This window comes from Pseudoruegeria aquimaris (assembly GCF_900172235.1).
In the GTDB taxonomy this organism is placed as follows: Bacteria; Pseudomonadota; Alphaproteobacteria; order Rhodobacterales; family Rhodobacteraceae; genus Pseudoruegeria; species Pseudoruegeria aquimaris.
Map to the genome: position 1 here is coordinate 1 of NZ_FWFQ01000004.1, position 109592 is coordinate 109592.

Here is a 109592-nt window from a genome sequence, read left to right on the forward strand (position 1 = left end):
ACAGCGGCGAGATCACCGCCCATTCCGCATCGCTCACATCGTGTCTGCCCGTCATGCTCACCTCCGTTTCCGAAAGTGAATCATCACACCGCCAAAAACGGAATCCCGTTTATGAGTTCACGACCTAGGGGATGGCACTGCCGCTTTGCGGATCCGGCAGGCGGCGCGCTCAGTAGGCGCCGCGCCCGGAAATCACGGTGCGGAAGGTGAGACCGATCAGCAGCAGATCCAGCAGCAGGCTCTGGGAGCGCACGTAGGCCACGTCCATGTCCACCATGCGCTCGAAGCCGATGTCGGCCCGGCCGGAGACCTGCCAGAGCCCGGTGAGTCCCGGCTTCACGCGCAGCCGCTCCAGCGCCTCGGGCGGGTAGGCGGCGACTTCCTCCTGAAGGGCGGGGCGGGGGCCAACGATGGACATGTCGCCCTTCAGCACGTTCAGGATCTGGGGCAGCTCGTCCAGCGAGTAGCGGCGGATGAAGCGGCCGATGCGGGTGACGCGCGGATCGCTCTTGCTCTTGAAGCAGATGCCTTCGCGGTCCGAGGTGGCCAGCAGGGCGGCGCGGCGCTCCTCGGCATCGACATACATCGAGCGCAGCTTGTAGAGGGTGAAGGTCTCGCCGTCCTTGCCCACGCGCGTCTGGCGGAACATGGCGGGGCCGCGGCTCTCGAGCCGGATGGCGATCATCAGCGGAATGAAGATCGGCACCAGGATGGCCAGCGCGCCGAGGCTGACGGCGATGTCGAGCAGGCGCTTGGGCGAGACGCGCGCGGCGCGCGCCTTCAGGGCCGCTCCGGCGGCGCGGGCCAGGAAGGTGGCGTTGCCGACCAGGTAGCGCTTCGCCATGCGGCGCGGCTCCATCGCCAGCCGCCAGGCCCATTCCATGCGGGCGGCGCGCACCGGGCGCGGAGCCCGGCGCACGTTGCCTGCCCAGAAATCGAAGAGCGCGCCCACGCCGATGGTGATCCGTGCGTTCAGCAGCGGGGCGAAGCGATCCATCCACAGCTCCTGCCGTGGCACACCCATGGCGACGAGCACGATGTCGGCCCCGCTGTCGTTGATCGCGGCGATGGCGCCGGTGGCGTCTTGCGCGCCGCCGTAGCCGTCGCGGGTGCCGGCGATGCGCAGGCCGGGCACGGCGGCGGCGATGGCCTCTGCCGCGCGTTCGGCGGTGCCGGGCCTGCCGCCGAAGAGAAAGACGCTCATGCCCCTTGCCGCGGCCTCGCGCATGATGCGCGGTGTCAGATCGGTGCCGTTCAGGTTCTCGGCGATGCGCGCGCCCTTCATGCGGGCGGCGATCTCAACGCCGATGCCGTCGGCCAGCACCAGATCCGCCCGCGAAAGCGCCTTTGCGTAGGCGCCGTTCCGCGCGGCGGTGTTGGCGCAATGGGCATTCAGGAAGCAGACACGCCGCCGGCCGGGCGCGAAGATCGCTTCGATCGCCTGGGGAGCGGTGACATTGGCAAGCGTGGTGCCAAGGATCTCCACCTCCGGCCGCTGGGGGAGCGGCGTGTCTGCATGGGGAACAAGATACTCGTGACGCATTTCCATGGGGTGAACTCCGTTTCGTTGCACCCTTTCTGCCAGCCCGCGCCCCGCGCCGCGGCCTATCGGGCGGACATCGGCGCGCCAATGCGGCTGGCCGGGGCTTCCGGGCGGATCGTTGCTTTCCCCATTGGTCAAGCACGCCCATCCGATCGGATAGGAAAGCGACGCCCGTTAACGGAATTTTCCTGTTTCTCCGGCAGAAACGGGCTAAACTCCGCCAAGAGTTTCAACCGCGAAAACAATGGGCAGAGCCTTGCGAATCCTTATTGCAGACGATCACGATCTCCTGCGCGACGCGCTTGTCGCATTCATGCAGAACGAAGATGGGCTCGAAACCCACACCGCCGCTGATCTCGAAGGCGCCTGCAAGCTGATCGACGGGGATTACACCTATGATCTGGTGCTTCTCGACTACAACATGCCCGGCATGAACGGGCTGGAGGGGCTCAAGAAGGTTCTCGCCATGAACGGCGTGCACCGCGTGGCGCTGATCTCCGGCGAGGCCGATCGCAGCGTGGCCGAAGCCGCGATGGAGCAGGGGGCCATGGGCTTCATCCCCAAGACTCTGCCGGCCAAATCGCTGGTGAACGCGATCAAGTTCATGGCCATGGGCGAGAAATACGCGCCGCTCGATTTCATGACGGCTGCCCCGGAAGAAAACGACAACGCCCTGCTCAAGAAGCTCACCGAGCGCGAAACGCAAGTGCTGCGCGGGCTGACCGAGGGCAAATCCAACAAGGAGATCGCGCGGGACCTGGATCTCTCCGAGCCCACCGTGAAGCTTCACGTCAAGACTCTTTACAAGAAGCTGAACGTCGCCAACCGCACGCAGGCCGCGCTGGTGGCGCGGGACGCGGGGGCTTTCTGACACTTTTTTGCCTGTTTCGCCAGAAACTGGCACGCGCCCACCCGGGCGAGCGCTTCCCGCTTTTTGGAGAACGGGTCGAATAGTTTTTCATTACCCAACCGGATAGGCCGCCTAGGCCAATGCCTCGCCGGGCCTCCGCCCGGGATCACGCGCCGCGCCGTCTGAACTGGCAGAACGGGGCCATCCCGAAGCCAGAAAGCCAGTGCCCCGATGATGAAAGCCCGGATCCCCGCCGCAGAAGACGCCACCCCCGTCCCTCCGGCCAGATCGCGCAGGCGCAGCCTGTTCTGGCGCTACACGCGCTACCTCGTCGTCTTCGCGCTGTTCGCCGGCGGAGTCTGGGTGCCGATCATCGGCTACCTCAAGAGCGTGCCGCCCACCTATACCTCCCAGGCCAGCCTGATCCTGCCCGGCGCCGGGGTGTCGGCCTCCGTCAACCTCGACAGCATCGGGCAGGCCTCCTCCTATGCGTCCTCGGCCTTCGCCAACAACTCCGTCAGCCCCACGGAGACCTACAAGCGGCTGCTCTCGGCCGACCGCATCCGCGCCGACGCCGCCGAGCGTCTGGGCATTCCCTTCCCGGCCTTTGCGCGCCCGCGGGTGGAACTGGTGGATCAGACCGGCCTCATCAACATCGAGATCAAGGGCGCCTCGCCCGAGGAAGCCCGCGCGCAGGCCGAAGCCCTGCTGGCCACCTTCTTCGCCGAACTGGACCGCCTGCGCAGCGATGATCTTGAAGTGCGCGAGCAGAGCGCCGTGGCCGCCATCGAGGAATACCGCAGCTCCGTCACCGCCACGCGCGAATCCGTCACCCGGCTGCAAGGCGAGACCGGCTTTCTCTCGGACGACCAGTTCGCCGCCCAGGTGGTGGAGAACGACAAGCGCCGCGCCGAGCTTGCCGCCCTTCAGGCCCGGCTTCAGGATCGCACAGCCTACGTGGCGGCGCTGGAAAAGGCGCTCGGCATGAGCGCCGCGCAGGCGGCCCGCGCGCTGGACCTGGCCGCCGACGAGGAATACATGGCGCTCAAGAAGGACGCCTCCGAGAAGGCCGCCCTGCGCGCCGAGGCCGCCTCCACCTACGGCGCGCGCCACCCCAAGATGATCGCCGCCACCAGCACCTACGAGCAGGCCGCCGAGGCCGCGCTGACCAAGGCCGTCGCCATCACCGGGCTTTCGCCCGCGCAGGCCCGCCGCCTGAACCTCTCGCAGGAGGGCGACCGCACCGCGCTGATGAGCGATCTGCTGCGGGGCGAGGCCGAGCGGGCGGGTCTCGCGGCCCAGTATGAGGTGCTCGCCGCGCGCTACGAGGCGGAACGCATCCGGCTTGAGAAGGCGGCGCCGGCCGCCGCCCGTCTGAAGGACACGCAGCGCGATTTCCAGGTCGCCGAGGCCGTCTTCGCCTCCGCCATCGCGCGGGCGCAGTCCTCCAAGGTCGATATCTTCGCCTCCTATCCGCTGGTACAGGTGCTGGAGAACCCGACGCTGCCCGAAGAGCCCTCTTCGCCGCGCAAGAAGCTCGCGATCGCCGCCGGCGGCGCCGCCACCACCATGATCCTGATCGCGCTGGGCCTTGGCTGGGTGCGCCGTGGGATCATCCGCTGGCTCACGACGCCGGGCAACACCGCCGCCGTGGCCACGCCGGCCGAAGGTGCAAGCGCATGATGGGGTTCTCAACCTTTGCCCCGGCCAACCCGGCCGAGCGCATGGTCTACCGCACGCTGGCCTGGACCTGGCCCTTCTACGGGCTGGGCGCGCTCTACCTCGTGGGGCCGGTGCTGGCCTGGCTGCTGGGCGGCCTGGCGGCGATCGCGCTCTACCTCGGCCCGGCGATGCGCAGCGATCTGCGCGCTAGCCCGATCCCGCCGGTCGTCTGGGCCTGGATCCTCGGGATGCTCGCCATGCTGGTGATCCTCTGGGTGGGCCATGTGAACTTCGGCTTCGGGCTGAAGCAGACGATCAAATCCTCCATCGGCTGGGCCAAGGGCTGGGCGCTGATGGCGCTGTTTCCGCTCGCCGGCGCGGTGCTTCCGATCCGCCGCGAGGCGCTGGTGCGGGCGCAATGCGTGGTGGGGCTGTGGACGCTCTGCCTGGTGCCGATCCTCTTCGTCGCGCCCTACATCGGGCTGCCCGAACGCATCTTCACCTCGCCGCTCAAGGCGGTGGGCGGGCCGGGGCCTGAGTATTTCAGCGTCTACTTTTTCACGTTTGACCCGGCCAGCTGGCAGCCGCGCTGGCAGTTCTACGCGCCGTGGTCGCCCTTCGCCGCCCTTCTGGGCGTGATCATGATCCTCTTCGCGCTGGAAGAGAAGGATCGCCGCTGGCAGGCGGCTGGCCTTGCCGCGGGCGTGCTGATGGTGCTGGCCTCGCGCTCGCGCATGGGGCTCGTGGGACTGGTGGGCTGCACCCTGCCGCCGCGCCTGCTGCCGCTGGTTGCGCGCAGCTGGGCCTGGATGGCGCTGGCCGGGCTCACCGTGGTGGCCTCGATGTTCTCCGACGGCATCGCCACCGCCATCCGCAACGTCATCTACAAGTTCAAGAACGCCCGCGCCGACAGCACCCGCGTGCGCGCCACGCTGCAGCGCATCGCCGAGGAACGCTGGCGCGAGGAGGCGGTGTGGTTCGGCCACGGCCGCGTCGCGCCGGGCAGCCACATCGTGGAATACATGCCCATCGGCAGCCATCACACGTGGTATGGGTTGCTGTTCGTGAAGGGCATCACCGGGGTCTTCGCCTTCCTGATCCCGCTTCTGTGGAGTGCCTCGCTGGCCATCGTCGATGCCGCGCGGGGCGCGCGCGGGCGGCTGCCGCTGGGCATCGTGCTCGTCTGCGTGCTGCTGTCGATGGGGGAGAACATCGAGATCGAGGCCTACCTGATCTGGCCCGGGCTGATGATCCTGGGGATTCACGCCCGAGAGATCGCCGCCGAGAAGCGCGCCCGCGGGGCGGGGCGTGCAGGCCATCGAGCCGCCGTCGCGGCGGGCCCGGCGCCGCAAGCCGCCTAGCTGCGGCGCGGGGGCGCCTTTTCCCTTGCGCGCCGGCAACAGCGGCAATAGAAGGGCCTCTGATTTTAAAGGAGCCCCGCCGCAATTCCTTCGCGGCCCGGCCAAGACGAGGACGACGAAATGCAGGTCACCGAGACCCTGAATGAAGGCCTGAAACGCGCCTACGCCATCACCATCGGCGCCGACGAGCTGGACGCGAAGGTCAACGAGAAGCTGGCTGAAGCCCGCCCGGAGATCGAGATGAAGGGCTTCCGCAAGGGCAAGGTGCCGATGGCGCTGCTGAAGAAGCAGTTCGGCCCGCGCGTTCTGGGTGAAGCGCTGCAGGAAACCATCGACGGCGCGATGAACAAGCACTTCGAGGAAACCGGCGACCGCCCGGCGCTCCAGCCCGAGGTCAAGATGACCAACGAGGCATGGAAAGAGGGCGACGACGTGGCCGTCGAGATGTCCTACGAGAAACTGCCGGAGATCCCGGAAGTCTCCTTCGACGACATCACCCTCGAGAAGATGGTCGTGAAGGCCGATGACGAAGCCATCGACGAGGCGCTGAAGAACCTCGCCGAGACCGCGCAGAACTGGGAAGACCGCAAGTCCAACGCGAAAGCCCAGGACGGCGACCAGGTGACGATCGATTTCGTCGGCAAGGTCGATGGCGAGGCGTTCGAAGGCGGCTCCGCCGAGGACTACCCGCTGGTGCTGGGCTCCAACTCCTTCATTCCGGGCTTCGAAGATCAGCTCGTGGGCGCCAAGAAAGGCGATGAAGTCGAGGTGAAGGTCTCCTTCCCGGCCGACTACCAGGCCGAGCACCTCGCCGGCAAGGACGCCGTGTTCGAGTGCACGATCAAGGCCGTGAAGAAGCCGGTTGCCGCCGAGATCAACGACGATCTGGCCAAGCAGTTCGGCGCCGAGGACCTTGCCGCGCTGAAAGCCCAGATCGCCGAGCGCCTGGAAGCCGAATACGCCGGCGCCTCCCGCGCGGTGATGAAACGCGCCCTGCTGGACGCTCTGGACGCCAAGGTGTCCTTCGAACTGCCGCCGAGCCTGCTGGACGCCGAGGCCAAGCAGATCGCCCACCAGCTGTGGCACGAGGAAAACCCGGACGTGCAGGGCCACGACCACCCGGAAATCGAGCCGACCGAAGAGCACATCAAGCTGGCGTCCCGCCGCGTGCGCCTCGGCCTGCTGCTGGCCGAACTGGGCCAGAAGGCCGAAGTGCAGGTCACCGATTCCGAGATGACCCAGGCCATCCTGAACCAGGCCCGCCAATACCCGGGCCAGGAGCGCGCCTTCTTCGAATTCGTGCAGCAGAACCAGCAGATGCAGCAGCAGCTGCGCGCGCCGATCTTCGAGGACAAGGTCGTGGACTACATCTTCGAGCAGGCCAAGGTGGAAGAGAAGGAGGTCTCCAAGGACGATCTCCAGAAGGCCGTGGAAGCTCTGGACGACGAATGATCCTTCCGCCCATCGGGCAAGGACGACAAAGGCCGCCTTCGGGCGGCCTTTTCTTTTGGGAACCTGGGGGCGGGTTGCGGCCTTTGCACTCAAGGGGCAGCCGGGCGCTGGCCGGGCGGGGCGATCGCCCTAGGTGCCCCGGTGACAGCGCGAACCAAAGGGAGAGACACGCATGTTCAAAGGTCTTGGATTGTCCATCACCATCATCACCGCGGCCATGGTCGGCCTGCCGATCCTGTTCCTCCAGGCGATCTGAGGGAAGGGGAGCGCGGCGCGGCCGATCTTCCCGATCCGTCCGGCGCCCGGAGTCAGGCGCCCGGAACGAAAACAGCCGCCCCGAGGGGCGGCTGCTCTTGTTTCAGCGAGGGGCGACGCCTCAGGCGTTGTCTTCCTCGGCGGTCTCTTCCGCGGCGGCTTCGGCGGCCGGGGCGAGATCGTCGTCGGAAGCCGCGGCGCCGATGTCTTCGAAGAGTTCGGCGATCTCGAACTCCGCTTCGGCTTCAGCTTCGGCGGCGAGCTCCTGGATGGATTTGCCGGAGGCTTGCAGCTCGGCTTCCTCGGGGGAGCGGGCCACGTTCAGCTCGATCTCCACGCTCACTTCCGGGTGCAGGACGACGGACACGGTGTGCACGCCCAGTTCCTTGATCGGGGAGGCGAGGACGACCTGCTTGCGCTCCAGGGAGAACCCTTCGGCGGTGGCCACTTCGGCGACGTCACGCGGGGTGACGGAGCCGTAGAGGGCGCCGGCGTCGGAGGCGGAGCGGATCACGACGAACTGCTGGCCAGCCAGCTTCTCGGCGAGGGCTTCGGCCTCTTTCTTGGTTTCCAGGTTGCGGGCTTCCAGCTGGGCCTTCTGCGCTTCGAACTGGGCGATGTTCGCCTCGGAAGCGGTGAGGGCCTTGCCTTGCGGCAGCAGGTAGTTGCGGGCGTAGCCGGCTTTCACGTCGACGACATCACCCATCTGGCCAAGCTTGGCCACGCGCTCAAGAAGGATAACTTGCATCTGAGTTTCTCCTTATTTCACGGCGTAGGGCAGCAGGGCCAGGAAGCGGGCGCGCTTGATGGCGCGGGCCAGCTCACGCTGTTTCTTGGCGGAAACGGCGGTGATGCGGGACGGCACGATCTTGCCACGCTCGGAGATGTAGCGCTGCAGAAGGCGGGTGTCCTTGTAGTCGATCTTGGGCGCGTTCTCACCGGAGAACGGGCAGACCTTGCGACGACGGAAGAAGGGTTTGTTGGCCATTTCTGGGATCCTTTCCTAAGCCTTCAGATCAGCGGCGCTCGCGACGGCCGTCGCGTTCGTCACGTTTCTGCATCTGGACGGAGGGGCCTTCGGCGTGCTCGTCGACCTTGATGGTCAGGACGCGCATCACGTCGTCATGCAGGCGCATCAGGCGTTCCATTTCCTGAACGGCCGGTGCCGGGGCATCGGTTTTCAGGAAGGCGTAGTGGCCTTTGCGGTTCTTGTTGATCTTGTAGGCCATCGTTTTGACACCCCAGTACTCGCTCTCGACGACCTTGCCGCCGTTGTCTGCGAGGACGGTGCCAAAGTGCTCGACAAGGCCTTCGGCTTGCGCGTTCGAAAGATCCTGGCGCGCAATGAAAACATGCTCATAGAGGGGCATGTGAACTCCAGTCATTTGAGGGCGCACTTCATAGGGCTGTGTTGGGCCTGACACCCTTCCGCGACCCGCCCACGAGAGGTAGCGCCGTATCCGATGAATGCGGAAAGGACGCAGCCTTATACACCCACCACCCCGTGATGCAAGCCGCAAATCCGCCGCTTGCGCCTTTTCTGCAAGGGCGCGCGCCCCGGCGCGCAGCAGGGGGCTGGCGGCTCCGAGAAAGCGCGCCGCCGGCCCGGCGCCCGGGCGCTGAATTTCGCCGCGTTCAGGCCCCCTCCAGGCCCCGGCGGGCGCCCCGGCACCGGCCGGAAATGGGGCGGCGGCGTGCCGGGGCGTCCCGAAGAAGAACCGCGCGCGCCCCTTTTTCGCCCGTTTCGATGGGCAACGTAAGGTCAATGAAACGTGAAATTGCGTCTTTCGCAGAACTGGACAGTGGTCATGGTTGCTGAAAACGAAAACATCTTCGTCGACGAGGCGGAACTAATGAAAAAGCCCTGGGTGCGCGTGGACGACACCTACTGGGGCTGCATCGTGCGCTCCTATTCGGGCACGCATTCCTTCAACAACATCCTGCGCGGCACCTGTGGCTTCGTGGGGCTGGTGCTCGTGTTCACGGCGCTCGGCTTCTGGCTGCTGCCGGGCTCGCTTCTGACGAGCGACGTGGCGGTGATGAAGTTCCTGTCTTCCTCCTCGCTCTGCATCTCGGGGCTGCTGTTCCTGTGGTTCGCCAGCCAGGAAACCCGCCGCGAAGTGCACATCGACCGCGCCCGCAGCGAGATCCGCGAAGCGCTGCGCAATTCGCGCGGCAACGCCTTCATGCTGCGCCGCTACGCCTTCGAGGACATCGGCAGCGTCTTCATCGAGCGCCCCTCCTACGAGGGCGGCCCCTCGCGGCTGCTGCTGCGCTACCGCAACACCTCGCAGGTGATCTCCATCGCCGTGGCCGACGAAAGCAAGCTGGTGGCCCTGCGCGACCGCCTCGCGAAGGACATCCTCGGCGTCTCCAAGCCGGCCTCGGCCATCTCGCCGGCCGCCGCCGCCGGCAAGAAGCCGCGCCGCTTCAAGGTGCAATCGCCCAGCCGGGTGATGTGAGGCCCCGAACGCGGGATTTCTGTTCAAAATGGAACAGGCCCTGTGAGCGGGTGAAGACTTGAGAACAGCGGGAAAGGCACGATTTTTGTCGTGTCTTTTCTTTTGCTTGCAAGGAGCACCCATGAAACGCATCGCCCTGGCCACCTCGGCCCTCATCGCCCTCTCCGCCGGTTCCGCGCTGGCCGAACCGGTGAGCTACGAACTGGACCCGAGCCACAGCCAGATCCTGTTCAGCTACGATCACTTCGGCTTCTCCACCACCTACGGCATGTTCTCGGGCTTCGAGGGCGAGATCTCCTTCGACCGCGAAGATCCGGCCAACTCCTCCGTGTCCGTCTCCTTCCCGGTGAAGACGATGCTCACCGGCTGGGAAGGCCGCTTCCAGCATTTCATGTCGGCCGATTTCTTCGATGCCGACGACTCCGAGCTGGTGACCTTCGTCTCCACCGGAATCGAGGTGACGGGCGAGACCACCGCCAACATCACCGGCGATCTGACGCTCAACGGCGTGACCAAGCCCGTGGTGCTGGATGCTGTGCTGAACGGCGAGGGCGTGAACCCGATGACGAACCAGACCTGGGCCGGTTTCAACGCCACCACCACCCTGCTGCGCAGCGATTTCAACCTCGGCGCCTTCGCGCCGATGGTGAGCGACGAGGTGCAGATCACCATCTCCATCGAGGCCGGCGTGGCCGAGGGCGAAGGCTCCTGAGGCTCGCCACGGCTTGAAAGACCGGAGGCCGCCCGATCGGGCGGCCTCTTTCGTTCTGCATGCTGATCTGGCGGCGGGCCGGCTACGGCGCCTTCCTGGCCACGAGATCCACCTTGATCTCCACGCCGAAGGCGAGGGTCTGCTCGTCGGGCAGGTTCGCACCGATCCCGAAATCGCGCCTGTCGGTGCGCACGGTGGCTTCCATCTCCGCGCGCCCCTCTTCGACGCGCAGGGTGAAGGGCAGATCCAGCGGGGCTTCCACGCCGCGCAGGGCAAGGGTGCCCACGGCGTCATATTGGCCGTCACCGAGCGCGAGGATGTCGGCGGAATAGAGGGCCGTGGGGAAGCGCTCGGCATCGAAGAAATCCGGACCCATGGCCTGCTCCGTCACCCCGCCCAGCGTGAGGCTCGGGATCCGCACCGACACCTCGACGCTGCCGGCGAGCCCGTCCTGCACCGTTTCGTCGAAGTCGATGGTGGCCGACCAGTCGCTGAAGGCCCCTTTCACCGGCTTGCCGAACTGGGTGACGGTGAGCGCCAGCGTGCCGCTTTCCACCTGCCAGTTGCCCGCCGGCCGGGCGGAGGTCTGCGCGGCCGGGGCGGGAGCCGCCTGCGGGCCGGCCTGCGGCCAGGACAGCGCGCTTGCGGCCAGCAGGGCGGCGGCATAGGCGGCGACGGCGGCGAGCGCCGGGGCGCGCGAATGGCGGCCGGCGGCAGGCGCAGGGCCGCGCGGGGCGGCGCCCGGGCTCATGCGGCGCAGGGTGTCGTCCTTGTCGATCACCGCATGTTTGAGTGCGCCGGCGAGGTGCAGCAGGAAGGCCAGCAGCAGCACCTTGGTGAGCACCTCGTGCCATCCGGAGAACAGGTGGGCCAGCGCCTCGTTCTTCGGCACGAAGGGAAGGGACTGGCCGAAGGGCCACCAGATCGGCGCGAATCCCTCGGTGGCGGCGTGGTGCAGCCAGCCGGAGAGCGGCACGAAGACGAGCGAGAGGTAGAGCAGCACGTGGACGGCTTCGGCGAGGAAGGTCTCGGCGCGTTTCTCCGGGTGCAGCGGCAGGGGGCGGCGCTGGGTGGCCGTCCAGGCCAGGCGGGCGAGCGCCACGAAGAAGACCGTCACGCCGAGCGTCTTGTGCAGCGAGAACAGCCACGCCTTGCGCGCCAGCTGCTCGCCGGTGTCGAAAGGAAGGCCGTTGGCGATCTGGCCGATCGGAAAGGCGGTGAGGATCAGCAGGGCGGTGATCCAGTGGAAGGCCTTGGAGATGCTTCCGTAGCTGTCTGCCGTGTTCGTGGTGGGCATGGTGTCCTCGGTTTGCGCGTTCGCTCCGCCTTTGGGCGGGCTTTCGGCTGCAAGGTAGTGCGCCAGGCGGCGGACCGGAATGCGCCTTGGTGCAGATCTTCTGTGCGGCAGAGCGAAAGGCGGTGGTGGCGGGGGCGTGGTTCGGGCCGGTGGCGGAGTTTGTTTGCCTTGGGGCAAGCCGCGCGCTATCAGCGGCTGGAAAGAAACAAAAAGAACGAACATTCGGAGGGGACATGAGCCGAGCATTCGTATTTCCGGGGCAGGGCGCGCAGACCATCGGCATGGGCAAGGCGCTTGCCGAGGCCTATCCGGCGGCGCGGGCCGTTTTCGACGAGGTGGATGACGCCCTGGGCGAGAAGCTCTCCACCCTGATCTGGGAGGGCGACATCGCCGAGCTCACGCTCACGCAGAACGCCCAGCCGGCGCTGATGGCCACCTCCATCGCCGCGCTGCGCGCGCTGGAGGCCGAGGGAATCGGCGTCGAGAGCGCGGCTTTCGTGGCCGGCCACAGCCTTGGGGAATATTCCGCGCTGGCCGCCGCCGGGGCGCTGAGCGTGGCCGACACCGCCCGCCTGCTGCGCACGCGTGGGCAGGCGATGCAGGCCGCCGTGCCGGTGGGCGTCGGCGCCATGGCCGCCCTGCTGGGGCTGGATTTCGACACGGCGTCCGAGGTGGCCGCCGAAGCGGCGCAGGGGCAGGTCTGCCAGGCCGCCAATGACAACGATCCCGGCCAGGTGGTGGTCTCGGGCCACAAGGAGGCGGTGGAACGCGCCGTCGAGATCGCCAAGGGCAAGGGCGCCAAGCGCGCGGTGCTGCTGCCGGTCTCCGCTCCGTTCCACTGCGCGTTGATGCAGCCGGCCGCCGAGGTCATGGCCGAAGCGCTGGCCGCCGTCGAGATCGCGGCGCCGAAGGTGCCGCTGGTGGCCAACGTGCGCGCTGCCGCCGTGGAGGATCCGGCCGTGATCCGCGACCTGCTGGTGGAGCAGGTTACGGGCTCCGTGCGCTGGCGCGAGAGCGTGGCCTACATGGGCGCGCAGGGCGTCACCGAGATCTGGGAAATCGGCGCGGGCAAGGCGCTGTCGGGCATGATTCGCCGCATCGACCGCGCGATCGCCACCCGCGCCGTGGGCACGCCGGACGATGTTCTGGCCGCCAAGGAAGCTTGAGGAAGGTTTTAGAAATGTTTGATCTGACTGGGAAAAATGCCCTGATCACCGGCGCCTCCGGGGGCATCGGCGGGGCCATCGCCAAGGCGCTGCACGGCGCCGGCGCCACCGTGGCGCTTTCGGGCACCCGCGTGGAGCCTCTGGAGGCGCTGGCCGCCGAACTGGGTAGCCGCGCCCATGTGCTGCCCTGCAACCTCGCGGATGCGGAGGCCGTGAACGCGCTGCCGAAACAGGCCGCCGAGGCGATGGGCAGCGTCGATATCCTGGTGAACAACGCCGGCATCACCGCCGACAACATCTTCATGCGGATGAAGGACGAGGAGTGGGAGCGGGTGCTGGACATCAACCTCACCTCCACCATGCGCCTGTGCCGCGGCGTGATGCGCGGCATGATGAAGGCCCGCTGGGGCCGCATCATCAACATCTCCTCCATCGTGGGCGCCACCGGCAATCCGGGGCAGGCCAACTACGCGGCGTCGAAGGCCGGGATGATCGGCATGTCCAAATCCATCGCCTACGAGGTGGCCAACCGCGGCATCACCGTCAACGCGGTGGCGCCGGGCTTCATCTCCACGGCGATGACGGACAAGCTGACGGAGGATCAGAAGGCCGGCATTCTCGGCCAGGTGCCCGCCGGGCGCATGGGCGAGCCGGAAGAGATCGCCGCGGCGGTGCTCTATCTCGCCAGCCCCGAAGCCGGATACGTCACGGGCAGCACCCTGCACGTGAACGGCGGCATGGCGATGCTGTAGGATCGTCTGCCCGGGCTTACAAAATCGGCCCCGGCACCCCATATGGGGATCGGTGGCGGGGGCGATCCCGCCGCCAGCCGGCCTTTGCGCATCCGAGGTGAAAGCATTTGCCTACCCGGAATGTTGTGCTATAGGCCCCTCAGATTTGACCGGACGTCACGAGGCGCCGGTTGCCCTTCGCTTCGGCGGAGGGAGGAGCGCCCCGCGCGGGGCATAGCAAGAAACCGACGGGAACGCTCCCGAAACGTTAAAATGAGGATGAAACATGAGCGACATCGCAGATCGCGTGAAGAAGATCGTCGTCGAGCACCTGGGTGTGGAAGAAGACAAGGTTGTTGAGGGCGCGTCCTTCATCGACGACCTCGGCGCCGACAGCCTTGACACCGTTGAGCTGGTCATGGCTTTCGAAGAAGAGTTCGGCATCGAGATCCCGGACGACGCCGCCGAGACGATCCAGTCCTTCGGCGACGCGGTGAAGTTCATCACCGAAGCCTCCTGAGCCCGGCCTCAAGAGAAACCATCGAATGCGGCGCCCACGGGCGCCGTTTTTGATTCCGTGCCCCCGGGATGCGCAACGGGGGCGCTGCCGGCCGCTCCGCGGGCTCCGGTCCGGCGCGGCGGCGGAAACCCTCCGCCCCATGCGCCGCCGAAGGGGATTTTCCCGCCGACCCATGCGCTTGCCCTTGCCGAGCTTGGGGCGGGCGGGGTATCAGTGGCCGACTTCGAAAAGGAAGATAAGGGGCACGAATAATGCGTCGAGTGGTTGTAACCGGCCTTGGAATGGTCACCCCGCTGGCCTGCGGTGTGGAAGAAACCTGGAGCCGCCTGATCGCCGGGGAATCCGGCGCCGGGCCGATCACCCGTTTCGATCCGGAGCGCGTGGTGACGAAATACGCCTGCGAGATCCCCGTGGGGGACGGCAGCGACGGCACGTTCAACCCGGACGACTGGATGGAGCCGAAGGAACGCCGCAAGGTCGATGATTTTATCCTCTATGCCATGGCGGCGGCCGCGCAGGCGGTGCAGGATGCCGGCTGGACGCCCGAGGACGAGGAAGACCGGCTGCGCACCGGCGTGATGATCGGTTCGGGCATCGGCGGGCTCTCCGCCATCGCCGATACCGCCGTTCTGCTGGCCGAGAAAGGCCCGCGCCGGGTGTCGCCCTTCTTCATTCCCTCCGCCCTCATCAACCTCGCCTCGGGGCAGGTTTCGATCAGATACGGCTTCAAGGGCCCCAACCACGCGCCGGTCACGGCCTGCTCCACGGGCGCCCATGCCATCGGCGACGCCGCACGGCTGATCATGCTGGGCGATGCGGACGTGATGGTGGCCGGCGGCGCCGAAAGCCCGATCTCCGAGATCGGGATCGCCGGCTTCAACGCCTGCAAGGCGCTCTCCACCAAGCGCGCCGACGATCCCAAGGCTGCCAGCCGCCCCTATGACGCGGACCGCGACGGTTTCGTGATGGGCGAGGGCGCCGGCGTCGTGGTGCTGGAGGAATACGAGCACGCCAAGGCGCGCGGCGCGAAGATCTACGCCGAAGTGCTGGGCTATGGGCTGTCGGGCGACGCTTACCACATCACTGCCCCGGCCGAGGATGGCGACGGCGGCTACCGCTCCATGAAGGCCGCCATCGAGCGCGCCGGGCTTTCGCCGGCCGACATCGACTACATCAACGCCCACGGCACCTCGACCATGGCCGACACCATCGAGCTTGGTGCGGTGGAGCGGCTGATGGGCGAGGCGGCGGCCTCGGCCACGATGTCCTCCACCAAATCCGCCATCGGCCACCTGCTGGGGGCCGCCGGCGCCGTGGAAGCGATCTTCTGCATCCTGGCGCTGCGCGACCAGATCGCGCCGCCGACGCTGAACCTCGACAACCCGGATGTGGAGGCCAGGCTGGACCTCGCGCCGAAGGCCGCGGTCAAGCGCAAGATCGACGTGGCCCTGTCCAACTCCTTCGGCTTCGGCGGCACAAACGCCTCGCTCGTCCTGGGGAAGGTGGCTGACTGATGTGGCGCAGCATTGCGTCCAACGCGCTGACGCTGGGAATCGTGGCCGGCATCGGCCTGGCCGGGGTTCTCGGCTGGGCGCACAGCCAGTACCGGGGGCCGGGCCCGCTGGCCGAGGCCATCTGCCTGCGCGTTGAATCCGGAAGCAATTTCAGCCGGGTATCAGACACTCTTGAAGCGGAGGGCGCGATCAGCAACGGGCTGATCTTCCGCGTCGGCGCGGATTACGAGGACAAGACGCAGGCGCTCAAGGCGGGCTCTTTCCTGGTGCCCGAAGGCGCCTCGATGGAAGAGATCGTGGACATCGTGACCCGCGGCGGCCAATCCACCTGCGGCACGGAAGTCGTCTACCGGATCGGGGTGGTGAGCAACCAGATCCAGCTGCGCGAACTCGATCCGGCCACCAACGCCTACCAGATGACCACGGCCTTCGATCCCAAGGCCGAAGAGATCCCGGAGGCCTATTCGGAGGCACGCTCGGACGGCGACGTGCGCTACCGCATCGCCATGGCCGAGGGTGTCACCAGCTGGCAGGTGGTGGATGCGCTGAACGCGGTGGATTTCCTCGAAGGCGAGGTGGCGGAGCTGCCCCCGGAAGGGATGCTGGCGCCCGACAGCTACGAGGTGCGGCCGGGCACCGACCGCAACGTGCTGATCGCGCGGATGCAGGAGAAGCAGGCCGAGATCCTCGCGGAGGCCTGGGCCAACCGCGCCACCGGTTTGCCGATCGAAACGCCGGAGGAAGCCCTGATCCTGGCCTCGATCATCGAAAAGGAGACCGGCGTTCCCGAGGAGCGCGGGCAGGTGGCCAGCGTCTTCACCAACCGGCTGCGGCAGGGTATGCGGCTGCAGACGGACCCGACGGTGATCTACGGCATCACCAACGGCCAGGGCACGCTGGGCCGTGGGCTGCGCCAGAGCGAGCTGCGGCGCGCCACGCCCTACAACACCTACGTGATCGAAGGGCTGCCGCCGACGCCGATCGCCAATCCGGGCCGCGCCTCCATCGAGGCGGCGGTGAACCCGGAGGAGACCGATCTGCTGTTCTTCGTGGCCGATGGCACGGGCGGGCACGCCTTTGCGCGCACATTGGAGGAGCACAATCGCAACGTCGCGGAGTGGCGCAAGATAGAGGCGGAGCGCGCGAACCAGTAAGCCTTTGTTAAGGCGTAAAATTTGACCCAGCGCGCGCTCTGGGGTATACCTTTTGGCACGCTGGAACAGGCGTGGATGGCATCCGGGAAACCGGGTGCCGTTTTTCGTTTGCCCGGCGGTCCGCAGCAGCCAAGGGGGCAGTTACACAGGGCATGTCACTCATCACACCTTTCGGGGGTCGATCGGCGCAGGACGAGATTCTGGCCGCGGCCAACGAACATCTGGAACGGCTGATCCGCACGGTTCGGCTGCTCACCAATCAGCTTGAAGCCGGCGAGTTCAAGGACTTGGCGGAGACGACGAAGGTCGTCCGCGACGCGGGCGCCGCATTGCAGATCGCTTTCAGGGAAAGGGAAAACGTTGAAAAACTCCGCCGAAAAGATGCAGGGATCGTCCATGACTACGCCATCGATTTCGACGCGGCGCGCGATGAGATCGGGCGCCGCCTGGATTGCCTCAGAGCCGCGCGAAACGCAGACGGACTTCCTTGACGGGTTGAGCGAGGGTGCCCTGCTGGCGCTGCCCTACCTGTTCGAGTTCTGGGCCTACGAGCACCAGTTGCCGCCCGAGGGCGACTGGCGCACCTGGGTGATCATGGGCGGGCGCGGGGCTGGCAAGACCCGCGCCGGCGCGGAATGGGTGCGCAGCGAGGTTGAAGGCGCGCGCCCGTTGGATCCGGGCCGCTCCCGCCGGGTGGCGCTCGTGGGCGAGACGGTGGAGCAGGTGCGCGAGGTGATGATCTTCGGCGACAGCGGCATCCTCGCCTGTTCGCCCCCCGACCGCCGCCCCACCTGGGAGGCCACGCGCAAGCGGCTCGTCTGGCCCAACGGGGCGGTGGCGCAGGTCTTCTCGGCCCATGAGCCGGATTCCCTGCGCGGGCCGCAGTTCGACGCGGCGTGGTCGGACGAACTGGCGAAGTGGAAGAAGGCGCAGGAAACCTGGGACATGCTCCAGTTCGCCCTGCGGCTGGGGCGCGCGCCGCGCCAATGCGTGACGACGACGCCCAAGAACGTGCCGGTGCTGCGCGCCATTCTCGACAACCCTTCCACGGTGATGACCCATGCGCCCACGGAGGCCAACCGCGCCTTCCTGGCCGACAGCTTCCTGCAGGAGGTTCGGGCGCGTTACGCGGGGACGCGGCTGGCGCGGCAGGAGCTGGACGGCGTGTTGCTGGAGGACAGGGACGGCGCGCTCTGGACGGAGGCCACGCTGGAAGCCGCTCGGCGGGCACGCAGGCAGGCGCCGGACCGGGTGGTCATCGCGGTGGATCCACCGGTGACGGGCACGGCCAGCTCGGACGAATGCGGGATCATCGTGGCCGGGGTCTGCATGCAGGGGCCGCCGCAGGAGTGGCAGGCCACCGTTCTGAAGGATGCCAGCGTGAAGGGCGCGAGCCCCGCCGTCTGGGCCGGCGTGGTGGCGGAGATGGCCGAGGCCCACGGTGCGGACCGCGTGGTGGCGGAGGTGAACCAGGGCGGCGACATGGTGGAGAGCGTGCTGCGCCAGGTGGCGCCCAACATCCCCTATCGCGGCGTGCGCGCCTCGCGCGGGAAGGCGGCGCGGGCCGAGCCGGTGGCGGCGCTCTACGAGCAGGGGCGGGTGCGTCATGCGCCGGGGCTGGAACGGCTGGAAGCCCAGATGCTGCAGATGACGCTGAAGGGCTACGAGGGCAAGGGCTCGCCCGACCGGGTGGATGCGCTCGTCTGGGCGCTGCACGACCTGGTGCTGCTGCCCGCGACGAGCTGGGGCAACCCCCGCGTACGCACGCTTTAACGGCTCTTAAACACTTTGCGGCAGGATGCCCTCAACTCGAACACAGATCCGTTCGCCGGCCACGGCGGCGGGTTGCAGCGACAAGGGGCTTGGCGGCATGGCATTGGGCTTGTTTCGGAAAAAGGCCAACACCGGCGCAGGGGCACCGGAGGCGAAAGCCTCCGCGGCGGGGCCGGTGATCGCCTACCACGGCGCCGGCCGCGTGGCCTGGACCCCGCGGGACGCGGTGTCGCTCACCAAGTCCGGTTTCGCCGGCAACCCGGTGGGGTTTCGGGCGGTGAAGCTGATCTCGGAGGCCGCCGCCGCGCTGCCGCTGGTGCTGCAGAGCCCCCGGGCCCGTTTCGAGGAGCATCCGATGCTGGATCTGCTGCGCCGCCCCAACATGGCGCAGGGCCGCGCGGAACTGCTCGAAGGGCTCTACGGCCAGCTGATGCTGACCGGAAACGCCTACCTCGAACTGGTGGAGAGCGAAGAGGGCCAGCCGCTGGAGCTGCACGTTCTGCGCTCCGACCGGATGGCCTTGATCCCCGGCAGCGACGGCTGGCCGGTGGCCTATGAATACAGCGTCGGCGGGCGCAAGCACAGGTTCGATGCGAGTGGGAGCTTCAGTCCGGTCTGCCACCTGCGCAGTTTCCACCCGCAGGACGATCACTACGGGCTTTCGCCGATGCAGGCGGCGGCACAGGCGGTGGATGTGCACAACGCGGCCTCGCGCTGGTCCAAGGCGCTGCTGGACAACGCCGCGCGGCCCTCCGGCGCGCTCGTCTACAAGGGGTTCGACGGGCAGGCTACGCTCTCGGCGGAGCAATACGCCCGCCTGCAGGACGAGATGCTCTCCTACCATCAGGGCGCGGTGAACGCCGGGCGGCCGATGCTGCTGGAAGGCGGGCTGGACTGGAAGCCGATGGGCTTTTCGCCCTCGGACATGGAATTCCAGAAGACGAAGGAGGCCGCCGCACGGGAGATCGCCGTGGCCTTCGGGGTGCCGCCGATGCTGCTGGGGCTTACCGGCGATGCGACCTATGCGAACTACCAGGAGGCCAACCGCGCCTTCTACCGGCTCACGGTGCTGCCGCTGGCGGCGCGGGTGAGCGCGGCGATCGCGGCCTGGCTGGCGCCGCGCTACGGCGAGCGGCTGGAGCTGAGACCGGACCTGGACCAGGTTCCGGCGCTGGCAGAGGAGCGCGACAAGCAGTGGGCCCGCGTGGCGGCGGCGGATTTCCTGAGTGACCGCGAGAAGCGGCGTCTGCTCGGGCTGCCCGAGGATGCGGATGGGTCATGAGCCGGATCGCGGGCGGAAGCGGGTCGCGCTTTCTCTACGACAGTTTCGATGCCGCCTCGGCGCGGATCGAGGCCAACGAGCGGCTCACGGAGATGCAGTTCGGCGTTCTGGAGGGGCAGTTGCAGCGGATCGAGGGGATGATCGAGCGGCTGGAACGGCGGGTGTGGATGACGGTCTACGGCGTGGCGGGGGTGATCCTTGCGCAGGCGACGGTGACCTTGCTGGGCCTTGTGCCCGCGGCGGGGCAATGAGGAGGGGGCTTCATGAGCGAAGCGTTTGAACTTGAGAGGAAATTCTGCACGCCCGGACAGGGGCTCACGGTGACGGACGGTGCCGTGATCGCGGGCTACGCCTCGCTCTTCGGGGCGCAGGACCAGGGCGGCGACATCGTGGAGGCCGGGGCCTACGCGGCCAGCCTGGCCGAACTGAAGGCGGCGGGGCGCCGGGTGAAGATGCTCTGGCAGCATGATCCGGCCCAGCCCATCGGCCTGTGGGACGAGGTGCGCGAGGATGCGCGCGGGCTCTGGGTGAAGGGCCGCCTGTTGACCGACGTGGCCAGGGGCGCGGAGGCGGCGCGGCTGATCGAGGCCGGCGCGATCGACGGGCTCTCCATCGGCTACCGCACCCGGCGCGCCGAGAAAGCAAGGGGCGGCGGCCGCCGCCTGATCGAGTTGGAGCTTTGGGAGGTCTCACTCGTGACCTTTCCGATGCTTCCGCAAGCCCGTGTCGGTGCCAAGGGGGACGCGCGCGCGCAGACGGGCCTTATGGAGCTGGCGGATGCCATCCGGGATGCCGGGCGCCGGCTGCGCAAGCCCCCCGTGATCTGAAACCACAAGAAGGGTGAAGAGATGACCGAAGTCCAGACGGGGCGCTCCGCCGCCTCGGATGCCGATGCCCTGCGCGAGGCGCTTGGCGAATTCGTGACCGACATCAACGCGATGAACGGCGAACTCAAAACGAAGCTGCAACAACATGAAGAGCGACTGACCATGCTGGATCGCAAGACGATGACCGCCCAACGCCCGACGCTGGCCGCAGGCAGCGCGGAAGCGCCGCACAAGAAGGCCTTCAACGCCTATCTGCGCACTGGGGACGACGACGCCCTGCGCGGCCTCCAGCTGGAGGGCAAGGCGCTTTCCAGCGTGGTCGCGGGCGACGGCGGCTATCTCGTCGATCCGGAGACCGCCGAGACCATCAAGAGCACGCTTTCGGCCACGGCCTCGGTGCGGGCCATCGCCAACGTGGTGCGGGTGGAGGCCACCTCCTTCGACGTTCTGATCGATCATACCGAGGCCGGCGCCGGCTGGGCCACGGAGACGGCCTCGGTCAGCGAGACGGACACGCCGCAGATCGACCGCATCACCATCGCGCTGCACGAGCTTTCGGCGCTGCCCAAGGCCAGCCAGCGCCTGCTGGACGACAGCGCCTTCGACATCGAGGGCTGGCTGGCCGGTCGCATCGCCCACAAGTTCGCCCGCGCCGAGGCGGCGGCTTTCATCTCGGGCGACGGCGTGGACAAGCCGCGCGGCTTCCTGACCCATCCCACTGTGGATGACGCCAGCTGGAGCTGGGGCAGCCTGGGCTATGTCGCCACGGGGGTGGACGGGGATTTCGACTCCCTGAAGCCGGCGGATGCGATCGTGGATCTGGTCTATGCGCTGGGGGCCGAATACCGCGCCAACGCGAGCTTCGTGATGAATTCCAAGACGGCCGGCGCGGTACGCAAGATGAAGGATGCCGACGGCCGCTTCCTGTGGTCGGACGGGCTGGCGGCCGGCGAGCCGGCGCGGCTGATGGGCTACCCGGTGCTGGTGGCCGAGGACATGCCCGACATCGGGTCGGACGCCATGGCCATCGCCTTCGGGGATTTCTCCGCCGGCTACACCATTGCCGAACGCCCCGATCTGCGGGTGCTGCGCGATCCCTTCTCGGCCAAGCCGCATGTGCTGTTCTACGCCACCAAGCGCGTGGGCGGGGACGTGAGCGATTTCAAGGCGATCAAGCTTCTGAAGTTCGGCGTGATGTAACGCCGCAACCGCCTTGCGGGCCGGGTTCGGCCCGCGGGCTGGGGCGCGCGCCGGGGCACGGTGGCCCGGGCAGACCGGGCGGCCGGAGCGCGCGCTCCAAATGACGCCCCGAGAAAATCGACCCGAACGACGCCAGGTGCAGGCGACAAGCAGAGACGAGCCAGAAGGAGGCCTGAAAATGAAGCTTTCGGAGATCACGCCCGTAGCCGAAGCGGCCCTGCCGCTGGCCGACTTCCGGGCTTTCCTGCGGCTGGGCACCGGCTTCACCGATGACGGTTTGCAGGACGGCATTCTCGTCGCCGCGCTCAGGGCGGCGCTGGCCTCGATCGAGGCGCGCGCGGGCAAGGCCGTCTACCGGCGCGATTTCCTGTGGATCACGGACGGATGGCGCGATCCGGCGGAGCAGGGGCTTCCGGTGGCGCCGGTCTCGGCGGTGCAGGATCTCTCGCTGCGCGATGCGGGCGGGCAGGCCGAGGCCTATCCGCTGTCGGCCATCGCGCTGCTGGAGGATGCCCATCGGCCGCGGATCCGGGCGCATTCGGGCTGCCTGCCGGCGATCCCGACGGGCGGACAGGCGGAGCTGCGGCTCACGGCGGGCTATGCCGCCGATTGGGCCGATCTGCCGCCGGATCTTCGGCAGGCGGTTCTGACGCTGGCCGGGTTCTTCTACGAAAATCGCCTGGCCGAGGGTGGGGGCGCGGCCTGGCCGGCGGCGGTCAACGGGTTGCTTGCGCCTTACCTGACGGTGCGTCTGTTCGGCGGGGTGAGCCAATGAGGCCGCCGCAGCTGAACCGCCGCATGGTGCTGGAAAGCCCTCTGCGCACGGGGGATGGCGCGGGCGGCTACAGCGAAAGCTGGGTGGCCGAGGGGGTGCTCTGGGCCACGATCCAGCCGCGCGGCGGGCGGGAGGCGGCCTCCGTCTCGGGGCCGCTCTCGCTGCAACGGGCGCGGATCACGGTGCGCGCGGCCGCGCCCGGCAGCCCGGCGCGACCGCGGGCGGGGCAGCGCTTTCGCGAGGGCACGCGGATTTTCGTGATCGAGGCGGTGACGGAGGCCGAGCCGGCGGGCCGCTACCTGCTCTGTGAAACGCGCGAGGAGGTGCAGGCATGAGCTACGCAACGGCCACGGCGCTTCAGGCCGCGCTCTACGGCCACCTGACCGGCGATGCGACGCTTTCGACGCTGGTTACCGGGGCCATCTACGACACGCCGCCGCAGGGCGCGGTGCCCGCGCTCTACGTGCTGCTGGGCGAAGGCGAGGTGCGCGACGCTTCGGATGCGAGCGTTTCGGGCAGCCGCCACGACGTCCTGATCCGGGTGATCGGCGAGACCGGCGGCTTTCACGCGGTGAAGGAGGTGGCGGGGCGGATCACCGACCTGTTGCAGGACGCGCCGCTCACGCTGTCGCGCGGGGCGCTGGTTTCGCTGCGGTTCCGCCGGGCGCGCGCCTTCAAGAGCGGGGGCGGCCAGCGGCGGCAGGTGGATCTGCGTTTCGTGGCGCGGATCGAGGACACGGCCTGAGGCAGGCCCGGGGAATGCAAACCAAAGGATTGGAGATCTGGCCATGGTAGCCCAGAACGGCAAGGACATGTTGATCAAGCTCGACCTCACCGGAAGCGGTCAGTTCGAGACAATCGCGGGGCTGCGCGCCACGCGTCTGAGTTTCAACGCCGAAACGGTGGACGTGACGAGCCTCGAAAGCCAGGGCGGCTGGCGGGAACTGCTGGCGGGGGCCGGCGTGAAGAGCGCCGCGATCTCGGGGGCGGGCGTGTTCCGCGATGCGGGCACCGACGAGCGCACGCGGCAGATCTTCTTTGACGGCGAAACGCCGGACTTCCAGGTCATCATCCCGGATTTCGGCGTGGTGCAGGGGGCCTTCCAGGTGACCTCGATCGAATATGCCGGCAGCCACAACGGCGAGGCGACCTACGAGCTGTCGCTCGCCTCGGCCTCGGCCCTGAGCTTCACGGCGCTCTGATGGTGAACCCCTGGGCGGGAGAGGTGCTGCTGGTGGTGGATGGCGAAAGCCGCCGCTGCAAGCTGACGCTGGGGGCTCTGGCGGAGCTGGAGGCGGCGCTCGGCGCGGGCAGCGTGCTGGAGGTTGCGCGGCGTTTCGAGACCGGCGCTTTCGGCGCGCGCGACATCCTCGCGGTGTTGTTGGCGGGGCTGCGCGGGGGCGGCTGGCAGGGCACGGCCGAGGATCTGGCACGCGCGGAGATCGACGGCGGCCCGGTGGGCGCGGCGCGCGCGGCGGCGGAGCTGCTGGCGCGGGCTTTCGGCGCCCAGGTATCCGGACAGGCGCCGGCCGATGGCTGAGGCCGCGGCACTGGATTGGCCGGGGCTCCTGCGGCTCGGGCTTCACGGGCTGGGCCTGCGGCCGGAGGAGTTCTGGCGGCTCACGCCGCATGAATTGCGCCTGATGGCCGGGGTGGAGGCGTCGGCCCAGCCGATGGGGCGGGCCGGCCTGGATGCGCTGCTGGCGCGCTATCCGGACGGGCCCGCGCCCGGAGATCCGGAGGCGCAGGAGAACAAGGAGGGTCAGCCATGACCGAAGACATCAGCGGGATCGACGGTTTCGAGGCGCAGCTTGATGCGCTCGAGACGACGCTTGGCGAGGTTTCCTCGGTGACGGCGGTCTTTGGATCTGAACTGGAGAAGATGCGCGGCAGCATCGGTGCGGCGGGCGCGGAGGCGGGCACGCTTTCGCGGAGCCTGTCGGGCGGGTTGCGGCGCGCCTTCGACGGGGTGGTGTTCGACGGGATGAAGCTGTCGGACGCGCTGGAGGGGATCGCGCGCTCGATGGTGAACGCCGCCTACAGCGCGGCGATCCGGCCCGTGACCCAGCAGGTGGGCGGGGCCATCGCTTCGCTGGTGTCGAGCGCCGTGACGGGCCTGCTGCCCTTCGAGAACGGCGCGCCCTTTTCGCAGGGGCGGGTGATGCCCTTTGCCGCCGGGGGCGTGGTGACGGGCCCCGTGCGCTTTCCGATGCGCGGCGGCACCGGGCTGATGGGGGAGGCCGGACCCGAGGCGATCATGCCGCTGCGCCGGGGCTCGGACGGGCGGCTCGGCGTGCAGGCCACGGGCGGTGGGCGCAGCGTGAACGTGGTGATGAACGTGTCCACCCCCAACGTGGAGAGCTTCGCCCGCTCGCGCACGCAGATCGCGGCGCAGATGGAGCGGGCGCTCAGCCGCGGTGCGCGGTTCCGGTAAGGCAGGAGGAACGAGATGGGATTTCACGAGGTCAGATTTCCGGCCAACCTGAGCTTCGGCTCGGTCGGCGGGCCCGAGCGGCGCACCGAGATCGTGACGCTGGCCAACGGGTTCGAGGAGCGCAACACGCTCTGGGCCCATTCGCGCCGCCGCTACGACGCGGGCGTGGGGATGCGCTCGCTCGACGACATCGAAACGCTGATCGCCTTCTTCGAGGCGCGGCAGGGGCAGCTCTTCGGCTTCCGCTGGAAGGACTGGTCGGACTACCGGTCGGCACCGCCGAGCCGGGAGATCACCCCGACCGACCAGGCGATCGGCACCGGCGACGGCGTCACCCGCGTGTTTCCGGTGGTGAAGGCCTATGCCTCCGGCGGCGCCAGCTACCTGCGGCCGATCCGCAAGCTGGTTTCCGGCACGGTGGTGGCCGCGATCGAGGGCGAGCCGCGGCGCGAAGGCGTGGATTTCGAGATCGACGCCAACGCGGGCGAGATCCACTTCGAGGTGCCGCCCGACGTGGGGGTGACGGTTTCGGCCGGCTTCGAATTCGACGTGCCGGTGCGGTTCGACACCGACAGCATCCAGACCTCGGTTGCGAGTTTCCAGGCCGGCGACGTGCCCAACGTGCCGGTGGTGGAGGTGCGGATCTGATGGCGGTCGATGCGGATTTCCTGGCCCATCTGAAGAGCGGGGCGACGACGGTGTGCCGGTGCTGGGAAGTGGCCCGGCGGGACGGGCGGCGGTTCGGTTTTACCGATCACGACGCGGATCTCGCTTTCGACGGGCTTGTCTTCAAGGCGCGTACGGGGCTCGCACCGGGGGCGGTGCAGCAATCCACCGGCCTTTCGGTGGACAATGCCGAGGCGATGGGGGTGCTGTCGGACGCGGCGGTGACCGAGGCCGACATCCTTGCGGGGCGCTTCGACGGGGCCGAGGTGACGGCCTGGCTCGTGAACTGGGCGGATCCGGCGCAGCGGCACCTGCAGTTCCGCGGCAGCATCGGCGACATCCAGCAGGGCAAGGGGGCCTTCCAGGCCGAGCTGCGGGGGCTGTCGGACGTGCTGAACCGGGTGCAGGGGCGCAGCTACCTGAAACGCTGCGGTGCGGTCCTGGGGGATGCGCGCTGCGGGGTGGATCTCGCCAGCCCGCTGATGGCGGCCGAGCGCGCGGCGGAGGAGGTGGCGCAGGGGCAGGTGTTCCGGTTCGCCGATTTCACCGGTTTCGACGCCGGCTGGTTCACCCACGGGCGCATGAGCGTGCTTTCGGGTGCGGCGGCGGGGTTGTCGGGGCGGATCAAGTCGGATCGCTTCATGGAGGGTGTCCGGGTGATCGAGGTCTGGGAGAGCCTGCGGGCGGAGGTGGTGCCCGGCGATCTGCTGCGCCTTGAGGCGGGCTGCGACAAGAGCGCGGAGAGCTGCCGCTACAAGTTTTCCAATTTCAACAATTTCCGGGGCTTTCCGCATATTCCGGGCGAGGATTGGCTTCTGAGCTACCCGGTGAGCGGCAAGAACACTTCGGGCGGGAAGCTGGCGCAATGAGCGCGCCGGGGCAGGCCGTGGTGGCCGAGGCGCGGCGGTGGCTTGGCACGCCCTACGTGCACCAGGCCAGCTGCCGGGGCGCGGGGACGGATTGCCTCGGGCTGCTGCGGGGGGTCTGGCGCGCGCTTCGTGGCCCGGAGCCGCTGCCGATCCCGCCCTACACGGCGGATTGGAACGAGGCCGCCCGGCGGGAGGCCCTGTGGGAAGCGGCCGAGGCCCTTTTGCGGCCCAAGCCCGCCGAGGCCGCCGCGCCCGGCGACGTGCTGCTGTTTCGGATGACGTCCGGCGGCGTGGCCAAGCACCTAGGCATCCAGAGCGAGGTGACGCCCGCGCCGCGGTTCATCCACGCCTACACGGGGCATGGCGTGGTGGAGAGCCCGCTGAGCACGCCCTGGGCCCGCCGGATCGTGGCGCGCTTCGCCTTTCCTGAAATCGAGGAGTGACAGATGGCAACTTTGGCTTTGGCCGCCGTCGGGGCGGCCGTGGGCGGCGCCGTGGGCGGCAGCGTTCTTGGCATTTCCGCCGCTGTCATCGGGCAGGCGGTGGGGGCGACGATCGGCCGAATGGTCGATCAGCAGGTGCTGGGCGGCGGCTCGCAGACGGTGGAGACCGGGCGGGTGGACAGGTTCCGCCTGACGGGCGCCAGCGAGGGGCGGACGATCCCGCAGGTCTATGGCCGTGCGCGGATCTCGGGGCAGGTGATCTGGGCCACGCGGTTCGAGGAGCACGTCAAGCGCCGCACCTCCGGGGGCAAGGGTGGCGGGCCGAAGGTCACCACCAAGGAATACAGCTACACCGTGAGCGCGGCCGTCGCGCTCTGCGAGGGCGAGATCGCCCGCGTGGCGCGGGTCTGGGCCGACGGCAACGAGGTGGCGCTGGGCGGGCTCAACATGCGGGTCTACCGGGGCGGCGAGGACCAGTTGCCCGATCCGAAGATCGAGGCGGTGGAGGGCAGCGGCGCGGCGCCGGCCTACCGGGGCATCGCCTACGTGGTGTTCGAGGATCTCGACATCACGCAGTTCGGCAACCGCTTTCCACAGTTCAGTTTCGAGGTTCTGCGCCCGGCCACGGACGACACGCCGGAGGGCGGTGACGATCCGGCGCGTGCCGTCGAGGCGGTGGCGCTGATCCCGGGCACGGGCGAATACGCGCTCGCCACCGTGCCGGTGCACTACCCCAAGGGGCTGGGCGAAGCCCGCTCGGCCAACGTGAACACGCCGCAGGAGCAGGCGGATTTCCTCGTCTCGCTTCAGGCGCTGCGCGAGGAGCTGCCGGCCTGCGGCTCGGTTTCGGTCATCGTGAGCTGGTTCGGGGATGATCTGCGCATGGGGCACTGCGCCTTGCGCCCGCGGGCCGAACAGCTTCAGGCCGAGGGCAAGCCGCAGGTCTGGCAGGTGGACGGCAGGACGCGGGCCAGCGCCGGCACGGTTCCCTTTGACGCCGAGGGGCGGCCCGTCTACGGCGGCACGCCTTCGGACACCTCGGTCATCCAGGCGATCCGGGCGATCCGGGACGGCGGGCAGGAAGTGATGTTCTACCCCTTCATCCTGATGGAGCAGATGGCGGGCAACGGGCTGCCGGACCCCTGGGGGCAGGGGGCGGAGCAGCCGGTGCTGCCCTGGCGCGGGCGGATCACGCTCTCGGCGGCGCCGGGCGTGGAGGGATCGCCCGACGGCACGCCGGACGCCGATGCCGAGGTGGCGGCCTTTTTCGGCACGGCGCAGGTTTCGGATTTCAGCGTGGCGGGCGGCCAGGTGAGCTACGGCGGGCCGCAGGAGGACTCCTACCGCCGCTTCATCCTGCATTACGCCCACCTCTGTGCCCTCGCCGGCGGGGTGGACGCCTTCTGCATCGGCTCGGAGATGCGCGGGCTCACGCAGGCGCGCGGGGCCAACGGGTTTCCGGCGGTGGAGGCGCTGCGCGCCCTTGCGACGGACGTGCGCGCCATCCTCGGGCCGGAGGTGAAGATTTCCTACGCGGCGGATTGGTCGGAGTATTTCGGTTACCACCCGCAGGACGGCAGCGGTGACGTCTATTTCCATCTCGATCCGCTCTGGGCGGACCCGGAGATCGATTTCATCGGGATCGACAACTACATGCCGCTGTCGGACTGGCGCGAGGGCGAGGATCATGCCGATGCCGGCTGGGGCAGCCTCTACGACCTCGGCTATCTGCGCAGCAACATCGAGGGCGGCGAGGGCTACGACTGGTATTACCCCTCCGACACGGCGCGGCGGCAGCAGAGCCGGGTGCCGATCACCGACGGTGCCCACGGTGAGGCCTGGGTGTTCCGCTACAAGGACATGCGCGGCTGGTGGCAATCGCCGCACCACGAGCGCATCGGGGGCCAGCGCCAGGCCAGCCCCACCGCCTGGGAGCCGCAGAGCAAGCCGATCCGCTTCACCGAGTTCGGCTGCGCCGCCATCCATTTCGGCACCAACCAGCCCAACAAGTTCCTCGATCCGAAATCCTCGGAGAGCGCACTGCCCCATTTCTCCAACGGCGGGCGGGACGATCTGATCCAGATGCAATACATCCGCGCCGTCACCGGCTACTGGCGCGCGGCGGAGACGAACCCCGTCAGCGAGATCTACGGCGGCCCGATGATCGACATGGCCCATGCCCACCTCTGGGCCTGGGACGCGCGCCCTTATCCGTATTTTCCCAACAGTCCCGAGGCCTGGAGCGATGGGGAGAACTATGCCCGCGGCCATTGGCTCAACGGGCGAAGCGCGGGGCGCGGCCTCGGCTCGGTCGTGGCCGAGATCTGTGCGCGCTCGGGGCTGGAGGCCGTGGACGTGAGCGCGCTGCACGGATACCTGCGCGGCTACGTGGTGGATAGCGTCTCGACCGCACGCGCCGCGCTGCAGCCGCTGATGCTGGCCTATGGCGTGGATGCGGTGGAGCGCGACGGAACGCTTCAGTTCCGGCTGCGCACGGGGGTTGCGGAACGGTCCTTGCTGGCCGACGACATGGCCCTGACGGAGGATCAGGAGAGCGCGCTGGCCCTGTCGCGCAGTGCTGAAACCGAACTTGCGGGCCGGGTGCGCTTCACCTTCCTGGAGGCCGACCGCGACTACGAGGTGCGCAGCGCGGAAGCGGTGATGCCGGGCGAGAGCGCCGAGGTCGTGTCGGAAACGGAGGCCCCCATCGTGATGACCCGCGCGGAGGGCCGTGCCGCCAGCGCGCGGATGCTGAGCGAGGCCCGCATCGCCCGCGACACCGCCCGTTTCGCCCTGCCGCCCTCGGCGCTGGACGTGGGCGCGGGGGATGTCGTGGACCTGCCGGGCCGCGCCGGCCGCTATCGCGTGGATCGGTCGCTGATGGCGGGGGCGCAGGTGCTGGAGGCCACGCGGGTGGAGCCGGCGATCTACCGGCAGCGGATCGAGGCCGACGCGCCCGGTGCGCTCTCGGGTTTCCAGCCGGCGCTTCCCGTCTTTCCGCTGTTTCTCGATCTGCCGCTGCTGACCGGCGAGGAGGTGCCCCATGCGCCCCATGTGGCGGTGGCGGCGGTGCCCTGGCCGGGCTCGGTGGCCGTCTACGCATCGGACACCGACGCGGCCTACGAACTGAACAGCCTCGTGGAGGTCGGCGCGATCATGGGGCTGACGGAGACGCCGCTTGCCCGCGCCGCGCCGGGGCGGCTGGACCGTGCCGCGCCGCTGCGGGTGCGCTTCTACGGCGGAAGCGTGGCATCGGCGGAGTGGGCGGCGGTGTTGAACGGCGCCAACGCCGTGGCGATCGGGGATGGCACGCCGGCGGGCTGGGAGATTCTGCAGTTCAGCGAGGTGGCTTTGGTGGGCGAGGGGCTCTACGAGCTTTCCGGGCGGCTGCGGGGGCAGAACGGCAGCGAGGCGCTGATGCCCGAGGAGTGGCCCGTCGGCAGCTACGTGGTGGTGCTGGATGCGGGGGTGAGCCAGATCCAGCTGGCCAGCGCGGCGCGCAACCGGGCGCGGCACTACCGGGTGGGGCCGGCGGCCCTGCCGAACGACCACCCGGCCTATGTCCACGAGGTCCATGCCTTCGCGGGCGAGGGTCTGCGCCCCTATGCGCCGGCGCATCTGCGGGCGCGGCGGCAGGCCAACGGGGACCTGGCGATCAGCTGGGTGCGGCGCACGCGGATCGACGGCGACAGCTGGGACGTGCCGGAGGTGCCGCTGGGCGAGGAGAGCGAAAGCTACATCCTGCGCCTGATGGACGGCGAGACGATCCTGCACGAGATCACCACCGCCAGCCCCTTCTACCTTCATACCGCGGCCTCGCAGGCCGCCGACGGCCCGCTCACGGCCCCGGCGGTGAGCGTGGCGCAGGTTTCGGCGCGCTACGGCGCAGGTTTCTTCACGAGGATCGATATCGATGGCTGACAGCAACAGGCTCGGACTGGCGTATCTGGACGCCGCGCAGGCACAGAAACACGTGACGGTGAACGAGGGTTTCGCGCGGCTCGACGCGCTGGTGAACCTCTCCCTGAAATCGGTGACGGAGACGGTGCCGCCGACGCTCGCCGCCGAGGGCGACGCCTACGCCGTGCCGGCAGGCGCGGTGAACGACTGGGCGGGGAAGGACGGGCGCATCGCCTACTTCAGCAACGGCGGCTGGGATTTCGCCACGCCGCAGGAGGGTTGGCGCGCCTTCGTGGAGGATGCCGCGGCGCAGGCGCTGTTTCACGGCGGGGCCTGGCGGCTCAACGCGCTGGCCCGTTCCGCGAACGGCGCTCAGACGAGCCTGAGGATCCTTGAATTCGATCACGTGCTCACCGCCGGGGCGACCTCGCAGACCGGCGTGAACATCCCGGCCAACGCCATGGTCTTCGGGCTGACGGGGCGCGTGGTGGATGCGCTCGCCGGCACGCTTTCGGACTGGTCGGTGGGGGTGAGCGGCTCGCCCACGCAGTTCGGCTCGGGGCTGGGCACGGCCGCGGGAAGCTGGATGCGGGGGATGCTCGGCAGCCCCACCACCTACTACGGCGCGACGCCGCTGCTGCTCACCGCCAACGGCGGGGATTTCGCCGGGGGCACGGTGCGCTTCGCGCTGCACCTGCTGGAGCTGGGCCTGCCGGAGGCCTGACGTGCGCCCGGTTCTGACCGACGATCTGCTGGCCGCGCTCGATTGCCTGATGGCGGCCCCGCCGCAGGCGCGGGCCGGGCTGCGGGCGCAGATGATCGCACGGGCACAAGCGGCGGAGGCCTGCCGGCGGCGGAACGGGCGCATGCACCCGGTTTTCGGCGGCGGAAGCCTGATGGCGGCGGCGGCGAGCCTGCAGGCGCGGCCTGCGGTGCGCTGGCGCTGGCAGGATCCGCAGGTGTGCCGGGAAGCGATCGCGTTGCTGAGGGCATTTGCCGCCGGGGCCAGCAGCGGCCCGGCGGATCAGCCGCGCGCGCAATCAAGGCACTTGGGGGTGGAGGGATCCAGCTCCAGCCGGGGCTCCTCGATCGCGTCGCCGCATTCCACGCAGTAGCCGTATTCGCCATCGGCAAACCGGGCCAGCGCCGCCATGATGCGGGCCCGCTCGGCGTTGCGCCGGGCCTGGGTGGCCTGCGCCATGGCCTGCTGTTGCAGCGCGTCCATCCGCGACAGCCGCCCAACGGCCTGCTGATCGAGCATCACCGTCTTCTGACCCTGCGCGCCGCGCGCGTCGCCGCGATCCAGCGCGGCGAGGGCGGCTTCGAGCTTCTGACGGAAATGTGCCTGTTTTCTTTCATCCATTTTGCTTATATCCCTCATCACCCCTTTGAACTTGGTCGCTCCGGACTACCTGTTGTAGACTGCCCGGAGCGAAAAGGAACACGCGATGGCTGAAACACGCACACAGGTGCAGCACGTCGATCCGGTCTGGACCCGGATCCGGGAGGAAGCCCATGAGGCCGTGACGAGCGAGCCGCTCCTTGGCGGGCTGGTCCACGGCTGCATCCTGCACCACAAGACGCTGGAACGGGCGCTGTCCTACCGGATCGCCTCCAAGCTGGCCTCCAGCGAGATGAGCGAGCAGATCCTGCGCGAGATCTCGGACGAGGCCTATGACGCGGAGCCGAGCCTCGGGCAGGCCGCGCGCGCTGACATCGTGGCCGTGCTGGAGCGCGATCCCGCCTGCCACCGGATGCTGCAGCCGCTGCTGTTCTTCAAGGGCTTCCAGGCCATGCAGGCCTACCGCGTGGGCCATTGGCTCTGGCAGCAGGGGCGCAAGGATTTCGCCTATTTCATCCAGATGCGCGCCTCGGAATGCTTCGGGATCGACATCCACCCCGCCGCCCGCATCGGGCGCGGCATCATGATCGACCACGCCCACTCCATCGTGATCGGCGAAACCGCTGTGGTGGGCGACAACGTGTCCATGCTGCATTCGGTGACGCTGGGCGGCACCGGCAAGGAGGATGACGACCGCCACCCCAAGATCGAGGATGGCGTGCTGATCGGCGCCGGCGCGAAAGTGCTGGGCAACATCCGCGTGGGCCATTGCTCGCGCATCGCCGCCGGTTCGGTGGTGCTGCAGGACGTGCCGCCGTGCACCACCGTGGCGGGGGTGCCGGCCAGGATCGTCGGCGAGGCGGGCTGCGATCAGCCCTCGCAGATGATGGATCAGCTGATCCGCGGCTGCCACTGAGGCTTTGCTTCAATCCTGAAAACTCGCGGCCCGCTCAGGCGGGCTGCACCGCGCGCCGGTAGAGGTGCCAGGTGGTGTGGCCCAGCACCGGCAGGGTGACGATCAGCCCGAGGAAGGCCGGGATCATCGAGATCAGCATGGCGACCGAGATCACCGCTGCCCAGCCCAGCATCACCACCGGATTCTCCTTCACCACCTGGACCGATACCAGCATCGCGGAGATGAAATCGATCTCCCGGTCCATCAGCATCGGCATGGCGATGACGGTGACGGTGAAGAGCACCGCCGACAGGAACGCGCCCACGCAGGTGCCGATGGCCAGGAAGGTCCAGCCCGGCGGGGTGAAGAAGACGATCTGAAGGAAGCCTTCGAAATCGGAGAAGGAGGAATCCTTGAGGATCAGCGCCAGCCAGAGCCGGACCTGATACATCCAGACCCAGAAGATGAAGAGCGTCACGAAGGCCATCCATCCCATTTCGCGTTTGCGCTGGTCGGCCATCACGGTGAGGATCTCGCCCCAGCCGAAGGGGATGCCGGCCTGCAGGCGGCGCGACATTTCGTAGAGTCCGGCCGCCGCGAAGGGCGCCACGAGAGGAAAGCCGACGGCGGCGGGAATGATCATCCAGATCTTGCCGAGCGAGGCGAGGCACCAGACGATCAGCAGCCCGAAGAGCGCGTAGAACAAGCCGAAGAAGCCGCTCATGAAGGCCCGCGCGCGGAAATCGGCGAAACCCTCCGTCAGCGCGGCGGCGATGTCGGCCCATGTCACGGTGTTGATCTCGGGCAGCACGTCGCGCGGGGGCGGGACAAATCGGGGCTGTGTCGGGTCTTCCGGCTCTTGTGCCATCTGGTCGGGCCTCCTCACATCGTCGCGCCGCTTCAGCCTGCAACAGGCGGCGGGCCGGGGCAAGGGGTGCGGCTTTGCGGTTGCGCCGGCGCCGAACGCCCGGCAAAGAAGGGGCATGGCTCGGCTCATACTCCTGAACAAACCCTACGGGGTGCTGTCGCAATTCACCGACAGGGGCACGGAAGGCTCCGCCCGGCAGACGCTGTCGGATTTCGTGCCCGTGCCCGGCGTCTACCCGGCCGGGCGGCTGGACCGGGACAGCGAGGGGCTTCTGCTGCTCACCGATGACGGACGGCTCCAGGCGCGGATCGCGGAGCCGAGGCACAAGATGGCCAAGACCTACTGGGTGCAGGTGGAGGGGGAGATCACGGAGGCCCAGCTGGTGCGGCTGCGGCAGGGGGTGCAGCTGAAGGACGGCATGACGAAGCCGGCGCAGGCCGAGCGGATGGCGCCGCCAGAGAATCTGTGGGAGCGGGATCCGCCGGTGCGTTTCCGCAAGAGCGTGCCCGATTGCTGGATTTCGCTGACCATCCGGGAGGGCCGCAACCGCCAGGTGCGGCGGATGACGGCCGCCGTGGGCTGCCCGACGCTGCGGCTGATCCGGGCGCAGGTGGGGCCGTGGTCGCTCGGTGGGTTGCAGCCGGGAGAGTGGCGCGAGATCGCGGTTGAGGACCTTGCTCCCGTGAAACAAGGGCAGCGCCCGCCACGGGGCGGAAGCGAAGCGCCCGCGCAGGTTGGTGATCCGCGGGCGAGGCGGGCGCGCAAACCCCGCTTTGGCAAAAAGCCCCGATCCTAAGCGCTGAAGGAACGTGCAGAGGCGCGTTTCCGATATCCTGTTTCGCCCGGCGGCACGCCGGGCAGCGCCTGCCTGCCCCCCGGCAGGCGCTATCGCGCCCGCTCAGGCAGGCGCCGCCCGGCTTCGTTACGCCAGCATCACCATCGGGTTTTCCAGGTTGTCAACGATGGCTTGCAGCAGTTCCGCCCCGAGCGCGCCGTCGATCACCCGGTGATCGACCGAGAGCGTCACGCTCATCACCGTGGCCACCGTGAGCGCGCCGTCATCGCCCACGACGGGCTGCTTCTTCCCGGCGCCCACCGCGAGAATGGCGGCGTGGGGCGGGTTGATCACCGCGTCGAAATTGTCGATCCCGAACATCCCGAGGTTGGAGATCGCGAAGCTGCCGCCCTGGTATTCATGGGGGGCAAGCTTGCGTTCGCGCGCGCGGGCGGCGAGATCCTTCATCTCGGCGGACAGGGCGGAGAGCGATTTCATGTCCGCGTCGCGCAGCACGGGCGTGAAGAGCCCGCCCTCGATGGCGACGGCCACCGCCACGTCCGAAGGCTTCAGCTTGAAGACGCGATCGCCGGCCCACACGGCATTGGCCGCCGGCACCGCCTGAAGCGCGTTGGCGCAGGCCTTGATGATGAAATCATTGACCGAAAGCTTCACGCCGCGGCCTTCGAGCTGCTTGTTGAGCTGGCTGCGGAAGGTGAGCAGCGCGTCGAGCCTGATGTCTCGGCGCAGGTAGAAATGCGGGATCGACTGCTTGGCCTCGGTGAGGCGCGCGGCGATCGTCTTGCGCATCCCGTCCAGCGGCACTTCCTCGTAGTCGCGATCGGCGTAGATCTTCGCCACCTGATCGGCCGAGGGGCCGGAGGCGGCGGCCGCGGGGGCTGGGGCGCCTGTGGTGCCGGTGGCCGCAGGGGGGGCGGACGCGGCGGGCTTGGCCGCCGCTGCCGGAGCCGATGCGGTTGCGGCCTCTACGTCGGCCTTCACGATGCGGCCATGGGGCCCGGAGCCCTTGATCTGCGACAGATCGAGCCCCTTCTGCGCGGCGATGCGGCGGGCCAGCGGGCTGGCGAAGATGCGTTCACCGCTCGCGGCCACGGGGGCCGCAGGGGCGGCAGAGGCTGCGGGGGCAGGGGAAGCGGCGGCCTCGCCGGCCCCGGCCGGGGCCCCCTCGGCCGCCGCAGGCCCTTCGGCCGCGGGCGCGCCGGACTTGGCTTCGGGCAGGGCATCGGCGCTTTCGCCTTCTTCCAGCAGCACGGCGATGGCGGTGTTGACCTTCACGCCTTCGGTGCCTTCGGGCACGAGGATCTTGCCGATGACGCCCTCGTCCACCGCTTCGAATTCCATCGTCGCCTTGTCTGTCTCGATCTCGGCCAGCAGATCGCCGGAGGCGACGGTATCGCCTTCTTTCACCAGCCATTTCGCCAGCGTGCCCTCCTCCATCGTGGGTGACAGCGCGGGCATCAGGATCTCGGTTGCCATGTCCGTTTCTCCTCAGCGGTAGGTGACTTGCTTGACCGCGGCGATGACTTCCTCGGTCGTCACCAGCGCGAGCTTTTCGAGGTTGGCGGCATAGGGCATGGGCACGTCCTTGCCGGTGAGGTTGATCACCGGCGCGTCGAGGTAGTCGAAGGCGCGCTCCATGATCGTGGCGGAGAGGTGATTGCCGATGGAGGCCACCGGGAAGCCTTCTTCCACCGTCACGCAGCGGTTCGTCTTCATCACCGAGGCGATCACCGTGTCGTAGTCGATCGGGCGCAGGGTGCGCAGGTCGATCACTTCGGCAGAGATGCCTTCTTCGGCCAGCTTGTCGGCGGCTTCCAGCGCGTAGGTCATGCCGATCCCGAAGGAGACGATCGTCACGTCGCTGCCCTCGCGCCAGACGCGGGCCTTGCCGAAGGGAATGGTGAAATCCTCGAGATCCGGCACGTCGAAGCTGCGGCCGTAGAGGATCTCGTTCTCGAGGAAGATCACCGGGTTCGGATCGCGGATGGCGCTCTTGAGCAGGCCCTTGGCGTCGGCCGCCGAATAGGGCATCGCCACCTTCAGCCCGGGCACATGGGCATACCAGGCCGCGTAATCCTGGCTGTGCTGCGCGGCCACGCGTGCGGCCGCCCCGTTGGGGCCGCGGAAGACCATCGGCGCCCCCATCTGGCCGCCGGACATGTAGAGCGTTTTCGCGGCGGAGTTGATGATCTGGTCCATCGCCTGCATGGCGAAGTTGAAGGTCATGAATTCCACGATCGGGCGCAGGCCGCCGAAGGCCGAGCCCACGGCGATGCCGGCAAACCCGTGTTCGGTGATCGGCGTGTCGATCACCCGGCGACTGCCGAATTCATCCAGCAGTCCCTGCGAAACCTTGTAGGCCCCCTGATATTCGGCGACTTCCTCGCCCATCAGGTAGACGGTCTCGTCGCGCTGCATTTCCTCGGCCATGGCGTCGCGCAGGGCTTCGCGCACCGTCATCTTCTTCATCGGCGTGCCCTCGGGCCAGTCGGGCGAAAGATCCGGGGCGGGGGCGGCCGGTGCGGCCGGTGCGGCCGGGGTTGCCGGGGCGGCCTGTGCGGACGGGGCAGGATCCGCCTGCGCCGGGGAGGCGGCGGCGGCGGCCGGCTCGGCCGCGGCTGCCGCGGGCAGGGCATCGGCGCTTTCGCCTTCTTCCAGCAGCACGGCGATCGGCGTATTCACCGCCACGCCCTCGGTGCCTTCGGGCACGAGGATCCTGCCGAGGACGCCTTCGTCCACGGCCTCGAATTCCATCGTCGCCTTGTCGGTCTCGATCTCGGCCAGGATCATGCCGCTCTCGATCGTGTCACCCTCTTTCACCAGCCATTTGGCCAGCGTGCCTTCCTCCATCGTGGGAGAGAGCGCGGGCATCAGAATTTCGGTTGCCATCGTGATTACCTCTGTCTCTTCCGGGCCTTAGGCGCTTGCGTAAATGTCGGTGTAAAGCTCGTCGAGGCTCGGCTCGGGGCTTTCCTTGGAGAACTCGGCGGCCTCGTTGACGATGGCCTTGATCTCCTTGTCGATCGCCTTGAGATCCTCCTCGCTGGCGTGCTTGCCGCCGAGCAGCAGCTCGCGCACGTGCTCGATCGCGTCGCGCTCCTCGCGCACCTTCTGCACCTCGTCCCGCGTGCGGTATTTCGCCGGGTCCGACATCGAGTGCCCGCGGTAGCGGTAGGTCTTCATCTCAAGGATGTAAGGGCCCTTGCCGGCGCGGCAGCGGGCCACGGCCTTCTCGGCGGCCGCCTTCACGGCCAGAACGTCCATGCCGTCCACCGCCTCGCCGGGGATGCCGAAGGCGGCGCCGCGGGTGTAGAGCTCGGGCGTGGAGGAGGCGCGCTGGAGCGAGGTGCCCATCGCGTATTGGTTGTTCTCGATCACGAAGACCACCGGCAGCTGCCAGAGCGCGGCCATGTTGAAGGTCTCGTAGATCTGGCCCTGGTTCGCGGCGCCGTCGCCGAAGTAGGTGAAGGTCACGCGATCGTTGCCGAGGTATTTGTCGGCGAAGGCGAGCCCGGCGCCCAGCGGCACCTGCGCGCCGACGATGCCGTGGCCGCCGTAGAAATGCTTCTCCTTGCTGAACATGTGCATGGAGCCGCCCTTGCCCTTGGAATAGCCGCCCTCGCGGCCCGTCAGCTCGGCCATCACGCCCTTTGGGTCCATTCCGCAGGCGAGCATGTGGCCGTGGTCGCGGTAGGAGGTGATGCGCTTGTCGCCTTCCTCGCAGGCGGCCTCGATGCCCACCACCACGGCCTCCTGGCCGATGTAGAGGTGGCAGAAGCCGCCGATCAGGCCCATGCCGTAGAGCTGGCCGGCCTTCTCCTCGAATCGACGGATCAGCAGCATCTCGCGGTAATAGGCGAGCAGTTCATCCTTGGATACATTGGGTTTCTTGGTGGCCTTCCGGGCTGCCATGGGGCCTCCTCCTGCAGCAAAACGCAATTAGTTTAGTGTTAAACCATGAGTAGCGCATCGCTGCGGCGGATGCGAGTCTTCTTGCGTGCGCAAGAGCGGCCCGGAAGGGCGGGGCGGTGCGTCAGCGGATCACGATCTCGTCGCTGCGCACGTAGCCCAGCACGTCGCGGGCCTGCTGGTCGAGCAGGTCGAGATCGAGGTAGGCGTCCGACAGCCGCCGGGTCTTGTTTTCGTAGGCGGCGACCTCGGCGGAGAGTGCGTCCAACTCCGAACGCAGCAGTTCCGCTTCCGCTTCGATCTGGACGCGGCGGAATACGCCGTACTCGCCTTGGATCGCGGAAATCATGAACATGCTCCCCAGAATGAAGACGACGCCGTAAAGCGTCACCGACAGGAGGGAAATGCGTTTCGGAGTGGACGTCATCTGCCTGTGCCTCTGTGCGGCCTCTTTGCCGGGCCGCTGACTGCACTTTGCCACAAGTGATTCGCCGTGTGAATCCCGAAAACGAAAATGCGCGCATTTTCTTTTCATTTCAGGGGGCTCCGGGGGTAAGCTGGCGTGAATGCAGCGGGAGGAATACAGCCATGACGGGAGCCGGGGAAGAACAGGTTCCGGGCGCGGTCAGCCCCGGCAACCAGCCGCCGATCCGCCCTGCGGGCAACCTGCTGACACAGGATGTTGCGGCCTGTGATGGGCTGGGCGCCACCGCTGGTGGTCTGGTGGCGCTCGGCGGCTGGCTCGACAGCGCCGAGGCGCGCGAGATGGCGCGCGCGGCGAACCGGTTCGCGCCGGAGCTTCACCTCTTCGATCGCGGTGGCCGGCGGCTGGACGAGGTGCGCTTCCATCCCGGCTACCACGGGCTTCTGGGCAACGGTCTGGAGGCCGGCTACGCGGCATCGGCCTGGGAGGGCGCCGCCGCCGGCCATCTCGCCCATGCGGCGATGGTCTACCTGTTCTCGCAGGTGGAGCCGGGCGTCTGCTGCCCGATGACGATGACCTACGCCGCGGTGCCGGCGCTGGAGGGCAGCCCGGCGGCGGCGCTCTGGCGGCCGCGCCTCACCGCGCGCGCCTACGAGGCCGCGCTGAAGCCCCTGCCGGCCAAGGGCGCGGCGACGATGGGCATGGCGATGACGGAAAAACAGGGCGGCTCGGACGTGCGCGCCAACGTCACCCGCGCGGAGCGGGATGGCGCGGGCTACCGGCTGTGGGGGCACAAGTGGTTCTGCTCGGCGCCGATGTCGGACGGCTTCCTGACGCTGGCGCAGGCTTCGGGCGGGCTGACCTGTTTCCTGGTGCCGCGCATTCTGCCGGACGGCAGCCGCAACCGCATCCACCTGATGCGGCTGAAGGAAAAGCTCGGCAACCGCGCCAACGCCAGCGCGGAGATCGAGTATCACGGCGCCTGGGCCGAGAGGATCGGCGAGGAGGGCGAGGGCGTCCGCGCGATCATCCGCATGGTGCATCACACGCGGCTCGATACGGCCATGGCCCCGGCCGGGCTGATGCGCGCCGCGCTCACGGAGGCCCACTGGTGGTGCGCCCACCGCAGCGCCTTCCAGAAGCGGCTGATCGATGCGCCGCTGATGCGCCGGGTTCTGGCGGATCTGAGCCTCGATCAGGAGGCCGCGCTCGCCCTGGGCCTGCGCGTGGCGCGGGCGTTTGACGGCACAAGCGCGGAGGAGGCGGCGTTTGCCCGGATCGCGGTGGCGGTGGCGAAGTTCCTGAACAACAAGCGCTGCGTGAACGTGATCTACGAGGCGATGGAGTGCCTCGGAGGCATGGGCTACACCGACGATACGCCCCTGCCGATGCTCTACCGCGAAGCACCGCTGAACTCGATCTGGGAAGGCTCGGGCAACGTGATCTGCCTCGACATCCTGCGCACGCTGGCGCGGGACAGGCTGGCGGGCGAGGTTCTGCTGGCTGAACTGGAGGCCGTGCGGGGGCGGTTTGCCGCCTATGATACGGCTCTGGATGGCGTGGTTTCCGAGGTGAAGGCCGGCGTGCCGGAAGCCGACGCGCGGCGCTTTGCCGAGCGGCTGGGGGACTTGCTGGCGGCCTCTGCGCTGATGGATTCCGGGCCTGAGTCTTTGGCGGAAAGCTATGTACGGCGGCGGCTTAAAGGCGCAGGGCAGGTCGCAGGGAGTGTGGCTGGATTGGCGGAAGATGATATTTTAGCGCGGTGGGAATAAATCTCTGTTTCGCCCGGCGGCACGCCGGGCAGCGCCCGACCCGCCCGTCACGCCAGAGGCGTGCTACTCGCACGACGGCGGGCGCTTCGCTTCCGCCCCGGTTCGGGCGCTTCCCTTGGTTATCAAACACCGATGTATTGCTCCGTCACATCCGCCCCCAGCTCCGCCATTGCGCCAGCCCAGACGCTTTCCCCCCGGCTCAGAACAACCGCCTGATCGCAGATTCCGGCCAGTTCTTTCAAAGACTTATCCACGATCAACAGGCTCAGGCCCCCCTCGCGGCGCAGCTGTCCGAGGGCGGCCCAGATCTCGGCGCGGATCAGCGGCGCGAGCCCTTCCGTGGCCTCATCGAGGATCAGCAGGCGGGGGTTCGTCATCAGGGCGCGGCCGATGGCGAGCATCTGCTGCTCGCCGCCCGAGAGCGTCGCGGCGCGCTGGCCCATGCGCTCGGCGAGGCGCGGAAAGAGCCCGTGCACCCGCGCCAGATCCCAATGGCCACGCCGTGCGGCGGCGATGAGGTTCTCGCGCACGGTGAGATCGGCAAAGCAGCGCCGCCCTTCCGGCACCAGCCCAATCCCCAGCCGCGCAGCCTTGTGGCTGGGCAGGCGCGCCAGATCCTGACCGGCGAAGCGCAGGCGCCCCGCGGCGGGCAGCATCCGGCAGATCGCCTTGACGGTGGTGGATTTCCCCATCCCGTTGCGCCCCATCAGTGCCAGCGCTTCGCCTTCCGCAAGCGCAAGATCGACGCCGAACAGCGCCTGAGTCTGGCCGTAGGCGGCGGTGACGCCGGAAAGCTCCAGCAGGCTCATGCCTCTTCTCCCAGGTAGGCCGCGCGCACCTCGGCGTTGGCGCGGATTTCCTCGACGCTGCCGGTGGCGATGATGCGGCCGTAGACCAGCACGCTGATGCGGTCGGCCAGCGCGAAAACGGCGTCCATGTCGTGCTCCACCAGCAGGATCGGCGCCTCGCGGCGCAGGCCATCCAGCATCGCGGTGAGGCGCTGGCTGCCCTCGGTGCCGAGCCCGGCCATGGGTTCGTCCATCAGGAAGGCCTTGGGTGCCAGCGTGAGCGCCACGGCCACCTCCAACTGGCGGCGCTGGCCGTGTGACAGCGTGGCCACCACGCGGTGCGCCTCAGACAGCAGGCCGACGCGCTCAAGCGCGGCCTCGGCCTTGCCGCGCAGATCCCGATCCGCGCCGACGGAGCGCCAGAAGCGCCAGGGCGAGCCCGCCGCCCCCACCGCGCCGAGCAGCACGTTCTGCAGCACCGTGTCCTCCATCGCCAGCGCGGAGATCTGGAAGGTGCGCGCAAGGCCCTTCTTTGCCCGCAGGCGCGGCGGCAGCGCGGTGATGTCCTCCCCCAGAAGCTGCACGGAACCCGCATCCGGCGCGAGGCTGCCGCTGATCTGGGCGATGAGCGTGGATTTCCCGGCGCCGTTGGGCCCGATCACCGCGTGGATTTCGCCTGCGCGCAGATCGAGAGAGATGGCGTCCGAGGCCACCACCGCGCCGAAGCGCTTGGTGATCCCGCGGGCTTCCAGAACCACCGTCATGCGCCGCCCTCCCGCCTGGTGAGCAGCCCGATGAGGCCGCCGCGCCCGAACAGCACGATGGCAAGAAGCATGCCACCAAGATAGATCAGCCAATATTCCGAGAGCCCGCCCAGCCAGTGCTCCAGCATCACGAATGTGGCCGCGCCCACAACGGGGCCGAAGAGCCGCCCTGTGCCGCCGATGATGATGAAGACGATCAACTCGCCGCTCATCTGCCAGGAAAACATCGTCGGGCTGACGAAGCGGTTGAGATCGGCAAACAGCGCCCCCGCCAGCCCGGTGATCGCGCCGGAAATCACGAAGGCCGCCAGTTTCAGCCGCGTCGGATCCAGCCCCACGGTCTCCACCCGCGCGGGCGTCTGGCGGGCGGCGTTGAGGGCCAGCCCGAAGGGTGCGCGCATCAGCCTTGCGGTGGCGAAAAGCACGGCGCAGAGGATCGCGAGGCAGAGGCCGTAGAACTGGATCGGGTCCAGCGTGTTGAGCCCCGGAAAATCGTTGCGGATGTAGATCGAAAGCCCGTCTTCGCCGCCGTAGGCCGCCCAGCTGATGGTGAAGAAGTAGAACATCTGCCCGAAGGCCAGGGTGATCATGATGAAGTAGACGCCGGCCGTGCGCAGCGACAGCAGGCCGATGACCAGCGCGGCGAGTGCGGAGGTGACGATGGCCACGAGCCAGATCACCGGCATGGACTTCGTGCCCTCGATCAGGAAAGGCCATGTGCTGAGCGCCGTGTAGCTCTGCGCGTGGTGGGCGAGGATGCCCATGGCATAGCCGCCGATCCCGAAGAAGGCGGCGTGGCCGAGGCTCACGAGCCCGCCGATGCCGAGCGCGATGTTCAGCCCGGCGGCGGCCAGCGCGAAGATCACCGCGCGGGTCGCCAGCGTGATGGTGAAGGGCTCATCCGCCGCCCAGGCCCAAAGCGGCACAAGGATGAGGCCCGCGAGGATCAGAAGGTTCAGGTGGCGCTCGGTGATCATGCGCGGCTCCCGAACAGGCCCGTGGGGCGGAAGATCAGCACCGCGCCCATCAGGATGTAGATCAGCATGGAGGCCAGTGATGCCCCGGCGGAGGTGGCGGTTGCGGGCTCCATGAAGAGCTTGAACAGCTCGGGCAGGAAGATGCCGCCCAGCGTGTCGGTCAGCCCCACCAGCAGGGCGCCGATGAAGGCCCCCTTGATCGAGCCGATGCCGCCGATCACGATCACCACGAAGGCAAGGATCAGCACCGGTTCACCCATGCCCACCTGCACCGACTGGATCGCCCCCACGAGCGCCCCGGCAAGGCCGGCGAGCGCCGCGCCCAAGGCGAAGATAAGCGTGTAGAGCCTTGAAATATCGACACCAAGCGCCGCGATCATCTCGCGGTCATTCTCGCCCGCGCGGATCTGGATACCGATGCGCGTGCGGGCGATCAGCAGGCCCAGGCCGGCGGCCACCAGAAGGCCGATGCCGATCAGGGCGAGGCGGTAGAGCGGGTACTGTATGCCGCCCGGCAGGGTGACGGGGCCGGAGAGCGCGCCCGGCACGTCGAGGAAGAGCGGGAAGGAGCCGAATAGCCAGCGTGTGCCTTCGGAAAAGATCAGGATCAGGGCGAAGGTGGCGAGCACCTGGTCGAGGTGATCGCGCGCGTAAAGCCTTCGGATCACGAGGATTTCCACCAGCGCCCCGGCCATGGCGGCGGCGGCGAGGGCGGCGGCCAGTCCCAGCGCGAAGGAGCCCGTCGCCCCGGCCGCGGCGGCCGCCGCGAAGGCGCCGACCATGTAGAGAGAACCATGGGCAAGGTTGATCAGCCCCATGACGCCGAAGATCAGGGTCAGGCCGGCCGCCATCAGGAACAGCATCACGCCGAACTGCAGCCCGTTCAGGATCTGCTCGGCCAGGAGGAGTGGGGTCATGGGTGGGTCGTCTGTTGAAGGGCGCCGGGCCAGCGTTGCCCGGCGCCGGCCGTGTTACATCTTGCAGTCGGCTGCGTAGGCATCCGCGTGATCTTCGAGCGCTACGCCGATGATCTTGTTAGTATAAACGTCGCCCTCCTTGATCACCTCGCGGGCATAGATCGTCTGGATCGGGTGGTGGTTCGGCCCGAATTTGAACGCACCGCGGGTGGAGGCGAAATCGGCCGCTTCGAGGGCTGCGCGGAAAGCGTCGGCGTCCGAGACATCGGCCGCTTCCACCGCGGAGATCAGAAGGTTCGCGGTGTCGAAGCCCTGGCTGGCGTAGAGCGAGGGCAGGCGCCCGTATTCGGCCTCGAAGCTGGCGACGAAGGCGGTGTTGGCCTCATTGTCCAGATCCTTGCTCCATTGGGACGTGTTGACGACCCCGAGCGCCGCATCACCTACGGCCTGCAAGATGCCCTGATCAAAGGAGAAAGCCGGACCGACTACCGGGATGTCCACGCCGCTGTCGGCATATTGCTTCAGGAAGCTGATGCCCATGCCGCCGGGCAGGAAGAAGAACACGCTGTCCGCGCCCGAGGCCCGGATCTGGGCGATCTCGGCGGCGTAGTCCGTCTGGCCCAGCTGGGTGTAGACCTCGCCGGCCAGATTACCTTCGAAGAAGCGCTTGTAGCCGGTGAGCGCATCCTTGCCGGCCGGATAGTTCGGCGCGAGGATGAAGCTGTTCTTGTAACCTGCTGTATTCGCGTAGGAACCCGCGGCTTCATGCAGGTTGTCGTTCTGCCAGGCGACGTTGAAATAATTCTCGTGGCAGCCCTTGCCGGCGAGCGCGGAAGGGCCTGCGTTGGGCGAGAGGTAGAACTTGCCTTGCGCCGTCACCGAAGGCACCACGGCCATGGCGAGGTTGGACCAGATGATGCCGGTGAGCACGTCCACCTTCTCGGACTGGATCATCTTGTCGGCCAGCTGCACCGCCACGTCCGGCTTGCGCTGGTCGTCCTCGATGACGACCTCGATGTCATCCCGGCCCGATTGCTTGATCGCGAGCATGAAGCCGTCGCGCACGTCGATCCCCAGCCCGGCGCCACCGCCCGACAGCGTGGTGATCATGCCCACCTTCACTTCGGCCAGCGCCGGGGTGGCCAGCGCGGCCACGGCGGCCGTCAGCATCAGCGATTTCATCTTCATATCCATCTCCCTGCGGTTCTTCGGTTTTTTGTCTGCGCCACTTGAGCGCGAAACGGCCGCGAATGGAAGCCTTTGATAGCGCCGCAGGCGCCGCGGCGCGCGGGAAACCGCGAAATTGCCTAAAATGGAACGCGTTTGGCGGGCCCGCTTTTGCCATTTGGTAACGCGCGGCGCCTAGCCCTGTGGATCGATGGCTCACGCAAGGAGGCGAAGATGGCGGCCGAGGATCAGAACACCCAGGCACAGAACATGGCCGAGCAAACCGGCACGGCGGGGGATGACACGCTCGTCGGTGGCGCGGGGCAGGACAGCCTCGACGGCGGAGCGGGAAACGACGATCTTTCCGGGCAGGAGTCCGAGGATCGGCTGCTCGGCGGGCAGGGGGATGACTCGCTCGATGGCGGTGACGGCAACGATCTTGCCGCCGGCGATTACGTGGGCAGCGAATGGGAACTGGTGGACGGCGTCTGGGTCTACCACCCGGACCGCGTGATCTCCAACCCGGACTGGAACACCCTCGATCCCTTCGACACCAACTACAACGATACGATCACCACCGGCGCCGGGGAGGACGTTCTGCTCGGCAACCGCGGCAATGACAGGCTCGACGCCGGCGCGGGCGACGATCTGATCAATGCCGGCTCCGGGGTGGATACGGCCTACGGCCGCGAGGGGGACGACGTTCTCAACCTCGAAAGCGGCAATGACACAGGCTACGGCGGCGCCGGCGCGGACATCGTGAATGCCGGGGATGGCGACGATCTCGTCTACGGCGATTCCGGCGCGGTCAACCTGATCGCGGATGCGATCACCGGGTCCAAGCCGCAGACCTTCGAGCAGCATGCGCAGCAGGGCGGCTGGGCCCTGCGGGACGGCGCCGCCGGCCAGGAGATGGTGCGCAGCATCGAAACAAATGCAGGTGAAACCTACGAGCTGTCCTTCGATCTGGCGGCCAACCTTTCGGCCGGGGCCACCTCCGGCACGGTGGAGATTCTCTGGAACGGCGCGGTGGTGGATACGGTCTCCACCACCTCGGGCGCCTACCAGACCCACAGCGTGCAGGTGGAAGGCACGGGCGGGCCGGGCGAGCTGTCCTTCCGGATCGTGCAGGATCCGGCCGAGGCGGGCCCCGAGATCGACATGTCCGGCCCGATCTACAGCTACGACAAGACGATGCAGTTCGGCGGGCAGGAGGTCTCGGTGGAGGCCTTCGCACCGGGGCAGGCCAAGCTCTACCAGGTGATCGACGGGCAATTGAAGGTGTTTGATCCGGCCACCGAAACCTATGCGGATGCCGGTCCGCCCACCGGTATCAAGATCAATGCCACCGGCTTCAACGTGGAGGATGATCTCATTTACGGTGTCGCTCGGTCGACAGGTGTCGATGCACTTGGCCGCACGACAAGCCCGCCGGACCTGGTGGCTCTTGATGCAAAAGGCAACTTTTACCGAGTCGGAGAGGCACCGTTTTCGGACTACGTTGGTGATTTCGACAGCAGCGGCAATCTCTGGTCCTTCAACAGCAGCCTGAACCGGGTCGCCAAGATCGACGTGGACAGCCTCGATGCCGACGGCAACCCGGAGGTCACGGTCTACGATCTGCCCAACGATTTGCTTAAGGGGCAGATCTTCGACATCGCCTACAGCGCCAAGGACGATTGCTTCTACGCCGTGCAGGCGCCCTCCCGCAACGGCGGCAACGGCGAATTGCACCGGATCGATCTCTCCGAGGTGGGCAGCGGCGGGGAGCCGCAGATCACCACCATCCCGATCGCGGGCACGCTTTTCGGTGACACCATGCAGAGCGGTATGGTGAAAGGGGCCTACGGGGCTGTTTTCCTTGACGGGGACGGCAATCTCTTCTTCGGGCTGAACAAGGGCGATCACGATCTCGACGCCAGCACCGGTGCGGAAGGGGGCGTCTACCAGGTCCACTATGATTTCAACACCGGCTACGCCTACAACGAGTTCAAATCCACCGCGCAGACGACGAATTCCAACGATGGCGCCGTCGATCCGCGCTCGGTCGATCCCTTCGCCGAGGTGGATACCGAAAGCCCGATCCTGCTCAAGGATCCGTCGGTCGTCAGCCTCGCCGGCGGCAACGACGATCTGCGCGGCGGCGACGGCGACGACGTGATGTTCGGTGAAGCCGGGGACGACAAGCTGCACGGAGGCAGCGGCGATGACGAGCTGTCCGGCGGCGAGGGCAACGACAAGATCCTCGGCGGCACGGGGAACGACAGTCTCGATGGCGGCTCCGGCGACGACAAGCTGATGTCGGGCGGCGGGCACGATACCGTCGAGGGCGGCGCCGGCAATGACTACATCCATGCCGGCGGCGGCGATGACGTGATCGACGGCGGGGCGGGGGCCGACAAGATCGTCGGCGGGGCCGGCTCCGACGTGATCAGCGGCGGTGCCGGAAACGATCACCTCTGGGGTGGCAACTGGGCCGCGGACGGCAGCTCCGACACCTTCGTCGTGGCCCGCGGCGGCGGCAGCGACATGGTGCACGATTTCGAATCCGGCCACGACGTGGTGGATCTCAGCGACTACGGGCTGAGCTACGAACAGCTCCAGGGCCTGATGGAGGATCAGGGCTGGGCCACGGTGATCGATCTCTCCAGCATCGAGGGCGGCCCGCCCGGTGACAAGCTGATCCTGAAATCCGTCTCCATCGACGATCTCGACGAAAGCAACTTCATCCTGTGACACGCGCTCCCAATCCGGCTGCCCCGGCGGGGCCACCGGCAGGGCAACCGGCGGACATCCTGAAGATCCGCCGGCTGCTGCCGCCGCTGTTGGCCTACGGGTTCGTCAGCAACCTCGCCGCGCTGGTGACGCCGCTCTTCATGATGCAGGTGCTCGACCGGGTCGTGCCCTCGGGCAACATGGCCACGCTGCTTCTGCTGCTGGTCATCGCCGTGGCGGCGCTTCTGGCCAGCAGCCTCGTGGATTTCGCCCGCGACCGGGTGCTGGGCCGCCTGGCCCGCTGGGTGGACAGGCTCTGCACCCTGCCGCTGCTGGCGCAGCCGCCGCAGGCTCAGGCCGAGGCGGCCCAGGCCCTCGCGGCGGCCCGCGGAATGCTTTCGGGGGGCGGGCTGGTGGCCCTGTTGAACCTCGCCTGGGTGCCGGTGTTCCTGGCCGGGCTCGGGCTGATCCACTGGGCCTATCCGCTGCTGGCGCTGGTGATGGTCGCCGCGCTCTGGCTCGCCCGCAAGCTGGGCGATCTGCTGGCGGCGGATCCGCGCCAGTCCGCGGTGCAGCTCGGCGAGCAGGAACGGGCGGTTTCCGCCCAGATCGCGGCACTCGGGCGCCAGCCGCTGGGGCCTGCCGTCGCGGCGCAGCTCGCCGCGCGGCTGGACAGAATCAAGGCCGCGCGGCTGGCGATGGAGGAGGCGGCGGACGGGCCGTCCGAAACCGCGCGTGCCGGGGCGGGCTTCCTGCGCCAGATGGCACAGCTGGCGGCCCTTGCCGCCGGCGCGGCGCTTGTGGCGCGGGGCCAGATTTCCGCCGGGGGCATGATCGCGGCCTCCATCCTCACGGCCAAGGCCGTCACCGCGGCGGAGCAGGGCCTGGCCACGCTGGCCGGCAGCGGCAACCTCCTTGCGCCCTTCGCCACGCTCGCGGCCCTGCCGACGGTGGCGCAGGGCGGGCTGGAGGCGGTTCCCTTCGAGGGGCGGCTGCGGGCCGAGGGGCTGATCTACCCGCGTGGCGGGGGCGCGCCGCCGCGGCTTGAGCGGGTGTCCTTCACGTTGGAGCCGGGCCAGTGCCTCGCGGTGATCGGCGATTCCGGCTCCGGCAAGACAACGCTGCTCAAGGCGCTCGCCGGGCTGGATCCGGCGCCGGTGGGCGGGGTGCTGCTGGATGACACCGACGTGCGCCAGCTGTCCCCGCTGGCCCATGGCGCGGCGGTGGGCTACCTGCCGCAGCTCGCCGAGCTTCTGCCGGGCACCATCGCCGAGAATATCGCCGGCTTCCGCCCGGAGGCCACCGATGCCGAGGTCGTGGCCGCGGCGAAGCGTGCGCGCGCCCACGGGATGATCTCGGCGCTGCCCGAAGGCTATGCCACCGATCTCACCCGCGCGGGCAATCTGCTCACGGCCGGGCAGCGGCAGCAGGTGGCGCTCGCCGCGGCGCTGTTTCCTTCGCCGCGCTACCTCTTCCTCGACGAGCCCAACGCACTGCTGGACCGTCACGCCGAGGCAGGCCTCTGCGAAACGCTGTCGGAACTGAAGGCGGCGGGCGCGACGATCGTCATGGTGCTGCACCGGGCCGGGATCATCGGGCTGGCCGACATGGTGGCGGTGCTGGACCGCGGGCGGCTGGCCGATTTCGGCCCGCGCAGCCAGGTGCTCGGGCGCCAGGCCGAGGGCCGGCGCACGATCCGGCTGCCCCTGCGCGAAACCTCGCTCCAGGATCTCGCGGACTGGATCACGCGGCAGTTCACCCGCGCCGGGGATGCGCCCTTCGCGGCCAAGGCCGTGCTGCTGGGCACCGAGATGTTCCAGGCGGCGCTTCTGAACGGTCCGCAGGACGTGCCGCGCGAGGCGCGTCTGGATTTCAGCTTCCAGGACGACACCCATTGCACGCTCGAACTCCGGGAAGACGGCCCCTCGGAGGCGGGCAAGCGCATGGTCGAGGTGCGCGCCGCCATGGCGCAGGGCGCGCCCGATGATGCCGCCTTCAAGCCGCAGGAACGTCCGCTGGCCACGGCGGAGCGGCTGGCGAGCCGCCTGAGCGTGGAAAGCAGCGACACCCGCACCTGCATCCGTGCCGAGCTTGCCGCCCAGGGCGCCCCGGCCGATCTCGGGAGGCCCCATTGACGGCCCCCCTGCAAAAGGCGCCGGCCGCCGCCGCCGAGGCGCCCGAAAGCGGCCTGCCGCGGGAGGTGACGCGCCCGCTCACCTGGGGCATGGCGGCGATCTTCGGGTTTCTCGCCGCGGCCATCCTCTGGTCCACCGCGGCGCCGCTGACCACGAGCATCCACGCGAGCGGCCGGCTGGTGTCCAGCCTGCCGAACTTCGAGATCCAGCACGGCTACGGCGGCGAGATCGCCGAGGTCGGCGTTACGGAGAACGCACCGGTGGAGGCGGGGCAGATGCTGTTCCGCCTCGATACGCGGGTGGAGGCGGCCACCCGGCGCGAGATCGCGGCGCGGCTCGCCCGGCTGGAGGAAGAGACGGCGGTGATCCGGGCGCTCCTCGCGGAGGCGACCGAAACCGGCGGGGCCGGTGGCGGAGATGAGGCGGGGAAAGCCGAAGCGCAGGGCTTCGTGCTTGAAGGAGGGGCGGCCGGCGCGGGGGAACCGCAACCCGGGCCCGCGCTCCTGGAGGTGCCGGCCGGCGGGCCGGGGGCTATGGGCCCGGAGGCCGGGGTGGTGCGCGTGGCTGCCCGCAGCGAGATCGCCCGCCGCTACGCGCGCGAAGCCGAGGTGGCGCGGCTGCGCAAGCAGAGCCTCGAAGAGGGAGCCGAGGCGATGGAGCAGCAGGCCCGTGCCGCCTTGGCCGAGGCCGACTACCTGGCCCAGCGGCTCGCGCTTCTGCGCGGCCGCGAGGAGAAGCAGCGCCACCTGCTGGGCCGCGGGCTGACCCGCGAAACAGAGGTGGACAGGATCACCGAACAGGTGCTGGCCGTGGCCGGCGCGCAGGAGCAGAAACAGGCCAGCGCCGCGGCGCTGATGCAGCAGGCCCAGAAGGCGCGGGCCGATGCGCGCGGGATCATGTTGGAGCTGGCGGCGGCCCACCTGCGCCAGATCCAGCAGAACGAGGCGCAGGCGTCCCAGATGCGCCAGGAACTCGCCCGGCTGGACGCGGTGCTCGGCGCGGCGGTGATCGTCGCCCCGGTGTCCGGCCATGTGCAGGAGCTGCGCTTCGACAGCCCGCAGATGTATGCGCCGCGCGGCCAGACGCTCGCGGTGATCGCCCAGCACCTGGAGGAACCTTTCGCGCGGCTCACCATCCCCACGGGCAGCATCGACCAGGTGTCTGTGGGGATGCGCGGCAAGATCACCATCAACGGCCTGCCGCAGCGGGAGCTGCCGGCGCTGCATGCCACGATCACGGCGATCACGCCGGAAGCGGTGAAGGACGGCGAGGGCCGGGCCATCGGCTACTCGGCGACGGCGCGCATCGACGCGAGCGACCTGGAGGCCGCGCAGGGGGCCTTGCAGAGCCGTTTCCGGCTGGCGGCGGACATGCCCGTTTCCGCCACGCTGACGGGCCGGCAGATCACGCTCTGGCGCTACCTGACCCAACCCTTCACCAGCGCCTTCGCCGGCGCTTTCGAGGACTGAACGGCACGGATGCGCGCCGGGGCCTCGGTGGCCGGCGCGCTCTGCTGGATCAATCGGCCGGCTCCTCGGCGTCGGCGCGGGCGGCGAGTGTCAGCATGTGCCGGGCGAACCAGAGCGTGGCCGGCACCGCGATCAGCGCGCCCAGCAGGATGGACGCGGTGGTGGAGAGCACGGGCAGCCCGATCCAGGAGCCCAGCAGCGAGGCGAAGAAGACGTTCACCGCCATCGCTCCCGCCCCGAACGGGTAGAGCGCCAGCGTGAGGCGGGCCAGCGGCGAAGGCCTCATCGCCGCGCCACCAGCCGCGCCACGGCGATCAGGGCCGCGACAAACGCCAGCGATGCCATGGCGAACCAGAATTCCGCCGTGGCCGATTGCGCGTTCGGGGTGGGGCGCTCGAAGCCTGCCGCCAGCGCGGGGGCGGCTGCGAGCAGGGTGGAAAGGGCGGGAATGAAGCGTGTCATGTCAGCTTTCCTGTGTGAGGGAGCGGTAGATTTCGGGCAGGGCGCGCAACAGGCGCGCAGGCTCGGGCAGCAGGGTGAAGCCGCCCTTGCCGAAGATGCGGGCGAACCAGTCCTGCCCGTCGGCATCCACGATCACCGAATGCACGATCTGGCCCGCGCGGCGGGCTTCGCGCACGGCCATGCGGCTGTCTTCGATACCGTGCTGGCCCTCGTAGTGATCCAGATCATTGGGCTTGCCGTCGGTGAGGACGAGCAGCAGCTTCTGGCGGCTGCCTTCCTCGGACAGCCGCATGGAGGCGTGGCGCAGTGCGGCGCCGAGGCGGGTATACTGGCCCGGCTTCAGCCCGCCGATGTTGCGCATCACCTGCGCATCCATCGGATCGGCAAAGCCCTTCACCCGGTGCAGGAACACGCGATCGCGCCGCAGCGAGGAAAAGCCCCAGATGCCGCAGCGGTCGCCCGCGGCCTCGATGCCCCCGGCCAGCGCGGCCAGGGCTTCGCGCGCCACTTCCATGACGTTGGTGTCGCCGAGGCTCGCCTCGGTGGAGCGGGAGCAGTCGAGCAGGATCGCGACCGAAAGCTCGCGCTCGATCTTGCGCGACGCCATGTAGAGCCGGTCACTGCCGCGCCCGGAGGCCACCAGATCGGCGCGGGCGTTGATCACGGCGTCCAGATCCAGCTCCTGCCCGTCGATCTGGCGCGGCGAGAGCACGCGGCGCGGGCGCAGGGCCTCGAACTGGCGGCGCACGGCGGCCAGGCGGCGCGGATCGGGGCGGAACGCGGGCGCATCGGGTGCGATCTGCACCGGGGCTTCCAGCACGCGGGCGTGATCCTCCATGTAGCTGCGCGTGCGCATGTTCCACTCGGGGTAGGTATGGGCGCCGGCGAGCCTTGCGTGATCGGCCTCCTGCGGCGAGAGATCGAGGTGCAGCCGCAGCCGGGTGGCGGCCTTGCGGTCATGCTTGCTGAGGGTGACGCTCTCCTGATCCTCGGCGGCCTTCTGGGCGTCATCTTCGTTTTCGTCCTGCACCGAGCGGTTGATGTTCATGGATTCGACCCAGGACAGGATCGTTTCGAAGCGGTGGATGATGAAACTGTCGCGCCGGTTGGCCTGGTCGAGGTCGCGCCGCTCGCCCTGCTTGCGGCTTTCGACGGGAAGCGCGGGCATCGGGGCCGTGCTCTCGGCGTCCTCCTCGCGGGGCGTCGTGCCGGTCGCGGGGCGCAGGTAGCGCAGCCAGATCGGCACCGGGGCGAAGGGGGTGTAGCCGCGGGCGGGTGCGATCGGAATCTCGGCGGCCGCGCCGCCGAGCTGATCGCGCAGGGCGCGTTCCATCGCGGCTTCGGCCGGGGTGCGGGCGAGGTTTTCGCGCTGCGCGAGGCAGCCGGCGGCAAGGGCGCCGTAGGCGGCGCGCAGGCCGGGGCAGGCGCGCCAGACGGCATCGCAGGCCGCCGCGGAGGCGCGGATCTGGGCGCAGTCGTTGGCCTGCGCGCCCTCGGGCAGGTCCAGAGCGGTGACATCGGTGAGCGCGGCGGAGGCGGTGAGCCAGAGGTAGGCGGCGCGGTTCAGATCTTCGCTGGGGAAGGCGTCCATCACCGGCGGCAGGCGCAGGCGCTCGCCGTCGTATGTCGCGACGGGCGCGGCCTCTGGCCCCTTGGCCAGCCGCTGCCGCCAGCCGCGGCGGTGGGTCAGCGCCACCGGGCTGGCCGGGCCGATGTCGACGCTGGCCGCGCCCCCGAGGGCGCGGAACAGCAGGGCGGCGGAGGGGCGGATCGCCTCGAAGGGCACCGCCGCCTCGGGGAAGGCCGATCCCGGCACCATGGCGGTGGCGAGATCGTGCCAGAGGTTGCCCACGGCCTCTTCCGGTTCGAGAAAATCCAGAAGCGCCATGGGCCTACCCGTAGATCACGGCCACGAGATCGCGCAGGGCGGATTTCGTGTCCTCGTCGTCGCTCAGGGGTTCGATCACGGCGGCCTCCAGCGCGGCCGGCACGGCCATGCCGCGCGCGATCAGCGTGGCGGCGTAGACGAGCAGCCGGGTCGAGACCCCTTCCTCCAGATCCATGCCCGAGAGCGAACGGATCTTGGCCGCCAGCCGCACCAGCGGCGCGACGCGCGCCTCCTCCAGCCCGCTTTCCGCCGCCACCACGGCGATTTCCGTTTTCTCGGGCGGGAAATCGAAGCTGATGGAGAGGAAGCGCTGCCGGGTGGAGGGCTTCAGGCGTTTGAGGATGTTCTGGTAGCCGGGGTTGTAGGAGGCCACCAGCATGAAGCCATCGGGCGCCTTCAGCTCTTCGCCGGTGCGGTCGATCACCAGGGTGCGGCGGTTGTCGGTGAGCGGGTGCAGCACCACGGTCACGTCCTTGCGCGCCTCCACCACCTCGTCGAGGTAGCAGATCGCCCCTTCGCGCACCGCGCGGGTGAGCGGGCCGTCAACCCATTCGGTTTCGCCCCCCTTCAGCAGGTAGCGCCCGATCAGATCGGCGGCGGAGAGATCGTCGTGGCAGGCCACCGTGTAGAGCTTGCGCCCGGTGGCGGCGGCCATGTGCTCGACGAAGCGCGTCTTGCCGCAGCCGGTCGGCCCCTTCAGCAGAAGGGGCAAACCGTTTTTCTGGGCCATCTCGAACAGGGCGCATTCATTGCCCTGCGGTAGGTAGGCCGGGATGGCGGGGGCCTGGCTCATGGCGTTCATGGCTCACTCTCCCGGCACGGCGTTGGGGCCGGGCGCGATGACTTCGCGGCGCACCACGGCGAGGCTGTAGATGAACAGCAGCGCGCCGATCACCACCGCGAGCCCTGCGCCGAAGCGCATCATGTAGAAGACGTCGAGCGCGTCCTGCACGTCCATGTAGTAGTCGCCCACCACGCGCTGCATGTGCGTCTGGATGGTGCCGGCGAAGGTCAGCACGAAGGTCATGAAGGCCATGCCGCCCGTCATCAGCCAGAAGGAGGCCATGTTGAGCACCTGGTTGTAGGGGGTGCGGCCGCGCAGGATCGGCATCGCGTAGGAGAACATCGCGAGGTTGAGGGCCACGTAGGCCCCGTAGAAGGCGAGGTGGCCGTGGGCGGCGGTGATCTGGGTGCCGTGGCTGTAGAAGTTCACCCCGTGCAGCGTGTGCAAAAAGCCCCAGACGCCGGCGCCAAAGAAGGCCACGGTGGAGGAGCCGAGCGACCACAGAAGTGCTGCCTTGTTGGGGTGGTTCTTGCGCCCTTTCCAGACCATGACGAAGGCAAAGCTCATCATCAGGAAGAAGGGGATCACTTCGAGCGTGGAGAAGATCGAGCCGATCCACTGCCAGTAGCCCGGCGTGCCGATCCAGTAGAAGTGGTGGCCGGTGCCGAGGATGCCGGAGAACAGCGCGGTGCCGCAGATGACGTAGAGCCATTTCTCCACCACTTCGCGGTCCACGCCGGTGAGCTTGAGCATCAGGAAGGCGAGGATGGCGGCCATCACCAGCTCCCAGGTCGCTTCCACCCAGAGGTGGACGACGAACCACCAGTACATCTTGTCGAGGCTCAGGTTCTCGGGGTTGATGAAGGCGAAGATCCACAGCAGCGACAGCAGCCAGAGGCCGAGCAGCAGCACGTTGGTGATCGCCGTCTTGCGGCCCTGGAGCACCGTGAGCGAGACGTTCACGAGGAAGATCACGGCGGCCACGAGAATGCCGAATTTCACCCAGAGCGGCTGTTCGAGGAACTCGCGCCCCTCATGGATGCCCATCAGGTAGGAGACGACCGCCCCAAGCGTGCCGACCATCAGGATGGCGAGCTGGATGTAGGCGAGCTTGACGGAGAAGATCTCCCGCTCGCTTTCCTCGGGCAGCAGGAAGTAGGCCGCGCCGAAGAAGCCGGTGAGCAGCCAGACGATGAGCGCGTTGGTGTGGAGCATCCGCACGATGTTGAAGGGCAGAAGCTCGGACAGGAAATTGGGCGATACGTAGATCCACCCGGCGAGAAGCCCGCCCAGCACCTGGATGGCGAAGAGGGCGAGTGCGCAGGCGAAATAGGCCAGCGCCACTTTTTGCGATTGGTATTTCATGTGTGTCCCTCGTGATCTGTCAGCCGGCGTCGTTGGGCGGCCAGCCTTGCGTGTCGGTCTGGTCGGCCCAGCGGAGGAATTCGCTCAGGGCGCGCAACTCCTCGTCGGTGAGTTGGAAATTGGGCATCTGGCGGCGGCCTTCGATGCCGGAGGGCTGGGCTTCCATCCAGCCCTTGAGGGTCTCGAAGGCGGCCTCGGGATCGTCCATCACGCCCCAGCGCGTCATCACGTTGCCCACCTCGGGCGCGAAATAGGCGCCTTCGCCGTGCAGGGAGTGGCAGTTGATGCAGGCGTTCTTCTCCCACACCCGCTTGCCGTGGGCGACCTCTTCGGTCAGCGGCATGCCGGCGGTGGAGGTGTTCACGATGAACCGGTGGCTCTGGACGGTGAGGGCCACGAACACCACGACGAAAAACAGTGATCCGCCGTAAAAGATGTTGCGGGCCCGGGTCTTGGTCAGGATTTCTGCCATGGCTGGGCTTCCTTGTTCTTGCAGGATGCCACCGGGTCTAAGCGCTTCGGCGCGAAAGGAATTTGCGCAAGCGCAACGTTCTCGGGAATTGTCCGGTGCAGGCTCGGGGCACCATTCTTCAGAGGTTGCCCATGCGTAGACGGTTGCACGATCCCGACCTGCCCCTGGGGGAGCTGATGGACAGCTTCCCGGCGACGATCCCGGTGTTCCTGAAACACAGAATGCTCTGCGTCGGCTGCATGGTGAGCCCGTTTCACACGGTGATCGACGCCTGCGCGGAATACGGGCTGGAGGAAGAGTCGTTCAGGGCGGAGCTGACGGAAGCCGTCAGGGGTGCTGACCCTGCGCCAGCTCCACGAGACCGTGAGGATCAAGCACGCTGACGTGCTTGCGCCGGCTTTCCACGAGCCCCGCCTTCTCCCAGGCCGACATCAGCCGGCTCACCGTGTGCAGCGTGGTGCCCGTCATCTCGCTCAGGTCCTGGCGGGTGATGGGAAAGGTGATCTCAATTGCATTGCCTGTGCGCTTGCCCGTCTGGTTCATCAGCCGCAGCAGCGCGTTGGCCACGCGCTGCTCCACGTGCTGGGTGGCCAGTTCCACGATGCGCGCGTTCATCTCGCCCACGCGGGCGCCGAGGGTCTTGTAGGTTTCGGTGGCGAAACCGGGGTAGCTGGCGATGAAATGCTCCCACAGGCTGGTGGGCCAGCTGAGGATGATGCCTTCCGATGCCATGACGGAGGTGGCCGGGTAGGTGTCGCGGCCCAGGGCACGGGCGATTCCGAAGAGCTGGCCCGTGGGGATGTGCAGCGCGATGACCTGCTCGCCGCCCTCGGTGATGCGCACCACGCGCAGCACGCCGTCCAGCAGCATGTAGAATCGCTCCGCCGGCGCGCCTTCCTCGAAGACGACGCTGCCTTCCTCCAGCCTGCGCACGCTGGCGGCGTCCAGGATCTCGCGGATCTGGCGGCGCTCCAGTTGCGAGAACGGGGGCAGGTTGGCCAGCAGGCTTGGGTCGAGTCGGTGCGGGGCGGTCGTGTTCATGGGGACGTTCAATGCCCGTTTCGAGGCGGGTTTGGCCAGAGGAAAAAACGCCGGCGCAAAAAGGCGAGGGAAGTTTGTTCAAGCGCAAAGTCCGGACTCGGCCGCGGGCGTAGACCCGGCCTCGACACTGACGTGACAAGGAAAGGAACCCAGGATGTTCAAGCCACTCGCCCTCGGAGCCGTGATCGCCGCCGCCCTTGCCGGGGCCGTCTCGGCCGAAACCTTCGAAGTGAAGATGCTCAACAAGGGCGACGCCGGGAAGATGATCTTCGAACCCGACGCCCTGCGCATCGCCCCCGGTGACACGGTGAAATTCATTCCCACCGACAAGGGCCACAACGCCGAGCTGATCAAGGGCATGGCCCCGGAAGGCGCCGCCGAATTCAAGGGCAAGATCAACGAGGAGATCGACGTCACCTTCGACGTGGAAGGCGCCTATGGCGTGATGTGCAAACCGCACTACGCGATGGGGATGGTCATGACGGTCGTCGTGGGCGACGGCCCGGTGGACGTGGAGGCCTTCCTCGGTGGCCGCATTCCCAAAAAGGCGAAGGAGCGCTTCGAAGCGCAGCTCGCCACCCTGAACTGACCAAGCAGATTTTCGCGCGCGGGCGACAGGCCGCCGCCCGCCGCAAACAACTCCTGGAGGGCAACCCAGGAAAATCCAATGGAGGATGACATGTCCAAATACGTGAACCCCGGCCTGATCCCGACCAGCCGCCGCAACGTGCTGCGCGGCTCGCTCCTGGCAGGTGCCGCAGCCGCCGCCGCCGGTATCGGCCACGCCGCCGTGCGGCCCGCCCCGGCGCCCAAGGTTTCCATTCCGGGGATGCCGCTGGTGCGCACCGGTGAAAAGGTGGAGGCCGCCAGCAACGCCAAGCCGGCCGATCTGTCCGGTTACACCCGCGTGAAGCAGGAGCTCGTGGCCCCGCCCTTCGCGCCCAAGCACGACCAGGTGGCCAAGGGCGGCCCGAAGATCATCGAAATCACGATGGAAACCAGGGAAGTGCTGCTGACGGTGGACGAGGACACCGGCGCGCAGATCTGGGCGCTGACCTACAACGGCTCCGTGCCGGGCCCGCTCATCATCGCCCATGAAGGCGACATGATCGAACTCACCCTGCGCAACCCCGAAACCAGCGTGATGGAGCACAACATCGACTTCCACGCCTCCACCGGCGCGCTGGGCGGCGGCGGGCTGACCCACGTCTATCCGGGCGAGGAAACGGTCCTGCGCTGGAAGGCCACGAAGCCCGGCGTCTTCACCTACCACTGCGCCCCCGGCGGCGCGATGATCCCCTACCACGTCTGCCACGGCATGAACGGCGCCATCATGGTGCTGCCGCGCGACGGGCTGAAGGATGGCGCCGGCAACCCGCTGCGCTACGACAGCATCGCCTACATCGGCGAACAGGATTTCTACCTGCCGGTCGATGAGGACGGCAACTACAAGACCTACGAGGCCGCCGGCGACGACTACGCCGACTCCGTGGAAGCCATGCGCAGCCTGAAGCCGACGCACTGCGTCTTCAACGGCTCCGTCGGCGCCCTCACCGGGGAAAACGCGCTGAAGGCCAAGGTGGGCGACACGGTGCTGATGATCCACAACCAGGCCAACCGCGACACCCGCCCGCACCTGATCGGCGGCCACGGCGATTACGTCTGGGAGGCCGGCTCCTTCACCGATGCCCCGCTCACGGGTCTGGAGACCTGGCTCTGCCGCGGCGGCTCGGCGATGGCGGCGATGTATACCTTCCGCCAGCCCGGCGTCTACGCTTACGTCAACCACAACCTGATCGAAGCCGCCCTGCTGGGCGCCACCGCCCACTTCGTGGTGGAAGGCCAGTGGGACAACGAGCTGATGGAGCAGGTCGTGGCGCCGCGGCCCTACGGGGCCTGAGGCCGGGAGACAGGCTGACAGCCAGGCAGGAGAGAGCGATGGGCGCAGGAGCGAAAACCCTTCTCGTTTGCGGAATTGGCGGTGCTGCACTCGCCGTCACCGCGGCGCTCATCGCAACCAAAGGGGGCACGGATCTGTTCCGTGCCCCCGATCTGTCGCTCGTGCCGCAGATGGCGGAAGCGCCGGTGCCCCTGCCGGACGGCCGCGCGATCCACGTGCAGAAATTCGAAGTCACCATCGCCGAATGGGCCCGCTGCCACGCCGCGGGGGCCTGTTCGCTGGCGGTGAAGCCGCGGCCCGGGTTCGATCCCGAGACGACCCCGGCAACCGGGCTGAGCTATGTTGACGTGGGCGAGTATCTCGCCTGGATCAACGGCGAGACGGGGCTGAACTTCCGCCTGCCGACGATGGCGGAATGGGAGGCCATGGCCGCCCCGGTGCTGCCCGAGAAGCCCGATCCGATCTTCACCGATCCCAGCCTGAGCTGGGCCTCGTCCTACCTGACGGAGAACGTCCCGGCGCGGGCGCTGAAACCCTCGGGCAGCTTCGCCGTCACCGCGGAAGGCGTCGCCGATCTCGACGGCTCCGTCTGGGAATGGACGCAGGACTGCTACAACGACAGCGATCCGAGCCGCTGCGCCGCCTTCTACGTGGGCGGCGAACACGTGGCCGCCATCCCGCTGCTCGTGCGCGATCCGGCGCGCGGGGGCTGCGCCGTGGGCGCTCCGCCCGCGCACCTTGGGATGCGGCTCGTGTCGGATGATCCGGTGCCGACGAGCTGAGGCCGCGCCCGGCGGCGGCGCGCGCCGTCGCAACAGGGCGGGCGGCCGGAAGACAACCGGATCGACGATGGGGGAAAACGCCCGGCGTTTGAAATGCGCCGGGCGTTTTTTGCTGCATGGGGGATCCGCCGCGGGCGGATCAGGGCAGGGGGGAGACGCCGATCACCAGCGGATGCAGGGCGATGAGCGCGCCGTAGAGGCCGAGCCCCGCCAGCAGCCGGGCCGGTTCCAGCCGCAAAGGCGCGGTCTGCACCTGCTGCCATAGCTTCCGCCAGGCCGCGTCACCCATCAGTCGCTTTCTGCGGCGGTCGACGAAGCGCCCGCCAAGCGCGGCGAATCCGGTGAAGAGGCCGAAGAGGATCACGTGGGCGAGATCGCCGTTGGCCAGCAGGTGCGCCGTGCCCCAGCAGGCGAGCGCCGCAAGGACGGGGTGGCGCACCAGCCGCACGATGCCGGGGCGGGCCGGGTCGAAGCCCTCCGCCGGCCCGCCGAAGGAGAAGGGGTTCGGCCGCCCGATCGAGAGCCCCAGCAGCAGGCAGGCCAGCAGCATGAGAGCGAGCGTCGCATGGGTCAGCCCCGGCGTGCGGGGCCAGAGCAGCACGTAGGGCGCGCGCCCGGCGGCCACGATCAGCCAGGCCAGCGCCCCCAGCGACAGCGCCGAATAGGCCGAGGTGAAGCCCCGCGCGCCCAGCAAGGCGACCGCCCGCGCCCGATTGGCCGGGCGCAGGGGCAGCGAATGGCTCAGGAAGAAGGCCGCAAGCGCGGCCGCGAACCCGGCCCAGCCGAACAGGGCGTCCATCAGGCCACCTCCGCGCGCGGGCGCAGCAGCATCGGGCCGTAACGCCCCAGGAAGACGGCAAATCCCGCGATCCAGAGCGCCCCCGACAAGCTGTAGAGCAGGTGGGCCGAGGCCGGGTCGAGCCCGGCGAGGAGCCGCGCCGTCATCGCCCCGAGCAGGCAGGCGTAGAGTGCCACGGTCGCCGTTCCGGCGTGCAGCGCGCGGCCGGTGTGGCCCAGCGTGGCCCGCGTCATCACCGCGATCGTCATCATCGTCACCGCGCCGGCTGTCCAGATGTGGAGCGCCGTGGCGGTGGCATCGCCCGCGATCAGCGCCGCGCCGAGGGCGAGCGCGCCCAGCGGCACGAAGGCATAGGCCAGGTGCAGCACCAGCAGCAGCGGCTCCGCACCGGTGCGCAGGCCCTGCCAACGCGCCAGCCGCGCCAGGTGGGCGAGTCCGGCGGCCAGCAGCGCCCATCCCGCCCATGGCGCCTGCACGACCCAGAGCGCAAGGGCCGCGGCCAGCAGCAGCAGGCTCGCCTTGTCGAACCGCTGCATCGGCGGCGCCGGGCGGGCCTCCGCGCCGCGCTGCGCCAGCCAGTTGCGCGTGAAGGAGGGAACGATGCGCCCGCCCACGACGCCGATCATCAGGATCGCGCTGCCCATCAGCAGCCGGAACCCCGCCCCGTGCACCGCGCTTTCACCGCGCAGGGCGGCGAAGTCGAACAAGGCCGCGCCGGCGATGAAGGCCAGCAGCAGCACCAGCATCACGAGGTTGCGCCAGTTCTTTCCCGCGACGATCTCGCGCGCAAGAAACCCGGCCAGCACCACGAGCGAGCCCAGGTCCAGCGCCATGAACAGCCAGCCCGGCAGGCCCGCCGAGACGAGCCCGGCCACGCGCCCCAGCCCCCAGAGCACGGTGAGCCAGGCGAGCGGCAGCCCGACGACGGGCAGGCGGCCCGTCCAGTTTGGCACGGCGGTGAGCAGGAAGCCCCCGAGCACCGCGCCGAGGTAGCCCACCAGCAGGGCGTGGGCGTGCCATGAAACCGGATCGAACCTGGTAGGCAGATCGAGCCCGCCCGCCAGCATGGCGATCCAGAGCGCCATGGCGAAGAGCGCCCAGAGCGCGGCGAAGAGGAAGAACGGGCGGAACCCGTGGGAAAAGATCGCCGGGCCCTGCCAGGCGCGGCGACGGTCTGAGGATGTCTGTTGCACGATCGTCTCCTTTTTGCCGCCCTGCTTGCCGCAAACGGGCAGTGGAAACTTTGCGCCGGCGCAAGCTGGGCGCGATTTCACCGGCAAGATGGCGCGGCGGGGGCGCGGGAAAAGGGCCGCGGCGCAAGGGTTTGTCACGGCTTGGGCGGGGAGCGTCTTTGACTTGCGCGCAGGCTTTGGTATCACGGGCAGGCTTGAGGCAGGGGAGGGCGTCGGGCTGCTGGACCATTCACACAACTGGCTGCTGGTGGCCGCATCGCTGGCGGTGGCGCTGATGGCGGGCTTCAGCGGGCTGTCCCTGACGCGGGGCGCCTCCGCTCTCGGCGTGGCGCAGCGCAAGCTGATCGTGGTGATCGCCGCGATCGTGCTGGGCGGCGGCATCTGGTCGATGCACTTCGTGGCCATGCTGGGGCTGCGGCTGCCGATCCTGTTCTACTACGACGGGCTGATCACGCTGATCTCGGCCCTCATCGCCATCCTGATGGTCGGTATCGCATTGCTGTTGCTGCATTTCGGTCCGCGCACCCCGGCGCGCCTCGTGGCGGCGGGCGGCATCGTCGGCCTCGGCATCGCGGCGATGCATTACGTGGGCATGATGGGCATGGAGCTCTGCCGCCCGGTCTTCTCGGCGTTGGGGGTGGGGATTTCGCTCGTGGCGGCCGTGGCGCTTTCGGTGATGGCGATCTGGATCGCCTACGGCGCACGCACCAAGGGGCACATCCTCTTGGGCACCGTCTGCTTCGCGCTTTCCGTCTTCGCCGTGCATTTCATCGCCATGATGGGCACCGGCTTCGTGGCGCTCGACACGCCCGATGCCGCCGGCCCGGCGCTTTCGAACGCGGTGCTGGCGATGGGGGTGACGGTCGCGGCCTTCATGATTTCGGGCACCTTCCTGCTGACGGGCGTCAGCTTTCTGGCGCCGGTGGAGCCGGGCGGGTCAGGCGCGGATGGCTCGGCCGTGGCCGGGGCCGGTGGCGGCGCTGCACCGGAACCGGGCGCAGAGGCGCTGCTGACGGTGCCCTTCGAGAAGGAGGGCCGCACCCAGTTCCTCGACAGGAGCCAGATCGCGGCGGTGCGGGCGGAAGGCCATTACACCATCCTCTACGCAGGCGCGGAGAAGCTCTTCTGCCCGTGGTCCATCTCCGAGGCCGAATCCCGCCTCGCCCCGGCCCAGTTCCTGCGCGCCCACCGCAGCTACCTCGTGAACCCGGCGTTCGTCACCGGGTTCGAGCGCACGAAGGACAGCGGCGCGCTCTATTTCGAGGATGTCGAAGCCCTGCCCAAGGTTCCGGTCAGCCGGTCCCGTTTGCCGGAGGTGCGCGCGGCGCTGGGGCTGTAACGCGCAACTCGCGCCATTCGTGAAACCCATTCGCATTTCGTGCAGCAAGCCCTGTTTTTCATGGCTTGATCGTTTGCCCGCGCCTGCCTCCGGCGCAGGGTGATGGAAGGAGCGCGCGAGGAGGCGCGCATGGGAGGACAACATGATACCAGCAGGGTTCGAATACCATCGGCCCGCCGACATCGCGTCGGCAATCGCCCTTTTGCAGCAGCATGGCGACGAGGCCCGCGTGATCGCGGGCGGCCACAGCCTGATCCCGATGATGAAGCTGCGGATGGCCGATCTGAGCCACCTCGTGGATCTCCAGGGCATCTCAGGCCTGAGCGGCATCACCATCGGTGAGGGCAGCGTCTCCATCGGCGCGATGACGACGCAGAACGCGCTGATCACCGATGCGGCGCTGGCCGAGGCCGTGCCGATCCTGCGCGAGGCCGCGCTGCAGATCGCGGACCCGCAGGTGCGCTACCTCGGCACGGTGGGCGGCAACGTGGCCAACGGCGATCCGGGCAACGACATGCCCGGCCTGATGCAGTGCCTCGATGCGACCTACACCCTCGTCGGCCCCGACGGCGAACGGCAGGTGGCCGCGCGCGATTTCTACGAGGCGGCCTATTTCACCGCCCGCGAGGACGAGGAAATCCTCACCGCGATCACCATCCCGATCCCGGCCGCGAAAGGCTACGCCTACGTCAAGCAGAAGCGCAAGATCGGCGATTACGCCACCGCCGCCGCCGCCGTGCTGCTGGGCGAGGGCTTTGCCTCCGTGGCGATGACGAACCTTGCCGATACGCCCGTCCATTCCGATGCGGCCAGTGCGGCGCTGGCTGAGGGCGACGTGGAGGGCTGCGTGAGGGAAGCGCTGCAAGCCATTGATCCGCAGGAAGATATGCGCGGGCCCATCGCGTTCAAGAAACACGTGGCCGGGGTCATACTGCGCCGCGCCATCACCAAAGCACAGGAGCGCGCGGCATGAGCAAGATGCATGTGAAACTGACCGTCAACGGCCAGGAGGTGGAAGGGCTCGCCGAACCGCGCACCCTGCTGATCCACTTCCTGCGCGAAAACCTCAACATCACCGGCCCGCACATCGGCTGCGAGACCTCCCATTGCGGGGCCTGCACCGTGGATATGAACGGCAAATCGGTGAAAAGCTGCACCCTGTTCGTGGCGCAGGCCAACGGCGCGGACGTGACGACCGTGGAGGGCCTCGTGAACGAGGACGGCTCGCTCGGCGTCATTCAGGAGATGTTCCGCGAGCATCACGGGCTGCAATGCGGCTTCTGCACGCCGGGCATGATCACCCGCGCGCACCGCCTGCTGCAGGAAAACCCGGCCCCCACCGAGGAAGAAGTCCGCTTCGGCATGGCCGGCAACCTCTGCCGCTGCACCGGGTATCAGAACATCGTGAAAGCCATCCTTGCCTCGGCGGATGCGCTCAACGCCCAGAAGGAGGCGGCGGAATGAAGGACGAAATCACACCCGAAGATCGCGTCGCCAACCTCAAGGGCATGGGCTCCTCCCGCAAGCGGGTGGAAGATGTGCGCTTCACACAGGGCAAAGGCAACTACGTGGACGACATCAAGCTGGACGGCATGCTGTTCGGCGATTTCGTGCGCTCGCCTTACGCCCATGCACGGGTGAAGAGCGTCAACAAGGAGGCCGCGCTGGCGGTGCCGGGCGTGCTGGCCGTGCTGACGGCGGAGGATCTGGAGCCGCTGGGGCTGCACTGGATGCCCACGCTCGCCGGCGACAAGCAGATGGTGCTGGCCGACGGCAAGGTGCTGTTCCAGGGGCAGGAGGTCGCCTATGTGGTGGCCACCGATCGCTACGCCGCCGCCGATGGCGTGGAAGCCGTCGTCGTGGAATACGAGGAACTGCCCGTGGTGGTGGATCCCTTCAAGGCGCTTGAGCCGGACGCTCCGATCCTGCGCGAAGACATCAAGGATCGCACCGAGGGCGCCCACGGCCCGGTGCGCCACAACAACCATATCTTCACGTGGGAACAGGGCGACAAGGACGCAACCGAGGCCGCGCTGGCGGAAGCCGACGTGGTGGCCGAGGAGATGATCTACTACCACCGCACCCACCCGTGCCCGCTGGAAACCTGCGGCTGCGTGGCGAGCATGGACAAGGTGACCGGCAAGCTCACGCTCTGGGGCACCTTCCAGGCGCCGCACGCCATCCGCACCGTGGTCTCGCTGATTTCGGGCATCGCGGAGCACAACATCCGCGTCATCAGCCCCGACATCGGCGGTGGCTTCGGCAACAAGGTGGGCGCCTACGCGGGCTACGTCTGCTCGGTCGTGGCCTCCATCGTCACCGGCAAGCCGGTGAAATGGGTCGAGGACCGGATGGAGAACCTGATGTCCACCGCCTTCGCGCGGGATTACTGGATGAAAGGGCGGATCGCGGCCACCAAGGAGGGCAAGATCACCGGGCTCTGGTGCCACACCACGGCCGATCACGGTGGCTTCGACGCCTGCGCGGATCCGACGAAATTCCCCGCCGGTTTCATGAACATCTGCACCGGGTCGTATGACATCCCCACGGCTTACCTCGCCGTGGATGGTGTCTACACCAACAAGGCGCCCGGCGGCGTGGCCTATCGCTGCTCCTTCCGGGTGACGGAAGCCGCCTATTTCATCGAACGCATGATCGAGGTGCTCGCGATCAAGCTGAACATGGATGCCGCCGAGCTGCGCCGGATCAACTTCATCCGGAAGGATCAGTTCCCGTATCAATCCGCCCTGGGCTGGGAGTATGACTCCGGCGATTACCACACGGCCTGGGAAAAGGCGCTTGATGCGGTGGGCTATGACGCCCTGCGCGCCGAGCAGGCGCAGCGGCTGGAGGATTTCAAGGCCGGCAAGACGCGCAAGCTGATCGGCATCGGCCTCACCCATTTCACCGAGATCGTGGGCGCAGGCCCGGTGAAGAACTGCGACATCCTCGGGCTGGGCATGTTCGACAGCTGCGAGATCCGCATCCACCCTACGGGCAGCGCCATCGCGCGGCTTGGCACCATCAGCCAGGGGCAGGGCCACGCCACGACCTTCGCCCAGATCATCGCCAGCGAGATCGGCCTGCCGGCGGACGACATCACGCTGGAGGAGGGCGACACCGACACCGCGCCCTACGGGCTCGGCACCTACGGCTCGCGCTCTACCCCGGTTGCCGGGGCCGCCACGGCCATGGCCGCGCGCAAGATCCGGGCCAAGGCCCAGATGATCGCGGCCTACCTGCTGGAGGTCCATGATGATGACGTGGAGTGGGATGTGGATCGCTTTGCAGTCAAGGGCGCGCCCGAGCGTTTCAAGACGATGAAGGAGATCGCCTTCGCCGCCTACAACCAGGCCATTCCGGGGCTTGAACCGGGGCTTGAGGCGGTGAGCTACTACGATCCGCCCAACATGACGTATCCCTTCGGCGCCTACATCTGCGTGATGGAGATCGACGTGGACACCGGGGAAACCGAAGTCCGCAGCTTCTACGCGCTGGATGACTGCGGCACCCGGATCAACCCGATGATCATCGACGGGCAGATCCACGGCGGCGCAACCGAGGGCTATGCCATCGCCATGGGGCAGGAGATCGCCTACGACGAAATGGGCAACAACAAATCGGCCACGCTGATGGATTTCTTCCTGCCGACCGCATGGGAGACGCCCACCTACACGACCGATTTCACCGTCACCCCGAGCCCGCATCACCCGATCGGCGCGAAGGGCGTGGGGGAAAGCCCCAATGTCGGCTCGGTGCCCTGCTTCTCCAACGCGGTGCACGATGCCTTCCGGCCCTTCGGGCTGGTGCAGAGCCACATGCCGCACGATCACTGGCGGATCTGGAAGATCGCCCGCGATCTGGGCTTGCACGGCTGAGGGAAAGGGCCGGGGCGCTGCCACAGTGCCCCGGCCCGCATCACCATGAGCGATTATCACGATATGCAGGCGAGACTGGCGGCCACCGGCTACATGGCCGGCGAAAGCCTCGCCATGGCGCTGCACCTGGCCATCGCGCTGGGGCGGCCCCTGTTGCTGGAGGGCCCGGCGGGCGTCGGCAAGACGGAGATCGCCAAGGCGCTGGCGCAGGTGCAGGACGCCCGCCTGATCCGGCTGCAATGCTACGAGGGGCTCGATGCGAGCCATGCGATCTACGAATGGAACTACCAGCGCCAGCTTCTGGCCATCCGCGCCGATGGGGTGCGCGAAGAGGCGCTGTTTTCCGAGAAATACCTGCTGCGCCGCCCGCTGCTGGAGGCAATCTCGCAGGAGGCCCCGCCGGTGCTGCTGATCGACGAGATCGACCGCGCGGATGAGGAGTTCGAGGCCTACCTGCTTGAAATCCTGTCGGATTTCCAGATCACCATCCCCGAGCTTGGCACCATTTCGGCCCGCGCGCGGCCCCATGTGATCCTCACCGCCAACGGCACGCGCGATCTGTCGGACGCCCTGCGCCGCCGCTGCCTCTATGCCTATGTGGATTACCCCGACAAGGCTGCGGAACTGGCGATCCTGAAGGCCCGCGCGCCGGAACTGGAGCCGCGCCTCGCGGCCCAGATCGTCACCGTGGTGCAGGCGCTGCGGCGCGAGGATCTGGAAAAGAAACCGGGCGTGGCGGAGATGCTGGATTGGGCCGCCGCCCTTGCCGGGCTCGGCGTGAACGACATGGCGCAGGCGCCGCAAGCCGTGCAGGCCACGCTGGTGACGCTGCTGAAAACCGCCGCAGATCAGGGCGCGGCACCGCCCGAGGTGATCGCGCGGCTCATCGGCAAGGTCGCCTGATGCCCGCCGTCACCCGCTTCCCCGCCCGCGCCGAGGGGCTTGCCGACCGGATGGCCGGTTTCGTCGCCCATCTGCGGATGAATGGCGCAAAGCTCGGCCCCGCCGAGGCGGCGGATGGTCTGGCTGCGCTGGCCTGCGTCGATGCGCTCGATCCCGCGCGGGCCCGGCTGGCGCTCAAGGCCCTCTACGCGCCTGATGCCGAGGGCTGGGACGCCTTTGACGATCTGTTCGATGCCTATTGGTTCAACGCCGGAAAGCAGCGCGCGGGCTCGGCCTCGACCCATGTGAAGGTGCAAAGCGCCAAGCCGATGCTGTGGAAAGGGCATTTGGGCGAGGAGGAGGGCGCCGAGGAGGCGCAGTCCGAGGCCACGCCCGAGGCCGGCGGCGACGGGGAGGAAGAGGCGGAGGGCAGCGATGGCCGCCTGATCGCGACCCGCAGCCAGAACCTGCGCAAGCGGGATCTGCGCGAGTTGATGGACGAGGCTTCGCTGCGTGAGGCCGAGGCCGTGGCCGCGCGGCTGGCCCATGTGATCCGGGATCGCCGCTCGCGCCGGCGCAAGCAGGCCCTGCGGGGCCGCGAGCTGGACCTGCGCCGCATCCAGCGCGCGAGCCTTGCGCGCGGGGGCGAGCCGCTCGATCTTTTCCACCGCACCCGGCCCGAGCGCCCCATGCGCCTCGTGGTGCTGGCCGATGTCTCGGGCTCGATGACCGTCTATTCCCGCGTCTTCCTGGCCTTCAGCAAGGGGTTGATGAGCGCGGATACCTCGGCCGAGGCCTTCCTGTTTCACACCCGCCTGATGCGCGTCACGCCCGCGCTGCGCGATCACGACTCCTTGCGTGCCGCGGGGCGGTTGAGCCTCATGGCCGAAGGTTTCGGCGGCGGCACCGACATCGGCGGCGCGCTCACCACCTTTGCCGACCAATACGGCCAGATCCTGAACCGCCGCACGCTGGTGGTGGTGCTCTCGGATGGCTATTGCACCGGGGCGGCTGAAAACGTGGGGCTGGGCCTTGCGCGCATCCGCCGCCGCGCGGGCCGCATCGTCTGGCTCAACCCGTTGAAAGGCTGGGCCAATTATGCCCCCGTCGCCGCCGCCATCAAAGCCGCCGCGCCGCATCTGGACGCCCATCTTCCCGCCAACACCCTCTCCGCGCTCGCCGCGCTGGAAGGGGAATTCGCCAAGCTCTGAAAGGAGACCCCGATGGGGAAATTCGACATCTTCGACACGATCGACGCCCTGCGCCGCGAGGGTCAGCCCTTCTGCGTCGCCACCGTGATGCGCACGGCGGACGTGACCTCGGCTAAGGCCGGGGCCAAGGCGGTGATCACCGATCGGGGCAAGATCATCGGCCACCTCGGCGGGGCCTGCGTGCAGCGCGCGGTGAAGACGGCCGGGGTGGAGGCGATTGAAAGCGGCGCGCCGCGCGTGATCCGGGTGAAGCCGAGCGAGAAGGTCGTTTCGCTGGTGGATGAGGACGGGGCGCAGGTGTTCAAGAGCGGCTGCCCCTCGGGCGGCACGGTGGATCTGCTGATCGAGCCCTTCGCCCCGCCGCCGATGCTGGTGATCTTCGGCAACACGCCGATCAGCCGCGCCGTGGCCGCCCATGGCGAATTGGCGGGCTACCGCGTGGTGGTGCCCGACGCGATGGAGTTTGCCGAGGCTCATGCCCGTTTCGAAGGCTGTGACCTGGCCGCGCTGAACCTGGCGGAGCGTGATTTCGTCGTCGTCGCCAGCCAGGGCGCACAGGACTTGGCGAGCCTGAGGGCAGCCCTGGAGAGCCCTGCGCGGCGGGTGTCCATGGTGGCGTCGCGCCGCAAAGCGGAGGCGCTCAAGGGCAAGCTGGCCGACGAAAACTTCCCGGCGGAGAAGACGGCGCGGCTGAAATCGCCCGCCGGTCTGGATCTGGGCGGGGTCGATCCGCAGGAGATCGCGCTTTCCGTCATGGCCGAGATCATCCAGTGGCGCAACGCGGACCGCAAGCAGACGCAGGAGGCCCGCCATGAGCACAGTGCTTGAAGCCCTGCGCCGCCTGATCCGGCCCGGCCGCGCTCCCGCCGTGGCCGCCCCCGAACCGAAACCGACCGAAGCCGAGAGGGCGGACATGCTGCTCGCGGCCTTCCCGAAATGTTGCTGACATCCCTTCAAGAAAGAGCGCCAAGCCCATGGAACTGAAAGACGAAATCTTCATCAACGCCCCGAAAGCCACGGTCTATGCCGCGCTGAACGATCCCGGGATTCTGAAAGAGTGCATTCCGGGCTGCGAGGAGCTGATCCAGCACTCGCCCACGGAACTTGAAGCCAAGGTCGTGCTCAAGATCGGCCCGGTGAAGGCGAAGTTCGGCGGCACGGTGACGCTCGATACCGACGGCGCGCCCGATGCCTTCAGCCTCGCGGGCGAAGGGCAGGGCGGCGCGGCCGGTTTTGCGCGCGGCGGGGCCGACGTGACGCTCACCGAGCAGGACGGCGGCACGCTGCTGTCTTACGAGGCCAAGGCCGAGATCGGCGGCAAGATCGCCCAATTGGGCAGCCGCCTGATTCAGGGCACCGCCAAGAAGCTTTCGGCCAAGTTCTTTGAAAGCTTTGCCGAGAAGGTGGGTGCGCGCGAAGAGGCTTAGGCGGGAGGGTCTTGTCGCCCCTCCGCGGCTCTGGCAGGTTTGCGGGGTCAGCCCCCACGCGAGCCTGCCATGCGCCTTCTGGATCCGAACCACCCCTTCTTCCGCCCCGCCTGGCGGCGCTACCTCGTGGTGGCCGCACCCTTCGCCTGGGCGGGGGTGGAAGCCTACAACGACCAGATGATCTGGGCCTATCTCTTCGCGGCCATCGGCGGCTATTGCCTCTGGCACCTCGTGCTGGCCTACAAGCCGGACGACGAGGCTTAAGCCTCGCCCAGATCCACCGGCTGCCCGGTTTCGCGCGACAGGCTCGCCGCATCGGCCAGCATCTGCGCGCGCAAGCCGTCTTCGATGCCGGGGTTGGGCGGGGTGCCCTCGGTGATGCAGGCCACGAAGGCGCGCATCTCGGCAAGGTAGGCGGCGGCGTAGCGTTCAAGGAAGAAATGCTGCGCCGGATCGCGGGTGAAGCCGGTTTGCGTGGCCAGTTCCACCGAGGTTTCGAGCTGGTTTTCCGCCCTGAGCATTCCCTTCTCGCCGTGGGCCTCGATGCGCTGATCGTAGCCGTAGGCGGCGCGGCGGGAGTTGGAGATCTGGCAGATCCGCCCGCTCTCCGTGGTCAGGATCACGGCGGCGGTATCCACGTCGCCCGCCGCGCCGATCTCGGGGTCCACCAGCGACGCGCCCACGGCGTGAAGGCGGGTGAATTCCTCGCCCATGAGGAAGCGCGCCATGTCGAAATCGTGGATCATCATGTCCCGAAACAGCCCGCCGGAGCGCGCGATGTAGGAGACGGGCGGCGGAGCCGGATCGCGGCTGGTGATGTTCAGCAGTTCCACCCTGCCGATGGCACCCGCCCGGATGCGTGCCTGAAGCGCGGCGAAACTGGGATCGAAACGGCGGTTGAAGCCGGTCAGGAAGGGCACGCCGGCGGCCTGGACGGCCTTCATGCAGGCGCGGATGTTCTCCACCGACATGTCGATGGGTTTTTCGCAGAAGATCGCCTTGCCGGCCGCTGCCGCCCCGTGGATCAGGTCGAAGTGGGTGTCGGTCGGGGTGCCGATCACCACCGCATCCACATCCGACGCCGTGAGAATGGCCTCGGCGTCGCGCACCTCGGCGCCATGTTCCGCCGCCAGCGCCTCCGCCGCTGCCGGGATGGCATCGGCCACCGCCACCACTTTCGCATCTTTCATCCGCGCGATGCTGCCGGCGTGCACCTGCCCGATGCGGCCGCAGCCCAGAATGCCGATACGCACAGCCATGTTCATACCCTCCCCGAAGCGCCCATGCTGCGAAACACCTTGCGGGTGGATTCGGCAACGGGATCAATGGTTTCTTTCAGGATCGCCACGCGATCAAACCGGTTCGGGTCGGCGTTCACCGCCGCCCGCAGCGCCGCGCCGAAGGCCTGCCGCAACTCGGTGCCGATGTTGAACTTGCAGATGCGCGAACCCGCCGCCAGCGCAGCCCGCTGCGCATAAGGCACGCCGGAGCCGCCGTGGATCACCAGCGGCACCTGCGTCACCGCTTCGATGGCGCGGATGCGGTCCTCGTCCAGTCCGCCGTCGTCATTGGTCTGCAGATGCACGTTGCCGACCGAGATCGCCATGGCGTCCACGCCCGTTTCCCGCGCGAATTGCGCGGCATCGTCGGGATCGGTGCCGGCGGAGTTTTCGCCGCCCGAATAGCCCACGAAGCCGATCTCCCCCTCGCAGGAGATGCCATGCGCGCGCGCCAGCGCCACCACTTCGCCCGTCTCGGCGATGTTCTGCGCCAGCGGTTTGCGTGAACCGTCATACATCAGCGAGGTGAAGCCGCTCTCGGCGGCGATGCGGCAATCCTCCAGCGTGTAGCCGTGATCCAGGTGGATCACCACCGGCACGCTGGCCGCCTCGGCCAGATTGCGCAACATCGCGCCCAGGACGGGCAGCGGCGTGTGTTCGCGGCAGGAGGGGCCGGCCTGAAGGATCACCGGGGCGCGCTCGGCCTCGGCGGCGGCGACGTAGGCGCGCATGTCTTCCCAGCCGAGGCAGACGAGCCCCGGCACGGCGTAGCCCTCGGCCAGGGCGGGGGTGAGCACCTCTGAAAGGGTGGCAACTGTCATTTTCGGGATGCCTTTCGCGGCAGAGGGGTCATTTGAACTTGGCAACCATGTCCATGATGCCGGGGATCGTGTGCAGCTGTTCGGCGTGGGTGGGCTGGAAATACTGCTTCAGCGAGCGCTGGCTCTGGCCGCCGAGGATGGTGAAGTAATACATCTCGTAGCCGGGCAGGGCGCAGCAGGGGTGATAGCCCTTGTCGATCAGCACGGTGGAGCCGTTGACGATGTGGTAGGCGTCGCCCGGCTCGTTGTCCACGCGCTGCAGCATCTGCAGGCCGGAGCCGTAGTCGGGCTTGAAGCGGAAGTTGTAGCACTCGTCATGCCGGGTTTCGATCAGCTCGCCGCTCTCGTCGCGCCGGTCGGTATCGTGCTTGTGCGAGGGAAAGCCGGACCAGCCGCCCGCGCCCACGGTGAACAGCTCGCTCACCAAGAGCCGGCCGACGCGATCATGGTGCGCCGCACCGAGGATGTGCTTGATCTTGCGGTGGGTCTTGGTGTCGTCCGAGCCGTATTGCACCAGGTCCAGCTCCGGCGTGCGCACGGCGAAGGGCTTGAGCGTCTCGGCAAACTTCGCGCCCGCGATGAAGACCTCGGTATCGGTCTGCGCGGTGATGCGGCAGCCGGTGTCGGTGGGCACGTAGACGCCTTCCGGATCGCCGTCCCAGACATCCTTGCCGCGGTTGCCGATGCCGGCGAAGCTTTCGCCCGCGCACTCGACGGTGACGGTGCCCGTGGCAGGGACGACGCAGGTTTCATAGCCCTTCAGGCGGTAGTCGAAATGCGCGCCGGCGCGCAGCTTGACGATGTTGAAATAGACAAGCGGCACATGGGCGTCTTCGACGTCCACGATGGCACGGTTTTCGTTGTCGAACGGGGCGATATGCATGGCGGGCTCCTGTCAGGCGGCCGTGGGGCCGGCGTGGGATGTGAGAAAATCGGACAGCTCCTGCCGTGTGGGCATGGCAGGGGCGCAACCGACGCGGGCCACCACCATGGCCGCCGCGGCGGAGCCTTGCAGGACGGCCTCGCGCACCGGCAGGCCATCGGCCAGCCCGGAGACGAAAGCGCCCATGAAACTGTCGCCCGCGCCGGTGGGCTTGAGCGCTTCGGTTCGGTAGATCCCGGTCCGGAATTCGCCCTCCGGCGTGATGGTGATCGCGCCTTTCTCGCCCATCTTGTAGACGGCGATCTTCGCACCGTTGGCGACCAGTTCGCGGGCCTTCTCTAGCCCCTTGTCATAGTCGCCGGCCATGAAGCCGAACTCCATGTCGTTGCCCACGATCACGTCGCACATGGCGCCCGCGCGGGAATAGACCTCGGCGGCAACTTCCGCGGAAGGCCAGGAGTAGGGGCGGTAGTCCACGTCGAAGATCAGCGGCAAGCCGGCGGCGCGGGCCAGCTCGAACCCTTTGAAGGCGGCCGAGCGCGAGGGTTCGGCGGCGAAGACTGTGCCGGTGGTGATCAGCGCATCGTAGCGGCCGTAGTCCACGGCCTCCACGTCGGCTTCCGTCATCTCGAAATCGGCGGCGCCGTTGCGGTAGATGACGCTCTGGTGATCCTCGATCGTGGTTTCCACCACGGCGAGCGAGTTGCGCGCCTCACCACCCACGGCGCGCACATGCTGCGCGCCGATGCCGTAGCGGGCCAGCTCGTTGGTGGCGAAGCGGCCGATGGCGTCATCTGACACGCAGGTCACGAGGTCGGCCGCGCCGCCCAGCTTGCAGATCGCGACGCCGATGTTGGCCGAGGAGCCGCCGAGGCAGGCGAAGAACTGGCTGGCGTGCTCCGTCTTGGTGCCGGGCGGATCGGGATAGAAATCCATCCCGGCGCGGCCGATGATGACGAAGCGGTTTCCGGAAAGCTTCATGCTCACACCCCTCGGCGCTGCCTGGCGCGGCTGGCTTCGATCTCGGCGTGTTTCTCGCGCACCTTGGCGCTTTCCGACACCTCCGGCGTTCCGACCTCCCACCAGGTGTGGCCCTCGGTCGTCCAGCCTTCGTAAGCATCGACGTTCATCACGATCACGCTCGTCTTCTCCGCCGCCTTGGCGCGTTTGAAGGCCTCGGCCAGTTCCGCGGGGTTGGAAACGGTTTCCGCCGCCGCGCCCATGGCGGCCGCGTGGGCGGCGAAATCCACCGCGAAGGGTTCGGGCACCGTGGGGCAATCGGCGATGAGGTTGTTGAAGCTTTCGTTGCCGGTGTTGTTCTGCAACTTGTTGATGACGGCGAAGCCGCCGTTGTCCAGCACGAGAATGATCAGCTTTTTGCCTGTCAGAACAGAGGAGTAGATGTCACTGTTCATCAGGAGGTAGGAGCCGTCGCCGGTGAAGACGATGGTGTCCCGATCCGGCTCCGACTCGGATTGCGCGATGCGCGCGCCCCAGCCGCCGGCGATCTCGTAGCCCATGCAGGAGAAGCCGAATTCCACGTCCACCGTGCCGATCTCCAGCGTGCGCCAGTTGGCCGTGACTTCCGCCGGAAGCCCCCCTGCCGCCGCCACCACGCGGTCGCGCGGATCGCAGAGCGCGTTCACCACGCCGATGGCCTGCGCGTAGGAGTTGGGGCGGTTGCCGGGGGCCACGTTCTGGGCCACGTAGGCATCCCATTTCGCCCGTTCGGCCTGCGCCTTTGCGCGCCAGCCTGCCGGGGCCTCGTGGCCCGCGAGCGCGGCATCCAGCGCGGTGAGCGCCAGTTTCGCATCGCCCACCACGGGCAGGCTTATGTGTTTCATCGCGTCATGGCGGCCCACGTTGAGGCCGATCAGCCGGGCATCCTGCGCGAAGGCCGTCCAACTGCCGGTGGTGAAATCCTGCAGCCGGGTGCCGACCGCCAGCACCACGTCGGCCTCTTCGGCGATGGCATTGGCGCTGTCGGAGCCGGTCACGCCGATGGGGCCGATGTTGAGCGGATGGGTGGCCAGCATGTTGGCGCGGCCGGCGATGGTTTCCACCACCGGGATGCCATGGGCCTCGGCGAAGGCGGCAAGCTCGGCCACCGCGCCGGAATATTGCACCCCGCCGCCTGCGATGATCATCGGGCGTTTGGCGGATTTCAGAAGGGCGGCAGCGTCGGCGACCTCGGCAGCATCGGGGGCCTGGCGGCGGATGCGGTGCACCCGGCGTTCAAAGAAGCTCTCGGGGTAGTCATAGGCCCAGCCCTGCACGTCCTGCGGCAGGCCGATGAAGGCGGGGCCGCAGTCAGCCGGATCCAGCATCGTGGCCAGCGCGGCCGGCAGCGACTGGATGATCTGCGCGGGGTGCGTGATGCGATCCCAGTAGCGGGTGACGGCGCGGAAGGCGTCGTTCACGCCCAGCGTCGGATCGCCGAAATGCTCGAGCTGCTGCAACACCGGGTCGGGCAGGCGGGTGATGAAAGTGTCCCCGCAGAGCATCAGCATCGGCAGGCGGTTGGCGTGGGCCAGCGCGCTCGCGGTGAGCAGGTTGGCCGTGCCGGGGCCCGCGGAGGCGGTGCAGAACATGAAGCGGCGGCGCAGGTGATACTTGGCGTAGGCGGCAGCGGCAAAGCCCATGCTTTGCTCGTTCTGGCCGCGGTAGAGCGGCATCTCATCGCGCACCGGGTAGAGCGCCTCGCCGAGGCAGGGCACGTTGCCGTGGCCGAAGATGCCGAAGCCGCCGCCGCAGATGCGGGTTTCGACGCCGTCGATCTCGATGAACTGGTTCATCAGGTAGCGCACGATGGCCTGAGCCGTCGTCAGCCGGATGGTGGGGGGCGTTGCAGTCATCTTTCCTCCCTGCACGCAAGAATTCCCGCCGCAGCCGCCGGCCGCCGAAATGGCGGTTGCGGTGCGACGAGACTCAGGATACAAATTTTGCAACCGGTTGCAACAGCCACGTTCCGGCGCCTCCGAGAGCGGCGAAAAAGGCAGGAAATTCAGCCCCGCACCTGCGCGTCCGGGCGGGCGACTCAGGGAAGAACGGGCATCAGGCTTGGGAGGGCACGCAATGCGGCAGGAGCCTCGGGAGATCGGGATCGGCCTTGTGGGAGGCGGCTACATGGGCAAGGCCCATGCGGTGGCGCTGTCAGCCGTGGGGGCGGTGTTCCAGACGGCGCTGCGGCCCCGGCTGGAAGTGATCGCGGCCTCCTCGCTGGCCTCCGCCGAGCGCTACCGGGCCGATTTCGGCTTCGCCCGTGCCGCCGCCGACTGGCGCGCGCTGGTGGCCGACCCGGCGGTTGAGGCGGTGGTGATCGCCGCGCCGCAAGCCACCCACCGCGCCATCGCCGAGGCCGCCTTCGCGGCCGGGAAATCCGTGTTCTGCGAGAAACCGCTGGGCGCTTCGATCTCCGACGCCGAGGCCATGGTGGCCGCTGCCGAGGCTTCGGGCCTGCCCAACATGATCGGCTTCAACTACGTGCGCACCCCGGCCACGCAATTCGTGCGCAAGCTGCTGGCGGAGGGCGCGATCGGGGAGGTCACATGGTTCCGCGGCGAGCACACCGAGGATTTCCTCGCCGACGCCGATGCCCCGGCCACCTGGCGCTGCCAAGGGCGGGCCAACGGCACGATGGGCGATCTGGCGCCGCACATGATCAACTGCGCGCTGGCGCTGATGGGCGATATCGCCGCGCTTTCGGCGCAGATCGAAACCGTCCATCCCACACGCCCCGGGCCGGAGGGGCCGGTGCCCGTCGACAATGACGACCAGGCGCAGATGATGGTGCGCTTTTCGAGTGGCGCTTCGGGGCACCTCTATTTCAGCCGCATCGCCACTGGGCGCAAGATGGGCTACGCCTACGAGATCCACGGCACCAAAGGCGCCATCCGCTTTGATCAGGAAGATCAGAACGTCGTCTGGCTCTACCGTGCCGAAGGCCCCGAGGCCACGCGCGGCTTCACCAAGATCCTCACCGGTCCGGCGCACCCGGATTACCTGCCGTTCTGCCAGGGGCCGGGGCACGGCACCGGCTACCAGGACCAGATCATCATAGAGGCGCGGGATTTCCTGGAGGCCATCGCCACCGGCACGCCCGTCTGGCCGACCTTCCGTGAAGGGCTCAAGGTCGCCCGCGTCATCGAAACCGCATTCGCCTCGGCCGAAGAGGGCCGCTGGCTCCCCGTTCTGCAAGAGTGAAAGGCTACCGCTCATGACGATCCGCATCGGCAATGCCCCCTGTTCCTGGGGCGTGGAATTCGCCAATGATCCCCGCAATCCCCCGTGGCGGCAGGTGCTGAAGGACTGCGCCGACGCCGGCTACAAGGGCATCGAGCTTGGCCCCGTGGGCTACATGCCCGAAGACCCTTTGGTGCTGGCGGAGGCGCTGGCCGAGCATGATCTGACGCTGATCGGCGGCGTGGTGTTCCGGGCGTTTCACGATCCGGATCAATGGGATGACGTGCTGGATGGCGCGGTGCGCACCTGCAAGGCTCTGGTGGCCCACGGCGCGCAGCATCTCGTGCTGATCGATTCCATCTCGCCGCGCCGCGCCCCCACCGCGGGCCGCGCCGAGGCCGCCGAGCAGATGGGCCCCGAGGAATGGGCCGCCTTTCGCGACCGCATCGCCCAAGTGGCGAAGATCGGCGCGCAGGACTACGGGCTGACCGTGGGCATCCATGCCCATGCGGCGGGCTTCATGGATTTCGAGCCCGAGCTCGAACGCCTGCTCGACGAGGTGCCGGAAGAGATCCTGAAGATCTGCTTCGACACCGGCCACCACTCCTACGCGGGCTTTGATCCGGTGGCCTTCATGAAACGTCACGTGGATCGCATTTCCTACATGCATTTCAAGGATATCGACCCGAAAGTGAAAGCGGATGTGATCGCGAAGGGCACCGGTTTCTACGAGGCCTGCGGGCAGGGGATCTTCTGCAACCTCGGCCAGGGCGACGTGGATTTCCCGCAGGTCCGACAGATCCTGCTGGATGCCGGCTTCGAGGGGTGGTGCACGGTGGAGCAGGATTGCGATCCGACGCTGGACGTTTCCCCGATCCGGGATGCGCGCGCCAACCGCGAGTATCTGGAAAGCATTGGTTTTTAAGGGGGTTACAGGATGAAGCTCAACTGGGGAATGATCGGGGGCGGCGAAGGCTCCCAAATCGGCCCGGCGCACCGTCTGGGCGCGCAGGCCGATGGCAATTTCACCCTCGCCGCCGGCGCGCTGGACGTGGATGCGGCGCGCGGCAAGGCGTTTGCGCAGCGCCTCGGCGTGGCGGCGGATCGGGCCTATGGCAACTGGCAGGAGATGCTGGAGGGCGAGCGGAACCGGGACGACAGGGTCGATCTGGTGACGGTTGCCACGCCCAACTCCACCCATTTCGAGATCACCAAGGCGTTCCTGGAAGCGGGCTTCCACGTGCTCTGTGAAAAGCCGATGACGATGACGGTGGAAGAGGGCGAGGAGATCCTGAAGGTGGCGCGCAGGACGGGCCGGATCTGCGCGGTGAACTACTGCTATTCCGCCTATCCGATGGTGCGCGAGATGCGCGCGATGGTGCGCAAGGGCGAGATCGGCAAGGTGCGGCTGGTGGTGGCGAACTTCAGCCACGGCCACCACGCCGACGCCGCCCAGGCCGACAACCCGCGCGTGCGCTGGCGCTACGATCCGAAGATGGCCGGCGTGTCCGGGCAGTTCGCCGATTGCGGCATTCACGCGCTGCACATGGCCAGTTTCGTGGTGGGTGACGAGGTGCGCGAGCTCTCGGCGGATTTCGCCTCCACGATCGCGTCGCGCGAGCTGGAGGATGATGCGATGGTCAACTTCCGCATGGAGGGCGGCACGGTGGGGCGGCTGTGGTCCTCCTCCGTGGCGATCGGCCGCCAGCACGGCTTCGACATCCAGATCTTCGGCGAGACCGGCGGGCTCCGCTGGGCCTCCGAGCAGCCCAACCAAGTGTATTACACGCCGCTGGGCGGGCGCACGCAGATCATGGAAAAGGGCGAGGCCGGGCTGTCGGATGAGGCCGCGCGGCTGAGCCGGGTGCCGATCGCGCATCCGGAGGGCTTCCCGCTGGCAGTGGCCAACATCTACCAGGATCTCGCCGCCGCGATCCGGGGCGAGCCCCGCGACGGGCTGCCGGGGGCGGAGGACGGCCTGCGCTCCATGGCGGCGGTGCATGCCTGCGTGGAGTCGGCCAGGGGCCGCGGCACCTGGGTGGATGCGCGCCCGCCGATGCTGCGCTGAGGTTTTCGCGATGAGCGCCCGCCACGTGCCGAAGGCACACCTTCGGTGTGATGGGCGGGCGAACGCGCGCCTGTCGCTGGCGCGACAGGCAGATACACCTTAGCCGACCAGTGGCCTGAGCGTGCCGCGTTCCACCACGCGGCACGGAAAAAGCCGGGTTTCGGGGTGGCGGTCGGGCTGCTCGATGGTGCCGACCACCAGCTCGATGGAGGCATTGATGATCTCGGCGATCGGCTGGCGGATCGTCGTGAGATCGATGTTCTGCCAGCCCGCCATTTCCATGTCGTTCAGCCCGATCACGCCGATGTCTTCGGGCACCCTCAGCCCGGCCTCCCGGATCGCGCTCAACGCACCCACCGAAAGCACGTCGTCACCGCAGAAATAGGCCTCCGCCGGGTCCGCCATCAGCAGCTTGATCATCTCGACCCGCCCGGCATCGAAGGAATAGGCGCTGGCGTAGCTCATGGAGACCTCGACCTCCGGGTGCTCGCGCAGCGCGCCGAAGAAGCCGCGGGCGCGGTCCTGGGTCGAGGTGGCGGTTTCGGGGCCGCCGAGGAAGGCCACGCGCCTGTAGCCGCGCGCCATCAGCGCTTCGGCCGCCATGCGCCCGCAGGCCACGTTGTCGATCCCCACCACGTGGACGTTGGGGCTGGTGGAGAAGCGGCCGAAGGAATGGACCACCGGCACGCCGGCCGTCTTGAAGCCCTCGGCGAAGCTCGGGGGCAGGGTGGAGGAGGCCACGATCACCCCGTCCACCGAGTATTGCCGCAGCATCCGGATCGAATTTTCGGGATCGGTTTCATTGGAGAGGTTCACCAGCAGCGGGCGCAGGCCGCGGTCCTGCAGGCCGCGGGTGAAGAGATCGAAGACTTCGAGGAACAGCGGGTTGTGGAAGTTGTCCGAGACCAGGCCGATGAGCTTGGTGCGCCCCGTGGTCAGCGAGGAGGCAAGGGCGTTCGGGCTGTATCCGAGTTCGGCGGCGGCCTTTTCCACCTTGGCCCGCGTGCGGGCAGACACCGAGGCGCCCTCGGTGAAGGTGCGCGACACGGCGGAGCGGGAAACGCCCGCTCTTTCAGCAACCTCCTTGAGTGTAACGGCCATCGTTTTCGCCTGCCTCCTACTCGGTGTTCCCCGCTCTCAACGTATACACAATGCCCGGTCAGGAGGAAATCCACCATCAAGAATTGCAACCGGTTGCAAAAATTGTGATTCGCCCTTAGGGTTCCAGATGAGGCGATGCTGGCCAGGCCCGGTCGCCGCTTTCGCCGGACACGGCACAATTGGAATGTTTGGGAGGACATCATGAAGAAATTTATGAAGACACTGGCCGTGACGGCCGCCGCGACGGCGGCGCTGGCCGGCGGCACGGTGGCTCAGGCCGAGGGCGAGAAATACGTTCTCGTCAGCCACGCGCCGGACAGCGACAGCTGGTGGAACACGATCAAGAACGGCATCGCGCTTGCCGGCGAGCAGATGGGCGTCGAGGTGGAATACCGCAACCCGCCGACGGGCGACCTCGCCGACATGGCGCGCATCATCGAACAGGCCGCGGCCTCCGGCCCGAACGGCATCATCACCACGCTGAGCGACTACGACGTGCTGAAGGGCCCGATCATGGATGCCGTCGCCAGCGGCGTGGACGTGATCATCATGAACTCCGGCACCCCGGAGCAGGCCCGCGAAGTGGGCGCGCTGATGTACGTGGGCCAGCCCGAGTATGACGCCGGCTTCGCCGCGGGCCAGCGCGCCAAGGCCGACGGCGTGAGCTCCTTCCTCTGCGTGAACCACTACATCTCCTCGCCTTCGTCCACCGAACGCTGCCAGGGCTTCGCCGATGCGCTCGGCGTGGAACTGGGCGACCAGATGATCGATTCCGGCCAGGACCCGGCCGAGATCAAGAACCGCGTTCTGGCCTACCTGAACGCCAACCCCGATACCGACGCCATCCTGACCCTCGGCCCGACCTCGGCCGATCCGACGCTGCTGGCGCTGGAAGAGAACGGCATGGCCGGCGACATCTACTTCGGCACCTTCGACCTGGGCGAGAACATCGTGCAGGGCATCAAGGACGGCGTGATCAACTGGGGCATCGACCAGCAGCCCTTCCTGCAGGCCTACCTGCCGGTCGTGGTTCTGACGAACTACCACCGCTACGGCGTCCTGCCGGGCAACAACATCAACTCCGGCCCCGGCTTCGTGACGGCCGACGGCCTTGAAATGGTGGAAAAGTTCGCCGGCGAATACCGGTAACCTCCCCCCTTGGGCGGCCCCTTTCGCGGGCCGCCCCTTTTGTTTTCCTGATCACTGAAGCGAGGCTCGCAAGCGATGTCGCAGACAGCGCAATCTCCCTCCACGTCCGATGACACCGACGAACGGGTCAAGGATCTCGGCTGGCGCCGTGCCCTGATCCGGCCCGAGCTGGGCGGCATCGTCGGCACCATCGCCGTTTTTCTCTTCTTCGGGCTCACCGCCTACGACAGCGGCATGTTCAACGCGCAAGGCATCCTGAACTGGTCCACCGTTTCGGCGCAGTTCATGATCATCGCCGTGGGCGCCTGCCTGCTGATGATCGCCGGCGAGTTCGATCTTTCCGTGGGCTCCATGATCGGTTTCGCGGGCATGTTGATCGCCATCTTCTCGGTGACGCTCGGCTGGCCGGTGTGGATGGCCATCCTCGTGACCTTCGTGCTGGCGGTGCTGATCGGGGCGCTCAACGGCTTCATCGTGATCCGCACGGGGCTGCCGAGTTTCATCGTGACGCTGGCCTTCCTCTTCATCCTGCGCGGCTTCACCATCTACCTGCCGCAGACGATCGAGCGCAAAACCATCATCGGCGGCATCCGCGAGGCGGCAGAGGGCGACTGGCTGGGCGCGGTCTTCGGCGGCAAGATCCTCAAGGGCATGTTCCAGTGGATGGGCGAGGCGGGGCTGATCACCACCTTCGAGCGCGGCACCCGCGCCGGGCAGCCCGTCGTGGACGGCATCCCGATGCTGATCGTCTGGGCCATCGTGCTGGTGATCTTCGGCCATGTGCTGCTGACGAAAACCCGGTTCGGCAACTGGATCTTCGCGGCCGGCGGGGATGCGGAGGCGGCGCGCAACTCGGGCGTGCCGGTGAACCGCGTGAAGATCTACATGTTCATGTTCACCGCCTTCTGCGCCACCGTGTTCGCCGCCTGCCAGGTGATGGAGTTCGGCTCCGCCGGGGCGGACCGCGGCCTGCTGAAGGAATTCGAGGCGATCATCGCCGTGGTGATCGGCGGGGCGCTGCTCACCGGCGGCTACGGCTCCGTGCTCGGCGCGGCGCTCGGGGCGCTGATCTTCGGGGTGGTGCAGCAGGGGCTGTTCTTTGCCGGGGTGGAAAGCTCGCTGTTCCGGGTCTTCCTCGGGATCATCCTGCTCGGGGCCGTCATCCTGAACACCTACATTCGCCGCATGATCACGGGGGAGCGCTGAGATGAACACGCGAACGACCCATGCACCCATCATCGAGATGAAGAACATCGAGAAGCACTTCGGCAGCGTGATCGCGCTGGCCGGGGTCTCGGTGGAGGTCTATCCGGGCGAGTGCCACTGCCTTCTGGGCGACAACGGCGCCGGCAAATCCACCTTCATCAAAACGATGTCGGGCGTGCACAAACCCACCCACGGCGAGATCGTCTTCGAGGGCAAGCCGATGCATTTCGACGATCCGCGCGATGCCATCGCCGCCGGGATCGCCACCGTGCACCAGCATCTCGCCATGATCCCGCTGATGTCGGTGAGCCGCAATTTCTTCATGGGCAACGAGCCGGTGAAGAAGCGCTTCGGCATCTCCTTCTTCGATCACGAGTATGCCGACAGCGTGACGATGGAGGAGATGCGCAAGATGGGCATCAACCTGCGCGGCCCCGACCAGGCCGTGGGCACGCTTTCGGGCGGCGAACGCCAGACCGTCGCCATCGCCCGCGCGGTGCATTTCGGCGCCAAGGTGCTGATCCTCGACGAGCCCACCTCGGCCCTCGGCGTGCGCCAGACGGCCAACGTGCTGGCCACCATCGACAAGGTGCGCAAGCAGGGCATCGCGGTGGTCTTCATCACCCACAACGTGCGCCACGCGCTTGCGGTGGGCGATCGCTTCACCGTGCTGAACCGGGGCAAGACCCTGGGCGCCGCGCAGCGCGGCCAGATCACGCCGGAGGAACTCCAGGACATGATGGCCGGCGGCCAGGAACTGGTGGCCCTCGAAGGCTCCCTGGGCGGGACGGTCTGATGGCGGATCTGTTGCGCCGGCCCGTCGCGCAGACGGGCCGCACCCACGCGATCACGCCCGAGTCTGCGGGCTGGGGCTATGTGGGCTTCGAGCTCTGGCGGCTTGCGCCCGGTGAATGCGCTCAGGGCAGGCTGGAGGGGCGCGAGGCGATCCTCGTGCTGGTGGAAGGCCGCGCGCGGCTTTCGGCCGCCGGCGAGGAATTCGGCGAGATGGGCGGGCGGATGGACGTCTTCGAGCGCACGCCCCCCCATTGCCTCTACGTGCCGGCGGGGGCGGACTGGGCGGCGCAGGCCACCACGGGCTGCACGCTCGCGGTCTGCACTGCGCCGGGATCTTCGCAGCGCCCGGCCTGCAGGCTGGGGCCGGAGGGCATCGCGCTGGAGCAGCGCGGGGAGGGGGCCAACACCCGTTTCATCCACAACATCGCCATGGAAGGGCGCGACGTGGCCGACAGCCTGCTGGTGACGGAGGTCTTCACGCCGGCGGGCAACTGGTCATCCTATCCGCCGCACCGCCATGACGAGGATGATTTCCCGGCCATCACCTACCTGGAGGAAACCTACTACCACCGGCTGAATCCGCCCGATTGCTTCGGCATGCAGCGCGTGTTCACCGATGACCTGAGCCTCGATGAGACAATGGCCGTATCGGATCAGGACGTGGTTCTGGTGCCACGGGGCCATCACCCCTGCGCCGCCCCCTACGGCGTGGAGATGTATTATCTCAACGTCATGGCCGGCCCGCGCCGCAACTGGCGCTTCCGGATGCACCCGGCCTTCGCCCACATGGGCTGAGGCGCGCGGGGCGAAGCGCGGAGGCTACTCCCACCAAGGGTCGATGCGGGCGATGTCCGCATCGCTCCAGCCGAAGTGGTGGGCGAATTCATGCACAACTACATGGGCGATCAGATCGTCGAGCGCCACGTCGCCCCGGCTGCGCCACTCATCGAGGATGGGCTCGCGGAACAGCCAGACGGCATCGGGCATGGGGGCGATGTCCTCCATGCTCTTCATCGTCACCGGGATGCCGTCGTAGAGGCCGGTCAGTTCCAGCGGGTCGGTGATCCCAAGATCCCGCAGCATGTCGGGCGCGGGCCAGTCGGCCACGCGCAGCTGCACATCGGCGGCCAGCCTGCGGAAGGGCTCGGGCAGGCGCGCGACGGCGGCGCGGGCGGTGGTCTCGAAGTAATCCAGATCGGTTTTCATGCCCGAGGTATCGCGCGCGGTGGGTGGAAAGGAAAGCCCGTCGGCCGCTTGAATGCGCCCGCCGGGTCGTCGGCGAGCCCGCGGCAGGCCGGCTTTGTGACGGTTCGTCAAAGGCTGCATGAATTTTTGATGAAGATTGAATGACGCCGGCAAACCCCCTATGGCTCCGCCGCAAGGGGATAAGACCAACCGGGGACAACCATGTCAGACAACAATCTCGATCCGCGCCACCTGGAAACGCTCGACCGCGATCTCGGGCGGCTGAACGCCGCGGAGAAGGCGCTGGGGTATGTCGCGCGCCCGATGGTGGCGCCGGGGCTTTCGCTGGTGTTCATCCTGGCTGCGGGCCTGCTGGCCGCGCTCACCATGGGGGTGACGACCTCGGGGCTCGTGATCGCCGTCGCGGCAGTGTTCGGCGCCTACATGGCGCTCAACATCGGCGCCAACGACGTGGCCAACAACATGGCCCCGGCGGTGGGCGCGAACGCGCTGTCCATGGGCGGGGCGATCCTCATCGCCGCCATCTTCGAAAGCGCCGGGGCGCTGATCGCGGGCGGGGACGTCGTTTCGACCGTGGCAAAAGGCATCGTCGCGCCGGAATCGGCGGCGTCGCCGGAGATCTTCATCTGGGCGATGATGGCGGCGCTGCTCTCCGCGGCGCTCTGGGTCAACCTCGCCACCTGGATCGGCGCGCCGGTCTCCACCACCCACTCGGTGGTGGGCGGCGTGATGGGGGCGGGCATCGCCTCGGCGGGCTTCGGCGCCGTCAACTGGGGCACGATGTCGGCGATCGCGGCAAGCTGGGTGATTTCGCCCGCGCTCGGCGGGCTCGTGGCGGCGGGGTTCCTGTGGTTCATCAAGTCCCGCATCATCTACCAGGACGACAAGATCGCCGCCGCCCGGCGCTGGGTGCCGGTGCTCGTTGGGATCATGGCGGGCGCCTTCAGCACCTATCTCGCGCTGAAGGGCATCAAGAAGATCGTGAAGATCGATTTCTCCACCGCGCTGCTCATCGGCGCCGTGCTCGGCGTGCTCACCTGGCTCGTCGTGCGCCCGATCATCCGGCGCCAGGCCGTGGGGCTGGAAAACCGCAACAAATCGCTCAAGACGCTCTTCGGCATTCCGCTGGTCGTCTCCGCGGCCTTCCTGAGCTTCGCCCACGGGGCCAACGACGTGGCCAACGCCGTGGGTCCGCTGGCGGCCATCGTGCATGCCAGCAAGGACGGCACGGTGACGGGCGTCGTCCACATCCCGATCTGGGTGATGATGATCGGCGCTTTCGGCATCTCCTTCGGCCTGTTCCTCTTCGGGCCCAAGCTGATCCGGATCGTGGGCAGCCAGATCACCAAGCTCAACCCGATGCGCGCCTTCTGCGTGGCGCTTTCGGCGGCCATCACGGTGATCGTCGCCAGCTGGCTCGGCCTGCCGGTCAGCTCCACCCATATCGCCGTGGGGGCCATCTTCGGGGTCGGGCTGTTCCGTGAATGGTATGCGGAGCGGCGCATCGTCTCGGCGCGCAAGGCGCTGCCCGACACGCCCGCGCCGGCCCGTGGCGAACGCCAGCGCCGCAAGCTCGTCCGCCGCTCCCACCTGCTGACGATCGCCGCCGCCTGGGTCATCACCGTGCCCGCTGCGGCCGTGCTCTCGGGGCTGATCTACCTCGTGATCCACATGATCGCGGGCTGATCCCGCCGGTTGGACGGCCCCGCCGAGGGCGGCAAGGCATCAGGCGCGCCCCGCAACGGGCGCGCCTATTTCTTTCGGGCGGCCTTTCGCAGGGTCTTCTGCACCTTGGGCTTGCGGCGGAGTTCGCGGAACAGCGCGGAAAGCTCCTCCTCCTTCACGTGCCTGGCCGCTTCCTTGGCGGTGAACCACTTGCGCTTGCGCTCGCCGCGTTCCTTCCAGCGCTCGGCCAGATCCTCGACCAGAAGCGGGTAGACCTTCACCTTGGTCGGCACGCGGGTGCCGTCGTCGAGCCGCTTCTCGTAGCGGAAGCTGCCGAGCGGCTCGCGCAGAACCTTGCCCTCGGCGCCGGCTTCCTCCTCGGCCTCGATGGCGGCGGCCTTCCACGGGCTCTTGCCCTCCATCGTCCAGCCCTTTGGCAGCACCCAGCGGCCGGTGTCGCGGGACGTGACGAGCAGAATCTCCAGCTTGCCGTCCTTGCGCCAGCGTACCGGCAGCGCGGCGACCTGCCGGCCCTTGCCGGCCTTCTTGAGCTTGTCTTGTTTCTTCTTGTTCATCGCACGATGCGGGATCTGCTCTGCCTGTTCGCTGGCGGCACGTTATGCGCCCGCCGCAGCGGCTGCAAGTCCGGCACCGGGGCCGGGCGGCGGCGCTCAGCCGACGCGGTGGCCCTGCGCCCAGACCGCGCGCACCACCGGGACGTCGCCGGCGCGCGCCACCCGGATCACGTCGGCGCGCAGGCCCTCGGCAAGCCGGCCGCGGTCCGCAAGCCCGGCGGCCTCGGCCGGGCGGTGGGTCACGCAGGCCGCCGCGCGTGGCAGATCGCCCCAGAGCGCGGCGAGGCGGAAGGCCGCCAGCAGCAGCGCGCCGGGCACGTAATCCGAGGAGAGGATGTCCAGCAGGCCGGCCTCCGCCAATTCCTGGGCCGCGACGTTGCCTGAATGCGAGCCGCCCCGGATCAGGTTCGGCGCCCCCATCATCACCGCGATGCCGGCCGCGCGGCAGGCCTGCGCGGCGGTGCGGGTGGTGGGAAACTCGGCGAAGCCCACGCCCTTGGCGGCGGAGGCGGCCACCTGTTCGGGCGTGGTGTCGTCGTGACTGGCGAGCACGGCGCCCAGCCGGGCGGCCTCGGCCACGGCGCCGGCCTCGTGCCGCGCCCCGAGACGGGCCTGCAACGCGCCGAGGCGGGCCACGTGCTCGGCGAACTCGGCCTCGCTGAAATTGCGCTTCTTGGTGACGTAGGTCTTCATCGCCTCGAGATCGCGGAACTGGCGCTGGCCGGGGGTGTGATCCATCAGGCTGACGATGCCCACCCTGTCCTCGGGGCCGAATTTCGCAAGCTCCTCCAGCAGCGTCTCCGAGCAGATCTCGGCGCGCAGGTGCAGGAAATGGCTGATCTTGAAATGGCCGGCCGCGCGGGCCGCCAGCAGCTCGTCGGCCAGCTGGCGCGCATATTCGCCGTAGCCCCGGCTGCCGGAATGGATCGAGCCCACCCGCAGCGCGTCGAAGACGGTGGTGATGCCGGTGGAGGCCAGTTCGGTATCATGGGCGAGCAGGGCGGGCAGGTGCGGCCAGTCGACCTCGGGCCGGGGCTCGATGTGGCGTTCGAGGTTGTCGGTGTGCAGCTCCACGAGTCCGGGCATCACGATGTCGCCGCCGCAATCGATCGCGCCGGTGGGCGCCGGTCCGCCGTCCGCGATGCGCGCGATGCGCCCCGCTTCGAAGGTGATGTGCCCGCGGCACAGGCGATCGGGCAGCACGAGGCACGCATTGGCCAGCGTGAGCGGCGGGGCGTGGCGGGCGGAGGAAGGCTCTGCGGGCGAAACGGGGGCGTTCATGCGGGGCACTCGTTGGGGGACGGGGCCGTCGAGGGCCGTTCGCACCGGCCAGGCCTGCTCATTTTCGGAAAAGCCTACACCACTTGCCGAAGCGCGAAAGCCGAATTTCGCGGCGCGGCGGCCTTTGGTTCGCCATCCTATTCCGATGGCACCGCGCCCGCCCTTGCGGAAACCGCCCTCGCGGGGCTATACGCGGGCTTCGTCTTTCCCGTGCTGCCTTGCCCATCGGAGCCATCGGAGCCCTCAGCCATGCGTGACATCCAAAGCGCCCAACCGCCCCGTCGCCTGTCCGGCCCCCACGTTTCGTGCCGCGCGGGCTGCCGCAAGGGAGGGGCCGATGGCTGACCCGGTGACCGCGAGCGCCCGCCTGTCCGTCGCACCAATGATGGACTGGACCGATCGCCACTGCCGCTACCTGCATCGGCTGATGAGCGCGCGGACGTTGCTCTACACCGAGATGGTCACCGCGCCGGCGCTGGTGCGCGGGCAGGCGCGGCATCTTCTGGCCTTCAATCCCGAGGAACACCCCGTCGCGGTGCAGTTGGGCGGCTCGGAGCCGGCGGAGCTGGCGGAAGCCACGGCCATGGCCTGCGAAGAGGGCTATGACGAGGTGAACCTCAACGTCGGCTGCCCGTCGGACAGGGTGCAGTCGGGCCGGTTCGGCGCGGTGCTGATGACGGAGCCCGCGCTGGTGGCGCGCTGCGTGTCGGCCATGATCGAGGCCGCCTCGGTGGAGGTGACGGTGAAATGCCGCATCGGCGTGGACGACCAGGACCCGGAGGCCGTGCTTCCCGATTTCATCGCCCGGATGCGCGACGCCGGCGTGCGCCGGATGCAGATCCATGCGCGCAAGGCCTGGCTGCAGGGGCTGAGCCCCAAGGAAAACCGCGATATCCCGCCCCTGGACTACCCGCTGGTGCTGCGGATGAAGGCGCGCTTTCCCGACATGCACCTCTCCATCAACGGCGGCATCACCTCGCTCGCGCAGGCCGAGGCCTTCCTCGCCGACGGGCTGGACGGGGTGATGATCGGGCGCGCGGCCTACCATGGGCCTTCGGATGTGCTCCTGCAGGCCGACCAGCGGATCTACGGAGAAACCACCGCGCCACGCAGCCCCGAAGAGGTCGTGCGCCTGATGCTGCCCTACATCGCGAACCACCTGGCCGAGGGGGGCAAGCTGGGCAATGTCACGCGCCACATGCTGGGCCTGTTCACCGGGCGGCCCGGCGCGCGGCAGTGGCGGCGGATCCTTTCCGAAGGGGCGCATCGGCCCGGCGCCGGCGTGGCGCTGGTGGAGGAAGCGCTCGGCGCGGTGAGCCCCGCCGCCGCCTGACCGGCGCTTGTCTCGGGCATGGCCCGAGAAATCGGTCGACACGGGCGGCCAACGGTCTAGAAATACTACGACCTGAAAAAGACCACCGCAAGAGGCCGCCCATGCCCCCCATCGCCGATCTTCTTCCCCTGCTTGCGCTGCTGCTCGTGATCGGGGCCTTCGCCGGGGTGCTCGCGGGGCTTCTGGGCGTGGGTGGCGGCATCGTGCTGGTGCCGGCCTTCTTCTACGCCTTCAGCGTGCTGGGCTACGAGAGCGATCAGCTGATGCAGATCTGCCTCGCCACGTCGCTCGCCACCATCGTCGTCACCTCGCTGCGCTCGCTTTCCAGCCACAACAAGAAGGGCGCTGTGGATTGGGAGATCCTCAGGACATGGGCGCCGGGGATCGTGATCGGGGCCATCGTCGGCGTGCTGGCGGCCTCTTCGCTGCGCTCGGTGGTGCTCCAGGGGATCTTCGGGGTGCTGGGCATGGTGATCGGCCTCTACATGGGCTTCGGCAAATCCGACTGGCGGCTGGGGGATGCGATGCCCGCGGGGCTGCGCCGGGCGGTGATGTCGCCGATGCTGGGCTTTCTCTCCGTGCTGATGGGGATCGGCGGCGGCTCCTTCGGCGTGCCGGTGATGAGCCTCTACAACGTTGCCATCCACCGCGCCGTCGCCACGGCGGCCGGTTTCGGGGTGATCATCGCGGTGCCCGGCGTGATCGGCTTCCTGCTGGTGCCGATCGAACCCGGCAATGCACCGCCCTTCACCGTGGGGGCGGTGAACCTGCCCACTTTCGCCGTCATCATCGCCATGACGCTGATCAGCACGCCCTACGGGGTGAAGCTGGCCCACGCGATGGATCCGAAGCCGCTCAAGCGCGTCTTTGCCGCCTTCCTGACGCTGGTGGCGCTGAACATGCTGCGCAAGGCGCTCGGGTTCTGATCCGGTGAGCGATCGGGCCGGGCTCCGCGCGCGCGGATGGCTGCGCTTCCCGGCCGACGCCGCCTTGCGGGCCTGGGCCGAGGCCGCCCTGCCGGCGGCGCGCGTGGCGATCCACGCCCCGGAAAACGCCCATTGGCATCGCCACGGAGGCACCTGGTTCGCCGGCGTGAACGCTTTGGAAAACGATGCCTCCGGTCGGATCGGGGGCGTGCCGCTGGCCGGCGCGGCGGTGGAATTCATCGCCCGGCACCTCGGCGCGCCCGAGGCCTGGGACAAGGCGCAGATCTCCGCCGTGCTGCCGGGCTACCCGGGCAGGGATGCCGGCGAAAGCGATGCCGCCCACCGCTTCCGGCTCCGGCGTGACGCCGCCCATGTCGACGGGCTGCTGCCGGTCGGCCCCCGGCGTCGGCGCAAGGCCGCGGAGCCCCATGCCTTCATCCTCGGCATCGCCCTGAACCAGGCCGGTCCCGAGGCCAGCCCGCTCGTCGTCTGGGAGGGCAGCCACGAGGTGATCCGCGCGGCCTTTTTGGAGGCGCTGGACGGCGTGCCGCAGCGCGAATGGGCTGAACAGGACCTCACCGACATCTACCAGGCCACGCGCCGGCGGATCTTCGAAACCTGCCCGCGCCGCTGCCTGCCGCTGCGCCCGGGCGAGGCGATCCTGCTGCACCGTCTGGCGCTGCACGGTATCGCGCCGTGGCAGGCGGGCGCGCAGGCGGGGGCGGAGGGGCGCGTCATCGCCTATTTCCGCCCGCCGATGCCCGGAGGCGTGACGGCGTGGCTGGCCACCCCCTGAGCCCGAGGGCGCGGGCTTGACGCCGGCCCGCCACGGGCGTTTGCTGGCGCGGGGACGCGCGGTCGCCACGGAAGTTGCCACGGAAAGGATACGGCCATGATCGAGATCGTGCCGGGCCGCCCCGAAGGGGTGCTGGAAGTGAAGATCACCGGAAAGCTCACCGCCGAGGATTACGAAGCGGTGCTGATGCCGGCCATCGAGGAGGCCCTCTGGGACCGGGACGGCATCCGTTTCCTGGCCCAGATCGGCCCCGGCTTCGAAGGGGTCACCGGCGGCGCGGCGCTGGACGATCTGCGCCTCGGCCTGCGCCACTGGCGGGGCTTCGACCGCATCGCGCTGGTGACGGACGCCGGCTGGCTCGAAACCGCCGCCCGCGCCATGAGCGTGCTGTCTCCCTGCCCGATGAAGGTCTTCGGCCTCGACGAGCTGGAGGAAGCGCGGCTCTGGCTCGCCGAAAGCCTCGGCGCCGTCCACATGGAGGATCTCGGCGGCGGCGTGCTCCATATCCAGTTGCTCGGCCAGCTGGATGCGGCCGTCTACGAGGGGGCGAACGCGCGGCTCGACGCCTTCGTGCGCGAAAACGACAGCGTGCGCTTCCTGCTCGATCTGCGCGCGTTCGACGGCTGGCTCGGGCTCTCGGCGCTGGGGCAGCACTTCAGCCTCGTGCGCGATCACCACCGGATCCCCGACAAGATCGCCTTCGTGGGCACGAAGGAATGGCAGAAGATGGCCGAACGCATCGCTTCGCGCTTCCTCGCCGCCGACGTCCGGTATTTCGACGCCGCCCAGATCGAGGCGGCGAAGGTCTGGCTGAAGGAGTAGGGGCCGCCCCCGGCCGCCCTCATCGGGCGGGGCGTGCCTTCGACCGGAACACGGCCGGGACGCGAAGGGAAGCGGAAAAGGAAAAAGCCGTCAGCGGCTATGAGCCGGCGTCCCGCCCCAGCCGCGCCGCCCGGCCGCCCCGGCGCTTCTTCAGGCGCGGGGCGCGGGAGGGAAGCTCGGCCATGATCGCGGCGCGCTCGTCCGGGCTCATCTTCGACCAGCCGCCGATCTCCTCCAACGTGCGCAGGCAGCCCGTGCAGATCCGCTCCTCTGGGTGCACCACGCAGATGCGGATGCAGGGGCTTTCGATCTCCTGCCGCTGCCAGACCTCGTCCTTCACGCCGAACCGCTCCGTTTCAGATGCGCCAGCCGGTCCAGCGCTCCTTGCAGGATATACCCGGCGGCGACGTGATCGATCACCTCGGAGCGACGTTTTCGTGTCGTATCCGCCTCAAGCAGCGCGCGTTCGGCGGCCACCGTGGACAGGCGCTCGTCCCAGAAGGTGATCGGCAGATCGGTGAGGCCCCTGAGGTTGCGGGCGAAGGCGCGGGTCTTCTGGCAGCGGGGGCCTTCGGTGCCGTCCATGTTGCGCGGCAGGCCCAGCACGATGCCGCCGATGCTGCGTTTCTCGAGGATCGCGAGCAGGGCGGAGGCGTCCACGCCGAATTTCTTGCGCCGGATCGTTTCCAGCGGCGTGGCCACGGAAAGGAAGCCGTCGCTCACCGCCACGCCGATGGTCTTTTCGCCGAGATCCAGCCCGGCGATCGCCCGCATCGGGGGCAGGGCGGCGGCGAAGTCTTCGATGCTCTCGTGGATCATTGCAGCACACCGGCGGCGCGGGCGGCATCGCGCAGCAGCGCCAGATCGGCCTCGCGCCCGGCGAAGACACCCTGGGATTCCTTCCAGATCGCATCGGCCTGCCCGGTTTCCCCGAGCACGCCATAGGCGCGGATGAGCCGGGCCCATTCCTCGGCGCTGCCGCCATCCGTGGCCAGCCTGTCGGCGAGATTGGCCACCATGCCCCGGATCATGGCGTCCCGGTCCTCGGCGTCCATCTCGCTGGCGGCGGCCATGTCCTCGGCGCTCGGGCCGGGCAGGGCGCCGCCGCCCTCCGCCATCATCGGAGGGGTGAACTCGACGCCCGCGCGCAGGGCCGCTTCGGCGATCTGGCTCATGACGGGCTCATACCACGGATCCTGCGGTGTGCTGTCGGCCAGCAGCCCGCGCCACATGCGAAAGCCCATGTCGGGGCGGGCGGTCTGCATGAACATGAGGCCCGAGTAGTAGCGCGCGGTGCCGTTGCCCGGATCGCGGCGCAGCGCCTCGGTGAGCGCCTGCTCGGCCTCGGGCGAGACGTAGCCGCCGGCTGCGATGATCATCAGGTCCGCCAGCGCGGCGTAGTCCTCGGCGCTGGCCGCATCGCCCTTCAGCTCCACGACCTTCGCCTGCGCCTCGCGGGCGGCGATGAAATTGCCGAGCGCGCTTTCGTTGATGGCCAGCAACTGGTAGCCGCGCAGATCGTCTCCGCGCTCGGCCACCGTCTGACGCAGTTTCTCGACGAGTTCCAGGTGCCTGGGATCGGCCTCCGCCTGCGGCAGGCGCGCGGCCTGCTCGGCTTCGGCCTGGCGCGGACGGCTCTCGCGCAGCTCCTCGGCGAACTGGATGCGCGCCTTCAGCGGCATGTCGGCATAGCCCGGCGCGCCGAGCCACATGTAGAGTCCGAAGCTGCCCCCGAGGACGGCCACGGCGCAGAGCGCGGCCACCGTGACCGTCGCCGCGCGCGGCGCGGACTGCACCGGCTGCACGGTCTGCGCGGCCCTGTCGGCTTCGAGGATGCGGCGCTGGATTTCGAGCCGGGCGCGCTCGGCCTCCTCCGGCGCGAGGACGCCGCGGGCCACGTCCTTGTCGATGGCCTTCAGCTGATCGCGGTAGACGGCAAGGTCCGGATTCTCGCCGGTCTGCGGGGCCGCGCCCGGCCGGCGCAGCAGCGCCAGCACCAGGAACGCCACCACGCTGATGCCGATCAGGGCCGTGAGCAGCCAGAATGCCATGGATTTTCTCCGTCGTTCGGTGTTTGCTTCGGTGTATATAGTTTTCAGACCGCCCTAAAGGCGCAAAAGCGCCGCAAGCCGCTCACGATCGCTTCAACCGGCCAGGCTTCGGTGCCGCTCCGGCTTGGGTCCAAGCCGCGCAATGTCGCAGAATGCGTCGTTTTCGCCGCTCGCGGTGGCCAGCCCTTTGGCGGATTATACGAAGAAGCAACAGATGATTTTCGCACCCCGGATTCGACGAGGCCCATGAAACGCTACTCCGCTTTCGCCATCGCCAAGGAAGCCCTGAACAACCACCAGGGCTGGAAACGGGCCTGGGCCAAGGCCCAGCCGAAGAGGAAATACGACGTGATCGTCGTGGGCGCCGGGGGGCACGGTCTGGCCACGGCCTACTATCTCGGCAAGAACTTCGGCATCCGCAACGTCGCCATCCTCGAAAAGGGCTGGCTCGGTGGCGGCAACACCGGGCGCAACACCACGATCATCCGTTCCAACTACCTGCAGGATCCTTCGGCCGCGATCTACGAGAAGGCGCGCAGCCTCTACGAGACGATGAGCCAGGATCTGAACTACAACGTCATGTTCAGCCCCCGCGGCGTGATGATGCTGGCCCAGACCGAGCACGAAGTCCGCGGCTACAAGCGCACCGCCGCCGCCAACGCCTTCCAGGGCGTGGAAACCGAGTTCATCGGCCCGGCCCGGGTGAAGGAACTCTGCCCGATCATGAACATCGAAGGCCCCCGCTATCCCGTTCTGGGCGCTCTCTGGCAGCCCCGCGGCGGCACCGCGCGCCACGACGCGGTGGCCTGGGGCTACGCGCGCGCCTGCTCGGCGATGGGGATGGACATCATCCAGAAATGCGAAGTCACCGGCGTGCGCAGCGAGGGCGGCAGGGTCGTGGGCGTGGACACCACCAAGGGCGCCATCGACTGCGACAAGCTCGCGATGGTCGTGGCCGGTCACTGCTCGCACCTGGCCGAGATGGCCGGCTTCCGCCTGCCGGTGGAAAGCGTGGCGCTGCAGGCGCTGGTGAGCGAGCCGATCAAGCCCTGCATGGACGTGGTGGTCATGGCCAACACGGTGCATGGCTACATGAGCCAGTCCGACAAGGGCGAGATGGTGATCGGCGGCGGCACGGATGCCTTCAACAACTACACCCAGCGCGGCAGCTTCCACCACATCGAGGAAACCGTGCGCGCGCTCGTCGAAACCTTCCCGATGATCTCCCGCCTCAAGATGCTGCGCCAATGGGGCGGCATCGTGGACGTCACCGGCGATCGCTCCCCGATCCTGTCGAAAACCCCGATCGAGGGCATCTTCGTCAACTGCGGCTGGGGCACCGGCGGCTTCAAGGCCATCCCCGGTTCGGGCTGGGGCATGGCCGAACTGATCGCCAAGGGCCATTCGCCGCTGACCGACGAATTCGGCCTCAACCGCTTCACCGAGGGCCGCTTCATCGACGAAAGCGTCGCGGCCGGGGTGGCGCACTGATGAAAAGCGTCCTTCACACAGACTGGCCGTTCCGCCGCAAGAGCAAGGAGCACACACCATGCTGATCCTGACCTGCCCCTATTGCGGCGTCACCGGCGAAGAAACCGAGTTCGCGGCGGGTGGCGAAGCCCACCTCAAACGCTTCGGCCCCGGCTCTTCGGATGCCGAGTTCGAAAGCTACCTCTTCGCCCGCAAGAACGAGAAGGGCGTCACCTTCGAACGCTGGCGCCACGCCAACGGCTGCGGGAAATGGTTCCACGCCGCCCGCTGCACGGTGACGCTCGAAGTCTTCGGTACCTACAAGGCGCAGGTCACCGAGCCGCCGAAAGAGATCCTCGCCGCGATCAGGAAGCGCCGCCCCGGCTGGGAGCCCGCCGCCTGATGCGCCCACTTTGTTCCGGAAATATCTCCGGGGGGTGCGGGGGGCAGGCAGCCCCCCGTTTCCTCCGCCAGCCACGCAGGATGTTGCGCCCATGAGCACCCGTCTCGCCACCCAAGGCCGCCTGATCAACCGCGACAAGCGGCTGGAATTCACCTTCAACGGCAAACGCCTGCAGGGCTACGAGGGCGATACGCTCGCCGCCGCGCTGCTGGCCAACGACCAGATGCTGGTGGGCCGCTCCTTCAAGTATCACCGCCCGCGCGGCATCCTCGCCTCGGGCAGCGAAGAGCCCAACGCGCTCGTCAATCTGGGCGAGGGCGCGCGCCTGGAGCCGAACCAGCGCGCCACCACCACCGAGCTGTTCCACGGGCTAACCGCCACTTCGCAGAACCACTTCCCGAGCCTCGAATTCGACATCGGCGAGATCAACAATTCGCTGGCCCGATTCCTGCCGGCAGGCTTCTACTACAAGACCTTCATCCATCCGCGCTTCGCGTGGAAACACGTCTTCGAGCCCTTCATCCGCCAGTCCGCCGGCCTCGGCAAGGCGCCGAAGGAGGCCGACGCGGACCGCTACGAACATTTCTACGCCTTCGTGGACGTGCTGGTGATCGGCGGCGGCGTCGCCGGGCTTCAGGCGGCCAGGGCGGCCGGCGAAGCCGGGGCCAGGGTGCTGCTGATCGAGCAGGAGCCCCACTGGGGCGGCCGCGCCCCTGTGGACGGGGCCGTGATCGAGGGCAAACCGGCCGAAGACTGGGTGAAGGACACCCTGCAAGCCCTTGAAGCCATGGAAAACGTCACGCTGCGCAACCGCATGATGGGCGCCGGCGTCTACGATCACGGCTATGCGCTGGGATACGAGCGCGTCGCCGATCACATCCCGGGCAGCGATCTGCCGCGCCACCGGCTCTGGCGGATCCGCGCAAAACAGATCGTCACGGCCACCGGCGCCATCGAGCGCCCGCTCTCCTTCGCCGGCAACGACATCCCCGGCGTGATGCTGGCCACGGCCGTGCGCGACTACGTGGTGAACTACGGCGTCTCCCCCGGTGATCGCACCGTCGTCGTCACCAACAACGATGATGCCTACCGCACCGCGCTCTGCCTCAAGAGGGCCGGGCTCGACGTGCCGATGATCGTGGACGTGCGCCCGCTCGTCACCTCGCCCCTGGCCACGGAAGCCCTGCAGGCCGGGATCCGGGTGGAGACCGGCAAGGGCATCGCCAAGGTCAAGGGCCGCAAGCGCGTCACCGGGGTGGCGCTCTGTCTGCAGGCGGGCGAGGGCAGCGTGATCGAAGAGGTCAAATGCGATGCCGTGGCCATGTCCGGCGGCTTCTCGCCGGTGGTGCACCTCTGGTCCCATTGCGGCGGCAAGCTGATCTGGGACGAAGCCAATGCCCATTTCCGCCCCGATCCCGCCCGCGCGCCCACGGGTGCGCAAGGCGAGGCCTTCGTCGTCACCGCCGGCATGGCCTCCGGCGCGATGACCACGGGCGAGGTGCTGGCCGATGCCGACGCCGCCGGCAAGGCCGCCGCGAGGGCCGCCGGGTTCACCCCGCGCCGCTTCGCCGCGCCGAAGGCGGCCGAGGAGCCGAGCGAGCCGATGGCGCCGGTCTGGATGATGCCGCAGGGCGCCTCCTACGATCTGCGCATGAAGATGTGGCTCGATTTCCAGAACGACGTGAAGGTCTCCGACGTGCAGCTCGCCGCGCGGGAGGGCTACGAGAGCGTCGAACACACCAAGCGCTACACCACCCTCGGCATGGCCACCGATCAGGGGAAGCTCTCCAACATCAACGGCTTGGCCGTGCTTGCTGATGCGCTTGGCGAGGATATTCCGCAGGTCGGCACCACCACATTCCGCCCGCCCTATACGCCGATTTCGATGGGCGCGATCGCCGGTGAGGCGCGGGGCGAAATCTTCCAGCCCCTGCGCCGCACGCCGATCCATGGCTGGCACGAGGCCCACGGCGCCCATTGGGAGCCCGTCGGCCACTGGCGCCGCCCCTATGCCTACCCCAAGGCCGGCGAAACCGTGGAAGAGGCCGTGCACCGCGAGGTGCTCAACACCCGCAGGCGCGTGGGGTTGCTGGATGCCTCCACGCTGGGCAAGATCGTGGTGAAGGGGCCGGACGCGGGCAGGTTCCTCGACATGCTCTACACCAACATGATGAGCACGCTGAAGGTGGGCCGCTGCCGCTACGGGCTGATGTGCAACGAGAACGGCTTCCTGTCGGATGACGGCGTGGTGGCGCGCATCGACGAGGACACCTGGCTCTGCCACACCACCTCCGGCGGGGCGGACCGTATCCACCAGTGGATGGAGGAGTGGCTTCAGACCGAATGGTGGGACTGGAAGGTCTACGTCGCCAATCTCACCGAGCAATACGCCCAGATCGCCGTCGTCGGCCCGGATGCGCGCCATGTGCTGGAGCGGCTCGGCGGCATGGATGTCAGCAAGGAAACGCTGCCCTTCATGGGCTGGCAGGAGGGCAAACTCGGCGGTTTCGACGCGCGCGTCTTCCGCATCTCCTTCTCGGGCGAGCTTTCCTACGAGATCGCGGTCCCGGCTTCTCAAGGATTGGCCTTCTGGGAAGCGCTCATGGAGGTGGGCGAGGCCTACGGGATGCAGCCCTACGGCACCGAGGCGCTGCACATCATGCGCGCGGAGAAGGGCTTCATCATGATCGGGGACGAGACCGACGGCACGGTGATCCCGCAGGACCTGGGGCTGCACTGGGCGATCAGCAAGAAGAAAGAGGATTACCTCGGCAAGCGCGCGCAGGCGCGCAGTTTCATGGACAACCCGGACCGCTGGCAGCTCGTGGGGCTGGAAACGCTCGATGGTTCCGTGCTGCCCGACGGCTGCTACGCGATCGGCGAGGGCACCAACGCCAACGGCCAGGCGGAGATGTTCGGGCGGGTGACCTCGACCTACTACTCGCCGACGCTGGGCCGCGGCATCGCCATGGGGCTGGTGCACAATGGGCCTCAGCGCATGGGTGAGGTGATCCGGTTCGGCACGCCCGACAAGAGCTTCGTGGAGGCGCGGATCGTGGATCCGGTCTTCTACGACAAGGAAGGGGAGAAGCAGAATGTCTGATCGCGCGGTGAGCCCGCTTGCGGGCGCGGAAAGCAGTGGATTTGCGAAGGTCTCCGAGGCCGGTCTGCGCGGCATGATCACCCTGCGCGGCGATCTTGCGGATGCGGGCTTTGCCGGGGCGGTGAAGGCGGTGACGGGCTGCGACGTGCCGGGCCGGCGCGAAGTGGTGGAGCAGGGCGGCAAGGGCGTGGCCTGGATGTCGCCCGACGAGCTTCTCGTGATGGTGCCCCATGCCGAGGCCGAGGCCGCCGTGGCGCAGCTTTCGCAGGCCCTTGCGGGCAGCCATTTCCTGGCGGTGAACGTGTCTGACGCGCGGGCCGTCTTCACCATCGAGGGCGCGGGTGCGCGCGAGGTGCTTGCCAAGCTCGCGCCCGTGGATCTGTCGCCCGAGGCTTTCGGCGCCGGGCAGATCCGCCGCACCCGGCTGGCGCAGGTTCCGGCGGCCTTCTGGCTCTCCGGCGAGGAGGTGTTCACGCTGGTGGCCTTCCGTTCGGTGGCGCAATACGTCTTCGACCTCTTGACGGTGAGCGCGAAGGCGGGCAGCGAGGTGGGCTTTCTCGCCCGCTAGCCCCCTTGGTCCGCGCTGCGCGGCGCGCGCGCGGGCGGATCGGGCAGGCCGGCCAAGAAATCGGCCCGCCCCCCTTGACCTTTCGCGCCCGCGCATTCCATCTAGCGCGTGAAGTTATACCTCTCGATCACGAAAAGGACGAACCCCATGGCTTTCGAACTTCCCGATCTTCCCTACGCCCATGACGCGCTGGCCGATCTCGGCATGTCCAAGGAGACGCTGGAGTACCACCACGACCTGCACCACAAGGCCTATGTCGACAACGGCAACAAGCTGATCGCCGGCACCGAGTGGGAAGGCAAGAGCCTCGAAGAGATCATCGTCGGCACCTACGACAAGAACGCCGTCGCCCAGAACGGCATCTTCAACAACATCTCCCAGCTGTGGAACCACAACCAGTTCTGGGAAATGATGGGGCCGGGCAAATCCGCGATGCCGGGCGAGCTGGAGAAGGCGCTGGTCGAGTCCTTCGGGTCCGTCGAGGAATTCAAGACCCAGTTCTGCGCTGCGGGCGCCGGGCAGTTCGGCTCCGGCTGGGCCTGGCTCGTGAAGAACGCCGACGGCTCGCTGGCCGTGACGAAAACGGAGAACGGCGTGAACCCGCTGTGCTTCGGCCAGACCGCGCTGCTGGGCTGCGACGTGTGGGAGCACTCCTACTACATCGATTTCCGCAACAAGCGCCCGGCCTACCTGACCAACTTCCTGGACAACCTGGTGAACTGGGAAAACGTCGCTTCCCGCATGTAAGCGGTCAAGCGATGGGCTGATTGGAAGCCGCCGGGGTGCCCGGCGGCTTTTTTGTGTCTGGACGCCTAAACCGGCGCGGCCTATTCCAAATTCAGACACTTCTTGTCTGGCGCAACCGTCACACACCGTGCTGAGCGCCTGCCCGGGTGGGCGCGCAAACGCGCCCGCCGTGGGGCGGGCGGGCGCGGGGCTGTTTCTGGCGAAACAGCCCAAAAAGGCGGTGTGCGGGATCGGGTGTGTCGCGTTGCAGTTCAACCGAGACCGAAACCATGCGCAAACATATCTCCCAAGGCTCCCCCTTCGAGGCCGCCATCGGCTACAGCCGCGCGGTGGTGGAGGGCGACTGGATCTTCGTCGCCGGCACCACCGGCTTTGACTACGCCACCATGGAGATCGCGGAAGACCCGGCCGCGCAGGCCGCGCAGGCGCTGAAGAACATCGGCTGGGCGCTCGGTCAGGCCGGTGCCAGCCTCGATGACGTGGTGCGCGTGCGCTACATCCTGCCCAACGGCGATGATTTCGAGCCCTGCTGGCCGGCCCTGCGCTCCGCCTTCGCCACGGCGAAGCCGGCGGCGACGATGATCGTGGCCGGGCTGGCCGATCCGCGCATGAAGATCGAGATCGAGGTGACGGCCCGCAAGCGTTGATCAGGTGCTGATCCGGCGCTTGCCAAGGCACGGCGCTTGTGCGCAGGTGGCTGGCAGGTATCGGGAAAGGCAGGCGCGATGACGGAAGCCCGCAAAGGGGTCTTGGCGATGGTGGCGGCCTGCTCCATCTGGGGGCTCTCGGCGCTCTACTACCGCCTGCTCAACCACGTGCCGCCGCTGGAAGTGCTCTCGCACCGCACGCTCTGGTCGCTCGTGTTCTTCGGCCTCGTGCTGCTGGTGCAGGGGCGGCTGCGCGAGGTGGGGGCGCTGCTGGGCGGCGGGCGGCAGCTGGCCTACGTGGCGCTGGCGAGCCTGATGATCTCGGCGAACTGGTTCCTGTTCATCCTTTCGATCCAGATCGGCCGCGCGGTGGAGAGCAGCCTTGGCTACTACATCTTCCCGCTGGTGGCGGTGCTGATGGGGGCGGGGATCTTCGGTGAACGGCTGAGCCGGGCGCAATGGGGGGCCGTGGCGCTGGCGGCGCTGGCCGTGTTGGGCCTGACTCTGGGCCTCGGGGTCGCGCCGTGGATCTCGCTCGCGCTGGCGGTGACCTTCGCGCTCTACGGCGTCATCAAGAAGAGCCTGCGGGCCGGGCCGGTCGTCTCGGTCACCGCCGAGGTCATCCTGCTTGCCCCGCTGGCGCTCGTCTGGCTCTGGGGCGTTCATGTGCTGGGCTGGGAGGGGCTGACGGGGCGCAACGTGGCCGCCTTCGGCCAGAGCTGGCGCGAAAGCCTGCTGCTGGCCTGCGCCGGGCCGATCACGGCCGGGCCGCTGATCCTGTTCTCCTATGCCTCGCGCCGCATCCCGCTCTCGACGCTGGGCCTCGTGCAATACCTGAACCCGACGCTGCAGTTCCTCGTGGCCGTTCTGGTGCTGGGCGAGCCCTTCACCCGCTGGCACGCGCTGGCCTTCCCGATGATCTGGGCGGCGCTGGCGCTCTACAGCCTGGACGCCCTGCGTCAGGACAGGGCGCTGCGCAGGGCGGAGACCAGCGCGGGCACGTCGTCGAACATGCGGTAGAAATCGCGCAAGGAGTCATCGGCGAAACCTTCCGCGATCACGTGATCCATCAGCCCGGAGAGCGGCGCCCAGTAGTCGGCGGTGTTCAGGAAGAAGATCGGCTTCTCGTGCAGGCCGAGCTGGCGCCAGGTGAGCACTTCGAAGAACTCGTCCAGCGAGCCGGCCCCGCCGGGCAGCACCACGATGGCGTCGGAGTTCATGTACATGACCTTCTTGCGCTCGTGCATGTTCTCGGTGACGACGAAGCGCGTGAGATCGCGCTTGCCGACTTCCCACTCCAGCAGGTGGGTGGGGATGACGCCGAAGGTCTCGCCGCCGGCGCGCTGGGTGGCGGTGGCCACGGCGCCCATCAGCCCCACGTCGCCGGCGCCGTAGACGAGCCGCCAGCCGTTGGCCGCGATCTCGCCGCCCAGGGCGCGGGCGTCGGCTTCGTAGGCGGCCAGCCGCCCCTTGCGCGAGCCGCAGTAGACGCAGACGGAGCGCTTCGGTTCGGCGGGATGTGTCGAATTGGCCATGAATTCAATTCTTTCGCTGCCATTGCCTTGGCCCCTGATAACCGGCTTTGCTAGGCTGGTGCAACGCGCTCCTGCTGCTGGAGTGTCACTTGGGGAATACGGAATATGGCAAGCTCGTCCTTCGCTGGTCTGAGCGGCGGCATCCTCGCTGGTGCTGCCGTGGCCGTGGTTTTGGCCGCCGGCGGATATTTTTTCTATCGATCGCAACAGGAAACACCGGTGCAGGAGGCGGCGCTGCCGGTGCAGGCTCCCGCCCCGCAAGGCCCGGCGGAGGCGCCCGGCGAAGGGGAGACGCGCGCCACGGAAGCCGCGCCGCGGGCAACAGAGCCCGAGCGGCAATCCGCTACCGAGGAGAACGGACCAACAGCGCCGGCGCTGGCCGCCCCGCAGGCGGATGAAACCGCCGCCGCCCCGGCTGCCGCGCCTGCGCCCGAGGCCTCGGAGGCGGCTGAAGCCGCAGTGGCGAAGGAAGCCGAACCCGCCGTAGCCGTTGCCGAGGAAACCACGCCTGAAGAGACTGCGCGCGCGGAGACCGGGGCCGAAGCCGCTGCGCCGACCGGAGGCGACAGTGCCGCCGAGGGCGCTGCGCAGGTGCAGGATGTCGCCGAGGCCACAGAGGCCACAGAGGCTACGGAGGCCACCGAAGCGGCAGAGGCCGCGGATGCCGCCGCGCCCGAAGCCGAAGCAGCCCCCGCACCGCAGCCGCCCACCTTCGACGTGGTGCGCGTCGATGCCGAGGGCAACGCGCTGGTGGCCGGGGCCGGCAGCCCCAACGCCGATATCGCCGTTCTGCTGGACCGCGCCGAGATCGCCACGACCGCTGCCGACACGCAGGGCAAGTTCGTGGCGCTGTTCACCGTCGAGCCCAGCCCGCAACCGCGGGTGGTGTCGCTCGTGATGACGACGAACGGCCTGCGGATCGGCTCTTCCGAAAGCGTGATCATCGAGCCGGTGGCGCTGCCCGTCGCCGAAGCCGAAACCGCCGCCCCGGAACCCGCCACCGAAACGGTGAAGCCTGAGGCCGAAGCCGCGGTGGAGCCTGAAGCAGCCGAGACCGCCGAGGCCGAACCTGCCCCGGCGGCCCCGGCGCTGCCCGAAACAGGCGAGGCGGCGGCCGCCGCACCGGCGCCGAAACCCGCCCCGCGCGTGCTGCTGGCGGACCAGACCGGCGTGCGGGTGTTGCAGGACGCCAAGGGCGCGGAAGCGCTGAGCATCGATGCCGTGGGCTATACCGCCACGGGCGAGGTGCGCATCTCGGGCCGGGGCAAGTCCGGCCAGACGGTGCGGCTCTACCTCGACACCCGCGCCGTGGCCGATGCGGCCGTGCAGGAGGGCGGGCAATGGGCCGCCGTGCTCACCAGGATCGCGCCCGGCATCTACAGGCTGCGCGCCGACGAGATCGGGGCCGGTGGCAAGGTGAGCGCCCGCACCGAGATCCCCTTCAAGCGCGAAAGCGCCGAGGTTCTGGCCGAGGCGCTCGGCACCGGCACCGGCGCGGCTGCCCCGGCGCCGGCGGAAAAGCCCGAAACGCAAACCGCCGCGTCCTCGCAGGCACCGGCCGCCGAAGCGACAGGAACCGAAGCCACCGGGGCCGAGGTGGCCACGGCGGAGGCTGGGGCGACCGGACCGTCCGGGGCGACCGCAACGTCCGGTGAGGCGGAAGCCGCGCCGGTGGCGGAGGCGGGCGAGGCTCCTGCTGCCGCGCCGGCGGCGCAGGGCGACGCCGTGCAGCTGGCCGAAGCGGCCCCGCAGCAGGAGGCCGCAGCCGAGGCCGCGTCGGGGCCCGTCATCGTCACCGTCCAACCCGGTTTCACCCTCTGGGGCATTGCCTCGCAGACCTACGGCGACGGCCTGCTCTACGTGAAGGTCTTCGAGGCCAATGCCGACCAGATCCGCGACCCGGACCTGATCTACCCCGGCCAGGTCTTCACCGTGCCGGAATAGGCCCGCGCGGCGGGTCTTTTCCGGGCCTGAAGCGGGCCTGCACAGTGCCGCACAGGTGCCGTGCAAAAACCATTGGGGCCCCGGGCTGGCGGTTTGCCGCCCGGGGCCCTAAGCTGCCGCGTCCGTAAGAATTCTGCGAAAGCCAGCCCATGCGCCGCCTGACCCCGACGTCCACCGCCCTCGACTCCGATCACCGCGTGAGCGGCTGGCGCACGATCCGCAAGGTCGCGCCCTACCTCTGGCCGCAGGGCGAGGCCTGGGTGAAGCGCCGGGTGGTGGCGGCTCTGGCGATCCTTTTTCTCGCCAAGCTGATCGCCGTCACGACGCCGTTCTTCTACAAGGCCGCCGTGGATGCGCTGGCGCAGGACGGGGCCACGACGCCGGCCTGGATGCTGGCCACGGGCGCGGTGGGGCTGACAATCGCCTACGGGCTGGCGCGGCTGATGAACGTGGGTTTCCAGCAGTTGCGCGACGTGGTGTTCGCCCGCGTCGGCCAGCGCGCCCTGCGCAAGCTGGCGCTGGAGACCTTCACCCATATCCACCGGCTTTCGATGCGCTACCACATCACCCGCAAGACCGGGGGGCTGTCGCGCATCATCGAGCGCGGCGTGAAGGGCGTGGAGTTCCTGCTGCGCTTCCTGCTGTTCTCCATCGGGCCGCTGGTGCTGGAACTGCTGATGATCTCTGTGATCCTGTGGTGGGTCTTCGACATCTGGTATCTGGTGGTGGTCGCGCTCACCATCGGCGCCTACGTCTGGTTCACCTTCGCGGTGACGGAATGGCGCGTGCGCATCCGCAAGGAGATGAACGATCAAGACACCGATGCCAACCAGAAGGCGATCGACAGCCTGCTGAACTTCGAGACCGTCAAGTATTTCGGGGCCGAGGGCCGCGAGGCGGCGCGCTACGACGTGGCCATGGCGGGCTACGAGAAGGCCGCCCTGAAGACGAGCTATTCGCTGGCCTTCCTGAACTTCGGCCAGAGCCTGCTGATCACCTCCGGCCTCGTGGCCGTCATGGTGATGGCGGCGCTCGGGGTGCAGGACGGCAGCCTCACCGTGGGCGATTTCGTCATGGTCAACGCCTACATGATCCAGATCACCATGCCGCTCAATTTCCTCGGCACCGTCTACCGCGAGATCCGGCAGGCGCTGGTGGACATGGGCGAGATGTTCGATCTGCTGGAGCAGCCCGCCGAGGTGCAGGACAAGCCCGGCGCACCGGCGCTGAAGGTGGAGGGCGGCGAGATCGTCTTCGATGCGGTGGAATTCGGCTATGTGCCCGAGCGGCCGATCCTGAAGGGCATCTCGCTCACCGTGGGTGCGGGGGAGACGGTGGCCATCGTCGGGCCGTCGGGCTCCGGCAAATCCACCATCGGACGGCTTCTCTTCCGCTTCTACGACGTCTCCGCCGGCGCGCTGCGCATCGACGGGCAGGATGTGCGCGACGTGACACAGGAAAGCCTGCACGGCCAGATCGGGGTGGTGCCGCAGGACACGGTGCTGTTCAACGACACGATCTACTACAACATCGCCTACGGCCGCCCCTCGGCCAGCCGCGAGGAGGTGGAGGCCGCCGCCCGCGCCGCGCGCATCCACGACTTCATCGAAAGCCTGCCCGAGGGCTACGAGACCGCCGTCGGCGAGCGCGGACTCAAGCTGTCGGGCGGTGAGAAACAGCGCGTGGGCATCGCGCGCACCCTGCTGAAGAACCCGCCGATCCTGCTGCTGGACGAGGCCACCTCGGCGCTTGATACCGACACCGAGCGCGACATCCAGGAATCCCTGCGCGAGATGGGGCAGGGCCGCACGGTGATCACCATCGCCCACCGTCTCTCCACCGTCGTGGACGCCGACCGCATCGTGGTGCTGGAGGACGGGGTGATCGTGGAGCAGGGCCGGCATGAAGAGTTGGTCGCGGCGGAGGGGCGCTATGCCCGGATGTGGCAACGCCAGCTCGCCGAGGAAGAGCAGGCCGCCTGAGGCGGCCCGGACGGCAAGGCGGGGGCTCTGCCCCCGCACCCCCCGAGGTATTTGAGGCGAGAGGAATGGGCGGCGGCGCCGGATAGGGGCCGCTTCGCATGAATTGGCGCGCGCGCCGGTGGCGAGGCGGGGGCGCTGCCCCCGCGCCCCCGAGGTATTTGGGGCGAGAGGAAAGGGAGGGAGCACCGGAGGCTGGCCGCTACGCACGAGTACGGTCGTGGTGGTGGCAGGGCGGGGGCCGGATGGCGGTGGGTTCGCATGAAAAAAGGGCCGCGTCGGCGGCCCTTTCTTTCTTGTTGCCTGCCGATGTCTACTCGGCGGCGCGCAGCGGCGGTTCCGGGGTTTCGTCGTCCGGCTTTTCCGTGCCGTCGCGCGCTTCCGGGTCCGGCCTGGTGTCGGGCTTTTCGTCGGGCCTCGCCTCGGCCGCCGGTTGCTCGGCCCGGGCCGCCTGTGCCGTCGCGGGCTGCGCGGGGGCTTCGGTCGCGGGGATCTCGGCATCGTCCCAGATGATCTCGGGGGCCTTGATCTTGCGGCTGGCCTTGTTGAGCGCGAGGTCGCGGGCGGCCTGGCTGTCGCGGCCCATGGACAATGCCTTGAGGCGGACCAGCGAGGAATAGGCGCCGGTGCGGGCCCAGACGCGCAGGGCGAGCAGGGAGGGGGTGACGACGAGCGTCAGCACCGTGGCGATGCCCAGGCCGAAGACCACGGCCGTGGCCAGCTGCTTCCACCAGAGCGCGGTGGGGCTGTCGATCGTGTAGCCGCCGTTCAGGAAGTCCAGCGACAGGCCGAACATCATCGGCGCGAGGCCGGCCATGGTGGTGATCGTCGTCAGCAGCACCGGGCGGATCCGATCCTGGGCCGTGCGCGCGATCGCCTCGAGCTGGGGCATGTAGCGCGAATACTCCTGGTAGGTGTCGATCAGCACGATGTTGTTGTTCACCACGATCCCGGCGAGCGCCACGATCCCGGTGCCCGTCATGATGATCGAGAAGCTCTGGTCCATCACCATCATGCCGATGAAGACGCCGGTCGTGGACAGGACCACGGCCAGCAGCACCAGCACCGAGTTGTAGAAGCTGTTGAACTGGGCCAGCAGGATGATGAACATCAGGGCGAGCGCCCCGGCGAAGGCCTTCGCGAGGAAGGCACCGGATTCGGCCTGGTCCTCGTTGTCGCCTGTCCATTCCCATTCCACGCCGTCCGGGAAGTCGGCCTCGGTTTCCAGCCACTCGGTGAGCGCTGCGATCCGTTCGGTGGGGGTGATCGGCTGGCCGGCCTCGTTGGTCATGCCCGAGGCCACGCCCGCCTTCACGTCGTAGTAGCGGGATTTGTCCACGCGGTCGATCTGGGCGAGCTTGGCCACCGGTTCGCGGGTGATGAAGTTGGACAGCGGCACCAGCCCGTCCGCCGTGCGCACGCGCAGGGTGTCGAGGGTGGAGAGCACGCGGTCTTCCTCGGGCAGGCGGACCCGGATCTCGATCTCCTCGTCCGAGGAATCCACGCGCATGGTGTCGAGCAGGATGCCGCGGGTGACGAGCTGGACCATGCCGCCCACGGTGGCCACGTCGGCGCCGTAGCGGCCGGCCTTGCGCACGTCGACGGAAATCTCCCAGTCGATGCCGGGCAGGGGCAGCGTGTCCTCGATGTCGGTCAGGGCGGGGGTTTCCTCGAACTTCCGGCGCACCATGAGCGCGGCCTGTTCGATGGTTTCCAGGTCATCGCCCTTGAGGCGCAGGTGCACGGGCTTTGCCGAGGCCGGGCCGTTGGACAGCTCCAGGATCTCGGTCTTCACCGCCGGCACCTCGGCAAGCTTCTTCTCGAGCGCTTCGAGCACGCGGTCGCCG

110 protein-coding genes (1 of these 110 running past the window's edge) are annotated in these 109592 nt (G+C 68.3%); 71 read left to right on the plus strand and 39 right to left on the minus strand.

Features of this window, described 5'->3' with window-relative positions; genetic code table 11:
* Positions 1-169: 169 nt before the first annotated feature.
* The gene (locus tag PSA7680_RS03925) at positions 170-1549 is read right to left on the minus strand and encodes a WecB/TagA/CpsF family glycosyltransferase (RefSeq protein ID WP_139838547.1); all 1380 of its coding nucleotides are present in this window, start codon (positions 1547-1549) and stop codon (positions 170-172) included.
* Positions 1550-1799: 250 nt separating this feature from the next.
* On the opposite strand from PSA7680_RS03925, the gene PSA7680_RS03930 reads away from it, so the two are divergent.
* The 4 genes from PSA7680_RS03930 (at position 1800) to tig (ending at position 6868) form a co-directional block, all read left to right on the plus strand.
* Entirely contained in the window at positions 1800-2414 is a 615-nt protein-coding gene (locus tag PSA7680_RS03930) for a response regulator transcription factor (protein ID WP_085867359.1), read from the plus strand.
* Between the two features lie 210 nt (positions 2415-2624).
* Positions 2625-4076: a GumC domain-containing protein gene (locus PSA7680_RS03935; RefSeq protein WP_085867360.1), complete on the plus strand. Its 1452-nt coding sequence runs from the start codon at positions 2625-2627 to the stop codon at positions 4074-4076.
* On the plus strand, positions 4073-5416 hold the full coding sequence (locus PSA7680_RS03940; RefSeq protein ID WP_245824435.1) for an O-antigen ligase domain-containing protein: 1344 nt from the start codon (positions 4073-4075) through the stop codon (positions 5414-5416). The genes PSA7680_RS03935 and PSA7680_RS03940 overlap by 4 nt, the downstream gene beginning before the upstream one ends.
* A 120-nt stretch (positions 5417-5536) precedes the next feature.
* Entirely contained in the window at positions 5537-6868 is a 1332-nt protein-coding gene (tig, locus tag PSA7680_RS03945; RefSeq protein ID WP_085867361.1) for a trigger factor, read from the plus strand.
* Between the two features lie 376 nt (positions 6869-7244).
* Here the strand turns inward: tig and rplI are convergent, their stop codons facing one another.
* From rplI to rpsF, 3 genes are read right to left on the minus strand one after another with little or no spacing between them, the layout of a single operon-like run.
* Complete coding sequence (gene rplI / locus PSA7680_RS03950; protein WP_085867362.1) at positions 7245-7871, minus strand: 50S ribosomal protein L9; 627 nt, start codon at positions 7869-7871, stop codon at positions 7245-7247.
* Between the two features lie 12 nt (positions 7872-7883).
* Positions 7884-8111 carry a 30S ribosomal protein S18 gene (gene rpsR, locus PSA7680_RS03955; protein ID WP_085867363.1) on the minus strand — a complete coding sequence of 76 codons (228 nt, stop codon included), beginning with the start codon at positions 8109-8111 and terminating at the stop codon, positions 7884-7886.
* Positions 8112-8139: 28 nt separating this feature from the next.
* Complete coding sequence (gene rpsF, locus PSA7680_RS03960; protein ID WP_085867364.1) at positions 8140-8493, minus strand: 30S ribosomal protein S6; 354 nt, start codon at positions 8491-8493, stop codon at positions 8140-8142.
* Between the two features lie 402 nt (positions 8494-8895).
* On the opposite strand from rpsF, the gene PSA7680_RS03965 reads away from it, so the two are divergent.
* The gene (locus PSA7680_RS03965) at positions 8896-9585 is read left to right on the plus strand and encodes a hypothetical protein (RefSeq protein WP_139838549.1); all 690 of its coding nucleotides are present in this window, start codon (positions 8896-8898) and stop codon (positions 9583-9585) included.
* 121 nt (positions 9586-9706) lie between these two features.
* Positions 9707-10297 (plus strand): YceI family protein, encoded by a 591-nt coding sequence (locus PSA7680_RS03970; RefSeq protein ID WP_085867366.1) that lies wholly within the window; start codon positions 9707-9709, stop codon positions 10295-10297.
* An 82-nt stretch (positions 10298-10379) separates the two neighbouring features.
* On the opposite strand, the gene PSA7680_RS03975 is transcribed toward PSA7680_RS03970, so the two are convergent.
* The gene (locus PSA7680_RS03975) at positions 10380-11594 is read right to left on the minus strand and encodes a cytochrome b/b6 domain-containing protein (RefSeq protein ID WP_085867367.1); all 1215 of its coding nucleotides are present in this window, start codon (positions 11592-11594) and stop codon (positions 10380-10382) included.
* A gap of 233 nt (positions 11595-11827) precedes the next feature.
* On the opposite strand from PSA7680_RS03975, the gene fabD reads away from it, so the two are divergent.
* The 24 genes from fabD to PSA7680_RS19180 all read left to right on the plus strand — a co-directional run bounded on the left by fabD (position 11828) and on the right by PSA7680_RS19180 (position 31963).
* Positions 11828-12760 (plus strand): ACP S-malonyltransferase, encoded by a 933-nt coding sequence (fabD, locus tag PSA7680_RS03980; RefSeq protein WP_085867368.1) that lies wholly within the window; start codon positions 11828-11830, stop codon positions 12758-12760.
* 14 nt (positions 12761-12774) lie between these two features.
* Positions 12775-13512 carry a 3-oxoacyl-[acyl-carrier-protein] reductase gene (gene fabG, locus PSA7680_RS03985; protein ID WP_085867369.1) on the plus strand — a complete coding sequence of 246 codons (738 nt, stop codon included), beginning with the start codon at positions 12775-12777 and terminating at the stop codon, positions 13510-13512.
* Between the two features lie 265 nt (positions 13513-13777).
* Complete coding sequence (locus PSA7680_RS03990; protein ID WP_085867370.1) at positions 13778-14011, plus strand: acyl carrier protein; 234 nt, start codon at positions 13778-13780, stop codon at positions 14009-14011.
* A gap of 251 nt (positions 14012-14262) precedes the next feature.
* Positions 14263-15525, plus strand: a complete 1263-nt coding sequence (fabF, locus tag PSA7680_RS03995) for a beta-ketoacyl-ACP synthase II (protein WP_085867371.1) — start codon at positions 14263-14265, stop codon at positions 15523-15525.
* Positions 15525-16679: an endolytic transglycosylase MltG gene (gene mltG / locus PSA7680_RS04000; RefSeq protein ID WP_085867372.1), complete on the plus strand. Its 1155-nt coding sequence runs from the start codon at positions 15525-15527 to the stop codon at positions 16677-16679. Before fabF ends, mltG begins: the two co-directional genes overlap by 1 nt.
* 152 nt (positions 16680-16831) lie before the next feature.
* The gene (locus PSA7680_RS04005) at positions 16832-17170 is read left to right on the plus strand and encodes a hypothetical protein (protein ID WP_139838550.1); all 339 of its coding nucleotides are present in this window, start codon (positions 16832-16834) and stop codon (positions 17168-17170) included.
* The gene (locus PSA7680_RS04010) at positions 17109-18452 is read left to right on the plus strand and encodes a DNA-packaging protein (RefSeq protein WP_085867373.1); all 1344 of its coding nucleotides are present in this window, start codon (positions 17109-17111) and stop codon (positions 18450-18452) included. Before PSA7680_RS04005 ends, PSA7680_RS04010 begins: the two co-directional genes overlap by 62 nt.
* Before the next feature lie 97 nt (positions 18453-18549).
* Complete coding sequence (locus tag PSA7680_RS04015; protein ID WP_085867374.1) at positions 18550-19734, plus strand: phage portal protein; 1185 nt, start codon at positions 18550-18552, stop codon at positions 19732-19734.
* The gene (locus PSA7680_RS04020) at positions 19731-19985 is read left to right on the plus strand and encodes a GTA head formation protein, RCAP_rcc01685 family (protein WP_085867375.1); all 255 of its coding nucleotides are present in this window, start codon (positions 19731-19733) and stop codon (positions 19983-19985) included. The genes PSA7680_RS04015 and PSA7680_RS04020 overlap by 4 nt, the downstream gene beginning before the upstream one ends.
* A gap of 12 nt (positions 19986-19997) precedes the next feature.
* Positions 19998-20561 (plus strand): HK97 family phage prohead protease, encoded by a 564-nt coding sequence (locus tag PSA7680_RS04025; RefSeq protein ID WP_085867376.1) that lies wholly within the window; start codon positions 19998-20000, stop codon positions 20559-20561.
* A 21-nt stretch (positions 20562-20582) separates the two neighbouring features.
* A complete protein-coding gene (locus tag PSA7680_RS04030) occupies positions 20583-21761 on the plus strand; it encodes a phage major capsid protein (RefSeq protein ID WP_085867377.1) in 1179 nt (392 codons plus the stop codon).
* Between the two features lie 178 nt (positions 21762-21939).
* On the plus strand, positions 21940-22536 hold the full coding sequence (locus tag PSA7680_RS04035) for a head-tail connector protein (RefSeq protein ID WP_085867378.1): 597 nt from the start codon (positions 21940-21942) through the stop codon (positions 22534-22536).
* The gene (locus PSA7680_RS04040) at positions 22533-22871 is read left to right on the plus strand and encodes a head-tail adaptor protein (protein ID WP_085867379.1); all 339 of its coding nucleotides are present in this window, start codon (positions 22533-22535) and stop codon (positions 22869-22871) included. Before PSA7680_RS04035 ends, PSA7680_RS04040 begins: the two co-directional genes overlap by 4 nt.
* On the plus strand, positions 22868-23281 hold the full coding sequence (locus PSA7680_RS04045) for a DUF3168 domain-containing protein (RefSeq protein ID WP_085867380.1): 414 nt from the start codon (positions 22868-22870) through the stop codon (positions 23279-23281). The genes PSA7680_RS04040 and PSA7680_RS04045 overlap by 4 nt, the downstream gene beginning before the upstream one ends.
* A 43-nt stretch (positions 23282-23324) precedes the next feature.
* Positions 23325-23738 (plus strand): phage major tail protein, TP901-1 family, encoded by a 414-nt coding sequence (locus PSA7680_RS04050; protein ID WP_085867381.1) that lies wholly within the window; start codon positions 23325-23327, stop codon positions 23736-23738.
* Positions 23738-24076, plus strand: a complete 339-nt coding sequence (locus PSA7680_RS04055) for a gene transfer agent family protein (RefSeq protein ID WP_085867382.1) — start codon at positions 23738-23740, stop codon at positions 24074-24076. Before PSA7680_RS04050 ends, PSA7680_RS04055 begins: the two co-directional genes overlap by 1 nt.
* Positions 24069-24308, plus strand: a complete 240-nt coding sequence (locus PSA7680_RS04060; protein WP_085867383.1) for a rcc01693 family protein — start codon at positions 24069-24071, stop codon at positions 24306-24308. The genes PSA7680_RS04055 and PSA7680_RS04060 overlap by 8 nt, the downstream gene beginning before the upstream one ends.
* Complete coding sequence (locus PSA7680_RS04065) at positions 24305-24970, plus strand: RcGTA-type gene transfer agent tail tape measure protein (RefSeq protein ID WP_085867384.1); 666 nt, start codon at positions 24305-24307, stop codon at positions 24968-24970. Before PSA7680_RS04060 ends, PSA7680_RS04065 begins: the two co-directional genes overlap by 4 nt.
* A 15-nt stretch (positions 24971-24985) precedes the next feature.
* The gene (locus tag PSA7680_RS04070) at positions 24986-25618 is read left to right on the plus strand and encodes a DUF2460 domain-containing protein (RefSeq protein WP_085867385.1); all 633 of its coding nucleotides are present in this window, start codon (positions 24986-24988) and stop codon (positions 25616-25618) included.
* Complete coding sequence (locus tag PSA7680_RS04075; RefSeq protein ID WP_085867386.1) at positions 25618-26505, plus strand: phage/gene transfer agent baseplate hub protein; 888 nt, start codon at positions 25618-25620, stop codon at positions 26503-26505. Before PSA7680_RS04070 ends, PSA7680_RS04075 begins: the two co-directional genes overlap by 1 nt.
* Positions 26502-26948 carry an NlpC/P60 family protein gene (locus PSA7680_RS04080; protein ID WP_085867387.1) on the plus strand — a complete coding sequence of 149 codons (447 nt, stop codon included), beginning with the start codon at positions 26502-26504 and terminating at the stop codon, positions 26946-26948. Before PSA7680_RS04075 ends, PSA7680_RS04080 begins: the two co-directional genes overlap by 4 nt.
* Before the next feature lie 3 nt (positions 26949-26951).
* Positions 26952-30869, plus strand: coding sequence for a baseplate multidomain protein megatron (locus PSA7680_RS04085; RefSeq protein ID WP_085867388.1), 3918 nt, complete (start codon positions 26952-26954; stop codon positions 30867-30869).
* Complete coding sequence (locus tag PSA7680_RS04090) at positions 30862-31572, plus strand: DUF2793 domain-containing protein (protein WP_085867389.1); 711 nt, start codon at positions 30862-30864, stop codon at positions 31570-31572. The genes PSA7680_RS04085 and PSA7680_RS04090 overlap by 8 nt, the downstream gene beginning before the upstream one ends.
* Before the next feature lies 1 nt (position 31573).
* Entirely contained in the window at positions 31574-31963 is a 390-nt protein-coding gene (locus PSA7680_RS19180) for a DUF7742 family protein (protein ID WP_442439563.1), read from the plus strand.
* On the opposite strand, the gene PSA7680_RS04095 is transcribed toward PSA7680_RS19180, so the two are convergent.
* Complete coding sequence (locus tag PSA7680_RS04095) at positions 31873-32211, minus strand: TraR/DksA family transcriptional regulator (RefSeq protein ID WP_245824436.1); 339 nt, start codon at positions 32209-32211, stop codon at positions 31873-31875. The two genes, PSA7680_RS19180 and PSA7680_RS04095, sit on opposite strands and share 91 nt — an antisense overlap.
* An 85-nt stretch (positions 32212-32296) precedes the next feature.
* Between PSA7680_RS04095 and cysE the strand changes: the two genes are divergently transcribed.
* A complete protein-coding gene (gene cysE / locus PSA7680_RS04100) occupies positions 32297-33106 on the plus strand; it encodes a serine O-acetyltransferase (RefSeq protein WP_085867391.1) in 810 nt (269 codons plus the stop codon).
* A gap of 34 nt (positions 33107-33140) precedes the next feature.
* Here the strand turns inward: cysE and PSA7680_RS04105 are convergent, their stop codons facing one another.
* Positions 33141-33953 (minus strand): DUF2189 domain-containing protein, encoded by an 813-nt coding sequence (locus tag PSA7680_RS04105; RefSeq protein ID WP_085867392.1) that lies wholly within the window; start codon positions 33951-33953, stop codon positions 33141-33143.
* Between the two features lie 115 nt (positions 33954-34068).
* On the opposite strand from PSA7680_RS04105, the gene PSA7680_RS04110 reads away from it, so the two are divergent.
* Entirely contained in the window at positions 34069-34749 is a 681-nt protein-coding gene (locus PSA7680_RS04110; RefSeq protein ID WP_085867393.1) for a pseudouridine synthase, read from the plus strand.
* Between the two features lie 126 nt (positions 34750-34875).
* Here PSA7680_RS04110 and PSA7680_RS04115 read toward each other — a convergent pair whose 3' ends face one another.
* The 4 genes from PSA7680_RS04115 to PSA7680_RS04130 all read right to left on the minus strand — a co-directional run bounded on the left by PSA7680_RS04115 (position 34876) and on the right by PSA7680_RS04130 (position 39085).
* Positions 34876-36225, minus strand: coding sequence for a pyruvate dehydrogenase complex dihydrolipoamide acetyltransferase (locus PSA7680_RS04115; protein ID WP_085867394.1), 1350 nt, complete (start codon positions 36223-36225; stop codon positions 34876-34878).
* A 12-nt stretch (positions 36226-36237) separates the two neighbouring features.
* Entirely contained in the window at positions 36238-37638 is a 1401-nt protein-coding gene (locus tag PSA7680_RS04120) for a pyruvate dehydrogenase complex E1 component subunit beta (RefSeq protein ID WP_085867395.1), read from the minus strand.
* A 27-nt stretch (positions 37639-37665) separates the two neighbouring features.
* Complete coding sequence (gene pdhA / locus PSA7680_RS04125) at positions 37666-38661, minus strand: pyruvate dehydrogenase (acetyl-transferring) E1 component subunit alpha (protein ID WP_085867396.1); 996 nt, start codon at positions 38659-38661, stop codon at positions 37666-37668.
* A 121-nt stretch (positions 38662-38782) separates the two neighbouring features.
* Positions 38783-39085 carry an FtsB family cell division protein gene (locus PSA7680_RS04130; RefSeq protein WP_085867397.1) on the minus strand — a complete coding sequence of 101 codons (303 nt, stop codon included), beginning with the start codon at positions 39083-39085 and terminating at the stop codon, positions 38783-38785.
* Between the two features lie 161 nt (positions 39086-39246).
* Here PSA7680_RS04130 and PSA7680_RS04135 point away from each other — a divergent pair, with 161 nt between their 5' ends.
* Complete coding sequence (locus tag PSA7680_RS04135) at positions 39247-40854, plus strand: acyl-CoA dehydrogenase family protein (RefSeq protein WP_085867398.1); 1608 nt, start codon at positions 39247-39249, stop codon at positions 40852-40854.
* A gap of 122 nt (positions 40855-40976) precedes the next feature.
* Here PSA7680_RS04135 and PSA7680_RS04140 read toward each other — a convergent pair whose 3' ends face one another.
* From PSA7680_RS04140 to PSA7680_RS04160, 5 genes are read right to left on the minus strand one after another with little or no spacing between them, the layout of a single operon-like run.
* The gene (locus PSA7680_RS04140; RefSeq protein ID WP_085867399.1) at positions 40977-41663 is read right to left on the minus strand and encodes an ABC transporter ATP-binding protein; all 687 of its coding nucleotides are present in this window, start codon (positions 41661-41663) and stop codon (positions 40977-40979) included.
* The gene (locus PSA7680_RS04145) at positions 41660-42406 is read right to left on the minus strand and encodes an ABC transporter ATP-binding protein (protein ID WP_085867400.1); all 747 of its coding nucleotides are present in this window, start codon (positions 42404-42406) and stop codon (positions 41660-41662) included. The genes PSA7680_RS04140 and PSA7680_RS04145 overlap by 4 nt, the downstream gene beginning before the upstream one ends.
* Positions 42403-43383 (minus strand): branched-chain amino acid ABC transporter permease, encoded by a 981-nt coding sequence (locus PSA7680_RS04150; RefSeq protein ID WP_085867401.1) that lies wholly within the window; start codon positions 43381-43383, stop codon positions 42403-42405. Before PSA7680_RS04150 ends, PSA7680_RS04145 begins: the two co-directional genes overlap by 4 nt.
* On the minus strand, positions 43380-44300 hold the full coding sequence (locus tag PSA7680_RS04155) for a branched-chain amino acid ABC transporter permease (protein WP_085867402.1): 921 nt from the start codon (positions 44298-44300) through the stop codon (positions 43380-43382). Before PSA7680_RS04155 ends, PSA7680_RS04150 begins: the two co-directional genes overlap by 4 nt.
* A gap of 54 nt (positions 44301-44354) precedes the next feature.
* Complete coding sequence (locus PSA7680_RS04160) at positions 44355-45488, minus strand: ABC transporter substrate-binding protein (RefSeq protein ID WP_085867403.1); 1134 nt, start codon at positions 45486-45488, stop codon at positions 44355-44357.
* A 213-nt stretch (positions 45489-45701) separates the two neighbouring features.
* Between PSA7680_RS04160 and PSA7680_RS04165 the strand changes: the two genes are divergently transcribed.
* The 3 genes from PSA7680_RS04165 to PSA7680_RS04175 are packed head-to-tail and all read left to right on the plus strand — an operon-like array spanning position 45702 to position 51786.
* Positions 45702-48203 (plus strand): calcium-binding protein, encoded by a 2502-nt coding sequence (locus PSA7680_RS04165; protein ID WP_139838551.1) that lies wholly within the window; start codon positions 45702-45704, stop codon positions 48201-48203.
* Complete coding sequence (locus tag PSA7680_RS04170; RefSeq protein ID WP_085867404.1) at positions 48200-50317, plus strand: ATP-binding cassette domain-containing protein; 2118 nt, start codon at positions 48200-48202, stop codon at positions 50315-50317. Before PSA7680_RS04165 ends, PSA7680_RS04170 begins: the two co-directional genes overlap by 4 nt.
* A complete protein-coding gene (locus PSA7680_RS04175) occupies positions 50314-51786 on the plus strand; it encodes a beta-barrel domain-containing protein (protein WP_085867405.1) in 1473 nt (490 codons plus the stop codon). The genes PSA7680_RS04170 and PSA7680_RS04175 overlap by 4 nt, the downstream gene beginning before the upstream one ends.
* Before the next feature lie 49 nt (positions 51787-51835).
* Here PSA7680_RS04175 and PSA7680_RS04180 read toward each other — a convergent pair whose 3' ends face one another.
* From PSA7680_RS04180 to PSA7680_RS04205, 6 genes are read right to left on the minus strand one after another with little or no spacing between them, the layout of a single operon-like run.
* Positions 51836-52072, minus strand: coding sequence for an NnrT protein (locus PSA7680_RS04180; RefSeq protein WP_085867406.1), 237 nt, complete (start codon positions 52070-52072; stop codon positions 51836-51838).
* Complete coding sequence (locus PSA7680_RS04185) at positions 52069-52248, minus strand: protein NnrT (RefSeq protein ID WP_085867407.1); 180 nt, start codon at positions 52246-52248, stop codon at positions 52069-52071. The genes PSA7680_RS04180 and PSA7680_RS04185 overlap by 4 nt, the downstream gene beginning before the upstream one ends.
* 1 nt (position 52249) lies before the next feature.
* On the minus strand, positions 52250-54136 hold the full coding sequence (locus tag PSA7680_RS04190; protein WP_085867408.1) for a nitric oxide reductase activation protein NorD: 1887 nt from the start codon (positions 54134-54136) through the stop codon (positions 52250-52252).
* A 4-nt stretch (positions 54137-54140) separates the two neighbouring features.
* A complete protein-coding gene (locus PSA7680_RS04195) occupies positions 54141-54929 on the minus strand; it encodes a CbbQ/NirQ/NorQ/GpvN family protein (protein ID WP_370738528.1) in 789 nt (262 codons plus the stop codon).
* Between the two features lie 12 nt (positions 54930-54941).
* Positions 54942-56285 (minus strand): cbb3-type cytochrome c oxidase subunit I, encoded by a 1344-nt coding sequence (locus PSA7680_RS04200; RefSeq protein WP_085867410.1) that lies wholly within the window; start codon positions 56283-56285, stop codon positions 54942-54944.
* Between the two features lie 19 nt (positions 56286-56304).
* A complete protein-coding gene (locus PSA7680_RS04205; protein WP_085867411.1) occupies positions 56305-56757 on the minus strand; it encodes a c-type cytochrome in 453 nt (150 codons plus the stop codon).
* A gap of 131 nt (positions 56758-56888) precedes the next feature.
* On the opposite strand from PSA7680_RS04205, the gene PSA7680_RS04210 reads away from it, so the two are divergent.
* The gene (locus tag PSA7680_RS04210) at positions 56889-57140 is read left to right on the plus strand and encodes a DUF1858 domain-containing protein (protein ID WP_085867524.1); all 252 of its coding nucleotides are present in this window, start codon (positions 56889-56891) and stop codon (positions 57138-57140) included.
* Here the strand turns inward: PSA7680_RS04210 and PSA7680_RS04215 are convergent.
* Entirely contained in the window at positions 57085-57798 is a 714-nt protein-coding gene (locus PSA7680_RS04215) for a Crp/Fnr family transcriptional regulator (protein ID WP_085867412.1), read from the minus strand. The genes PSA7680_RS04210 and PSA7680_RS04215 overlap by 56 nt on opposite strands.
* Before the next feature lie 154 nt (positions 57799-57952).
* Here PSA7680_RS04215 and PSA7680_RS04220 point away from each other — a divergent pair, with 154 nt between their 5' ends.
* The 3 genes from PSA7680_RS04220 (at position 57953) to PSA7680_RS04230 (ending at position 60480) form a co-directional block, all read left to right on the plus strand.
* Entirely contained in the window at positions 57953-58387 is a 435-nt protein-coding gene (locus PSA7680_RS04220) for a pseudoazurin (RefSeq protein WP_085867413.1), read from the plus strand.
* A 90-nt stretch (positions 58388-58477) separates the two neighbouring features.
* Positions 58478-59698 carry a copper-containing nitrite reductase gene (gene nirK / locus PSA7680_RS04225; RefSeq protein ID WP_085867525.1) on the plus strand — a complete coding sequence of 407 codons (1221 nt, stop codon included), beginning with the start codon at positions 58478-58480 and terminating at the stop codon, positions 59696-59698.
* Positions 59699-59736: 38 nt separating this feature from the next.
* On the plus strand, positions 59737-60480 hold the full coding sequence (locus PSA7680_RS04230; RefSeq protein WP_245824437.1) for a formylglycine-generating enzyme family protein: 744 nt from the start codon (positions 59737-59739) through the stop codon (positions 60478-60480).
* Between the two features lie 139 nt (positions 60481-60619).
* On the opposite strand, the gene PSA7680_RS04235 is transcribed toward PSA7680_RS04230, so the two are convergent.
* Both PSA7680_RS04235 and PSA7680_RS04240 read right to left on the minus strand, forming a co-directional pair.
* The gene (locus PSA7680_RS04235; RefSeq protein WP_085867414.1) at positions 60620-61279 is read right to left on the minus strand and encodes an NnrU family protein; all 660 of its coding nucleotides are present in this window, start codon (positions 61277-61279) and stop codon (positions 60620-60622) included.
* Positions 61279-62472: an NnrS family protein gene (locus PSA7680_RS04240; protein ID WP_085867415.1), complete on the minus strand. Its 1194-nt coding sequence runs from the start codon at positions 62470-62472 to the stop codon at positions 61279-61281. The genes PSA7680_RS04235 and PSA7680_RS04240 overlap by 1 nt, the downstream gene beginning before the upstream one ends.
* A gap of 163 nt (positions 62473-62635) precedes the next feature.
* On the opposite strand from PSA7680_RS04240, the gene PSA7680_RS04245 reads away from it, so the two are divergent.
* From PSA7680_RS04245 to PSA7680_RS04285, 10 genes are all read left to right on the plus strand, one after another.
* Positions 62636-63811, plus strand: coding sequence for an MHYT domain-containing protein (locus PSA7680_RS04245; RefSeq protein ID WP_306372447.1), 1176 nt, complete (start codon positions 62636-62638; stop codon positions 63809-63811).
* 142 nt (positions 63812-63953) lie between these two features.
* Positions 63954-64784, plus strand: coding sequence for an FAD binding domain-containing protein (locus tag PSA7680_RS04250; protein WP_085867416.1), 831 nt, complete (start codon positions 63954-63956; stop codon positions 64782-64784).
* The gene (locus tag PSA7680_RS04255; RefSeq protein ID WP_085867417.1) at positions 64781-65275 is read left to right on the plus strand and encodes a (2Fe-2S)-binding protein; all 495 of its coding nucleotides are present in this window, start codon (positions 64781-64783) and stop codon (positions 65273-65275) included. Before PSA7680_RS04250 ends, PSA7680_RS04255 begins: the two co-directional genes overlap by 4 nt.
* Positions 65272-67689 carry an aerobic carbon-monoxide dehydrogenase large subunit gene (locus PSA7680_RS04260; protein WP_085867418.1) on the plus strand — a complete coding sequence of 806 codons (2418 nt, stop codon included), beginning with the start codon at positions 65272-65274 and terminating at the stop codon, positions 67687-67689. Before PSA7680_RS04255 ends, PSA7680_RS04260 begins: the two co-directional genes overlap by 4 nt.
* Positions 67690-67734: 45 nt before the next feature.
* Positions 67735-68592 (plus strand): AAA family ATPase, encoded by an 858-nt coding sequence (locus tag PSA7680_RS04265; RefSeq protein ID WP_085867419.1) that lies wholly within the window; start codon positions 67735-67737, stop codon positions 68590-68592.
* A complete protein-coding gene (locus PSA7680_RS04270) occupies positions 68592-69782 on the plus strand; it encodes a vWA domain-containing protein (RefSeq protein WP_085867420.1) in 1191 nt (396 codons plus the stop codon). The genes PSA7680_RS04265 and PSA7680_RS04270 overlap by 1 nt, the downstream gene beginning before the upstream one ends.
* 12 nt (positions 69783-69794) lie before the next feature.
* Complete coding sequence (locus PSA7680_RS04275; protein ID WP_085867421.1) at positions 69795-70610, plus strand: XdhC family protein; 816 nt, start codon at positions 69795-69797, stop codon at positions 70608-70610.
* The gene (locus PSA7680_RS19060; RefSeq protein WP_275936515.1) at positions 70594-70728 is read left to right on the plus strand and encodes a hypothetical protein; all 135 of its coding nucleotides are present in this window, start codon (positions 70594-70596) and stop codon (positions 70726-70728) included. The genes PSA7680_RS04275 and PSA7680_RS19060 overlap by 17 nt, the downstream gene beginning before the upstream one ends.
* Positions 70729-70756: 28 nt before the next feature.
* Complete coding sequence (locus tag PSA7680_RS04280) at positions 70757-71209, plus strand: SRPBCC family protein (RefSeq protein WP_085867422.1); 453 nt, start codon at positions 70757-70759, stop codon at positions 71207-71209.
* 69 nt (positions 71210-71278) lie between these two features.
* The gene (locus tag PSA7680_RS04285; protein WP_085867423.1) at positions 71279-71473 is read left to right on the plus strand and encodes a hypothetical protein; all 195 of its coding nucleotides are present in this window, start codon (positions 71279-71281) and stop codon (positions 71471-71473) included.
* On the opposite strand, the gene iolG is transcribed toward PSA7680_RS04285, so the two are convergent.
* From iolG to iolD, 5 genes are read right to left on the minus strand one after another with little or no spacing between them, the layout of a single operon-like run.
* Positions 71470-72468, minus strand: a complete 999-nt coding sequence (gene iolG, locus PSA7680_RS04290; RefSeq protein ID WP_085867528.1) for an inositol 2-dehydrogenase — start codon at positions 72466-72468, stop codon at positions 71470-71472. The two genes, PSA7680_RS04285 and iolG, sit on opposite strands and share 4 nt — an antisense overlap.
* Before the next feature lie 2 nt (positions 72469-72470).
* Positions 72471-73310 carry a class II fructose-bisphosphate aldolase gene (locus PSA7680_RS04295; protein WP_085867424.1) on the minus strand — a complete coding sequence of 280 codons (840 nt, stop codon included), beginning with the start codon at positions 73308-73310 and terminating at the stop codon, positions 72471-72473.
* A gap of 28 nt (positions 73311-73338) precedes the next feature.
* Positions 73339-74193 carry a 5-deoxy-glucuronate isomerase gene (locus tag PSA7680_RS04300; protein WP_085867425.1) on the minus strand — a complete coding sequence of 285 codons (855 nt, stop codon included), beginning with the start codon at positions 74191-74193 and terminating at the stop codon, positions 73339-73341.
* A 12-nt stretch (positions 74194-74205) separates the two neighbouring features.
* Positions 74206-75174 carry a 5-dehydro-2-deoxygluconokinase gene (gene iolC / locus PSA7680_RS04305; protein WP_085867426.1) on the minus strand — a complete coding sequence of 323 codons (969 nt, stop codon included), beginning with the start codon at positions 75172-75174 and terminating at the stop codon, positions 74206-74208.
* A gap of 2 nt (positions 75175-75176) precedes the next feature.
* On the minus strand, positions 75177-77048 hold the full coding sequence (iolD, locus tag PSA7680_RS04310; RefSeq protein WP_085867427.1) for a 3D-(3,5/4)-trihydroxycyclohexane-1,2-dione acylhydrolase (decyclizing): 1872 nt from the start codon (positions 77046-77048) through the stop codon (positions 75177-75179).
* 220 nt (positions 77049-77268) lie between these two features.
* Here iolD and PSA7680_RS04315 point away from each other — a divergent pair, with 220 nt between their 5' ends.
* Genes PSA7680_RS04315 through PSA7680_RS04325 form a run of 3 tightly spaced genes read left to right on the plus strand, consistent with a single transcriptional unit; the run spans position 77269 to position 80443 of the window.
* Positions 77269-78396 (plus strand): Gfo/Idh/MocA family protein, encoded by a 1128-nt coding sequence (locus tag PSA7680_RS04315; RefSeq protein WP_085867428.1) that lies wholly within the window; start codon positions 77269-77271, stop codon positions 78394-78396.
* Positions 78397-78409: 13 nt separating this feature from the next.
* Complete coding sequence (locus PSA7680_RS04320; protein ID WP_085867429.1) at positions 78410-79300, plus strand: sugar phosphate isomerase/epimerase family protein; 891 nt, start codon at positions 78410-78412, stop codon at positions 79298-79300.
* A 12-nt stretch (positions 79301-79312) separates the two neighbouring features.
* Positions 79313-80443, plus strand: a complete 1131-nt coding sequence (locus PSA7680_RS04325; RefSeq protein ID WP_085867430.1) for a Gfo/Idh/MocA family protein — start codon at positions 79313-79315, stop codon at positions 80441-80443.
* 99 nt (positions 80444-80542) lie between these two features.
* On the opposite strand, the gene PSA7680_RS04330 is transcribed toward PSA7680_RS04325, so the two are convergent.
* The gene (locus tag PSA7680_RS04330) at positions 80543-81544 is read right to left on the minus strand and encodes a LacI family DNA-binding transcriptional regulator (protein WP_085867431.1); all 1002 of its coding nucleotides are present in this window, start codon (positions 81542-81544) and stop codon (positions 80543-80545) included.
* Between the two features lie 201 nt (positions 81545-81745).
* Here PSA7680_RS04330 and PSA7680_RS04335 point away from each other — a divergent pair, with 201 nt between their 5' ends.
* From PSA7680_RS04335 to iolB, 4 genes are all read left to right on the plus strand, one after another.
* Positions 81746-82693, plus strand: coding sequence for a sugar ABC transporter substrate-binding protein (locus tag PSA7680_RS04335; protein ID WP_085867432.1), 948 nt, complete (start codon positions 81746-81748; stop codon positions 82691-82693).
* 75 nt (positions 82694-82768) lie between these two features.
* Positions 82769-83899, plus strand: coding sequence for an ABC transporter permease (locus tag PSA7680_RS04340; protein WP_085867433.1), 1131 nt, complete (start codon positions 82769-82771; stop codon positions 83897-83899).
* Position 83900: 1 nt separating this feature from the next.
* Positions 83901-84695 carry an ATP-binding cassette domain-containing protein gene (locus PSA7680_RS04345; protein ID WP_085867434.1) on the plus strand — a complete coding sequence of 265 codons (795 nt, stop codon included), beginning with the start codon at positions 83901-83903 and terminating at the stop codon, positions 84693-84695.
* Complete coding sequence (gene iolB / locus PSA7680_RS04350) at positions 84695-85489, plus strand: 5-deoxy-glucuronate isomerase (protein ID WP_085867435.1); 795 nt, start codon at positions 84695-84697, stop codon at positions 85487-85489. The genes PSA7680_RS04345 and iolB overlap by 1 nt, the downstream gene beginning before the upstream one ends.
* A 24-nt stretch (positions 85490-85513) precedes the next feature.
* Here the strand turns inward: iolB and PSA7680_RS04355 are convergent, their stop codons facing one another.
* Positions 85514-85900, minus strand: a complete 387-nt coding sequence (locus PSA7680_RS04355; RefSeq protein ID WP_085867436.1) for a metallopeptidase family protein — start codon at positions 85898-85900, stop codon at positions 85514-85516.
* 201 nt (positions 85901-86101) lie between these two features.
* On the opposite strand from PSA7680_RS04355, the gene PSA7680_RS04360 reads away from it, so the two are divergent.
* Positions 86102-87586, plus strand: coding sequence for an inorganic phosphate transporter (locus tag PSA7680_RS04360; protein ID WP_085867437.1), 1485 nt, complete (start codon positions 86102-86104; stop codon positions 87584-87586).
* Positions 87587-87651: 65 nt separating this feature from the next.
* On the opposite strand, the gene PSA7680_RS04365 is transcribed toward PSA7680_RS04360, so the two are convergent.
* Both PSA7680_RS04365 and PSA7680_RS04370 read right to left on the minus strand, forming a co-directional pair.
* Positions 87652-88140 (minus strand): NUDIX hydrolase, encoded by a 489-nt coding sequence (locus tag PSA7680_RS04365; RefSeq protein WP_085867438.1) that lies wholly within the window; start codon positions 88138-88140, stop codon positions 87652-87654.
* Positions 88141-88236: 96 nt separating this feature from the next.
* Positions 88237-89421 (minus strand): alpha-D-ribose 1-methylphosphonate 5-triphosphate diphosphatase, encoded by a 1185-nt coding sequence (locus PSA7680_RS04370; protein ID WP_085867439.1) that lies wholly within the window; start codon positions 89419-89421, stop codon positions 88237-88239.
* Between the two features lie 337 nt (positions 89422-89758).
* On the opposite strand from PSA7680_RS04370, the gene dusA reads away from it, so the two are divergent.
* The 4 genes from dusA to PSA7680_RS04390 all read left to right on the plus strand — a co-directional run bounded on the left by dusA (position 89759) and on the right by PSA7680_RS04390 (position 93298).
* A complete protein-coding gene (dusA, locus tag PSA7680_RS04375; protein ID WP_085867440.1) occupies positions 89759-90754 on the plus strand; it encodes a tRNA dihydrouridine(20/20a) synthase DusA in 996 nt (331 codons plus the stop codon).
* Between the two features lie 101 nt (positions 90755-90855).
* A complete protein-coding gene (locus PSA7680_RS04380) occupies positions 90856-91680 on the plus strand; it encodes a sulfite exporter TauE/SafE family protein (protein WP_085867441.1) in 825 nt (274 codons plus the stop codon).
* Positions 91681-91684: 4 nt separating this feature from the next.
* Positions 91685-92476 (plus strand): hypothetical protein, encoded by a 792-nt coding sequence (locus tag PSA7680_RS04385; protein WP_085867442.1) that lies wholly within the window; start codon positions 91685-91687, stop codon positions 92474-92476.
* Between the two features lie 96 nt (positions 92477-92572).
* Positions 92573-93298 carry a SpoIIAA family protein gene (locus PSA7680_RS04390; RefSeq protein ID WP_085867443.1) on the plus strand — a complete coding sequence of 242 codons (726 nt, stop codon included), beginning with the start codon at positions 92573-92575 and terminating at the stop codon, positions 93296-93298.
* A gap of 97 nt (positions 93299-93395) precedes the next feature.
* Here the strand turns inward: PSA7680_RS04390 and PSA7680_RS04395 are convergent, their stop codons facing one another.
* From PSA7680_RS04395 to ccmI, 3 genes are read right to left on the minus strand one after another with little or no spacing between them, the layout of a single operon-like run.
* A complete protein-coding gene (locus tag PSA7680_RS04395; RefSeq protein WP_085867444.1) occupies positions 93396-93638 on the minus strand; it encodes a DUF1289 domain-containing protein in 243 nt (80 codons plus the stop codon).
* Positions 93635-94117 carry a Holliday junction resolvase RuvX gene (ruvX, locus tag PSA7680_RS04400; protein ID WP_085867445.1) on the minus strand — a complete coding sequence of 161 codons (483 nt, stop codon included), beginning with the start codon at positions 94115-94117 and terminating at the stop codon, positions 93635-93637. The genes PSA7680_RS04395 and ruvX overlap by 4 nt, the downstream gene beginning before the upstream one ends.
* A complete protein-coding gene (gene ccmI, locus PSA7680_RS04405) occupies positions 94114-95349 on the minus strand; it encodes a c-type cytochrome biogenesis protein CcmI (RefSeq protein ID WP_085867446.1) in 1236 nt (411 codons plus the stop codon). The genes ruvX and ccmI overlap by 4 nt, the downstream gene beginning before the upstream one ends.
* Positions 95350-95595: 246 nt before the next feature.
* Between ccmI and PSA7680_RS04410 the strand changes: the two genes are divergently transcribed.
* The 7 genes from PSA7680_RS04410 to rarD all read left to right on the plus strand — a co-directional run bounded on the left by PSA7680_RS04410 (position 95596) and on the right by rarD (position 103307).
* Entirely contained in the window at positions 95596-96840 is a 1245-nt protein-coding gene (locus PSA7680_RS04410) for a sarcosine oxidase subunit beta family protein (protein ID WP_085867447.1), read from the plus strand.
* A gap of 58 nt (positions 96841-96898) precedes the next feature.
* Positions 96899-97222, plus strand: coding sequence for a sarcosine oxidase subunit delta (locus tag PSA7680_RS04415; protein WP_085867448.1), 324 nt, complete (start codon positions 96899-96901; stop codon positions 97220-97222).
* A gap of 91 nt (positions 97223-97313) precedes the next feature.
* Entirely contained in the window at positions 97314-100325 is a 3012-nt protein-coding gene (locus PSA7680_RS04420) for a sarcosine oxidase subunit alpha family protein (RefSeq protein WP_085867449.1), read from the plus strand.
* On the plus strand, positions 100318-100893 hold the full coding sequence (locus PSA7680_RS04425; protein WP_085867450.1) for a sarcosine oxidase subunit gamma: 576 nt from the start codon (positions 100318-100320) through the stop codon (positions 100891-100893). The genes PSA7680_RS04420 and PSA7680_RS04425 overlap by 8 nt, the downstream gene beginning before the upstream one ends.
* 147 nt (positions 100894-101040) lie before the next feature.
* A complete protein-coding gene (locus PSA7680_RS04430; protein ID WP_085867451.1) occupies positions 101041-101640 on the plus strand; it encodes a superoxide dismutase in 600 nt (199 codons plus the stop codon).
* 269 nt (positions 101641-101909) lie between these two features.
* A complete protein-coding gene (locus PSA7680_RS04435) occupies positions 101910-102287 on the plus strand; it encodes a RidA family protein (protein WP_085867452.1) in 378 nt (125 codons plus the stop codon).
* A gap of 78 nt (positions 102288-102365) precedes the next feature.
* A complete protein-coding gene (rarD, locus tag PSA7680_RS04440; RefSeq protein WP_085867453.1) occupies positions 102366-103307 on the plus strand; it encodes an EamA family transporter RarD in 942 nt (313 codons plus the stop codon).
* Here the strand turns inward: rarD and PSA7680_RS04445 are convergent.
* Positions 103247-103822 carry an LOG family protein gene (locus PSA7680_RS04445; protein WP_085867454.1) on the minus strand — a complete coding sequence of 192 codons (576 nt, stop codon included), beginning with the start codon at positions 103820-103822 and terminating at the stop codon, positions 103247-103249. The genes rarD and PSA7680_RS04445 overlap by 61 nt on opposite strands.
* 219 nt (positions 103823-104041) lie before the next feature.
* Here PSA7680_RS04445 and PSA7680_RS18920 point away from each other — a divergent pair, with 219 nt between their 5' ends.
* Positions 104042-105766, plus strand: a complete 1725-nt coding sequence (locus PSA7680_RS18920) for a LysM peptidoglycan-binding domain-containing protein (RefSeq protein ID WP_085867455.1) — start codon at positions 104042-104044, stop codon at positions 105764-105766.
* 149 nt (positions 105767-105915) lie between these two features.
* Positions 105916-107748, plus strand: coding sequence for an ABCB family ABC transporter ATP-binding protein/permease (locus tag PSA7680_RS04455; protein ID WP_085867456.1), 1833 nt, complete (start codon positions 105916-105918; stop codon positions 107746-107748).
* Positions 107749-108058: 310 nt separating this feature from the next.
* Here the strand turns inward: PSA7680_RS04455 and PSA7680_RS04460 are convergent, their stop codons facing one another.
* On the minus strand, positions 108059-109592 hold the final stretch of the coding sequence (locus tag PSA7680_RS04460) for an efflux RND transporter permease subunit (RefSeq protein ID WP_085867457.1). 2147 nt of this gene lie beyond the right edge of the window; 1534 of the gene's 3681 nt are visible here — the last part of the coding sequence; the start codon falls outside the window, past its right edge — the gene reads right to left on this strand; it ends in the stop codon at positions 108059-108061.

Excerpts from the sequence above, each read along its gene's own strand:
- PSA7680_RS03925 (WP_139838547.1), bottom strand. The coding sequence starts at position 1,549 with ATGGAAATGCGTCACGAGTATCTTGTTCCCCATGCAGACACGCCGCTC.
- PSA7680_RS03935 (WP_085867360.1), top strand. The coding sequence starts at position 2,625 with ATGATGAAAGCCCGGATCCCCGCCGCAGAAGACGCCACCCCCGTCCCT.
- PSA7680_RS03940 (WP_245824435.1), top strand. The coding sequence starts at position 4,073 with ATGATGGGGTTCTCAACCTTTGCCCCGGCCAACCCGGCCGAGCGCATG.
- tig (WP_085867361.1), top strand. The coding sequence starts at position 5,537 with ATGCAGGTCACCGAGACCCTGAATGAAGGCCTGAAACGCGCCTACGCC.
- rplI (WP_085867362.1), bottom strand. The coding sequence starts at position 7,871 with ATGCAAGTTATCCTTCTTGAGCGCGTGGCCAAGCTTGGCCAGATGGGT.
- rpsR (WP_085867363.1), bottom strand. The coding sequence starts at position 8,111 with ATGGCCAACAAACCCTTCTTCCGTCGTCGCAAGGTCTGCCCGTTCTCC.
- rpsF (WP_085867364.1), bottom strand. The coding sequence starts at position 8,493 with ATGCCCCTCTATGAGCATGTTTTCATTGCGCGCCAGGATCTTTCGAAC.
- PSA7680_RS03970 (WP_085867366.1), top strand. The coding sequence starts at position 9,707 with ATGAAACGCATCGCCCTGGCCACCTCGGCCCTCATCGCCCTCTCCGCC.
- PSA7680_RS03975 (WP_085867367.1), bottom strand. The coding sequence starts at position 11,594 with ATGCCCACCACGAACACGGCAGACAGCTACGGAAGCATCTCCAAGGCC.
- fabD (WP_085867368.1), top strand. The coding sequence starts at position 11,828 with ATGAGCCGAGCATTCGTATTTCCGGGGCAGGGCGCGCAGACCATCGGC.
- fabG (WP_085867369.1), top strand. The coding sequence starts at position 12,775 with ATGTTTGATCTGACTGGGAAAAATGCCCTGATCACCGGCGCCTCCGGG.
- PSA7680_RS03990 (WP_085867370.1), top strand. The coding sequence starts at position 13,778 with ATGAGCGACATCGCAGATCGCGTGAAGAAGATCGTCGTCGAGCACCTG.
- fabF (WP_085867371.1), top strand. The coding sequence starts at position 14,263 with ATGCGTCGAGTGGTTGTAACCGGCCTTGGAATGGTCACCCCGCTGGCC.
- mltG (WP_085867372.1), top strand. The coding sequence starts at position 15,525 with ATGTGGCGCAGCATTGCGTCCAACGCGCTGACGCTGGGAATCGTGGCC.
- PSA7680_RS04005 (WP_139838550.1), top strand. The coding sequence starts at position 16,832 with ATGTCACTCATCACACCTTTCGGGGGTCGATCGGCGCAGGACGAGATT.
- PSA7680_RS04010 (WP_085867373.1), top strand. The coding sequence starts at position 17,109 with ATGAGATCGGGCGCCGCCTGGATTGCCTCAGAGCCGCGCGAAACGCAG.
- PSA7680_RS04015 (WP_085867374.1), top strand. The coding sequence starts at position 18,550 with ATGGCATTGGGCTTGTTTCGGAAAAAGGCCAACACCGGCGCAGGGGCA.
- PSA7680_RS04020 (WP_085867375.1), top strand. The coding sequence starts at position 19,731 with ATGAGCCGGATCGCGGGCGGAAGCGGGTCGCGCTTTCTCTACGACAGT.
- PSA7680_RS04025 (WP_085867376.1), top strand. The coding sequence starts at position 19,998 with ATGAGCGAAGCGTTTGAACTTGAGAGGAAATTCTGCACGCCCGGACAG.
- PSA7680_RS04030 (WP_085867377.1), top strand. The coding sequence starts at position 20,583 with ATGACCGAAGTCCAGACGGGGCGCTCCGCCGCCTCGGATGCCGATGCC.
- PSA7680_RS04035 (WP_085867378.1), top strand. The coding sequence starts at position 21,940 with ATGAAGCTTTCGGAGATCACGCCCGTAGCCGAAGCGGCCCTGCCGCTG.
- PSA7680_RS04040 (WP_085867379.1), top strand. The coding sequence starts at position 22,533 with ATGAGGCCGCCGCAGCTGAACCGCCGCATGGTGCTGGAAAGCCCTCTG.
- PSA7680_RS04045 (WP_085867380.1), top strand. The coding sequence starts at position 22,868 with ATGAGCTACGCAACGGCCACGGCGCTTCAGGCCGCGCTCTACGGCCAC.
- PSA7680_RS04050 (WP_085867381.1), top strand. The coding sequence starts at position 23,325 with ATGGTAGCCCAGAACGGCAAGGACATGTTGATCAAGCTCGACCTCACC.
- PSA7680_RS04055 (WP_085867382.1), top strand. The coding sequence starts at position 23,738 with ATGGTGAACCCCTGGGCGGGAGAGGTGCTGCTGGTGGTGGATGGCGAA.
- PSA7680_RS04060 (WP_085867383.1), top strand. The coding sequence starts at position 24,069 with ATGGCTGAGGCCGCGGCACTGGATTGGCCGGGGCTCCTGCGGCTCGGG.
- PSA7680_RS04065 (WP_085867384.1), top strand. The coding sequence starts at position 24,305 with ATGACCGAAGACATCAGCGGGATCGACGGTTTCGAGGCGCAGCTTGAT.
- PSA7680_RS04070 (WP_085867385.1), top strand. The coding sequence starts at position 24,986 with ATGGGATTTCACGAGGTCAGATTTCCGGCCAACCTGAGCTTCGGCTCG.
- PSA7680_RS04075 (WP_085867386.1), top strand. The coding sequence starts at position 25,618 with ATGGCGGTCGATGCGGATTTCCTGGCCCATCTGAAGAGCGGGGCGACG.
- PSA7680_RS04080 (WP_085867387.1), top strand. The coding sequence starts at position 26,502 with ATGAGCGCGCCGGGGCAGGCCGTGGTGGCCGAGGCGCGGCGGTGGCTT.
- PSA7680_RS04085 (WP_085867388.1), top strand. The coding sequence starts at position 26,952 with ATGGCAACTTTGGCTTTGGCCGCCGTCGGGGCGGCCGTGGGCGGCGCC.
- PSA7680_RS04090 (WP_085867389.1), top strand. The coding sequence starts at position 30,862 with ATGGCTGACAGCAACAGGCTCGGACTGGCGTATCTGGACGCCGCGCAG.
- PSA7680_RS04095 (WP_245824436.1), bottom strand. The coding sequence starts at position 32,211 with ATGGATGAAAGAAAACAGGCACATTTCCGTCAGAAGCTCGAAGCCGCC.
- cysE (WP_085867391.1), top strand. The coding sequence starts at position 32,297 with ATGGCTGAAACACGCACACAGGTGCAGCACGTCGATCCGGTCTGGACC.
- PSA7680_RS04105 (WP_085867392.1), bottom strand. The coding sequence starts at position 33,953 with ATGGCACAAGAGCCGGAAGACCCGACACAGCCCCGATTTGTCCCGCCC.
- PSA7680_RS04110 (WP_085867393.1), top strand. The coding sequence starts at position 34,069 with ATGGCTCGGCTCATACTCCTGAACAAACCCTACGGGGTGCTGTCGCAA.
- PSA7680_RS04115 (WP_085867394.1), bottom strand. The coding sequence starts at position 36,225 with ATGGCAACCGAGATCCTGATGCCCGCGCTGTCACCCACGATGGAGGAG.
- PSA7680_RS04120 (WP_085867395.1), bottom strand. The coding sequence starts at position 37,638 with ATGGCAACCGAAATTCTGATGCCCGCGCTCTCTCCCACGATGGAGGAA.
- pdhA (WP_085867396.1), bottom strand. The coding sequence starts at position 38,661 with ATGGCAGCCCGGAAGGCCACCAAGAAACCCAATGTATCCAAGGATGAA.
- PSA7680_RS04130 (WP_085867397.1), bottom strand. The coding sequence starts at position 39,085 with ATGACGTCCACTCCGAAACGCATTTCCCTCCTGTCGGTGACGCTTTAC.
- PSA7680_RS04135 (WP_085867398.1), top strand. The coding sequence starts at position 39,247 with ATGACGGGAGCCGGGGAAGAACAGGTTCCGGGCGCGGTCAGCCCCGGC.
- PSA7680_RS04140 (WP_085867399.1), bottom strand. The coding sequence starts at position 41,663 with ATGAGCCTGCTGGAGCTTTCCGGCGTCACCGCCGCCTACGGCCAGACT.
- PSA7680_RS04145 (WP_085867400.1), bottom strand. The coding sequence starts at position 42,406 with ATGACGGTGGTTCTGGAAGCCCGCGGGATCACCAAGCGCTTCGGCGCG.
- PSA7680_RS04150 (WP_085867401.1), bottom strand. The coding sequence starts at position 43,383 with ATGATCACCGAGCGCCACCTGAACCTTCTGATCCTCGCGGGCCTCATC.
- PSA7680_RS04155 (WP_085867402.1), bottom strand. The coding sequence starts at position 44,300 with ATGACCCCACTCCTCCTGGCCGAGCAGATCCTGAACGGGCTGCAGTTC.
- PSA7680_RS04160 (WP_085867403.1), bottom strand. The coding sequence starts at position 45,488 with ATGAAGATGAAATCGCTGATGCTGACGGCCGCCGTGGCCGCGCTGGCC.
- PSA7680_RS04165 (WP_139838551.1), top strand. The coding sequence starts at position 45,702 with ATGGCGGCCGAGGATCAGAACACCCAGGCACAGAACATGGCCGAGCAA.
- PSA7680_RS04180 (WP_085867406.1), bottom strand. The coding sequence starts at position 52,072 with ATGAGGCCTTCGCCGCTGGCCCGCCTCACGCTGGCGCTCTACCCGTTC.
- PSA7680_RS04185 (WP_085867407.1), bottom strand. The coding sequence starts at position 52,248 with ATGACACGCTTCATTCCCGCCCTTTCCACCCTGCTCGCAGCCGCCCCC.
- PSA7680_RS04190 (WP_085867408.1), bottom strand. The coding sequence starts at position 54,136 with ATGGCGCTTCTGGATTTTCTCGAACCGGAAGAGGCCGTGGGCAACCTC.
- PSA7680_RS04195 (WP_370738528.1), bottom strand. The coding sequence starts at position 54,929 with ATGAGCCAGGCCCCCGCCATCCCGGCCTACCTACCGCAGGGCAATGAA.
- PSA7680_RS04200 (WP_085867410.1), bottom strand. The coding sequence starts at position 56,285 with ATGAAATACCAATCGCAAAAAGTGGCGCTGGCCTATTTCGCCTGCGCA.
- PSA7680_RS04205 (WP_085867411.1), bottom strand. The coding sequence starts at position 56,757 with ATGGCAGAAATCCTGACCAAGACCCGGGCCCGCAACATCTTTTACGGC.
- PSA7680_RS04210 (WP_085867524.1), top strand. The coding sequence starts at position 56,889 with ATGCGTAGACGGTTGCACGATCCCGACCTGCCCCTGGGGGAGCTGATG.
- PSA7680_RS04215 (WP_085867412.1), bottom strand. The coding sequence starts at position 57,798 with ATGAACACGACCGCCCCGCACCGACTCGACCCAAGCCTGCTGGCCAAC.
- PSA7680_RS04220 (WP_085867413.1), top strand. The coding sequence starts at position 57,953 with ATGTTCAAGCCACTCGCCCTCGGAGCCGTGATCGCCGCCGCCCTTGCC.
- nirK (WP_085867525.1), top strand. The coding sequence starts at position 58,478 with ATGTCCAAATACGTGAACCCCGGCCTGATCCCGACCAGCCGCCGCAAC.
- PSA7680_RS04230 (WP_245824437.1), top strand. The coding sequence starts at position 59,737 with ATGGGCGCAGGAGCGAAAACCCTTCTCGTTTGCGGAATTGGCGGTGCT.
- PSA7680_RS04235 (WP_085867414.1), bottom strand. The coding sequence starts at position 61,279 with ATGGACGCCCTGTTCGGCTGGGCCGGGTTCGCGGCCGCGCTTGCGGCC.
- PSA7680_RS04250 (WP_085867416.1), top strand. The coding sequence starts at position 63,954 with ATGATACCAGCAGGGTTCGAATACCATCGGCCCGCCGACATCGCGTCG.
- PSA7680_RS04255 (WP_085867417.1), top strand. The coding sequence starts at position 64,781 with ATGAGCAAGATGCATGTGAAACTGACCGTCAACGGCCAGGAGGTGGAA.
- PSA7680_RS04260 (WP_085867418.1), top strand. The coding sequence starts at position 65,272 with ATGAAGGACGAAATCACACCCGAAGATCGCGTCGCCAACCTCAAGGGC.
- PSA7680_RS04265 (WP_085867419.1), top strand. The coding sequence starts at position 67,735 with ATGAGCGATTATCACGATATGCAGGCGAGACTGGCGGCCACCGGCTAC.
- PSA7680_RS04270 (WP_085867420.1), top strand. The coding sequence starts at position 68,592 with ATGCCCGCCGTCACCCGCTTCCCCGCCCGCGCCGAGGGGCTTGCCGAC.
- PSA7680_RS04275 (WP_085867421.1), top strand. The coding sequence starts at position 69,795 with ATGGGGAAATTCGACATCTTCGACACGATCGACGCCCTGCGCCGCGAG.
- PSA7680_RS19060 (WP_275936515.1), top strand. The coding sequence starts at position 70,594 with ATGAGCACAGTGCTTGAAGCCCTGCGCCGCCTGATCCGGCCCGGCCGC.
- PSA7680_RS04280 (WP_085867422.1), top strand. The coding sequence starts at position 70,757 with ATGGAACTGAAAGACGAAATCTTCATCAACGCCCCGAAAGCCACGGTC.
- PSA7680_RS04285 (WP_085867423.1), top strand. The coding sequence starts at position 71,279 with ATGCGCCTTCTGGATCCGAACCACCCCTTCTTCCGCCCCGCCTGGCGG.
- iolG (WP_085867528.1), bottom strand. The coding sequence starts at position 72,468 with ATGGCTGTGCGTATCGGCATTCTGGGCTGCGGCCGCATCGGGCAGGTG.
- PSA7680_RS04295 (WP_085867424.1), bottom strand. The coding sequence starts at position 73,310 with ATGACAGTTGCCACCCTTTCAGAGGTGCTCACCCCCGCCCTGGCCGAG.
- PSA7680_RS04300 (WP_085867425.1), bottom strand. The coding sequence starts at position 74,193 with ATGCATATCGCCCCGTTCGACAACGAAAACCGTGCCATCGTGGACGTC.
- iolC (WP_085867426.1), bottom strand. The coding sequence starts at position 75,174 with ATGAAGCTTTCCGGAAACCGCTTCGTCATCATCGGCCGCGCCGGGATG.
- iolD (WP_085867427.1), bottom strand. The coding sequence starts at position 77,048 with ATGACTGCAACGCCCCCCACCATCCGGCTGACGACGGCTCAGGCCATC.
- PSA7680_RS04315 (WP_085867428.1), top strand. The coding sequence starts at position 77,269 with ATGCGGCAGGAGCCTCGGGAGATCGGGATCGGCCTTGTGGGAGGCGGC.
- PSA7680_RS04320 (WP_085867429.1), top strand. The coding sequence starts at position 78,410 with ATGACGATCCGCATCGGCAATGCCCCCTGTTCCTGGGGCGTGGAATTC.
- PSA7680_RS04325 (WP_085867430.1), top strand. The coding sequence starts at position 79,313 with ATGAAGCTCAACTGGGGAATGATCGGGGGCGGCGAAGGCTCCCAAATC.
- PSA7680_RS04330 (WP_085867431.1), bottom strand. The coding sequence starts at position 81,544 with ATGGCCGTTACACTCAAGGAGGTTGCTGAAAGAGCGGGCGTTTCCCGC.
- PSA7680_RS04335 (WP_085867432.1), top strand. The coding sequence starts at position 81,746 with ATGAAGAAATTTATGAAGACACTGGCCGTGACGGCCGCCGCGACGGCG.
- PSA7680_RS04340 (WP_085867433.1), top strand. The coding sequence starts at position 82,769 with ATGTCGCAGACAGCGCAATCTCCCTCCACGTCCGATGACACCGACGAA.
- PSA7680_RS04345 (WP_085867434.1), top strand. The coding sequence starts at position 83,901 with ATGAACACGCGAACGACCCATGCACCCATCATCGAGATGAAGAACATC.
- iolB (WP_085867435.1), top strand. The coding sequence starts at position 84,695 with ATGGCGGATCTGTTGCGCCGGCCCGTCGCGCAGACGGGCCGCACCCAC.
- PSA7680_RS04355 (WP_085867436.1), bottom strand. The coding sequence starts at position 85,900 with ATGAAAACCGATCTGGATTACTTCGAGACCACCGCCCGCGCCGCCGTC.
- PSA7680_RS04360 (WP_085867437.1), top strand. The coding sequence starts at position 86,102 with ATGTCAGACAACAATCTCGATCCGCGCCACCTGGAAACGCTCGACCGC.
- PSA7680_RS04365 (WP_085867438.1), bottom strand. The coding sequence starts at position 88,140 with ATGAACAAGAAGAAACAAGACAAGCTCAAGAAGGCCGGCAAGGGCCGG.
- PSA7680_RS04370 (WP_085867439.1), bottom strand. The coding sequence starts at position 89,421 with ATGAACGCCCCCGTTTCGCCCGCAGAGCCTTCCTCCGCCCGCCACGCC.
- dusA (WP_085867440.1), top strand. The coding sequence starts at position 89,759 with ATGGCTGACCCGGTGACCGCGAGCGCCCGCCTGTCCGTCGCACCAATG.
- PSA7680_RS04380 (WP_085867441.1), top strand. The coding sequence starts at position 90,856 with ATGCCCCCCATCGCCGATCTTCTTCCCCTGCTTGCGCTGCTGCTCGTG.
- PSA7680_RS04390 (WP_085867443.1), top strand. The coding sequence starts at position 92,573 with ATGATCGAGATCGTGCCGGGCCGCCCCGAAGGGGTGCTGGAAGTGAAG.
- ruvX (WP_085867445.1), bottom strand. The coding sequence starts at position 94,117 with ATGATCCACGAGAGCATCGAAGACTTCGCCGCCGCCCTGCCCCCGATG.
- ccmI (WP_085867446.1), bottom strand. The coding sequence starts at position 95,349 with ATGGCATTCTGGCTGCTCACGGCCCTGATCGGCATCAGCGTGGTGGCG.
- PSA7680_RS04410 (WP_085867447.1), top strand. The coding sequence starts at position 95,596 with ATGAAACGCTACTCCGCTTTCGCCATCGCCAAGGAAGCCCTGAACAAC.
- PSA7680_RS04415 (WP_085867448.1), top strand. The coding sequence starts at position 96,899 with ATGCTGATCCTGACCTGCCCCTATTGCGGCGTCACCGGCGAAGAAACC.
- PSA7680_RS04420 (WP_085867449.1), top strand. The coding sequence starts at position 97,314 with ATGAGCACCCGTCTCGCCACCCAAGGCCGCCTGATCAACCGCGACAAG.
- PSA7680_RS04425 (WP_085867450.1), top strand. The coding sequence starts at position 100,318 with ATGTCTGATCGCGCGGTGAGCCCGCTTGCGGGCGCGGAAAGCAGTGGA.
- PSA7680_RS04430 (WP_085867451.1), top strand. The coding sequence starts at position 101,041 with ATGGCTTTCGAACTTCCCGATCTTCCCTACGCCCATGACGCGCTGGCC.
- PSA7680_RS04435 (WP_085867452.1), top strand. The coding sequence starts at position 101,910 with ATGCGCAAACATATCTCCCAAGGCTCCCCCTTCGAGGCCGCCATCGGC.
- rarD (WP_085867453.1), top strand. The coding sequence starts at position 102,366 with ATGACGGAAGCCCGCAAAGGGGTCTTGGCGATGGTGGCGGCCTGCTCC.
- PSA7680_RS04445 (WP_085867454.1), bottom strand. The coding sequence starts at position 103,822 with ATGGCCAATTCGACACATCCCGCCGAACCGAAGCGCTCCGTCTGCGTC.
- PSA7680_RS04455 (WP_085867456.1), top strand. The coding sequence starts at position 105,916 with ATGCGCCGCCTGACCCCGACGTCCACCGCCCTCGACTCCGATCACCGC.